Consider the following 113,431-nt stretch of genomic DNA (forward strand, 5'->3'; position numbering starts at 1 on the left):
TCCGGACTTCAGGGGGACTTCAACGGGGACGGGTACCGGGACCTCGCCGTCTCGGCCCCGGGCGCCTCGGTCGGCGGCGCCGGCCGCGCCGGCACCGTCGTCACGCTGTACGGATCCGTCTCCGGCATCACCGCCGACCACCGGAAAGTCATCAGCCAGAACTCCTCCGGTGTCCCCGGATCCGCTGAGAAGAACGACGTGTTCGCCTCGGCCACCGCCACGGGTGACTTCAACGGGGACGGCTACGCGGACCTCGCAGTGGGCACTCCGGGTGAGGACGTGGGAGACGACACGGACGGCGGCACCGTCACCCTCCTCTGGGGCAGCGCCTCGGGCCTGTCCGGCGGCACGACCGTCCCGGACCCCGCACCCACCAAGCACGACAACTTCGGGCAGTCGCTCGCGGCGGGCGACTTCAGCGGCGACGGCAGGACCGACCTGGCCATCGGCAGCACCGGCACCGCCGTGTGGATCTACAAGGCCGGGATGACGAAGGCGGGCGGCAACGGCGGCAAGCTCTCCCTCGCCACCACCGTGGACGGGAACGGTCACGGCGTCTACCAACTCGCGTCCGGCGACCTGAACGGCGACGGCACCTCGGACCTGGCCGTCGGCGGAATGTGGTCCAGCCTCGTCTACGAGAGCGGGCCCGACGGCCTCACGCTCGCCGCGTCCCTGGACGACGGCGACAGCACCAACCGGCAACACCTCGCCATCGGCGACATCACGGGCGACGGCTACGACGACTTCGTCTTCGGAAGCCCCTACGACCTGAACGGCTGGGCCAGTGGCGGCGGAAGCGTGAACATCTTCCGCGGCGGCGTCGACGGCATCTCCGCGGAGCCGAACCAGGTCATCAACCAGAGCACTTCCGGTATCCCCGGATCCGACGAGTACGAGGACGCGTTCGGCAGCGCCGTCTCCGTGGGCGACATCACCGGCGACGGACTCGCCGACGTCGCGATCGGATCCTCGGACGAGTCCATCGGCAGTGCCACCACCACCGGCCAGGTCTTCGTCCTCAGGGGTACCCCGACCGGCCTGTCCACGTCCGGGGTACAGAACTTCCATCAGGACTCCGCCGGAATCCCGGGCGCGAACGAGGACGTCGACCGCTTCGGCTGGGCCGTCCAACTCACCGACGTCAACGCCGACAACCGCGCCGACCTGTTCATCGGCGCCCAGAACGAGAACGCCGGCGCGGGCGCGCTCTGGTACCTGCGCGGCACATCGGCGGGTGCCGGTACGAGCGGCGTGGTGAGCTACGGCCCCGGCTCCGTGGGCCTGTCCGCCACGGGCGGGGACTTCGGAAGTGTCCTCACCGGCTGATCTGCCGCACCCGACGTATCAGCCCCGCCAGCGCCTCCGGCCGGGTCCTGAGCACGTCACCCGGGGCGTCGCTCTCCCTCAAGAGGGCGGCGCCTTCGTGTGTGGCGAGTTCGAGGCAGTCGGGCCCGTCCTGACCGCCGGAGTACGAGGACTTCTGCCACACGATCTCCTGGGCCATGAGGGGACCTCTCACATGTCGTGCGCAAGGCGGTGGATGAGTTCCCTCGACTCTACGACCCCCAGCGCGGCCCCCTCCACTTTGTTGAGGAGCCCTCGGTAGCGGCTGAGCTGCGCCTCCGCGTCCACGAGAGCACCGCCGTGCGGGGTGTCCATCAGGACCGTGTCGAGCTGGGGCACCGGGCCGCGCGCGTACAGCATCGGGTAACACAGACCGGCGAAGCCGTCGGCGTCGAACGGTACGACCCGTACGGTCACTTGGGGCAGCTCCGACCCGTCCAGGAGATGCAGCAGCTGTTCCCTGGCAAGCTTGCTGTCGGCCGCCCGGATGCGCAGTGCCGCTTCATGAATCACCACGTCGTACCGAGTCCCGTGCTCCCCCGTCAGGAACTCCTGGCGCCACAGCCGGAACCGCACCCTCAAGTCGAGTTCCTCCTCCGGCAACTTCGGTACTGCCGCGGCGAACAGCGCCCGCACCTGCGCCTCCGTCTGCAGGAGGCCCGGGATGCTGACACTCTGGAACGTCCTCAAGTGCACTGCGTGGTACTCGAGTTCGGCCAGCTCCAGGTACCCCAAGGGCACAAGGCCGCGATACTCCTCCCACCAACCCCGCCCACTCTCCCCCGCCATGGCCGCGAGCGCATCCACAAACGCGGCGTCGTCGCAAGCGTACTGACCCGCCAAGTAGCGGGCGCGCTCCGCGCTCACCCCGGCCCGCGCCGACTCGACGGCAGAGATCCGGGTCTCGGCGAACCCCATAGACCGAGCCGCCTCCCGACCGGTCAGACCCGCACACTCTTAGAAACTGCGGAAGGCACCGCCCTGGCCACGCGGCAATGCCACCGCACCCCCACCGGGAGCCAACATGCGGAATGCCAGCAACAACTCCACCTGGGAATACACCCTCTACGTCCCCCACGATCCCCGAGCGGTGGCAATCGCCCGGCACACTCTCACCCGCATCCTCCCCACCCACCACCTCCCCGCCCTCCTCGACGACGCGCAGCTCCTCGCCTCGGAGCTGCTGGGCAACCATCCGGCACACTCAAGGCCCCGCCGATCCCGGCCCCGACAGCTACGGGCTGCACCTCGTCGACACGTACGCCGACGACTGGGGCTGGTTCCAGGTCAACGCGGGTGGCGCCAGCGCCGCCGGCAAATACGTCTGGTGCGAACTCGGCACACTCGCCTGACCCCGCAAAATCGCACCCACCCCGTACAACCCTCCACCCCCGCCAACCGTCTCCTGTTAGCCGACCGCAGGGCCACGCCCGGGACAACTCCCGGCAAACGCCCGCAGAACGCGGAACGCGAAACGCACCCTTACCGACTGCGGATGCCCCCACATCCCCCGGTTGACGCAGGAGCCACACGAAATGGCCAAGCACAAGCGCACCGCCGCCCCTTCCCCCGCCCGCATACGCCTCGCCACGGCGACGGCGGTTGCCACCGCGCTGACCGGAGGGCTTCTCGCCGTCTCCGCGGGCAGCGCGTCGGCGGTCACCGGGGTGGAGCGGCCCGACGCCGACGCGGACTTCAACGGCGACGGCATCGCAGACACGGCCGTTTCCGCCTCGCATGCCTCCGTGAGCGGCCACGCGAACGCCGGGCAGATCGCCGTCGTCTACGGCGGGACGGTGTCCAAGACATACGCGACGATCAGCCAGAACACGGCGGGTGTGCCCGGCAGCGCCGAGAGCGGCGACAAATTCGGCGCCGATTCGGCTTACGGGGACTTCGACCTGGACGGATACGACGACCTGTTGGTCGGCGCACCCGGTGAGGACGTGGGCACGGACACCAATGGCGGCACCGCGGCCATTCTGTGGGGGTCCCCCTCGGGTCTCACCGGCGGCACGACGGTCGAGGACCCCCGGCCCGACTCCCACGACGGTTATGGCGGCATCCTCGAAGCCGGTGACTTCGACGGGGACGGCCGCCAGGATCTGGCCATCGGCTCCGTCAATTCCGCCACCATCGACGTATTCAGTGGTGCCGTCAGCCGTGGAGGCGGACTCACGGATATTTCCAAGTTCAACGCCCCCGTCTACAGCGGTGACGGCGCGGGCGTCTGGAACCTCCACTCGGGCGACGCCAACGGCGACGGCATCGACGACCTGATCGTCAACGGCTACTCCACCGAGACCGACCGCAACGCCAACCTCTGGATCCCGGGCACGACCTCAGGCCTGAGCACGACCCGGTCCCAGCTACTGCCCGAGGGCATCATCACGGACCTCGGCGACACGAACAGCGACGGCTACGACGACATCGTCATCGGCAACTTCTGGTCCAACAGTGGCGGGGTGTCGGACAGCGGCGCCGTATACGTCATGAAGGGCTCCCCGAGCGGGCCGGGCATCGACTCCTACCAGGCCTTCACTCAGAACACATCGGGTGTCCCGGGCAACAGCGAGAAGGAGGACTACTTCGGCAATGACGTCGACCTCGGCGACGTCAACGGGGACGGCCACCTCGACCTGGTCATCGGCTCCCCCGGCGAGGACCTGACGGGCGGCGCGGACACCGGAGCGGCAACGGTCCTGTACGGAGCCTCGGACGGCTCCGGGATCACCACCAAGGGCGCCCTGTTCCTGGAACAGAACAACGCGTTCGTCCCCAACTCCAATGAGAAGAACGACCAGTTCGGCTGGGACGTCCACCTCGACGACCTGAACGGCGACGGCCGCGACGAGGTGTACGTCGGCGCCTTGGGCGAGAACGGCGGCAACGGCGCCGTCTACCCGGTGAAGGTCAAGGCGGACGGCACCCTCGCGGCGTCCTCCGGCATCTACACGTCCACGCTCGGCATCTCCGCGTCGGGCACCCCGGGCCTGGGCGCCAACTTCACGGACTGACGCCCCACCCACCCCGGCCCCCGGGAACACCCTGAAAACTCCCCTAGGGGATGTCACAGCTCGGCAGCAAAGCCGGGCCCGATCCACCGGGCCCGGCACCTCACTCCCCGGGACCAGGTACGTTCGATGACGTGGCTGGATTCAGGATCGGACGCGGCCGGGACAACCGCGCCTCGCAATCGCGACCGTACGGACAGGGTGCCCCCCAGGGGCAGGCCCCGTACGGCCGCCCTCCCGCGCCCCCGAACGGGCAACCGCAGCAGCACCAGTACGGCGGCCGGCAACCGCAGCAGCCGTACGGTCAGCAGCAGCAGTGGCCCCAGTCCGGAGGCCACGGCGAGCCGGAGTACTTCGGTGACCCGAACGGCCCGCAGGGGCACGGTCGGCAGGGCCAGGGCTACGACCCGTACGCGGCGAACAACCCGGGGCACACCCAGGCGTTCTCCGTGGGCGAGGACCCGTACAGCCAGGGCGACACGTACCGGGCGGGCTCGGCCCCGGCCGCGCCCGTCGGGCCGCGGCTGCACTGGAAGCAGCTGCTGTCCGGGGTCGTCCTGCGCCCCGGCCAGACGTACCTCCAGATGCGGGACTACGCGATGTGGGGCCCCGCCCTCATCGTGACGTTCCTCTACGGGCTGCTCGCGATCTTCGGCTTCGACTCGGCCCGCGAGGACGTGATCAATGCCACGCTCTCGGCGGCGGTCCCGTACGTCCTCACGACCGGCGTGGCGATCACCCTCAGCTTCTTCGTGCTCGGCGTGGTCACGCACACGCTGGCCCGCCAGCTCGGCGGTGACGGAGCGTGGCAGCCCACGGTCGGCCTCGCCATGCTGATCACCGCGATCACGGACGCCCCGCGCCTGCTCTTCGCGATGTTCCTCGGCGGCGACGCCCCGTTCGTGCAGATCATCGGCTGGGCGACGTGGGCGCTCGCGGGCTTCCTCCTGACGCTCATGGTCGGCAGGTCGCACGACCTCCCGTGGCCGAAGGCGCTGGCCGCCTCCGCGATCCAGCTGATCGCGCTCCTGTCGATCATCAAGCTGGGCACGTTCTAGCGACCTGGCACACCTGAGTGGGGCCCGGCACACACAGTGCCGGGCCCCACTCGCGTTCGCCACCACCTCGTCGCCGCCAACGGGTGACGCCGGTGGCGGGTCGGAGCACCGGCCTCCGGGACAGCTGCCACGATGCGCCCATGGCACCTGCGGCAGGCACGGCTGAGAGTTCGACGACGGCGCGACTCGTCCTGCTGACACTCGCGGCAGGTCAGTTCCTGATGGCTCTCGACAGCTCGGTCATGAACGTCTCGATCGCCACCGTGGCCGAGGACGTGGGCACGACCGTGACGGGGATCCAGGGCGCCATCACGGCGTACACCCTCGTGATGGCGATGTTCATGATCCCGGGCGGCAAGGTCGGTGCGCTGATCGGCCGCAAACGCGCGTTCATGATCGGCTGCGTCATCTACGGCTGCGGCTCCCTGACCACGGCGCTCGCACCCAACCTCCCCGTGCTGCTGCTCGGTTGGGCGCTCCTCGAGGGGGTCGGAGCCGCTCTCATCATGCCCGCGATCGTGGCGCTCGTGGCGGGCAACTTCGTCACGGAACGCCGTCCCGCCGCCTATGGTCTCGTCGCGGCCGCCGGTGCGGTGGCGATCGCGGTGGGGCCGCTCGTCGGAGGCGTCGCGACGACGTACTTCTCCTGGCGCTGGGTGTTCGCCGGTGAGGTCGTGGTGGTGCTCGGGATCCTCGTGCTCGCCCGCCGCATCGCCGACGCGCCGGTCGGCGAACGCACCCGCATCGATCTCCTCGGCTGCGTGCTCTCCGCCCTCGGACTCGGGATCTTCGTCTACGGAGTGCTCCGCTCGGACGAATGGGGCTGGTTCCAGCCCAAACCCGGCGCGCCTTCCTGGCTCGGGATCTCGCTGGTCGTGTGGCTGGCGCTCGCCGGTCTGCTGCTGATCTGGCTCTTCCTCCGCTGGGAGGCCCGCCTGGTGAAGCAGCGCAAGGAGCCGCTCATCGACCCGGCCCTGCTGCAGAACAAGCAGCTCACCGGCGGCCTGACGATGTTCTTCTTCCAGTATCTCGTGCAGATGGGCGTGTTCTTCGTCGTCCCGCTGTATCTGTCGGTCGCCCTCGGCCTGTCCGCACTCAAGACCGGTGCCCGCATCCTGCCGCTCTCGCTGACGCTGCTGGCGGCCGCGATCCTGATCCCGCGCTTCCTCCCGGATGTCTCACCGCGCCGGGTGGTGCGGCTCGGGATCCTCGCGCTGCTCGCGGGCGCGGTGGCCCTGATGGCCGCACTCGACGCGGGAGCCGGTGCGGAGATCGTCACCATCCCCCTCCTGCTGATCGGGCTCGGCATGGGCGCACTGGCGTCCCAGCTCGGGTCGGTCACCGTGTCCGCGGTGCCGGAAACACAGAGCGCGGAGGTCGGCGGGGTCCAGAACGCCGTCACCAACCTGGGCGCCTCGCTCGGTACAGCACTCGCCGGGTCGATCCTCATCGCCGCGCTCACGGCCTCGTTCGTCACCGGCATCGAGCAGAATCCGGCGGTCCCGGCCGACGTCAAGAGCCAGACCTCCGTCGAGCTCCAGAGCGGCGTGCCCTTCCTCTCGGACGCTCAGCTCAAGACCGCGCTCGACGAAGCCGGCACGAGCACGGAGGTCTCACAGGCGGCACTCGACGCGAACAACGAAGCACGGCTCGACGGCCTCCGCGCCGCACTCGCCGTCCTCGCCCTCGCCTCGCTGCTCGCCATGTTCTTCACCTCACGGATCCCGACGACCCAGCCCCGCTCGGCAACGCCCTAGGGGGTGTCCGGCGACGCGAGTGGGGATCTGCACCCGCATTCAGACCCGCTCGCCCGGAAGGTGGCGAGGCACGGAGAGCAGCCCGTAGATGACGAGCACGGAGAGGGCCATCGTCGCCAGGGACCAGAGAGGGAACGTGGACAGGAAAATCAGCTGGCCGACCATGCAGGCACCGGCCAGCACGATGCCGGTGATCCGCGCGAATCTCGACCCCATGAACACGCCCAGACCCGCCAGGATCTGTGCGATGCCCACAAAGATCCACAACCAGCCCCAGACGTCGTAGTTGAAGATGAGAAGCCGGTTACCGTGGTCGACGGTCGTGGAGTAGTAGCCGTCGTCCAGCAAGGCGACGAAGCCATTGATGATGTCGAACAGACCGCTCAGCATCAGCATGATCCCGGCGAAGGCCACCCAGTGCGACCGCTCGAGCGGCGGCCGGTCGGGCGGTTCTGAGGTACCACCGTCCGAAGCAAGAGGCTCTGACTGCATGTACCCGACCACACCCGGCTGCGTGGAACGCCGCAACCAATGATGAGCCGTTGCGGTGACAGGCGGGCTCACGGCCGGTGGCCGCGCTCGCCCGCGCGACGGCTTCGGGCCGCCCGCAAGTCCGACATCTTGCAAGCGATCATCCGGCCCGGGGGAAACGACCAGGAGTGCTCCAGCTCTGACGTACTTCCCAAGGCATAAGTGTCTCGGGACAGCCGAGGGCCCCTCGATGTTCTCTCGAGGGGCCCTCGTTCATCCACGCGCCGAGATGGCTCAAAGCGCAGGTCAGAGCGCTTCCCTGTTCTCCTTCGGCGCCTCGCCGGACTTATGTACTGGAGGCAGGACACTCCACGGGAAGTTGATCCAGTCGTCCGTGCGCTTCCACACGTACTCGCACTTCACGAGCGAGTGCGACTTCTCGTAGATCACGGCGGAGCGCACCTCGGCCACGGCGTCGAGGCAGAAGTCGTGGACCAGCTTCAGGGTCTTCCCGGTGTCGGCGACGTCATCGGTGATGAGCACCTTCTTGTCCGAGAAGTCGATCGCGTTGGGCACGGGCGCCAGCATGACCGGCATCTCGAGCGTCGTCCCCACGCCCGTGTAGAACTCGACGTTCACGAGGTGGATGTTCTTGCAGTCGAGGGCGTACGCGAGCCCGCCGGCCACGAAGACGCCGCCGCGCGCGATGGACAGCACGATGTCCGGCTCGTACCCGTCGTCGGCGATCGTCTGCGCCAGCTCGCGCACGGCGGTGCCGAACTTCTCGTACGTAAGGTTCTCGCGTACGTCACTCATGCTGCTGCTCACACCTGCGTTCGATGGAAATTGAGGAAGGAACGGGAGGCCGTGGGGCCGCGCTGGCCCTGGTAGCGGGACCCGTAGCGCTCGTTGCCGTAGGGGAACTCGGCCGGCGAGCTCAGCCGGAACATGCACAGCTGCCCGATCTTCATGCCCGGCCACAGCTTGATCGGCAGCGTCGCGAGGTTCGACAGCTCCAGCGTGACGTGCCCGGAGAACCCGGGGTCGATGAAGCCGGCGGTGGAGTGCGTGACGAGCCCGAGCCGGCCGAGGGAGCTCTTGCCCTCGAGGCGCGAGGCGAGATCGTCCGGCAGCGAGATGACCTCGTACGTGGAGGCGAGCACGAACTCGCCGGGGTGGAGGATGAAGGGCTCGTCGCCCTCCGGCTCCACGAGCCGCGTCAGGTCGGCCTGCTCCACCGCGGGGTCGATGTGCGGGTAGCGGTGGTTCTCGAACACCCGGAAGTAGCGGTCGAGCCGCACGTCGATGCTCGAGGGCTGCACCATGGATTCGTCGTACGGATCGATGCGGACCCGCCCGGCGTCGATCTCGGCCCGGATGTCCTTGTCTGAGAGAAGCACGTAGCGAGGATACGCAGAGCGCGCGGGCCCGCCACAATCCGGCCATTGCACCGCGACTGTGGCGCACCCGCGCGCCTGGCTTCCGGCTATGCGCCGGCTACCGCTTCTCGAACTCCACAGGAACTGCGTTCCTCAGCCGCGCACACCGCGGACATCGGATCAGCCGGCCGGGTCCGAGCCGGTCGGCCTGCTGCATCGGGAACGAAGCGGTGCTGAACACGTGCCCCTCGGCACAACGGACGAATGTGCGCTCCATCGAGTCCCAGAGTCCCTTCCCCACGAGCCACTACGCCATTTCTGGCTGACAACGATGGGCCACATTACGGGATGAAAGGGACGCCACTCCAGGCGGCACTCCGCACACGGAAGGACCCTCGAAGCCGGCCCCACCGTACGCCCCAACTCCCTTCACCCGCAGTCACTTCCAGCACGCGCAACGCATCCGGGCCCCACGGCGAAAGCGCCGGGGGCCCGAGGTGGGGTACAGTGTGCGACGTTACGACTCCGGCTCAACCGGCGTCTTACGCGGGTGTAGTTTAGTGGTAGAACATCAGCTTCCCAAGCTGAGAGTGCGAGTTCGATTCTCGTCACCCGCTCCATATTTGAGGCCCAGGTCAGCGACCTGGGCCTTGTTCGTTGTCCGGACCTGTTCAGCTGTCGCGCACCACATCCGCACCATGACGCCTGTCGGGCGGATCCTTGTGGTGCTTCGCACGTTGAGCCCGCACCATCGGTACTTGTCGTGGTCGTAGTCGCGGTCGGCGAAGAGCATGTCCGGTCTGCGTCGTGGTCGGCCGACGATGTCGACGACGGGTGGGATCTTGTCGGGCAAGGGCGGCGTTCCGGGCTCCGTGCCTTGTCGATCTCGCGGGTCAGCCTTGGGAGGGACGCGGGGCGCGCAGGTGCGCCCGTTCCTTCAGCTCCTCCGCATCGACCAACCTGAGCATCGGCTGACCCGGCGCGCACACCATGGTCACCACGAACTTGGTCGGTGCGTCCGACAGGGCGTTGCCGTCCTGGTAGTGGATCACGTCACCGCCCGGCTCCCAGAACGTCCCACCGGCCTCGACCACACGCTCCGGCTCACCCTCGAGCTCGAACCGGAGCGCACCCTCCATCACGTAGCCGAACGACGGGCCCGAGTGGCGATGCGGCGGGAGCCCGGGGTGACCGGGAGGCCAGTCGACGAGGATGGTCATTCCCGAACCTCCTTCCGGGAAGAAGGGTGGAGTGACTTCCTGCAGCACCTTGACTTCGGGCGGCAAGGAGCCCTCGTGGGCGGTCCGGTGCTCTGGATTCTTCTCTGGCATGTACCACACCTCCGTAAGCCTGCCCGAAAAAGATGATCTTGCGTCAGCCCCCGCATCCGTGACAGGCCGTGTGCCCTCTGCCTCGCCCAGACGGTCTCCTGACCACCCTGCCTCCGGTCGGCGGCCGCCACAATCCGGGAGAGCCAGCGGCACCGAGACCGCATCGCACCATGTCATCGGCGCCGAGCAGCCCTATGCAGAGGACGAGGCACCAGCAGACTTGGTAGGCGAGTGGTACGTCCTGGTCGTGGACAAGGCCTACGACCGCGACTGCCTGCCCGATGATTTTGCCGAAGCGGCTCGCTGCTCCTCGTACCGCACGACGACGGCGCACGTGCGGAACGCGGTGGTGGTGGGTCAGGCCGGCGCATCGGCAACCTGCGTGGAGGCCGCGAACGCCTCGGGGCCCTGCTCCGCCGCCGCCGGGTCCATCCACATGACCTGCCAGCCGTGGCCATCGAGGTCGAAGAAGCTGCGTGAGTACATGAAGCCGTAGTCCTCGGCGCCATCCGCCTCGGAGCCGCCCGCCGCGAGCGCGGCGGCGCTGACCGTATCGACCTCATCGCGGGATGACACGCTGAAGGAGTACAGCGCCAGCGTGTGCGTGGTGGGATCGGCCATCGGCAGTTTCGCGAACTCCGCGAACTTCTCGCGGCTGAGCAGCATGACGAAGGCGTGCTCGCCGACGAGCATGCAGGCGGCGCTCTCGTCGGTGAACATCGGATTGAAGCTGAACCCGAGCTTGGCGAAGAACGCCTTGCTGCGCTCGAGGTCCGCTACGGGAATGTTCACGAACAGCATGCGGCCGGGGTGTGCGGGATTGGTCATGGTGGGTCTCCAGTCGGTGGCTCGATGGCGTACGTCCTGGTAGACCGGCCCAGCCGGCCGAACTCATCGGCCTGCCGCCATCGCTCCAGGCACCGCCGGCAGGCCTGCCCGGAATCGAACTCCAGCTCCAGTGGCAGGAGTTGCCACGGGATGTGCCTGGTGCAGGACGTACAGGATGCCCTGCAGACACAGGCGGTCGTCCACTGGCCTCGGCCCTGGCGACCTCTCTGGCCAGGGGGGAAGCAGCGGTTCGATCAGCGCCCACAAGCCGTCGTCCTGGATCCACGGCCGAGTCGTCACACGTCACGAACGTCCGGATCACCACACCGGTCACGCCCGACCGGCCCCAACGTCCATGTTCCTGTTGCGAGTTCGAAGACGCTCCCCGAAGTCCACGCTCCGTGACCAGGTTGGTGCGGTGCGACTCGCGTCCGGGCTCGCACAACTGGCCCGGTGCCCGGTCGGAAAGGGACGGTCGTCATGGAGGAACGAGCTCGGGCCAGGCGGTTGACAGGACCTGGAACATCCAGCTCCGGCAAACCGGGTGGCAGCGGCCCGGATTCATCACGGCTGCGCAGACTCATGGCTGCCGGCATGGACTGGGTGCTCGCCTGGGTGCTGGTCACGGTGGCGATCTGGCTGGTGAGCAGAGCACTGGGCTCGCCGAAGAGCTGGTTCACCAGCTCTGTCCTCGGCGTGCTGATGATCGGCACAGGGCTGCTGACGGACCTCATCCGTGAGCGGCGTCGCAGGTCCGGTCGAGCGTCGAGTTCGCCGTCGTAGCTTCGTCGGTCGCGACGAACCGCTCCGGGATCTCAAGCGCTGGGCCCGCTCATGATCCTGTTACGAGCTCTGAGCGGGCCTAGGGTGACGGTAGATGTGAGCCTGACCTACCAGCCGGAGCCTCGGGTCTGAGGCACTACGGGAGATTCAGCGGTGGCAAGATCTCTGCCCCTGGTGGACCCCGGATTTGAAGCCGTCCTTGAAGCCGCGCCGGTAGTCCTGCTGGGCGTTGTTGTGATGGACGGCGGCTTGTTTGCCGCCCCCATGCCCGTTTCCGTTCCCGTTGTCCTGCCTGTTGTCCTGCTTGTTGCTGTTGTGCCCGTTCCCGTGCCTGCAGTTGTGCTGCCCCTGGCGGAGACCGGACCTGAAGCCGTCCTTGAAGCCGCGCCGGTAGTCCTGGTCCGACTTGGGAACCTTGACGCTTGCACTTGTACCGACGTGGGTCTCGCTCGGTGTGGCCGCGGAAGCCTGCGTCCAGCCGACGGGCGCAAGACCGATGGATGCGGCGATGAAGGCCGAGCTCAGAATGGCCCGTTTTCTGTTCATTGCGAGCATAACTATCCCCTTGGACTAGTTACTCACATAAAGTCCATTTCACTCTAGCCGCCCCTATGGGCGTCGCAACTGCACCTGCCCTGCACCCTCCGTGCCCGACCCAGCTGCGCGTCATCGCCCGACCCGGTCGAGTTCTTCGTCCAGGGCCAGGGCAGCCGTGATCAGGGCGAGGTGGGTGAACGCCTGGGGGAAGTTGCCCAGTTGCTCTCCGGTGGGGCCGATCTCCTCGGCGAAGAGGCCGACGTGGTTGGCGTAGGTGAGCATCTTGTCGAAGGCGTACCTGGCCTGGCCGAGGCGGCCGGCGCGGGCGAGGGCGTCGACGTAGAGGAAGCTGCACAGCGAGAAGGTGCCTTCGCTGCCGCGCAGGCCGTCGGGGGAAGCGGCGGGGTCGTAGCGGTAGACCAGGCTGTCGGAGACCAGCTCCGTGTCCATGGCGTCGAGCGTGGAGAGCCAGCGCGGATCCCGTGGTGTGACGAAGCCGACCCCCGGCATCAGCAGGAGCGAGGCGTCGAGGACGCCGCTGCCGTAGTGCTGGACGAACGCCCCCCGCTTCTCGCTCCAGCCGCGGTCCATGATCTGCCGGAGGATGGTGTCGCGGGTGGCGGTCCACGCGGTCAGGTCGGCGGGCCGGGGCAGCGCCTGGGCGACCCGAATGCCCCGGTCGAAGGCCGTCCAGCACATCAGGCGGCTGTAGGTGAAGTCCTTTCGGCCGCCGCGCGTCTCCCAGATGCCCTCGTCCGGGCGGTCCCAGTTCCGCGCCAGCCAGTCGAGTACGTCGGAGACTCCGAGCCAGCCGTCGTACCCCATGACGTGGGCGAGGTCATCGGTGTGGGTGAGGGCATAGACCGCTTCGCCGTAGATATCCAGCTGGAGTTGGCAGGCGGCGCCGTTGCCGATGCGGACGGGCGCCGAGCCGCGATAGCCCTCCAGGTGGTCCAGGGTCTCCTCGGCCAGGTGCGGGTCGCCGTCGACGCGGTACATGATCTGGAGCGGCTCACCGGTGACCGTGCGGTCCGAACCCTCGAGCAGCCGGCCGGCGAGCCAGCGCCGGAAGGCGTGCGCCTCCTCGGTGAAGCCCAGCCCGAAGAGGGCGTGCAGGGAGAGGGAGGCGTCGCGGATCCAGGTGTAGCGGTAGTCCCAGTTCCGTTCACCGCCGAGCTGCTCGGGCAGGCCCGCCGTCGCGGCGGCGACCGGAGCGCCGGTCGGGGCGTAGGTGAGCAGCTTGAGCGTGATCGCCGACCTGTGGACCGTCTCCTGCCAGCGGCCCCGGTATCGGCTGCGGCTGATCCACCGGTACCAGAACGCGCAGGTCGCGTCGAACTCCTCTTTCACGCTCTCGCGGGCCGGGGGCGGGGGTGCCTCGCCGCCCGTCGCGCACACCGTCAGCACGGCGGCCGCCATTTGCTCCGGCTCCAGCTCGACGACGGCCCGGACGGCCTCACCGTCCCGCTCCAGCTCCACCGGTCCCAGGGTCTGGAGGTGGGCGTCGGTGCCGGGGCCTGCGAAGTGCGCGGTGCCCTGGTCCAGGGTCAGCCGGTGGACCGCACGGGCGTAGTCGAAGCGAGGGCTGCAGGTCAGCGCGAAGCGGATCCGGCCGCGGGTCACCCGCATCACCCTGACCAGCCGGTGTCGGTCGGTGGCGGTCTCGGGGTGATCCAGCGGCATGAAGTCGACGACTTCGCCGACTCCGTGCGGGGTGAGGAAACGGGTGATGAGGACGGCGGTGTCGGCCAGGTACAGCTGGCGCGTGGTCACGTCCGGACCCTCCACGGTGATCGCGAAGTGACCGCCGCGGTCGTGGTCGAGGAGACATGCGAAGAGGCTGGGCGAGTCGAATCGGGGCGCGCAGAACCAGTCGACCACGCCGTCGGAGGAGATGAGGGCCGTGGTCTGGAGGTCTCCGACCATTCCGTGGTCCGCGATGGGCGGGTAGCGCCGCATGGTGATCCCTTCCGGTCCGGTCACTGACCGGCGGATGCTCAGCCGACCTGCTTCGACCTTCCGCGCCGGGCGCGGGACCGGCCACGCCGGTTGAGCTGTTCGGGTGCCATGGGCTCATGCGACGGGGGCCCGCACGCGCCTCCCTTTCCCGCTGCTGAATACAGCTGAATACAGCTGGATACAAACTGGATCGGGCACAGGGTCAGGAAGGAAGAAGGGGGGCGCTGTGGTGGAACGGTCTCCGGCCGCGCAGTTGCTGAGTCGCTCGTACGTCACCGCTGACGGGTGCCGGTTCGACGTCGTCGAGATGTCGGTCGAACACCATGCGGACCGCAGCGCGACGTTGACGTACTGGCTGACTGTGGGCTGCCCAGGGCACCCGGATGAGCGCTGGGTGGTCGCCCTGCCCTGGGAGGACAAGTCCTGGGCGGATGTGCTCACTTCGCCCGCGCCCCCGCCCGACCGGCTGCGGCAGCTCGTGCACCTCGTCCGTGCCCATCTGGAGGAATGGTGGGACACGAAGGAACACAACCGGCGGTCGGCGAGGATGGGGCGGCGGATTGCCTGATCCCGCGCCCGACGCCGCTCCGCTGCCTGGCAGCCTCCGCTGCCGCGACCGTGGCCATGTCCGGCTACGCGCTGGGCTCCGGCGGACAGCATCCAGGTGAGGCGCTGACGACAGCAGGCATCGCCTTCTACGCGGCCGGACTGATCCTGCTCGCCCGGCTCGCCCGGCGCCGGCGGTGGCAGGTGCTGATCGCCGGAGTACTGCCCCCGGGATGCCGGTGCGGTCCGGGTCTCTTCCGTCACAGGAATCACAGGCGTCACACATCTTCGCAAGAGCATCACATCGTGCCCGCATCGCCTTCGGAAAGCGTCGATAGCGTTGCTGGCCGCTCGATCTCGCGTGCGAACGTGACCAAATGCCCGGCGTCCCGGCGGCGCAGTCAGCCACAGAAAGATCGAAGATGGACTACTGCTCCTCGTGCCGTCGGACCCTCAACGGAGCGCTGGTGTGCCCGGGTTGCGGCGCGTACGCCCCCGACATAGCCCCGCCCGCGACGACGTCGTTCTCGTCGCATTCGTCGGTCTCGTCGCATTCGGCTTCCTCGGCCTCCTCGTCGTTCTTCGGGGGATCGCCCGCCGATGACCTCGGCCACAGGGGCGGCCCTGCCGGTGCCGCCGACTCGTTCGACGACTTCGACGCCTTCTCCGCCGCCAAGGCCTTCGACCTGGACGACACGGGGGGTGAGGCCGCCGCCGCTGCCGTCGATGTCTCCGCGCCCGTGGCCGCTTCGCAGGGTGGCCGCGCCGCACGGCGGCGGAAGCTGGCTCAGTGGAAGAAGAACAAGCGCCGCGCCGTCGCCGCGACCGCCGTCGCCATCGTCGGTGGCGGGCTCACCATCGCCGCGCTGCCGAACGACGCCTCCCCCGACCGCACCCACGCCTCCGCGGCCCCGGACCCGGTGACCACCTCGCCGGCCCTGGCCAACACGGACTCCTCGACGGACACGCCGGACGACCGCGCCTCGCGGAGCGGCAGCGACCGCGCGCACAAGGCCACCGGCCCGCGCCACGCCCGCCCCGCCAACGCGCCTACGCCGGCCGCGACCGCCGCGCCGACCGGAGCCCCGCGCCACGCCGCCCCGGCCCGGAGCGCCGCGCCGCACACCACCTCCGCGCCGGCCGCCGCCGCACACACCGCCGCCCCCGCCGCCCCTGCCCCGCAGACCTCCTCGCCCGCACCGGCCGACCAGTCCGGCAGCGGTACGAGTACGGGTTCCGGCTCGGGTACGGGTTCGGGGTCGTCCGGCGGGGACCAGGCGACGACGCCCGCGCCCGCCCCCTCCACGGCGTCACCCGAGCCCATCTGCGTGCTCGGCCTTCTCTGCATCAGCTGAGCAGCGCCGCAACGACCGAGGCCCGGCCCGGGGTTCTGACCCCCGGGCCGGGCCTTCGCGCGTACCGACGTAAACGACTCCTCAGGCGCCGCCCTCGGACTCCCAGAGGGTCTCCAGCGCCCTGGTGGGCCCGCCCAGCGAGCGCACATGCTCCAGCGCGACACCCACGAACGCCCGCAGCCGGCCCGTCTCGTGGTCGGTGGGCCAGATGAACGCGTACTCGATGCGGGGGGCATCACTGAACGGCCGGAACACCAGGCCGGGGCGTGCGTAGTACCGCACGCCCGCCGCAGCGACCGGCGTCACCCCCTTGCCCGCGAGGACCAGCGACAGCGCGTCCTCCCAGTGCGTGATCGCCTGGCCGTGCGGAATGGGCCGCCCCGACGGTGTCTGCCGCGGGAAGTGATGGTCCAGCCAGTGGGCCGGCACCGGCCTCGTCACCGTCAGCAGCGTCGACTCCGCCAGATCCTCCACGCTCAGCGACTCGCGCCGCGCGAACGGATGCGTGGACGGCATGAGCAGCACCCGCGGCTGTGACAGCAGCACCGGCCCTGCCGTCAAGTCGGCCTCCGAGAGCGGGAGTTCGGTGACCTGGAGGTCGATGTCCCCGGCGCGCAGCGGCCCGTACGGGTCGGATATCTGCACCTGGCGTATCTGCACGTCCACGCCCGGATGACGGCGCGCGAAGACCGCGGCGACGCTGTGCAGCAGATGGCCGGTGAACGCCCCCGAGAAGCCGATCCGCAGCGTGCCGGTGATCCCCCGGCCGGCCGCTGTGGCCTTGGCGATCTCCTCCTCGATACGGCGCTGGGCCGGGCCGATGCCGTCCCTCAGCTGCTCCCCGATGGCCGTCATCGTCACGCGCCGGCTGCTGCGCTCGAACAGCTTCGCGCCGATGCGGCGCTCGATCCGGGCGATGGTCTGGCTGACACGGCTCTGTGAGACACCCACACGTTCGGCGGTCCGGCCGAAGTGCAGTTCCTCCGCCAGCGTCAGAAAGATCTCGATCTCCTGGCGTTCCATGTCCTCCCCGTCCCCGTCCCCGTGCCCCTCACCAACCTGCTCACCAACCCGCTCACCTCGAACTATGAGCCCGGCGAATCGATCGTTGCACAGATCGTTCTTGTTGCGCAGGGGCTCCGATTCGATGCTGGTCAGGCCCGATCGCTTACGAAAGGACCCCCTGATGGCTGTCACCGAGTCCTCTCCGCCGGCCGAGACCGACGTCCTCGCCCCGCCACCGCCGGTCGCCGATGTCGGCCCCGCCGACGGCTCGTTCAGCACGCGGGGGCTGCTGGTCCTGATCACGCTGTGCTGCGCGACGTTCATGTGCGGCCTGGACTTCTCCATCGTCACCGTGGCGCTGCCCGACATCGGCGGCAGCCTCGGCTTCTCCTCGCCCGGCACGCTCCAGTGGGTCGCCACCGCGAGCCTGCTGCCCTCCGCGAGCCTGCTGCCGCTGTTCGCCCGCGTCGCCGACCTGGTGGGCCGCAAGAAGCTGTTCACCTTCGGCGTCGCCCTGTTCACCCTGTTCTCGCTGGGCGCGGCCCTCGCCGACAGCCCCGGTGTCCTGATCGCCACCCGCGCCGGCCAGGGCACGGCCGCCGCGATGATCGCCCCCGCCGCCATCGCCCTGATGACGGGCTACTTCCCCGAGGGCCCGCAGCGCGCCCGCGCCCTGGGCCTCAACGGCGCCGTCATGTCGCTCGGCTTCGTGCTCGGCGCGCTCGGCGGCGGCGTCATCACCAGCGGCTTCAGCTGGCGTTGGACGATGGTCGTGCTGTGCGTCATGGGCGCCGTCGCCCTGGCCGGCGCGCTCGCGCTGCCCGTGATGCGGGAGTCCGCCGCCGCCAAGCGCATGGACATCCCCGGCGCGGTCCTCGCCACGCTCGGCCTGTTCGGTCTCGTCTTCGGCATCTCCAACGGCGGCGACAAGGGCTGGGTCCGGGCCGACTCGCTCGGCTCCGTCGTCGGCGGCCTCGTCCTGCTCGGCGCGTTCCTCGTGGTCGAGCGGCGCCACCCCGAGCCGCTGATCCCGCTCGGCGTCCTGGGCCGCCCCACCATCAAGTGGTCCGGCCTGTTCGGTGTCGTCACGTTCGGCATGTGCGCCGGCACGACCGTGCTGCTCAGCCTCTACATGCAGGACGTCCTCGGCTTCACCCCGCTCCAGGCCGGTCTGAGCTACCTGGGTGAGGGCGCGGCCGCGATGCTCGGCGGCATGTACGTCTCGAAGCTGCTCGGCAGGTTCGGCGGCGAGCGGGTCCTGGCGGCCGGTCTGCTGATCCAGGGCGCCGGCACTGTCGCCATGTTCACCCTGCCGCAGAGCGGCGGCATCGCGCCGCTCGTCATCACGTCCTCGGTCATGGGCCTCGGCCACGTCTTCAGCGTCGTCTCCTTCATCACCGTCATGACCACGGGCGTCAGCGAGGAGGACCAGGGCGTTGTCGGCGGCCTGTCGCAACTCCCGCAGTACGTCGCCGCGATCGGCGTGGCCGGGCTCAGCGCGATTGCCGCTGCCCGCACGAATGCCCTCTCGGGCGGGGCCGGTTCTGATGCGGGCGCCACGCTCGGGGGGTTGCACGCCGGAATGGTCACCGCGGGTGTCATCGCCCTGGTGGGCGGGAGCCTCGCGGCGGCTGTGCTGCGCAGGCGCGCCTAGCCGTTTCGCAGGGGCGGGAATGTGGTCGCGGGGAGCGTGTGCGCCGTTTGCGCAGTTCCCCGCGCCCCTGATCCGGGGAGCTCCCGTGCCTGATTCCCTGCGGGCGCGCAGTGGCTTGTCGCGCCCACGCGGCAGAGCCGCAAATCGATACAGCCCCGCACCCCTGATCCGGGGCTCCCGTGCCTGATTCCCTGCGGGCACGCAGTGGCTTGTCGCGCCCACGCGGCGGAGCCGCAAATCGATACAGCCCCGCACCCCTGATCCGGGGCTCCCGTGCCTGACTCCCTGCGGGCACGCAGTGGCTTGTCGCGCCCACGCGGCAGAGCCGCAAATCGATACAGCCCCGCACCCCTTTCAGGGGCACTGCCGCCGTCGTATGTCCGCGGGCCGAGCCCGTGCCCCTGACGGGCGCCCCTTCTGAACATCACCTAGGAGACCTACCGTGAACGACCGGCGATTGCGGCGGCCTTCGGCCGTGTGTTCTCTGCAGGTGGGTGAGCTGAAGGTCAGTTACGTGCCTGATGGCGCCATGCTGTTCAAGCCGCCTGAGCCGCCTCGGGCGGGGGACGGTGGCGCCTATCTCAACGACACCGCCCGTCTCGTCGCCAACACCGGCGGGCTGCTTGTCCAGTTCCAGGAGCGGGCACTGCTCATCGACGCGGGGTTCGGTCCGCACTCCGTGCCGGAGGACCCCGAGCACCCTTACATCGGCGCGGTGCACGGCGGTTCGCTGCTCGACAATCTGGCGCGGCTCGGGGCGCGGCCCGACGAGATAGAGGTCGTGGCCTTCACCCATCTGCACCCGGACCACATCGGCTGGGCGTGCACGGATCCGCCGGTCTTCACCGCTGCCGCGTTCGCGGTGCCGAAGAGCGAGTGGGAGAACCGGCAACAGGTGGCGGGGCTGACCGCCGGGGCGCCGGCCGCGCTGGAGCGGCGGCTGCGGCTTGTCGTCCCTGGTGAGGAGATCTTCCCGGGCGTGCGGGCAATGGCGCTGCCCGGCCACACCGTGGGCCACACCGGCTTCACCATCACCTCGCGAGGCCGCCGCCTGCTCGCGTTCGGGGACGCGCTGCACTCGCCGCTCCAGGTGCGCCACCCCGAGTGGTTCACGGTGTCGGAGGGCGACCCGGCCCAGTCGGAGCGCCACCGGCGCCGGCTGATCAGCGAACTGCAGCAGCCGGGCACCCTCGGCTTCGGCATCCACTTCGCGGACGTCGTCTTCGGCCAGGTCGTCCCGGACGGGGCGGGCGAGGGCGCCGACTGGCTTCCCGTGTGACGCCGCGCCCGGGCTCGTACGGGACAGGTCCCGTACAGGACAGGACCCGTACGGGACAGGGACAGTACGAGACAGGGACAGTACGCGCTTTCCCTCCGGGCCCGTGAACCTCTTGTCGCCCTCGGGCCCATCTGCTTGACTCCGCGCGCCAGCACGCCAACTCACCGGCGGAGGAAGCCATGGAGATCACCCGCAGACGCCTGCTGTCCGCCCTGTCAGCCGCCGGTCTCATGACGGTGGTCCCCACCGGTTGGGCCGGCGCAGCCGACGCGGCCGCGGACAGCGCGCGGCTCCTGGCCAACACCGTCGAGGTCTTCGCCGGGAGCGCCGAGTCCAACGCCCGGCCGGAGACGGCCGCGAAGCGTGCCGCGATCGACAAGGCCGCCCGCGCGAACCTGAAGTCGATGGACGCGGCGGGCCCCGGTGAACTCTTCGCCGGGCTCGTGCTCGGCACCGACGAGGGCAGACTCAACACGGCGTACAAGCAGTTGTACGAGATCGCCCTCGCGACGCGCGCCCCCGGCGCGGCCCCGGACCTGTACGGCAACGAGGTGGTGCAGCGCCGCGTCATCGACGGTCTCGCGTGGCTGCACGAGCGTTACTACGGCGACCAGTCCAAGGGCTACTACGGCAACTGGTTCTACTGGGAGATCGGCCTCTCCCAGTTCATCAGCAAGACCCTCGTCCTCCTCGCCGACGCGGTGAAGGCCTACCGTCCGGACCTCCTGCGCACCTACGTCGCCTCGATGGACGCGTACCTGCGCAACGGCACCGACGGCGACGTGAACCTCGACTCGCGCTTCCACACGGGCGCCAACCTCGCCGACATCACCACGAACCGCCTCCTCCAGGGCGCCCTCCTCATCGCGGACGGCGGCGGCGCCCCCGACGGCGAGGCCCGTATCCGCAAGGCCCTCACCGACCAGCTCACGGTCTTCGCGACGATCGACCCGTACGCCCTCAACCACGGTGTCACGGACGGGTATTACGCCGACGGCTCGTTCATCCAGCACGCCTCCGTCGCCTACACCGGGTCGTACGGGAAGGGTCTGCTCACGCGGGTCGTGCAGACCCTCAAGATCCTCGACGGCACGGGCTTCGCGCACGGCGGGGAGCTGGTGCCGACCGTCGTGGGCTGGGTGCGCAACGGCTTCGCGCCGCTCATCTTCGAGGGCTGGATGATGGAGATCGTCAAGGGCCGGGCGGTGTCCCGCCCGGACACCGGCTACACCGACGTCGCGATCGTCGTCGAGGCGGTCGTGGATCTCGCGTCACTCGCCGACGACACCGCAGGCGCCGACGCCGGCGCGCTGAAGAGCTACGTCAAACACATCCGGGCCACCTCGCGCGCCGCCCTCGACCCGTCCTCGTTCGTCTCCCCGGTGAGCATCACGCGCTACGCCGACATCACCGGCGACGCGTCCGTCCCGGCCGAGGACCTCAACCCGGCGTCGCGCACGGTCGCGTTCAACTCCATGGACCGGACCGTGCACCGCAGGCCGGGCTACGCCTTCGCCCTCGCGCGCAGCTCGTCCCGCATCAGCAAGTACGAGTACATGAGCGGCGAGAACCTCATGCCGTGGTTCCAGGGCGACGGCGCGTACTACCTGTATCTGTCCGGCCAGGACCAGACGCAGGCGTACGGCGTCGACTACTTCACGGCGGTCTCGCCGTACGCCCTGTCCGGCGTCACCGCGCCGGTCGAGGAGCGCCGCACGGTCCCCGACCTCTACGGGAAGCCGTACTACGGCAACCCTGGCCACCCGCTGAACTTCACGTCGTCGTCCGAGTCGCAGAACCGTTACGTCTACTTCCCGTGCGGCACCGGCCCGCACTCGGGCGGCGCCGTGCTCGGCGCGTACGGCGCGGCCGCCATGGTGCAGTCGGACGACGTCCCCTACCGGGACAAGCAGAAGGGCATCCTGCCGGACGACTTCGTGGTCTACCGCAACGCGACGTCCACGAAGTCGTGGTTCCTGTTCGACGACGAGATCGTGGTCCTCGCGGCCGATGTCGGCGACGCAGCCGGGCGGGCCGTGACGACGACCGTCGACTCCCGCACGGCCGCCCCGGACGACCTGACCACGGTCACCGGAGCGCTGCGTGACGGCCGCCCGTGGTCCGGCCCGGGCACCGGCGACCTGCACTGGCTGCGCTACGCCAACACGACCCGCGGCACGTCGCTCGGCTATGTCTTCCTCGACACCCCGCGCGTGCGGGTCTCCCTCGACGAGGTCACCCGCAGCCGCCGCGTGGTCCGCACCTCGAACCCGGACACGGCGGTGACCCGCGAGGTCCTCGGCGTGACGGTCGACCATGCGGCGGGGGCCGAACCCGCCTGCCTGGCCTACGCGCTGGTGCCCAACGCGGCGGCGGCCGCCCTGCGCTCGTACGCCCGCCACGACGGGCCCCTGACCGTCCACGCGAACACACCGCGCCTCCAGGCCGTCACCCACAAGGGCCTCGGTCTGACCGCCGCCAACACCTTCACACCCGGCCGGCACGAGACCGCGGGCCTGCGCGTCGAGGGCCCGGCGTCGGTGCTCGTCCGTCGCGGGCGGCGCCACGGCGACCCGACCACCGTCGCGGTCGCGGACCCGACGACACAGCGCGACACCGTGAGCGTCCTGCTCCACGGACGCCCCCTGAGCAGGGTCACCGCGGACCCGCAGGTGCGGGTGACCCGCGTCCCCGGCGGCACCCGCCTGGACGTGGACACCCGCCACGCGTACGGGCGGAGCTTCACGGTGACGCTGCGCTAGGGCTTTCGTCCGGATCAGGCCCCGCGAGCCCGGCGTGATCCGGACGAGAGGCCCTGGAGTCAGTCGTCACGCTGCCGGGATCCGGTCCAGGAACCCCTGCACCGTACGGATCCGGCCGTCCTTGGCCAGCGAGATCACGTCGGAACCGGCGACGGGCGCGGAGCCGTCCGCGACGGACACCAGCTCCCAGGTGAACCGGGCGATGTCGTGGTGCCCGTCGACCGTCCCGGTCTGCCTGAACGCGAACCCGGGAAACTGTTCGCGGGCCGCCGCGATCACGGCGGCGATGCCCTCGTGCCCCGCCACGTCGGCCAGGGGGTCGGTGTAGCTGCCGTCCTCGCTCCACGCGGCGGCGACGGCCTCGGCGCGGGCGTCGGCGCCCTCGGCGTTCCATGCCTCGAAGTAGCGGGCGACTGCGGCTTCGTGAACGGAGATGACGGACATACGAATCGGCCTCCAGCCAGGTCGGATGAGGGTCCGGAGCCCGGGAGGAGTGCGCCGCCCGGGTTCCGGATGCCTTCAGCCTGCCGGGCGGGCGGACCGTGGTCGATTACGCCGGAGGTAATGCCGGGAGCGGCCCGGTTCACCCATGCTGTGGTCGGACAGAACCAGCTGTGTAGTTCATCGTCAGTGCTCGGGAGGCCAGGATGTTCGTCCCGTTCGGGGCCCTTGATTTTCTGGAACGTGCCGCCACCGTCTACGGGGACCGGATCGGTGTGGTCGACGAGCCGGTCCAGCCGGCCGAACCCTGGGAGGACCTGACCTACCGTCGGATGGCCGAGCTGGCACGGGCCCAGGCCGCAGGGCTCGACGCGCTCGGGGTGCCGCTCGGCGCGCGCGTCGCGGTCGTGTCGCCGAACAGCGCGCGGCTGCTGACGTCGTTCTTCGGCGTGAGCGGCTACGGCCGCGTCCTCGTGCCGGTCAACTTCCGCCTCACCGCGGAGGAGGTGAAATACGTGGTCTCGCACTCGGGCGCGGACGTCCTCCTCGTGGACCCCGAACTGACCGACCGCCTCGCCGACGTCCCCGCCAAGCACCGCTTCACCATCGGAGCGGCCGCCGACTCCGAGCTCTACCGCTTCGACGCGGACCCCAGCGACTGGACGCCCGACGAGAACGCCACCGCCACGATCAACTACACGAGCGGCACGACCGCCCGGCCCAAGGGCGTCCAGATCACCCACCGCAACATCTGGGTCAACGCCGTCACCTTCGCCCTGCACGCGGGCGTCACCGACCGGGATGTCTATCTGCACACGCTGCCGATGTTCCACGCCAACGGCTGGGGCATGCCGTTCGCCATGTCCGCGCTCGGCGTGCGCCAGATCGCGCTGCGCAAGGTCGACGGCGCCGAGATCCTGCGCCGCGTCGACGAGCACGGCGTGACCGTGATGTGCGCCGCGCCCGCTGTCGTCAACGCCGTCCTGGACGCGGCGCGCTCCTGGAAGGGCGCGATCCCGGGGCGCGACCGGGTCCGCATCATCGTCGCCGGGGCGCCGCCGCCCACGCGCACGGTGGCCCGCGTCGAGTCCGAACTCGGCTGGGAGTTCATCCAGATCTACGGCCTCACGGAGACGTCGCCGCTGCTCACGGTGAATCGCGGGCGCGCCGAGTGGGACGAGCTGGACGCCTCCGAGCGCGCCGAGAAGCTCGTACGGGCCGGGGCGCCCGCGCTCGGCGTGACGCTGCGCACCGACGAGGAGGGCGAGGTGCTCGCCCGCTCGAACGTGATCCTGGAGGGCTACTGGGAGCAGCCCGAGGAGAGCGCGAAGGCCCTCGCGGGCGGCTGGTTCCACACGGGCGACGGCGGTGCGGTCGGCGAGGACGGCTATCTGACGATCAGCGACCGCAAGAAGGACGTGATCATCACGGGCGGCGAGAACGTCTCGTCGATCGAGGTGGAGGATGCTCTCTTCAGCCACTCCGGCGTCGCGGAGGTCGCCGTCATCGGCGTCCCGGACGAGAAGTGGGGCGAGACGATCAAGGCCCTGGTCGTCCGGTCCCCCGACGCGACGGTCACGGAGGACGAACTGATCCGCCACTGCAAGGCTCGCCTGGCCGGCTTCAAGGCCCCCACGTCGGTGGAATTCCGCGAAGAACTGGCCCGCACAGCAACCGGCAAACTCCAGAAGTACAAGCTGCGGGCGCCGTATTGGGAGGGCCGGGACCGGAGGGTGAACTGAGCCGCCCGCCCGGGGCGCACCCGGCGGGCCGGGCGGTGCCGTGCCCCACGGGGCCCCTCGTCAACGCCTGCCTTCCGCAACAAGGACGGCCCGGCGGTGGGGTGCGGGCGATCGCACGGCGCCGGAGAGCCCTCGATCGGGGTCTCCCCGGCTCGAGCGAAGCCGAGAGCTTGGGGGAGTGCGTGCCGGCCACCGCCGTCCACCCGGGCGGACGACCCGGGGTGCCCGTACCCCTTTCCCTCGGCAGAGTTACCGGCATGGAACCCCACTACGGCACGGTCCCGCTGATTCCGGGGGCCGAGGCCCTGCCCGAGTTGGACATCCCGCATCCGGGGCGGCAGAACCGGCTCTTCGTGCTGGTGCGGCTCCTGCTGCTCCTGCCGCATCTCGTCGTGCTCGCCCTGCTGTCGGTGGCGGCGTTCTTCACGGTGGTCGCCGGCTGGTTCGCGGCGCTGCTCATCGGGCGGCTGCCCGATCCGGTCGAGCGGTATCTCGCGGGGTTCCTCGGCTACGACACCCGCGTGACCGCCTCCGCGATGCTCCTCACCGGCCGCTATCCGCCCTTCGAGCTCGGCGAGCCGATGGGCTACCCGGTGCGGGTGCGCGTACTCCGGTCCGTGCACCTCAACCGGCTGGCCGTGCTCCTCCGGCTGCTCCTGGTGATCCCCGCGGCGCTCGTCGGGGCGATCGCCACCGCAGGCTGGTGGGCCGTCTCCGTGCTGTCGTGGCTCGTCGTGCTGCTCCTCGGCCGGATGCCGCTGCCCCTGTTCGAGGCGACGGCCGCGGTCCTGCGCTACCGGATGCGGCTCGGCGCGTACCTGCTGCTGCTGACCTCCGCCTACCCGAAGCGGCTCTTCGGCGACCAGTCGGCACCGGACGCCGTCGTCGGCACCATCGCGGGCCCGTCCGCGACGCGGCCCCTGTTCCTGCGGGCGGGAGCGAAGATGCTGGTCGGGGCGTTCCTCGTGCTCGGTCTCGTCGGCGGCGCGGCCAACAGCGCCCGTTACGGCGCGGACGGCTCCGCCGCCGTACAGGCTTCGCTGCCCGGCTTCTGATCACCCCCGGGCGCGCCCGGCGCCTGTGACCAATGGCATGACAAAAGACCTGTTCCGGGGCGCTATGCCCCGTTTACGGTGGAGCGCATGTCTCCCCTGGCCCGCATCAGCACCTCGTACACCCCGCGCTTCGCGGAGTTCGCGTTCGAGCCCGGCTTCACGGCCGCCGTCGACCAGCATGTCGCGGAACTGCGGGACAAGCTGGAGGCGGGCGGGGGCGCGCTGCTGCCGCAGGCCCCCGACCGGGAGGTCCTCTCGGACTACGCGCTCGGCTTCCTCGACGCCCTCGCGGAGAACGGCTGGCGCGAGCCCGTGGGCCACGACTACGCGGTGTGCCGCCTCACCGCCATCAGCTGGCTGGTGAGACGGCACGATCTCGCGTAGGACCGATTACATGTCGTCGGTGCGCTCGCGCTCCTGGACGGGCTGGTTCGTGAGCGCGTCCTCGCGGCCCGCCTGGTAGGCGGAGATGCCGCCGCGGGCCTTGGCCGTCTCCTGCTCGGCGGTGTTCAGCATGCGCTCCCAGCGCTGCCGCATCGGGCCGATGAGACCGCCGCCCACACCCACGACGATGATGCCGACGACGGCGGCGAGCGCGGCGATCAGGATCGGCTGGGTGATCGCCGTGGCGATGCCCGCCTGGCCGAGCGCCGCGATCACACCGAGGGCGACGATGCACGCCCAGACGATCGTGCCGATCGTCTTTCCGTACGAGACCGACGACAGCGCGTTGGTGACGATGTCGCGCACGACGTTGGCGATGGCCATGGCGATGACGACCAGGACGATGGCGACGATGGCGCGCGGCAGCCAGGCCACGATGCCGTTGATCATGTTGCTGACGGGGTTCGGGCCGAAGACGCCGAGTGCGATCTGCAGGGTGATCAGCAGCAGCGCGTAGTACACGACCTTGCAGACGATCGCCGTCATGTCGTACGTGGAGCCCTCGAGCATGCGGGCGGCGCCGGAGCGCTCGGCGAGTTTCTCCGAGCCGACCTTGCGCAGGACCCGGTCGAGCACGCGGGCGATCATCTTCGAGATGAACCAGCCGATGGCCAGGACCACCAGGAAGCCCACGAGCTTCGGCACGAACTGGGCGACTTTTGACCAGGCGTCGCTGAGGCCCGAAGTGAAGTCCACGGCGAGCGTGGGTCTGTCGGCGAGCTGGGGCATGAGTGGTCCTCCACTCGATGGGGCCCGTACGCGCTGCCGCGCCGGGCGATCAGGCCCCCCACAGATGCGGTGATGTGCTCCTTCGTGGATATCAGCGCACGAATGGACGCGGCCTGCGGGCCGCGTCCATTCGTGTGACAGGTGAGGGTCAGGCTGCGAGGCCGTCCGGATCCTTGTAAGGGACGCCGTCCTTCGCCACTAGCAGGACGTTCTCGGGCTTGCCGAGGGAGGCGATGTCGGTGAGCGGGTTGCCGCGCGCGATGACGAGGTCGGCGCGCTTGCCGGGCTCCAGCGTGCCGATCTCGTGGGCGAGGCCGAGCAGGTCCGCCGCCTCGGACGTCCCCGCGAGGATCGCACCCATCGGGGTCATGCCGGACTCGACGAGATGGGCGAGCTCACGCAGGTTCGTGCCGTGCGCCGCGATGCCGCAGTCCGTGCCCATGGCGACGCGCACACCGCGCTCGACGGCGTGCGGGATGTGCCGGCGCGCGACCGCCTGCCAGTGCTTCTTCTTCGCGTACGCCCAGTTCGCGGCCTTCGGCGGGTCGGGGTCGGTGTTCGCCGTGGTCAGCGTCGGCACGAGGAACGTGCCGCGCTCCAGCATCAGGTCGATGGCCTCGTCGTCGATCTCGTAGCCGTGCTCGACGCTGGCCACGCCGCCGCGCACGGCGTTGAGGATGCCGCCGCGGCCCTGCGCGTGCGCGGCGACCCGCTTGCCGCGGTGGTCCGCCGCGATCTCGGTGATCGTGCGGATCTCGTCCTCGAGGAACCCGTCGTCGTCGGGCTGGTCGGTGGGGCTCCACACGCCGCCGGTCGCGGCGACCTTGACGCAGTCGGCGCCCTTGCGCAGCAGGTCGCGCACCGCGCGCCGGCAGTCGTCGACGCCGTCCGCGAGGCGGCTCATCGTGGGATGACCACCGCCCCGGCCGCGCGCAGGCGTGTCACGGCCGGGGCGTCGAGCCCGCGCCGCAGGCCGGGGTCGTGGGCCGGGCTCTGCGCGGTGACCGGGCCCTCGGCGGCGGCGAAGTTGTCCTTCACGGCCACGGGCACGCCGTGCAGGGGTCCGCGCTCGCCGGCGGGCAGCGCGTCCGCCGCCCGTGCGGCGGCGAGCGCCTGCTCGGGGAAGCGGGTGACGAAGACGCCGAACAGCGGGTCGAGCGCGTCGGCGTCGGCGAGCGCGGCGGTCACGAGCTCACGGCTGCCGACGGCGCCGGTGCGCAGGGCATGCACCGCACCACTCAATATTTCGAACGATTGTTCCACGCAAGACATGCGACGCTCCATGCGATGACACCTCCAACGTGTCGGCGTGGCCGGTTCCGCGGCCACCGTCGCCCGGCGCTGGGAACGGCTGCGCTCGGCGGGGCTGGCCTGGGTCACCGCGTACGCGTACGACGTCGGCGGCGGGGCGCTGGTCGAGGTCGACTGCGCGCCCGGCCAGGACGCGGCCGTCGCGGCCGTCCTGTCCGAGGACCCGAAGGTCGTCACCTTCGAGCACACGGCGGGCGGCCGCGACCTGCTGGTCACCGTCATGACGCCCGACTTCAGCGCCCTGTCCGCGTACATCGTCGACACGCTCGGCGCCGTCCCCGGCGTCACGTCCTCGCGCGCGCACCTCATCACCCGCAGCTACACCGAGGGCAGCATCTGGCGCCTGCGCAGCCTCACCCGCACCCAGCAGGAGGCCCTCGCCGCGTCCCGCCGCTCCGCCGGCGGCGCCGCCCCCTACCTGGCGGACCACCGCGCCCTGGTGACCGCGCTCGGCGAGGACGGCCGCCTGCCCGTCGGGGAACTCGCCACGCGCCTCGGCGTCAGCGTGAACACCGTGAGCCGGCGCCTCGGCCGGCTCCTCGACTCGGGCCGCCTGGTCCTGCGCTGCGACCTGGCCCGTTCCCTGTCCGGCTCCCCCGTCTCCGTCACGTTCTTCGGGTCCGTACCGCCCGAGCATCTCGACGCCACGGCGCGGGAGTTGGCGAAGCTCCCGGAGATCCGGCTCTGCGTGGGGACCGCGGGCCGCAGAACCTGATCGCCACGGTCTGGGTCGCGTCCCTGCTCGACGCACAGCTCCTGGAGGTCGGACTCGCCGGAAAACTCCCCCACCTGCGCATCGCCGACCGGGCCGTCGCCCTGCGCGCCGTGAAGCCGATGGGGCGGCTCCTGGACGCCGAGGGGCGGGCCGTGGGGTACGCGCAGGTGGATGTCTGGGCGTAACCACCCGCCGTCCACGGCGTGTTCGCTCCGCACGCCCCTGCCCGCACTGCCACAGTGACCAGGTACAGAATCACCCGTTTCGCGCGTTTCATCAGATTCGCTCGTTACGCCGGTCTCTCAGGGAGTGTGGTGAGCATGGCCCACGTGCACGTGATCCTCAATCAGAAGGGCGGCGTGGGTAAGTCCACGCTCGCCGTCAACCTCGCCGCCGTGACCGCGGACGTGCTCGGCGCGGGGACCGAGGGCGGCCAGCCGCCCGTCGTCGCCGTCTCCATCGACCCGCAGGGCTCCGCCGTGTGGTGGTCGGAGCGCGTCGGCGGCGGCCTCCCCTTCGACTTCGTGCAGGCCCACGACGACCTGGCCGGGCTCGCCGCGCTCTCCCGCATCCCCTCCGCCCAGCACGTGTTCGTCGACACCCCGGGCTGGCTCGACCTCGCCGAGTCCGCCGGCGAGGACCCGCTCGGCAAGGGTGCCGCCGCGGACGCTCTGCGCGCCGTCCTGTCCAACGCCCACGACGTGATCGTGCCGATCGAGCCCGAGCCGCTCGGCTTCCAGCCCACGCAGCGCACCATCGAGCGCGTCGTGAAGCCACGCGGCCTGCCCTACCGCGTGGTCATCAACAACTGGGACCCGCGCGACGGCAAGGCCGACCTGGAGCAGACGCGCGCCTTCGTCGAGGCCCAGGACTGGCCGCTGGCCCGTACGGTCGTACGGCACTACAAGCTGCACACGCGCGCCTCCGCGGACGGCCTCGTCGTCACCCAGTACGGCGCGAACCGCGTCGCGCTCCAGGCCCGCGAGGACTTCTTCCGCCTCGCCCTGGAGGTGGGCCTCGCCGCGATCCCGGCCCCCGCCAAGCGCTCCGCGAGCAGCACCCGTACGAGTACGAAGAAGAGCGCGCAGCCTGCGGCGGCCAAGGGCACGAAGGCCAAGAGCGCCGGAAACACCAAGAGCGACAAGAACGCCAAGAAGGTGAACGTCTGATGGGGCGCCGTACCGATCTGTCCTCCCTGCTGTCCTCCGGCGCGGCCGCCCCGGCAGCGCAGCCGTCGGAGGGACGCGCCGAGCCCGTTGCCCGCGACGCCGCGCACCCCGTCACCGTCGCGCTCGCCGACCTCGCCGAGAACCCCGACAATCCGCGCCACGAGCTGCGCGACCTGGACGGGCTCGCCGAGACGGTGCGCGAGCGCGGGGTACTCCAGGCGCTCGGGGTGGTCCCCCGTGCCGTGTTCGTCGCGGCGCACCCGCACCACGAGGAGGCCGTGGGCCGGGCCCCGTACATCGTCCTGCACGGCCACCGGCGGCTCGCCGCGGCCCGGATGGCGGGCCTGGACGAGGTGCCCGTACTGGTGCGCGAGGACGCGTCCCGCACCGACGAGGACGCCCTGATCGAGAACGTCCAGCGCGACGACCTCACCGAGCTGGAGCAGGCCCAGGCCATCCAGGGCCTCATCAAGAGCTACGGCTACTCGCAGCGCCAGGTCGCCGCCCGCATCGGCAAGACGCAGGGCTTCGTCTCGCAGCGGCTGTCCCTGATGAAGCTGCGCGGGGACATCCAGGAGGCGCTGGCCGACGGACGCGTCTCGGTCGAGGACGCCCGCCGCATCGCCCGCCTCCCCCAGGAGGAGCAGGCGCTCCCCGGCGACACCGGCGCGCCCCCGCCGACCGTGCCGAAGGCCCGGCGTGATTACGGCGTAATCAAGATCGACAGCCGGGGCACCCCGGAAGAGGTCGTCGAGTCCCTCCGCCGCCATCTCGCCCCCGCGGCGCTCGACCGGATCCTGGAACTCCTCGCCCGCTGAGCGCACCCGCGACGGGCGCTCGCGCTCGGGCGGGGAGCCGGTCGGCGGAGGGATTCCTCTACCGTTGCCGGAGAATGCGTCACGGAGAGCAGTCATCGCACATGTCCACTGGACCGGTTCCCACCCTCGACCCCGGCGTCGCGGTGCCCGCGGAGGCCGTCGCGCCGCTGATGCGCGGCATCGACGTGCTGCGGCGGCTCACCGACGCCGGCGGCACGCTGAGCCTCAGCGAGCTCGCGCGGGCGACCGGCCTCGCCCGGTCCACGGTCGACCGGATCTGCGCGACCCTCGCGCACATGGGTTGCCTGCGCCTCGACGGGCGTGACGCCACGCTGGCGCCGCCGCTGATGGCCGTGGGCAACGCCTACCTGGGCGCTCTGCGGGTGCCCGCGCTGCTCGGGCCGCGCGCCGAGCGGCTCGCGGACGAGCTGGACGAGTCGGTGTCCCTCGCGGTCCCGGACGGGGACGGGATCCGCTTCGTCCACCAGGCGACGCGGCGTCGCGCCATGTCGCTGAGCTTCCGCATCGGCGACCTGCTGCCCGCCGAACGCACCGCGCCGGGACCGCTGTTCGCGGGCGCGTGGGACGAGGACATGTGGGCGCGGTGGCGGGCCCGGCGGGCCGCGGATCCCGAGGACCGCGGGTTCCCCGCGGTGCCGCCCCGCCAGGAGCCGGAGAAGGAGCGGTTCGAGGAGCGCGTGGCGCGCGCCGGGGCCGCCGGCTGGGCCCTCGACGACCAGCTCATCGAGCCCGGCCTCGTCGCGCTCGCCGTGCCCGTATGGGGTCCCGGGGGCGCCGTCGCGTGCGTGGTCAGCGTCGTCAGCCACACCAGCCGCCACACCGCCGCGTCACTGCGCGAGGCGATGCTGGGGCCGCTGCGGGCCGCTGTCACGGAGATGGAGGAGGCACTGCGCGAACCGGCGCCGGACGGCCCTGCGCCGGGTCCGGGACCGGACGCTCCCGCGCCGACGGGAGCGCAGGCGACGGGAGCGCAGGCAAAGGGACCGGACGCCGCCTGGGCCGCCGAGGCCAAGCAGCGGCTCGGGCGGGACTTCGTCGAGTCGTTGGCGCGCGGGCTCGCCGTGCTGACCGTCTTCGGGCCCGGGCGGGCCGAGCTGAACCTCACCGACATCGCCGCGGCGACGGGCCTGGCGCGGGCCACCGCGCGCCGCGCCCTGATCACGCTGGAGCACCTCGGATACGTGGCCTCGCGCGGCCGGGGCTTCCACCTCACGCCCCGCGTCCTCGCCCTCGGCTTCCCGCCCCTGTCCCACCTGACGCTGGCCGAGATCGCCACGCCCCACATGCGGGCGCTCTCGGCCGAGCTGCACGACTCGGTGTCCCTGACCGTGCTCGACGGCGACGACATCCGGTACACGGCGCGCGTCGCGACGAGCCGAGTGATGAGCGTGAACATCTCGGTCGGAACCCGCTTCCCCGCCTTCGCCACGTCCATGGGCCGGGTCCTGCTCGCGGGTCTGGCCCCGGACGCGCGGGCCGCGTTCCTCGCCCGCGCCGACCTGACTCCCCTCACCCCGCGCACCGTCACCGGCGCCGACCGGCTCGGCGCGCTCCTGGACGACGTACAGCGACAGGGTCACGCGCTCGTGGACGGGGAGCTGGAGGAGGGGCTGCGCTCCGTCGCCGTACCGGTGCGCGACCTCGCCGAGCAGGTCGTCGCCGCGGTGAACGTGGCCACGCACAGCAGCCGCCGCGACCTGGCCCGGGTCACGGACGAGGTCCTGCCCGCGCTGCTCGCCACGGCCTCGCGCATCGAGGCCGATCTGCACGTCGCCGGGCGGTTCGCCCGTATCCCCGCGGCATAGAGCGGCACAGAGTGGCACAGAGCGGCATGGGACGCGGCCGCAATGTTGCGGATCGGAAGGCGACGGAGGTCAATGGAAGGCGGGGGGAAAGGCAGAAAGGAGCCGTCATGGCTCACGCGGCACCCGCCTCAGGAACCTCCGGCCTGCGCTCCATGGCGGTCGGCTCCAGGCTCTCGATGTGGCTCTCTCTCCTGCTCGGCATCGTCTACGGCTTCTGGGCCTCGGGCATCCGCCGCGACGCCGTCCCGAGCCTGAGCCCGAGCCCGATCACCACGGGCAACGTCCTCTTCGGCATCCTCACGGGCGTCATCGTCGCCGTGGTCACCTTCGGGCTCCACCGGGCCTCGTTCCGGCTGCCGCGCGAACTGCGCGCCGTCGCCTGGGCCTCGTGGGCCGGTATCGCGTTCGGCTATCTCTACAGCCTGACCGACGCCACGATCCTGCGGTCCACGATCATGGCCCTGACGGTCGCCGCCGGTGTGTTCGCGGTCATGTTCTACCGCTACTACACCCACGAGAACTGACCGACCAGGCAGCACCCGTTCGGTCGAGCCCTCCACCGCAGAAGCCGCCATCTGCCCCGCCCCCGCTGGCGCCCCCTGCCGCCCGCCCGTTGCCTGGGAGGGTGATGCGAAGAGCCCTGTCCGTCGTCCTGCCGGCCCTGGCCTGCCTGCTCGTGCCGCTCGGCACGCTCTCCGTCTGGGCGAAGTACGAGGTCGGGGACAGTGACCGGTACGTCGCGACGATGGCTCCGCTCGCCGCGGAACCGGCCGTGCGGGACGCGGTCGCCGACGCCGTCACGAACGCCATCGTGACGCAGCTCGACGCGGGGCCGATCCAGTCGGCCGTGGACGCGTTCGTGCATGACGCCGTGGAGTCCTTCACCGGCACCGACGCCTTCCAGAAGCCGTGGAACACGGCGAACCGGGCCGCGCACGACGCCGTGCAGCAGGCCATCGACGACGGCGCCGACGGCCCGGTCACCCTCGACCTCGCGCCCGTCACCGGGCAGGTCAAGCAGCAGCTCAGCGACGACGGCGTGCCCTTCGCCGACCGCATCCCCGTCACGCACACCACCATCACCGTGATCAGCTCGCGCGACCTCGACCGGCTGCGCCAGTCGCTGCACCTGCTCCAACGGGCGGGCCTGTGGCTCCCGTTCGCCGCGGTCGCCTGCGCCGCCGCGGGCCTCGCGCTCGCCCGGCGCCGGCGCCCCGCCCTGACCGCGACCGCGCTCGGTGTCGCAGTGGCCGCGGGGGCTCTCCTCGTCGCGCTCGCGACGAGCCGCTCCCTCACCCTCGACAACCTGCCCTCGGACGTGGACCGCTCCGCGGCGGGCGCGGCCTACGACGCCCTCGGCTCGTCGGTGCGCACCACCTCCTGGTGGACCGCGGGCGCGTCCCTCGCGGTGGCCGTCTGCGCCTGGCTGCCGGAGCGCCTGCGCCGCAGGACACCGCCGCGCCCTCCGGCCCCTCCGGTTCCTCCGGTTCCTCCCGAAATGCGGCCCGCCGCTTCCGGGGTGAGCATTCCAGTGACACCGAGGAGGACTGAATGAGCGAGACCCCCACCACCCCGACACCGCCCCCCGGACCCGACGCCGCCCATGGCGTCTGGTCGGACAAGCACCGCTCCGCCGGGCCCGACCCCACCCGGGGCGACGGCGCGGGCAGCGGCTGGGCGTCCGGCGGCACGGTCTTCGCCGGCGTCCTGATGATGGTCGGCGGCATCCTGGGCATCCTGAACGGCATCGCGGGCATCGCCAAGGACGACGTGTACGCCCGCATCGGCACCTACACGTACGCCTTCAACCTCACCACGTGGGGCTGGATCCACCTGGTCATCGGCGTCATCGTCGCGGTCACCGGCTTCGGCGTCCTCAAGGGCGCCGGCTGGGCGCGCGGCGTCGGCGTCGCCATCGCCTCGCTGTACATCATCGCGTACTTCATGTTCCTGCCCTACGAGCCCATCTGGTCGGTCATCGCGATCGCCATCGGCGTCTTCGTCATCTGGGCGCTGGTCAGCGACGGTTCGCACGACGCCGCCCGGGCCTGAAACCGGGCAACCGTTCCCCGCGCCTCCCCGTCTTTGAGGGAGGATTCCGGCATCCGGCGCCGGAGGGTGCCCGGAGCGAGCGGAAGGCGGGCCCGGGCCTTGGAGCATGTGACGCAAGCGCCCGGCCCACCGCCGGTCCTCCCCTACGACGACCGGGACCGCAGGCCGGGCCGCACCCTGGCCGCCTGGACCGCGGGCCTGCTCCTCGCCGGCGTCAGCGCGGTCGTGGGCTGCCGGATCGCGGACGTGGACGGGGTCACCCCCGTCCCGCAGCTCCTGGCGTTCCTGCCCTGGCTCCTCGCGCCGACGGGCGCCGCGCTGCTGCTCACTGCACTCGCGCGCTGGCGTACCGGCATGGTGTGGGGCATCGCGGCGCTCGGCGCCCTCGCCTGGTACATCGAGCCGTACGGCAAGGACGTCGACGCGAGCGGGCCGCCGGTCGCCGATGTGCGGGTCCTCTCATCGAACGTCCAGTTCGGGCGCGGCACCGAGTCGCTTGTGGACGCGGTGCGCCGCGAGCGGCCCGGCCTGGTGTTCGTCGAGGAGTGCGATTACGGGTGCCAGGACACCCTGCGCCGTGAGCTGCCGCGCGCCGACTTCCCGTACCGGCAGGCCGTGGAGGCGGGAGGCTCGGAGGGGTCGGTCATTCTGAGCCGGTATCCGCTCAAGGCCGCCGCGGGCGTCCCGGGGAGCATGGGCATGCCAGGCGCAGTCGCCGATGTGAAGGGCCACGCCGTGCGGCTCCAGCTCGCGCACCCGATGCCGCCGTTGCCCCGGCAGGTCGGCCTGTGGCGCTCCGAGCTGGGCGAGCTGCGCGACTTCGCCGCCGCGGGCCGCTCGCAGCCGACCATCCTGGCCGGGGACTTCAACGCCACGCAGGACCACGCCGCGTTCCGCCGCATCCTCGACGCGGGCCTGCACGACAGCGCCCGCCTCGCCGGGAAGTCCCGCGCCCCGAGCTGGCCCTCGCGTGTCCGCCCACCGCTCGGCACCCAGATCGACCACGTCCTCGTGAGCGAGGACTTCTCCGCGCACTCCGCCCGATTCGTCGAGCTGGCCGACACCGACCACCGCGCCCTCCTGGTCGACCTGACGATGCATCGACCGGCAACGTCCTGAGCGCCGGGGCCCGTAGCGTTCAATGGACGGCATGCGCCCAGAGTCCCCGGCCCGCCATCTCGCACCGCCCGACTGGCTGGTCAGGACCCTGCGTCCGCACCCCGCGCCGATCCCCTGGGCCGCCGTCGCGCGCGCCGGCCTCGCGCTGTCGCTGCCGCTCGCGATCGGGCTCGCCGCCGGGCAGCCCGCGTACGGGGCGCTCGCCTCCATGGGCGCCCTGTCCGGCGTCATCGGCGACACCGCCGACGCCTACCGGATGCGGATCCTCAACATCGCGGTGCCGCAGCTCTTCGGCGCGGTCGGCGTGACGGTCGGTGCGCTCGTGTTCGGGCACGGCTGGGTCGCCGTCGCCACCGTCACGGGCGTGGCGCTGGTCTCCGGGATGATCTCGACGATCGGCGCGGTCGCCTCGGTGTCCGGGCTGCTGCTCCTGCTCAACTGCGTGATCGGCGCCGGGCTGCCCCTGCCGGGCGAGTGGTGGCTCGCGCCGATCCTGATGACGGGCGGCGGACTCCTCGTCCTCGCGCTCGCGCTGCTCGCCTGGCCGATACGGTCCGGGGTGCCGGAACGCGCGGCCGTCGCCGCCACGTACCGCTCCGTCGCGAACATGCTCGCATCGGCGGCCGACCCCGAGAACTACGTCGAGACCCGCTACTCCGTCACCCAGTCCCTCAACCAGGCCTACGACCTCGTCCTCGCCCGGCGCGCCCTCGCCCACGGCCGCAACCCCGAACTGGTGCGCCTGCTCGCCCTGTTGAACGCGCTCACCCCGATCGTCGAGTCCGCGCCCGCCGCCCACCAGCACGGGGTGCCGCTCCCCGCCGCCGTCCCCGACGCCGTACGCCGCCTCGCCGACGCGGTCGACACCGGCAGCACCGACGTGGGGCCCCTCGACCTGCCCGCACCCGAAGGACCCGCCGCCCGCGCCGTCGACCACGCGGTGCGGCACGCCGCCGACCTCGTCACCAGCAAGAACACGGACCCCCACCGCGCCCTCGACGCCGACCGCCTCGGCCGGCCCGCCGTCCTGCGCGTGCGCGCCGTCCGCGCCGCGCGCAACGTCGTGCTGTCCGGCGCCTCCTGGCGCTACGGGCTGCGCCTGGCCGTGTGCATCGGCATCGCCCAGGTCCTCGTCTCGACGGTGCCGGTCCCGCGCTCCTACTGGGTGGCGCTGACCATCACGTTCGTCCTCAAGCCCGACTTCGGCTCGGTGTTCTCGCGGGCCGTCCTGCGCGCGCTCGGCACGGCGGTCGGGCTCGTACTCGCCACGGTGGTCCTCGCCGAGGTGCCCCGCGGGTGGTGGGACGTGCCCGTGCTGATGGCCCTCGCCGCGCTCATCCCGGCGCTCACCCCGCGCGGCTACGGCTATCAGACCGCCGCCATCACGCCGGCCATCCTGCTGCTGTCCGACACCCTCAACCACCAGGGCATCGGGCTCGTCCTGCCGCGGCTCCTGGACAGCCTCATGGGCTGCGCCATCGCGCTGGTCGCCGGATATCTGCTGTGGCCCGAGAGCTGGCACACCCGCATCGGCGACCGGCTCGCCGACGCCGTCGCGGACACCGCGACGTACGTGGAGCGCGCGTTCGGGCCGTCCGCGGACCCGGACGTCCCGGCCGCCCGCGCGCGGATGCGCCGCCGGCTCTACCGCGACCTGTCCGTCATCCGCTCCGAGTTCCAGCGCGCGCTGACCGAACCGCCGCCCACCGGCCGCCGCGCCGCCGCCTGGTGGCCGCTCGTCGTCGCCGTGGAACGCATCGTGGACGCCACGACCGCGGCGCGGGTCCGGGTCAAGCAGGGGGCACCGGTACCGGAGCCCGCCGAGGTGGCGCAGGCCGCGGGGCAACTGCGGGAGCTGGCACAGGGGTTGCGCGCCTCCGACGTCCTGGAGGGGGTGCGTGCCGACTTCAGCGAGGCGGACCGCGACGGAGTGCTGGAACCCGTACGCCAGGAGGTCGCCGCCGCCCGCTCCATCGCCTCACCGCACTGAGAACGGCAGGACGCGGATGCGGGCCGCCCCGGGGAGGGGACGGCCCGCATCGGTGTGGGGGGTGGCTCCAGTTCGTTCAGCCGGTGACGGTCAGCCGGTCTTGGCGGACTGCTTCAGCGACTTCATGGCCTTGGCGAAGCCGTTGGCCCACAGCTGGTCGACGCGGGCCCTCTCGTTCGCGTCCGGGTTCGGGTTCGTGCAGGACGGGCCCGGGCCGCCGCCCGACATCAGCTCGCTGCACGGCCCCTCGTAGTGGTCGGGGAGCCCGAGGACGTGACCGGTCTCGTGCGCGGTGACACGGGTGGAGTCGTACTCCTGGTTCTGCGCGTAGTCCAGGAAGACGTAGCCGCTGCCGTGCCCGTCCGTCGACGCGTACGAGCCGCGCGGGTCGTTGCCCTCGCGGTAGGAGAAGTCGCCGCCGCCCGAGGACGCCTGGAGCTTCACGTTCGACACGGAGGAGTTCCATATCGACGTGCTGTTGGCTATCTGCTGCGCGAAGGACGGGGCGCCCGACGCGTCGTACGTGACGGTGACCGACGCGGCGCTCGGGTTCGCGGCGCGCTTTTCCGCGACCGACTTCAGGACGGCCTGGAAGAACGCCTTGTTGGCGGCGGCCTCCTCGGCCGAACCCGCGTAGTGGGTGTAGCCGGCGCCGACCGGGGCCGGGGCGGCGGACGCGGGGGCCGCGGTGGCGAGCGCGCCGGCGGCCAGGGCCATGCCGGCCGCGACCGAGGCGTAGCGCAGGGAGAGCTTCATGTGGGGGGCTCCTCCTCGTTCCGTGAGTGGGGGTTACGTGAACGGTTCGGTACGAGGGAGAGTGTGGAGGCGCCCGGGACCCCTGGGGATGATGGCAATTGGCGATAGGACGGGGCTATCACCCGCCCAACTCGCCCGTTTCGGTTCGCATTTGGACGTCTGGTGCGACGTCCGTGACCGCCCTACGCTCGATGTTCATGGAGCTCGAGGTGAGGCACCTGCGCGCGCTGTGCGCCATCGACGACACCGGGAGCCTGCACAAGGCGGCCCGTCTGCTCGGCATGACCCAGCCGTCGCTGTCCACCCAGCTCAGGCGCATCGAGGACACGCTCGGCGGCGCGCTCTTCGCCCGGGAGCGCACCGGGTGTCGCGCAACCCCCCTGGGCCGCGTCGTCCTGAACCGCGCCCGCCCCCTCGTCGACGGCATGCGCGCTCTCGTCACGGAGACCAGGGCGGCCGGCGCGCTCGCCGCCGGCGGCCCCCATCTGCGGATCGGCTCCACGGCGAGCCGGGCCATACCGGGCTGGCTGCGGCGGCTGCGGCAGCGCGAGCACCCGTCCGGCGGCGAGCCCGCGCTCCGTATGGACGTCTCGGCGAACACCCTGCTCCGGCTCGTCAGTGACGGCCGGCTCGACGTGGCGTTCGTGCACGAGGTCGAGGGCAGCCCGCTGCGCGTCCCGCCGGGTCTACGCTGCCGCGTACTCGTCGAACGCGAGCCGCAGTACGTGTCCCTGGCCGCCGACCACCCGGCCGCGCGCCGCCCCGTCGTCCGCCTCGCCGACCTCGCGAACGACCGGTGGATGGTCGACCCCACCGTGGACGGCGAATGGCACGGGCTCCTGCGGGTGCTTCGTGCCGCCGGGCTCAACCCCCCGATCCTGCACGGCGACTACCTCACGGCGGCGTCCCTGGTCGCCTCGGGCGAGGTCGTCACCCTGTGCCAGCCGACCTCACGGGCCCGCACCGACATGGCCATAAGACCCCTCGACGGCGACCCCATCGGCGTACGCCTCGTGCTCGCCGCCCGCACGGAGGACGAACTCGACGCGGTCTACGAGGACCTGGAGGACGCCTACCGGGAAGTGGCCCGGCAGGCACCCGCGTATCGCGAGCGCCTGCCGGACGCGGCAACGGCCTGAGCCGGCCCCTGGCGGATCAGACGCCGATGTCGCAGCCGTCCTCGCGCCACACGGAGACCACCGACGGACGGACGATCTTCCCCGGCCCGTCGGGCCACGCGCTCGCCGGCTTCTCGACGGACGCGCCGTCGACCTCGCCGGGGTGCTGCACCGAGACGAGGACCCGGCGGTCCTGGACCAGCGGACCGCAGGTCTCGGCGCCGTTCGGCATCGTCAGGAACTGCTTGAGCTCACCGCGCCGCTCGCCGCGCGTCGCGACACCGAACAGGCCGTCGTGCGTGCCGAGCGCGTTGCCGTCCGTGGAGATCCACAGGTTGCCGTGCGGGTCGAACGCCACGTTGTCCGGGCAGGAGATCGGGCTGACCCGGTCCTTCGGGAAGCCGGCGAAGTACGTCGCCGGGTCGTTCGGGTCGCCCGCGACGAGGAACAGCGACCAGCCGAAGGTCTTCGCGTCGGCGCGGCCCCGGTGCTCGGTCAGCTCCAGGATCTGCCCGTGCTTGTTGAGGTTGCGCGGGTTCGCCTCGTCGGCGGGCGCCTTGCCGGCCTTGCCGCGGTCCGAGTTGTTCGTCAGCGCGACGTACACCTTGCCGGAGTGCGGGGACGGCTCGATGTCCTCGGGGCGGTCCATCTTCGTGGCGCCCACCTTGTCACCGGCGAACCGCGTGAAGAGGTAGACCTCCTCCGCCGTCATGCCGTCGACGTGCGAGACCGCGCCGTGCGGGCCCGCCGTGGCGAGCGGAAGCCACTCGCCGCCGCCGTCGAACTCGCCGTCCGCGGGCAGCTTGCCCGTGCCGTCGATCTCGGCGGCCGGGGAGTCGCCGGTCAGCCGGGCGACGTAGAGGGTGCCCTCGTCGAGGAGCGTCAGGTTGTGCTCGTGCGCGGCGCGCGAGCCGCCCTTGGCGACGCGCTTGCTGCTCACGAACTTGTAGAAGTAGTCGAACTTCTCGTCGTCGCCCATGTAGACGACCGGGCGGCCGTCGTCGGTCAGGCGCGGCTGCGCGGCCTCGTGCTTGAAGCGGCCGAGCGCGGTGCGCTTGCGGGGGGTCGACTCCGGGTCGTACGGGTCGAGTTCGACGACCCAGCCGAAGCGGTTCGCCTCGTTCGGCTCCTTGGCCAGGTCGAAGCGGTCGTCGAACCGCTCCCACTTGCGCTCGGAGGCCTCGCCGGTCACGCCGTAGCGCTTGAGGCGGGCGGCCGTCGCCGGGTCCGTCACCTTCGCGGCGTTTCCGAAGTACTGATTGAAGTTCTCCTCGCCGTGCAGCGTCGTGCCCCACGGGGTGGTGCCGCCCGAGCAGTTGTTGAGCGTGCCGAGAACGGTACGGCCGCGGGGGTCCGCCTTCGTCCGCACGAGCGCGCTGCCCGCGACCGGGCCCGAGAGGCGGAACTCGCTGGTGGCGGTGAGGCGGCGGTTGAGCTGGTGGCGCGTGACGGCGGACAGCTTGCCGCTGCGCCGGGACTCCTCCACGACGACGACTGACAGGCCGTGCGCCGCCCAGGCGGTCTCCACCTGCTCGCGCGTCGGGTTCTCGGGGTCGTACCCCTTGAACATCAGGATCTCGTCCGTGTACTCGTGGTTCGCGACCAGGACCTGACGACCGTGCTCACCGCGCAGGGGGAGAAGGCTCAGAAAGTCGTTGTTGTAACCGAACTGTCCTGCCTGGGCCTTTGCGGACTGCTTGTCCGGGTCGAAGGCGGGCGCTCCGCGCAGGATGGGCTGGCCCCAGCTGATGACGACGTTCTGGGCGTGGCCCTCGGGGACGGTGACGCGGTCCGCCGTGTTCGGCGCGACGGGCGTGAACCGCAGTCCACGCGCCCCCTTCTCGCCCTTGTGCGCTACGCCTGTTGCCGCCCCCGACGGCGTGGCGGCGGCGGCCTGCGGGGCGCCCGATCCCACGACCGTGCCGGCCGTCGCGGCGGCCACGGTCACGACCGCGGCCGTGCGCAACATCGAACGGCGGCTCAGCGCACCGGCGATGACGTCACCGACGTACTCGTTGGAACTGGTGTTGGGCACCTCCTGAAAACAGGCGTCCCCACAACGGAACCGGCAGGTCAGCGCGGCACGGCCCCCGTTGTGCGAGCCGAGAAGCGGCAGCGTTTTACGCACTCTTTTCCTCCCCTTTACGGTCACTCCGGCGTGACGCTAGGGGTGTGGCCGAGCGAGGAGGGGGACGGCGGATGAACGAGGGGTGAACCTGTGCCGGGCGTGCGGCAGTTGGACGCCCTTCGCCCGGGTGGGCGACCCTGCCCAAGATCACGGAGCGTGGCGGCTAACCTTACGTGTCCGCCCTGGCCAGGGGTTACGGAAACCAACTCATGCGAAGGGTTGCGCACATGGGCATTCGGAATCTCCTGCGGAACGCGTTCGGAAGGCCGCGGAAGTCCTCGCGGGGTGACGAGGCGGCGACCGCCGCACCCGAGGCGACGGTCCCGGCACCGGCCGGCGAGACCGCGCCGTCCGCTGAGGCAAAGGCGAAGGTGCCCGCACAGTCGACCGAGCAGACGCCCGCGCCCTCGACGCGCGAGGCCGACGACCTGGTGGCCGCGGCCTTCGACAACGTAAAGGTCCCCAAGCCGTCTTCGCCGGTGGACGAGGAGGCGACTTCGACTGCCGCCGAGCCGGTCACCGAGGCGGAAGCGGAGGCTGTCGCCGAGGCGGAGCCGGAGGGTGTCCCGGAAGCGGAACCGGTCGCGGAGCCCGCGGAGGGTGTCGCGGAGCGCGCGGAGCCGGCGGCGGAGACGGAGCCTTCCGCTGCGCCCGTCGCCGAGGCGGAGCCGGAAGCGGAGGCTGCCGCGGAGCCCGTCGCCGACGCAGAGGTGAAGGCTGAGGCGGACGCGAGCCCCGAGGCCGCCGCCGAGAACAAGCCGGAAGCCGAGGCCGAGCCGGCGGCTGTCGCCGAGCCCGTCACCGAGACGGAGCCGGAGACCGAGGCCGTCGTCGAGCCGGAGCCCGAGGCCGTCGTCGAGACCGAAGCGGAACCTGCCGCCGACAGCGCGGAGCCCGTGGTCGAGGCGGAGGCCGAGGCTGTCTCGGAGCCCGTCGCAGAGGCAGAGGCGGAGGCTGTCTCACAGCCGGCCGCCGAGCCGAAGGCCGAGGCTGAGGCCGAGGCCGAGGCCGACGCAGCCCCCGAGGCCGACGCAGCCCCCGAGGCCGACGTCGAGACCGAGCCGCAGGCCGAGGCCGAGCCGGAGACCGTCGCCGAGCCCGTCACCGAGATCGAGGCGGACGCGGAGGCTGTCTCAGAGCCGGCCGCCGAGCCGAAGGCCGAGGCGGACGCGGCCCCCGGCGCCGACGTCGAGACCGAGCCGCAGGCCGAGGTCGAGCCGGAAGCCGAGGCCGTCGTCGAGCCGGAGCCGCAGGCCGAGGCCGAGGCTGTCGTCGAGCCGGTCGCCGCAGCCGCGCAGCAGCCCGTCGCCGACCCCAAGCCGGAGACTGTCGCCGAGCCCGTCGCCGACCCCGAGCCGGAGGCTGCCGCCGCCGAGCCGGTCGTCGAGCCCGAGTCGGAGGCTGCCGTCGCCGACCCCGAGCCGGAGGCTGCCGCCCTCCCCCTCACCCGGGTCAAGTCGCGGGCCCCCGGGCTCGCCGCTGCCTACAAGGCCGCCGGGAGCGCGCTCGAGAAGCAGGACCTCGCGGGGGTCCGGGCCACCGTCTATCTCGTGCTCGACCGGTCCGGGTCGATGCGGCAGTACTACAAGGACGGCTCCGCGCAGGCGCTCGGTGAACAGGTGCTCGCCCTGGCCGCGCACACCGACCCCGAGGCGACCGTGCACGTCGTCTTCTTCTCCACCGACATCGACGGCACCGGCGAGCTCACCCTCGACGGGCACGAGGGCCGCGTGGACGAGCTGCACGCGTCGCTCGGCCACATGGGCCGCACCAGTTACCACCGCGCGATCGAAGAGGTCGTGGCCCACCACGAGAAGTCGCAGTCGCAGACGCCCGCCCTGGTCGTCTTCCAGACGGACGGCGCCCCGGACGCGAAGGGCCCGGCCAACCAGGCCCTCGCGGACGCGGCCCGGCACCCGCTGTTCTTCTCGTTCGTCGCGTTCGGCGAGCACGACGCCAAGGGCTTCGACTACCTGCGCAAGCTGAAGGCCCCCAACGCCGCGTTCTTCCACGCGGGCCCCACCCCCCGCGAGCTCACGGACACCGAGCTGTACGAGGGGCTGCTCGCGGACCTGCCGCAGTGGCTGGAGTCGCAGCAGGCCTGACCCGCACCGCACCGCGCCCCCTGAACCGCCCCGGCGGGACAGGGGGCGCGGCCGTTCCCACGCGCCGTCCGCCCAGAATCGGGAGAAGCTGGATGAATTCCGGCACCTAGGGAAGGACCGCGCACCATGAAGGCCGCCGTAGTCACCGACTTCACCCGGCCCCTGGAGATCCAGCACCGCGTGATTCCGCGGCCGGCGGCGCACCAGGTCCTCGTCCGTATGGAGGCGAGCGGGCTGTGCCACACGGACATCCACGCCGCCGCCGGTGACTGGCCGGTCAAGCCGAGCCCGCCGTTCGTCCCGGGCCACGAGGGCATCGGGATCGTGGAGGACCTGGGCGAGCGGGTCGGCCACATCAACGTCGGCGACCGGGTCGCCATCGCCTGGTTGGGCGAGGCGTGCGGCCACTGCGACCACTGTGTGTCCGGCTGGGAGACGCTCTGCCTGAAGCAGCGCAACAGCGGCTACTCGGTCGACGGCTCCTTCTCGGAGTACGCGGTCGCGCACGGCGACTACGTCGTGAAGGTCCCCGACGGCCTCGACCCCTTGGACGCCGCCCCGCTGACCTGCGCGGGAGTGACGACGTACAAGGCAGTGAAGGTGTCGGGCGCGGGCCCCGGCAAGCGCGTGCTGATCTCCGGGATCGGCGGCCTCGGCCACCTCGCGCTCCAGTACGCGCGGATCGCGGGCGCGGAGACCGTCGCCGTGGACGTCACCGACGACAAGCTGCGCCTCGCGCACGAGCTGGGCGCCGACCATGTCATCGACGCCCGCAGCCAGGACGTCGCCGAGGCGGTGCGCGGGCTGGGCGGCGCCGATGTCGCGATCGGGCTCGCCGTATCGAACTCGTCGCTCCGGGCGGCGTACGGCTCGCTGCGCAGGCACGGCACGCTCGTCCTGGTCGCACTGCCGGCCGGCGGCACGCTGGAGCTGCCCGTCTTCGAGCACGTGCTCGACGGCAAGAGCGTGATCGGTTCGATCGTCGGCACCCGGCAGGACCTCGCCGAGGTCTTCCAGCTGCACCGCCTCGGCCGCACGCGTGTCATCCGCGAGCAGCGCAGACTCAAGGAGGTCAACGAGGCGATCGAGGACATCCTGGCGGGCCGGGTCACGGCCCGGCTGGTCTTCGACTTCCGCTAGACACCGCACACGCGCCGCGCCCGCACGCGCGCCGCACCCCCAGGGCCGTCCACCCCTTAAATGGCGGGAGGGGCGGCCCCGCCGTGTCGGATACGATTCTTTGATTCGACTGACGTACACCGTCACCGCACGCAGCGACTTGGGAGCAGCCCCCGATGGCTCGACACCTCATCACCAGCGCCCTTCCGTACATCAACGGAATCAAGCACCTGGGCAACATGGTGGGGTCCATGCTCCCGGCGGACGTGTACTCCCGGTACCTCCGCCAGCGCGGCCACGACGTCCTGTACATCTGCGCCACCGACGAGCACGGCACGCCCGCCGAGCTGGCCGCGAAGGAGCAGGGCCTGCCGGTCGCCGAGTTCTGCGGACAGGCGCACGACGTGCAGAAGGCCGTGTACGACGGCTTCGGCCTGGCCTTCGACCACTTCGGCCGCAGCTCGTCGGCGCAGAACGCGGAGCTCACGCAGCACTTCGCGCGCAAGCTGAACGAGAACGGGTTCATCGAGGAGCGCGCGATCCGCCAGGTGTACTCGCCTGCCGACGGCCGCTTCCTGCCGGACCGCTACGTCGAGGGCACCTGCCCGCACTGCGGCTACGACAAGGCGCGCGGCGACCAGTGCGAGAACTGCACGCGCGTCCTCGACCCGACGGACCTGATCAACCCGCGCTCGGCGATCTCCGGCTCCACGGACCTGGAGGTCCGCGAGACCAAGCACCTCTTCCTGCTCCAGTCGAAGCTGCAGGTCGAGGTCGAGGAGTGGATCGCGCGGACCGCGGGCGAGTGGCCGCAGCTGGCCTCCTCCATCGCCCGCAAGTGGCTGACCGAGGGCCTGCACGACCGCGCGATCACCCGTGACCTGGACTGGGGCGTCCCCGTCCCGGCCGACACGTGGCCGGAGCTGGCCGCCGAGGGCAAGGTCTTCTACGTCTGGTTCGACGCCCCGATCGAGTACATCGGCTCGACGAAGGAATGGTCCGACCAGAACCCGGCGGACCGCGACTGGAAGTCGTGGTGGTACGAGGCCGACGACGTCCGGTACACGCAGTTCATGGCCAAGGACAACGTCCCGTTCCACAGCGTCATGTTCCCCGCCACGGAGATGGGCGTGCGCGAGCCGTGGAAGAAGGTCGACTACCTCAAGTCCTTCAACTGGCTGACGTACTACGGCGGCAAGTTCTCCACGTCGCAGAAGCGCGGCATCTTCACGGACGCCGCCCTGGAGATCCTGCCGGCCGACTACTGGCGCTACTTCCTCATCGCCAACGCGCCGGAGTCCGACGACTCCTCCTTCACGTGGGAGCACTTCGCGGCCACGGTGAACAAGGACCTCGCCGACACCCTCGGCAACTTCGTGAACCGCGTCCTGTCCTTCTCCCGCAAGCGCTTCGGTGACGACGTGCCCGCGGGCAAGGAGGCCGGCGAGGCGGAGGCGAAGCTCGGCACGGAGATCGCCGCGCTGCTCGCCGAGTACGAGGCTCAGATGGAGGCCCTCCAGTTCCGCAAGGCCGCGTCCGCGCTGCGCGCCCTGTGGTCCGCGGGCAACTCCTACCTGGAGGAGAAGGCCCCCTGGCTGGAGATCAAGACCGACCCGGAGGCCGCGGCCCTCACGCTGCGTACGGCGATGAACCTCATCCACCTGTACGCGGTCGTGTCCGAGCCCTTCATCCCGGCCTCGTCGAAGGCGATGCGCGGCGCGTTCGCGCTGGCCGACGACACGGCCACGTGGGTCACCGCCGAGCAGGCCGCGGCCCTGGACACCGTCCCCGCGGGCACGGCCTTCACGGTCCCGCCGGTGCTCTTCGCGAAGATCACCGAGGAGGACCTGGAGTCCTACCGCGAGCGCTTCGGCGGCGCTCCGGAGTAAGACATTCCGCGGGAAAGGGGTGCGAGGGCTGGTCCTCGCACCCCTTTGCCGTACCCCGTTACTGGCATGTTCACGACCGCGATTAGGGTTTCGCCATGCCAGTTCCCGCAACCATCCCGATCGCCCACGAGCCGGACCACCGCACCGCCACCATCGGCCGGTACGCGGACGGCCAGTTCCTGGCCACGGTCACCTACGCCTTCCCCGAGGGCTACCGCCCCGACGACGGCTGGGAGGAGCACAAGCGGCTCTACGCGGTGCTCCACACGTTCGACGCCTCGGGCCGGTACCGCGACTCGGAGATCTGGTGTGCGGGAACCTGGGCGGAGGGGGCCGAACTCGCCCAGGCCCACGCCCACTTGGACAAACTCCTGGCAGCCCTGCCCGGGCGCACCTACGCCGACATCGCCGTCCGCCCCTTCCGGCTCGCGGTCGACCGCGTGCTGTTCGGCCTGATCGCCGAGGACGACGACGAGGGCGGCTGGGCCGAGCTCTACCCGGACCGCCTCGGCTTCGGCGAACCGTGGGACGGCCGGTACGACACCTGAGCGCAGCCCGCGGCGACGCCCGTCAGGAAGCCGTCGACGCGGAAGCGCCCGGCTGCGTGTCCGTGCTGTCGTGCGTCTCGTCGGGTGCCACGGCCATCGTGATCGACCCGATGACGCCCTTCGCGATGCGCCCCTTGCCGTACGTCAGCTTCAGCAGGCCGCCCGACGTCCCGCTCTGGTCGTAGATCGTGTCCTCGGTCAGCGTCGTGCGCTCGGTCGTGCTCGTCGAGTACGGCGCGACCTTCCCGGAGGCGATGACCGCGGCCTCCTCGAAGAAGAACTGGCCGGTGTGGCAGGTGTGGCCGCCCTCGTAGCCGGCGTCGGTCCACTTGCCGTCCACATGGACCTTGGTGTGGATGTGCACGGCACGGCCCCGGTACCAGCCGGGGAAGATCGTCCTGAACTCGACACTGCCGTGCTTGTCCGTCTTCCAGGTGCCCCGCAGATAACGCTCGTCGTCGGTGGGCTCCTCGTGCCCGCCGCCACCGCCGCCACCGGGCGGGGCGCCCGTCGGGGTGCCGGACGGCTGGTCGGTCGGGGCTCCGCTCGGGGCGCCGCTCGGGGGCGTGCCACCGCCACCGGTGGAGAGGGACTCGTACCCGGAGTAGATCCCGAGCGCGTCGCAGTGCCAGATGTCGACCGCCGCGTTCCGCAGGGGCTTACAGGTCTCGGCGTCGATCACCTTGAGGCGGAGGACCATCGGGATGCCCTCCTTGTCCTCCGTGATGTCACGGCGGAGCTTGTCCGCGTCGATGTAGTACGGGCCCTCGGTGGTCTCCGAGGTGAGCCGGTAGCAGGACTCCGCCTCGGACTTCCTGTCGGCGGTGTCCGTCTCCCCGGCGAACGCGTTGGCTGCGATGGAGCCCCCGACGCCGACGGCCGCCACGGCGGCTCCGCCCGCGAGGATGACCTTCCTGCGAGTCATGTCACGTTTGTGCGCTGGTCCCTGAGTCTCTGTCATGGGAAGCGAAGCTAGGACCGCCACCTGTCAGGGACATGGGGACGGGCTGTGAGTCCGCACAGCGAAGGGGCCGGAACCGATCAACGGTTCCGGCCCCTTTTCGAGACTGGCGGGCGTTACTTCTTCTCGGCCACCGGCTTGCGGAGCTGGATGTTCAGCTCGCGCAGGCGCGTCTCGTCGAGCTCCGTGGGCGCGCCCATCATCAGGTCCTGCGCGTTGCCGTTGAGCGGGAACGCGATGGTCTCGCGGATGTTCGGCTCGTCGGCGAGGAGCATGACGATGCGGTCGACGCCGGGGGCGATCCCGCCGTGCGGCGGGGCGCCGAAGCGGAACGCGCGGAGCATGCCCGCGAACTGCTCCTCGACGGTGTCACGGTCGTAGCCCGCGATCTCGAAGGCCTTGAGCATGATCTCGGGCTCGTGGTTCCGGATCGCGCCGGAGGACAGCTCCACGCCGTTGCAGACGATGTCGTACTGCCAGCCCAGGATGTCCAGCGGGTCCTTGGTCTCCAGGGCCTCGAGCCCGCCCTGCGGCATGGAGAACGGGTTGTGCGAGAAGTCGATCTTCCCGGTGTCCTCGTCCTTCTCGTACATCGGGAAGTCGACGATCCAGCAGAAGCGGAAGACGCCCTCCTCGAAGTGCCCGGCGCGCTTGGCGGCCTCGACACGGACGGCGCCCATGATCTTGGAGACCTCGTCGAACTCGCCCGCGCCGAAGAAGACGGCGTGGCCGGCCTTCAGGCCGAGGCGCTCGGTGAGGACCTTGACGTTCTCGTCCGTGAGGAACTTCGCGATCGGGCCCGTGAGGGACCCGTCCTCGGCGACGCGGACCCAGGCGAGGCCCTTCGCGCCCTGCTCGACCGCGTAGTCACCGAGGCCGTCGAAGAACTTGCGGGACTGCGACGCGGTGTCCGGGACGGGCAGCGCGCGCACGTGCTTCCCGGCGAACGCCTTGAACTCCGAGCCCTCGAACACGTCCGAGATGTCGACCAGTTCGAGCTGGGCGCGCAGGTCCGGCTTGTCCGAGCCGTACTTGAGCATCGACTCGCGGAACGGGATCCGCGGGAACGGGGACGTGACGTGGCGGCCGCCGCCGAACTCCTCGAAGAGCTCGGTCATGAGCTTCTCGATCGGCTGGAAGACGTCCTCCTGCTCGACGAAGGACATCTCCACGTCGAGCTGGTAGAACTCGCCCGGCGAACGGTCCGCGCGGGCGTCCTCGTCGCGGAAGCAGGGCGCGATCTGGAAGTAGCGGTCGAAGCCCGAGATCATCAGCAGCTGCTTGAACTGCTGCGGGGCCTGCGGCAGCGCGTAGAACTTGCCCGGGTTCAGGCGCGAGGGGACGACGAAGTCGCGGGCGCCCTCCGGGGAGGTGGCGCTGAGGATCGGCGTCGCCATCTCGTTGAAGCCGAGGGCCACCATCTTGGAGCGGATGGAGGCGATGACGGACGAGCGCAGCATGATGTTGCGGTGCATGCGCTCGCGGCGCAGGTCGAGGAAGCGGTACTCCAGGCGCCGCTCCTCGTTCACGCCGTCGTCCGCGTTGATCGTGAACGGGATCTGCTGGGCCGCGCCGAGCACCTCGACCTCGGTGGCCTCGATCTCGATCTCGCCCGTGGGCAGCTCGGAGTTGACGTTGTCGGCGCCGCGCGAGACGACCTTGCCGTCGACGCGGACGACCGTCTCCTTGGTCAGCTTGTCGAGGACCTCGGCGGCGGCGGTGCCGGGGCGGGCGACGAGCTGCGTGATCCCGTAGTGGTCGCGCAGATCGATGAAGAGGATGCCGCCCAGGTCGCGCCGATTGTGCAGCCAGCCGCTCAGCCGGACGTCGGATCCGACGTCAGAGGCGCGGAGCTCGCCGCAGGTGTGGGACCTGTACCGATGCATCGTCGTTCATCCAGTCTTTGCGATTGGGGATTGGCCGGGCATGCCCGAAGCCCCAGGGTACCGGCCGCCCCATGATCGCTCTGCGAATAGCCTCGGTGGCCGTCCACGATCACCTCTTCTTAGAGTGGGGCCATGCGCACTGGTGACCCCCTGCCGCCCGTGGGGGACGTTCTCGCCGCCCTCGACACCGGTGTGTGGCGGTGGGACAACCGGGCCGGGCTGGTCACCTTCGACGCGGAGGCGGCCCGGCTGCTCGGCCTGCCCGAATGCCCGGTGACGCTGACGGAGGCCGCCGTACGGTCCCGCTTCCACCCCGTCGACTGGAACGAGATCGACGGCGTCGTCCAGCTCGCCGTCGCCGAGGGCACCCTCGCCGAGGCCCGGCTGAGGATCATGGACGGTCAGGGCGTGGTCATCAGGACCGTACGCAGCCGTTCCAAGCCGATCGTGCACGGCGACTCGCACGCGTTCGAGCTGATCGGCACGCTCCAGGAGGTCAGCGAGCCCACGCCCGGGTCCGCGGCGCTCACCCCCGTGACCGGCGACTGGCGGCGCTCCCGTGAGGCGTTCCTGCTGGACGCCGGGCGGGCGCTCGCCGAGGCGGGGTCCACCGAGGAGGTCCTGCGGGTCGCGGCCGGGCTCTCCATGCCGGGGTTCTCGCCGGACGGTCTCGCCGTCTTCGGCGTCGGCGGCGACCGGCTCACGGTCATCGGGCACCACGGGCACGAGCCGGGTGAGGAGGCGCCCTTCACGGACATGCCCCTGGACACCGACTACGCGGCCGCCGAGGTGGCGCGCACCGGCCGCGCCGTCTACCTGTCGTCGCCCGAGCAGTACCGCCTGCGCTACCAGGCCGCCTGGCCGCTGGCCCAGCGCTTCCAGCGGCAGTCCTGGGCGTTCCTGCCACTCATCGTCGCCGGCCGCACCATCGGCACCTGGATGGCGGCGTTCACCTACCCGGTGTCCTTCACACCCGACGAGCGCTCCGTCCTGACGACGGTGGCGCGGATGCTGGCACAGGCCCTGTCGCGCGCCGGGATCACCGAGTCGGAGCGGGAGCTGACGGACGGGCTCCAGCGCTCGATGCTGCCGGCGCTCGGCCCCGACATCCCGGGGATGAGCGTCGCCGCCCGCTATGTCCCGACCGGCGGCGGCCTCCAGGTCGGCGGCGACTGGTACGACATGATCCCGCTGCCGACCGGGCGCATCGCGCTCGTCATCGGCGATGTGCAGGGGCACGACGTGCGGGCCGCGGGCCTGATGGGACAGCTGCGGATCGCGCTGCGGGCGTACGCGTCCGAGGGGCACCGCCCGGACGCCGTCCTCTCCCGCGCCTCGCGCTTCCTGTACGGGGTCACCGACTCCATCACGTACGGCTCCACGGGCGGCCCCGGCAAGGGCGTCGAGAAGGGCTCGGAGGCGGGCGACCCGCGCTTCGCGACCTGTCTGTACGTGGAGGCCGACCCGAGAACGGGCATCCTGGAGATCGCCCGCGCGGGCCATCCCGACCCCGCGATACGCATGACCGACGGGACGGTCCTGGTGCGGCCCACCGCGGGCGGGCTGCCCCTCGGCGTCGACCCCGACGCCGACTACCCCACGACCCGGCTCGCCCTCGAACCCGGCGACACCCTGCTGATCTGCACCGACGGCCTCATCGAAACGGGCGGCCACGACCTCGACACCGGCTGGGCGCGCATCCGCGGCATCCTCGAGGAGCACGGGGAGCAGCCCATCGACCCCGACCGCCTGGAGGACCTCGCCGACGCGCTCGTACGGGCCGTGCACGGCCCCTCCTCGCACTACACGACGGGCCCGCTCGCCGACCGGCGCGAGGACGACATAGCCGTGCTCCTCCTCGCCAGGACGGGCCTGCCCGAGGCGTCCGTGCCCGTGCGCCGCACCGCGATGACCGTCGCCCAGGCCGAGCCGGAGCGGGTCGCCGCCGCCCGCCAGCAACTGCGCGAGCTGCTGCACGACTGGAGCGACGCGGACCAGGTCGACTCGGCGGTCCTGATGATCTCGGAGATGCTCACCAACGTCCTCGTCCACACGGACGGCGACGCCCTGCTGGTCATGGAGGTCACCGGCGGGCCCGTGCGGCGGCTGCGCGCCGAGGTCGCCGACGCCAGCGACGACCTGCCGCACAGGCGCCACCCCGGCGAGCTCGCCTCGTCCGGGCGTGGCCTCGTCCTGATGGAGCTGCTCGCCGACCGCTGGGGCGTGGACCCGAGGGGCGAGGGCAAGAGCATCTGGTTCGAGCTCTACGAGCCCTCGGCCGACGTTTCACGTGAACCCCCCGACGGCGCCGACGGCCCCTCACCTGCGGAGTAGCGCTCGCGCAGCTCCCCGATCACCCCGAACGCGGCCGCCGTCACCGGCACGGCGAGCAGCATCCCGAGAATGCCCGCGACGGAGGCGCCCGCCGTGATCGCCAGCATCACCATCGCGGGATGCATCTGCACGGTGCGGGACTGGATCATCGGCTGAAGGATGTGGCCCTCCAGCTGCTGCACGGCCAGGATGACGCCGAGCGCCCACAGGGCGGTCACCCAGCCCCGGTCGGCGAGTGCCACCAGGACGGCCACCGCCCCGGAGATCGTCGCCCCGAGGTAAGGGATGTACGCGGTGACGAAGACCAGGGAGCCGAGCCCGACCGCGCCGGGCACCCGCAGGACGAGCAGGCCGACGGTGATGCAGATCGAGTCGATGAGCGCGATCAGCGTGGTCCCGCGCATGAAGCCCTCGACCGCCCGGAAGGCACGCCGCCCCATTGCCTCCAGGGTTTCCCCGACGCGGCCGGGCGCGAGGCTGTGTGCGAGGCCCGCGGCCCGGTCGGAGTCCTTGAGGAAGAAGAACGTGAGCAGGAGGGCGAGCACGCTGGTCGCGAGGAGCGAGCCGAGGACGGAGAGCCCGGCGATCACCCCGCTCGCGGCGCTGGCGCCCCACTTGGACAGCAGTTTCCTGAGACTGCCGGCTGCGGATCCGAGGTCGTCGGCCACGGTGATCCCGAAGTGGCTCTTGATCCAGCTGCCGGCCTCCCGCACCGAGTCGACGATCTGGTCGCCGGTGTCGATGAGGGTCTTGACGACGACGTAGCCGGCGCCGCCGACGACGGCGACGAGGGCGACGCAGGTGAGGGCGGCGGCGAGCGCCCGGTTGACCCTCCTGCGCATCAGCCAGCCGTGCACCGGCCCGAGCAGGGCCGTGCCGAGCAGGGCGAGCAGCAGGGGCGTGACGGCCGTCTTGAAGACGATGCACAGCCAGACACCGACGGCCGCGACCCCGGTGACGAGCAGGGCGACCACGCACCAGGCGGCGGTGCGGCGGGCTGGTTCGGGAAGAAGCGGCTTACCTGTACCTGTGTGCACCCTCACAGGGCATCACGCGCGCGTGGCCCCGGCCTTCCGGGCGGGGCCACGCGAGTGACGGACCATCAGATACCGCTTACGTGTGCGGGATCCGCTCTCCCGGGATGACCCCGAGCCGGCCCGCCTGGAAGTCCTCGAACGCCTGCTGGAGTTCGTCGCGGGTGTTCATGACGAACGGACCGTAGTGCGCCATCGGCTCCCGGATCGGGCGGCCGCCCAGGAGGACGACCTCGAGGTCCGGGGTGTTGGAGTCCTGCGTCTCGTCCGCGCGGACGGTCAGCGAGGAACCCGCGCCGAAGACGGCGGTCTGGCCCATGTGGATCGGCCTGCGGTCGGCGCCGACGGTGCCGCGGCCGGCGAGGACGTACGCGAGGCCGTTGAACTCCTCGCGCCACGGCAGCGTCAGCTCGGCGCCGGGGCGGACGGTCGCGTGGACCATCGTGATCGGCGTGTGTGTGATGCCGGGGCCGTCGTGGCCGTCGAGCTCACCCGCGATGACGCGCAGCAGGGCGCCGCCGTCGGCGGTGGTGAGGAGCTTGACCTGGCCACCGCGGATGTCCTGGTAGCGGGGGTCCTTCATCTTGTCGGCGGCCGGGAGGTTCACCCACAGCTGGAGGCCGTGGAAGAGCCCGCCGGACATGACGAGCGCCTCCGGCGGCGCCTCGATGTGCAGGAGGCCCGAGCCGGCCGTCATCCACTGGGTGTCGCCGTTGGTGATGGTGCCGCCACCACCGTTGGAGTCCTGGTGAACGAAGGTGCCGTCGATGATGTAGGTGACGGTCTCGAAGCCGCGGTGCGGGTGCCAGGGCGTGCCCTTGGGCTCTCCTGGCGCGTACTCCACCTCACCCATCTGGTCCATCATGATGAACGGGTCGAGGTACTTGTAGTTGATCCCGGCGAACGCTCGGCGCACCGGGAACCCCTCGCCCTCGAATCCGCTGGGCGCGGTCGTCACGGCCAGCACGGGGCGGGCCACGGCGTCGGCGGACGCGGCCACACGGGGCAGGGTCAGCGGGTTTTCGACGGTCACTGCAGGCATGTCGGGACCTCCTTGTGCTCCGAGTTTAGTTGAACGTAGAACTTTCTGCCACCTGGAACACGGAACGCCCGGAGGGAATTCCCTCCGGGCGTCCTGGGTGCCTGCTTGTGCGGCGGCGTCTAGCCGTACATGCGGCGCATCGCGAAGTCGACCATCTGCTCGACCGCCTTGGCGTCGAAGACCATCCTGTGTTCGCCCTCCATGTCGAGGACGAAGCCGTACCCGGTCGGGAGCAGGTCGATCACCTCGGCGCCGGTGATCACGAAGTACTTGGACTCCTTGCCCGCGTACCTGCGCAGCTCCTTGAGGGAGGTGAACATCGGGATGACCGGCTGCTGGGTGTTGTGCAGCGCGAGGAAGCCGGGGTTGTCGCCGCGCGGGCAGTAGACCTTCGACGTCGCGAAGATCTGCTGGAAGTCCTCGGCGGACATCGAGCCCGTGGTGAAGGCGCGGACCGCGTCCGCCAGCGACGGAGGTGACGGCTCCGGATACAGCGGCGGCGCCTGCTGGCCGTACCCGCCCTGCATGCCCTGCTGCGGCGGCGCGTACTGCTGCCCGGGTCCCGCGGTCTGGTCGTAGCCGTACATGAGGGCCAGACTACCGAGGCGGGGCCGGGGCGCGGGCGCCGTTAGACCCTGCTCACATTGGCGGATCAGGGGTTGCGTCTTATTACCGACGGGTAGCATCATCGTAGGCACTTGCTACTTGCGAGTAGTGCGTGTTTACGAAGATCCCGCTTACCAGCCAAACGGAGCCGTCGCCATGGGGCACTACAAGTCGAATCTCCGCGACATCGAGTTCAACCTCTTCGAGGTACTCGGGCGCGACAAGCTGTACGGCAGCGGCCCGTTCGCGGAGATGGACGTCGACACCGCCAAGAGCATCCTCGACGAGGTCTCCCGCCTCGCCGAGAACGAGCTGGCCGAGTCCTTCACGGACGCCGACCGCAACCCGCCGGTCTTCGACCCGGAGACCAACACCGCTCCGGTACCGGCGAGCTTCAAGAAGTCGTACCAGGCCTTCATGGACTCCGAGTACTGGCGCCTCGGCCTGCCCGAGGAGATCGGCGGCACCACCTCGCCGCGCTCCCTGATCTGGGCCTACGCGGAGCTGCTGCTCGGCTCCAACCCCGCGATCTGGATGTACTCCTCCGGCCCGGCGTTCGCCGGCATCCTCTTCGAGGAGGGCAACGAGGCGCAGAAGAAGGTCGCCGAGATCGCCGTCGAGAAGCAGTGGGGCTCGACGATGGTCCTGACCGAGCCGGACGCCGGTTCGGACGTGGGCGCCGGCCGCACCAAGGCCGTCCAGCAGGAGGACGGCTCCTGGCACATCGAGGGCGTGAAGCGCTTCATCACGTCCGGTGAGCACGACATGTCGGAGAACATCCTCCACTACGTGCTCGCGCGCCCCGAGGGCCACGGCCCCGGCACCAAGGGCCTCTCCCTCTTCCTGGTCCCGAAGTTCCACTTCGACTGGGAGACCGGCGAGCTGGGCGAGCGCAACGGCGTCTACGCGACGAACGTCGAGCACAAGATGGGCCTCAAGGCGTCCAACACGTGCGAGATGACGTTCGGCGACCAGCACCCCGCCAAGGGCTGGCTCATCGGCGACAAGCACGACGGCATCCGCCAGATGTTCCGCATCATCGAGTTCGCCCGCATGATGGTCGGCACGAAGGCGATCTCCACGCTGTCGACGGGCTACCTGAACGCGCTCGAGTACGCCAAGGAGCGCGTCCAGGGCCCCGACCTGGCCCAGTTCATGGACAAGACGGCCCCCAAGGTCACCATCACGCACCACCCGGACGTGCGCCGCTCGCTCATGACGCAGAAGGCGTACGCGGAGGGCATGCGCGCGCTCGTGCTGCACACCGCCGCCGTCCAGGACGACATCGCGGTCAAGGAGGCCGCGGGCGAGGACGCGTCGCAGCTCCACGCCCTCAACGACCTCCTCCTGCCGATCGTGAAGGGCTACGGCTCGGAGAAGGCCTACGAGCAGCTGGCGCAGTCGCTCCAGACGTTCGGCGGCTCGGGTTACCTCCAGGAGTACCCGATCGAGCAGTACATCCGCGACGCCAAGATCGACACCCTCTACGAGGGCACCACCGCGATCCAGGGCCAGGACTTCTTCTTCCGGAAGATCGTCCGCAACCAGGGCGCCGCGCTCAACGGCCTCGCCGAGGAGATCAAGAAGTTCCTCGCGGTCGGCACGGGCGGCGAGGCACTCGCCCCGGCCCGCGAGGCGCTCGCCAAGGCGGCCGTCGAGCTGGAGGCCATCGTCGGCGTCATGCTGACCGACCTCGCGGCCACCGAGCAGGACACCAAGAACATCTACAAGGTGGGCCTCAACACCACCCGCCTGCTGCTCGCCTCCGGCGACGTGGTCGTCGGCTTCCTGCTGCTGCGCGGCGCGGCCGTCGCCGCCGAGAAGCTGGAGACCGCCTCCGCCAAGGATGTGGCCTTCTACCAGGGCAAGATCGCCGCCGCGAAGTTCTTCGCCGCGAACGTCCTGCCCGGCGTCGGCCTCGAGCGCCGCCTCTCCGAGAAGGTCGACCTCGACCTGATGGAGCTGGACGAGGCCGCGTTCTAGCCTCCGGCCTGCCCGTAGTCATCGGCGCCGCCACCCGGACACTTCCGGGTGGCGGCGCCGTCGTATCGGGATCGGCCCAACCCCCCGGCCGCACCCACGCGGACCCCCCGCGCGCCGGGCCGAAGGCTCGTTAGGCTGGCCCGCATGAGCAACCCCTCCCGCTTCGACCGCGGTCACACCGACGACCTCATGTCCTTCCTCGCGGCCAGCCCCTCGCCGTACCACGCCGTCGCGAACGCCGCCGCGCGCCTGGAGAAGGCCGGATTCCGCCAGGTCTCGGAGACCGACGCGTGGGACGGGACCACGGGCGGCAAGTACGTGACGCGCGGCGGCGCGATCGTGGCCTGGTACGTGCCCGAGGGCGCCGCGCCGCACACCCCCTTCCGCATCGTCGGCGCGCACACCGACTCGCCGAACCTGCGCGTCAAGCCGCTGCCCGACATGGGCTCGCAGGGCTGGCGGCAGGTCGCCGTCGAGATCTACGGCGGACCGCTCCTCAACTCCTGGCTCGACCGGGACCTCGGACTCGCGGGCCGGCTCACTCTGCGTGGGGGCACCTCCCAGGCTTTCGGCTCTGGGGGAGGCTCGACGCGGCTCGTGAACATCGACCGCGCGCTGCTGCGCGTGCCGCAGCTCGCCATCCACATGGACCGCTCCGTCCACACCGACGGCCTCAAGCTCGACAAGCAGAAGCACATGCAGCCCATCTGGGGCCTCGGCGACGACGTCCACGAGGGCGGCCTGATCCGGTTCCTGGAGGAGGAGTACGGGCTCGCCGAGGGCGATGTCACCGGCTGGGACCTGATGACGCACCCCATCGAGGCGCCCGCCTACCTCGGCCGCGACAAGGAGCTCGTCGCCGGACCCCGCATGGACAACCTCCTGTCCGTGCACGCCGGAACGGCCGCACTCGCCGCCGCATCGGCCTCGGACGACCTCCCCTGCATCCCGGTCCTCGCCGCGTTCGACCACGAGGAGAACGGGTCGCAGTCCGACACCGGCGCCGACGGCCCGCTGCTCGGCGGCGTCCTGGAGCGTTCGGTGTTCGCGCGCGGAGGATCGTACGAGGACAAGGCCCGCGCCTTCGCCGGGACGGTGTGCCTGTCGTCCGACACGGGCCACGCCGTGCACCCCAACTACGCCGAGCGCCACGACCCCACCCACCACCCGCGCGCCGGCGGCGGCCCCATCCTCAAGGTCAACGTCAACAACCGCTACGCCACCGACGGTTCGGGCCGCGCCGTGTTCGCCGCCGCGTGCGAGAAGGCCGGCGTGCCCTTCCAGTCGTTCGTCTCCAACAACGCGATGCCCTGCGGCACCACGATCGGCCCGATCACGGCGGCCCGGCACGGCATCAAGACCGTCGACATCGGCGTGGCCATCCTCTCCATGCACAGTGTCCGCGAACTGTGCGCCGCCGACGACCCGTTCCTCCTCGCCAACGCGCTCGTCGCGTTCCTGGAGGGCTGACCTCCCCGACAGCGGTGCCGCGGAGCCCGCAGACCCCCGGCGGTAAAACTCGACCTTTGCCGTGCGGGGGGGCAAGGCAGGACACCGGGCGTGGAGTTCAGGATTCTCGGCACCGTCGCGGTCCACCTCGAACAGGCACCCGGACTCGCGGCCCGCGCGGGCGACGTGACCAGCGAGACCATCGCCTGCGTCAACCTCGCCGTCACCCTCTCCGTACAGGCCCAGCACCCGCCGACGGAGGCGCCGGCGCTGCACCACCTGGCCCGGCACTGTCTCGACATGGGCGCCCACGAAGCGACCCTCTCGCACGCCGTACGGGCCCTGGACATGACGTCGCCCGACGAGGACGCCCGGCGCGTGCTGCTGCAGACCGCGGGCGGCTAGGCACTGGTCGCGCTCGGACGCGCCGACGAGGCCGCCGACCTGCTCGGACAGGACCTGCGGACGGCGGAGGCGGAGGGTTACGAGGACGGCGCGGCGGCCGCGCGGAAGGCCCTGGAAGGGCTGTCGGCGGATCGTCAGCGACACGCAAGCCGATCGAGAGAGCCACCCCCGAATCTGAAGTCAGCACCAACACAATGGTGCCGACCACGCAGAGCAGACCGCACGTTGTCGCACGGGGAGCCCACCATGAACGCCCACCGCAACCGTTCCCGCACCGCCCTCGCCGTCGCCGCCCTCGCGGCCCTGAGCCTGTCCCTCACCGCCTGCAACAGCGGCGCCAAGGGCTCGGGCGCCGCGTCTTCCGACAGGACGGCCGGCGACTCGGCCGGCTCCGGCAGCTCCGCCGGCAAGAACAGCGGCTCGGACAACTCCTCCGGCACCGGCTCGTCGAAGACCTCCGGCGGCACGGACGCCTCCGCGGCGGGCGCGAAGCAGACCGGCACCGGCACCGGCACCGGCAAGAACACCAGCGGCGGCACCGGCTCGACCGGCGGCACGGCGGCGAAGAAGGCCCCCGAGTGCAAGGTCGGCTACCTCGACTACTCCCTCAAGCGCGAGAACCCCGAGCAGCAGGGCGACCACCTGCTGATCACGGCCGTCAACCGCTCCGCCACGGCCTGCACCGTGCAGAAGTACCCGGTCGTGACCCCGGGCGAGGCCAACGGCGACGCCCCGCTCGCCAAGGACGACCTGCAGCCCGCCCAGCCGATCCTCGTGCGCCCCGGCGGCACGGTCTACTCCGCGATCAACGTCTACCAGGAGACCAAGGCCGAGGACGACTACTTCAAGTCGATCCGCCTGTCCCTGGTCAGGAACAACTCCGACGACTCGGCCGAGTCCGTCAAGCTGGCCACGCCGGGCGAGGTGGAGTACGCCGGCAAGCGCGCCGACGGCATCGAGGTGCTCTCCTGGAACACCAGGCGCCCGTACGCCGGCTGACCGGACGCCCCTGTCCCGCCAGGTCAGCCCCTGACAGCCCCGGATCAGCCCCGGTCGTCCATGCCCGCGAGCACCAGCGGCAACCGGTCCGCGCCACCCTCGGTGAGCCGGACCGGCACGCCCCAGTCCTGCTGGTGGACGTGGCAGGCCGGGTACTCGTTGGCCGGGTCGTCGTCGCACGAGGCGGCCATCGCCGACACATGCAGGACGCCCTCCACGACCTCCGGGTTCAGGACCAGCTCGCGCGCCAGGTCCGTGCCCGCCCCGTCCCCCGCGACCAGCAGCTCGGGCGGGGTGGAGGAGACCAGGAGCCGGGTCGAGGGGCCGTACCGCGTGTCGAGCTTCTGACCCGCCGGCGCCTGGAAGATCACGTCCAACTGGAGCTTCCCCGCCGCGACTTCGGTCGCCGCGCGCTGCGTCCGGTGCGCGACCGACTCGACCCGCACGGCCTCCTCGGGAAGCCGCAGCCGCGTCAGCCGGTGCCGCGCCGACTCGACGACGACGATATCCGGGGAGTCGCCACCCACGAGCACCGCGTCGCTGGGCTCCCGCAGATCCGTCGCCAGCGTGGTGACCTCACCGCTCGCCGGGTCGTAGCGGCGCAGGGCGTGGTTGTACGTGTCCGAGACGGCGACCGAACCGTCCGGCAGGGCGGTCACGCCCAACGGGTGCTGGAACAGCGCCTGTTCGGCGGCGCCGTCCCGGTGCCCGAAGTCGAAGAGACCCGTACCGACCGCCGTGTGCACGGTGCCGTCCCGGTCGACGTACCGCAGCGCGGACGTCTCCGAGTCGGCCACCCACAGCCGCTCCTCGGTCGCCGCGAGCCCGGACGGCTGCGCGAACCACGCCTCGGCCCCCGGCCCGTCGACGAGCCCCTCATTGGTCGTACCCGCCGCGACGGCGACACTCTTCGTCTCCGGGTCGTACGTCCACAGCTGGTGCACGCCCGCCATGGCGATCCACACCTTGCCGCCGAAGACGGCGACGTCCCACGGCGAGGAGAGCGACACCTCCAGGGCGGGGCCGCTGGTCGGCGCGCCCTGCCACCACTGCCGGCCCGTGCCCGCGAGCGTCGTGACGTCCCCGCTCGCGAGGTCCACGGCCTTCAGCGAGTGGTGCACCGTGTCGGCCACGACGACGGTCGCGTCGTCGAGCAGCGCGAGGCCCTGCGGCTCGTTGAACTCGCCGGGCGAGCCGATCCGCCGTACGACGCTCTCGCCGTCCGCGGCCAGCTCGACGAGCTGGTGCCGGGTCGTGTCGGAGACCAGGATGTTCCCGGACGGCAGCACGAGCGCCTTGCCGGGGAACCGCAGATCCGTCGCGACGGGCTCGGGCGCGACGTACGGACCGTCGCCGCGGCGCAGCGTCCCCTTCGCGCCGTGCTCCGCCTCCAGCTGCTCGACCAGCTTCTCGATGGCGTGGGCGTGCCCCTCACCGGCGTGCTGCGCGACGACATACCCCTCGGGGTCGATCACCGCGAGCGTCGGCCAGGCCCGCACGGCGTACTGCTTCCAGGTCGCCAGCTCGGGGTCGTCGAGGACGGGGTGCTCGACGTTGTACCGCTCGACGGCGTCGACCACGGCGGAGTGCTCGGCCTCGTGCACGAACTTCGGGGAGTGCACCCCGACGATCACGACGGTGTCCCGGTGCTTCTCCTCGAGCTCACGCAGCTCGTCGAGGACATGCAGACAATTCACACAACAAAATGTCCAGAAATCAACAATTACGATGCGGCCTCGAAGATCCGAGAGGCTGAGTTCTCCACCGACTGTGTTGATCCAACCGCCCTTGCCGATCAGCTCGGGAGCTCGGACACGTGCACGCTTTGCCATGGTTCAAGCCAACCACATCCCCCTGTGTGCCTATTCCGCCCGGCCCTCCCCGACCCAGACGATCCGTAGTCGCTTGACGGGGTCGAACCGACGCCCCCTCCCCTCGGCCCGGGCGACCGAGACACGCTCGATACCCGCCGACAAGAGGGCCCGCAGTGCTCCCAGGCCGCTGCGCCCCCACAACTGCATGAGGGCCACGCGATCGGGCCGAACCTCCTGGTCGGCCAGCGACTTGCGCGCCGGGTGCCCTGCCGGAAGGACCTTGACTCGTTCGACGAAGGCCTCGATCACGGCTCGCTCGACGGAAGCGGCCATTGCGCGAGCACCGGGACACGTGTGTCCCAGCCGCACCCCTTGGCAGACATACGAGTTGCCTTGCACACTCATGCGCATTCCGCATGTCTCGATCCCGCAGTACAAGAATCCGGTCAGCAGGTGTTCCGAGACCCGAGCGGGGCGCTTCACACCATCGGTGCGCACCCGGGTCCTCGACGCGAGAACGGCTACGATCCGCGCCTGCTCGTCGAGAGTGACGATCCCCTCACCCGCGACGACCGATTCCCCGGACACCGGATCCCGATAGGGGCTTCACCACCCCGGTGTACTTGCGTCGTCCACGTTCCTCGTCCCACACGGCCTCGGTCTCGGGGAGCAGGCCCGCGAATGCCGGCGCCTTGAGCAGCTGGGACAGCGAGCCCACTTGCCACAGGCCACCCCGGGGCGAGGGAACGCCGTGCTCATTGAGCATTTTCGCGATCTGCACGAGCGGGCGGCCGGCCAGAGCCTCGTCCGCGATCAGGCGCGCAATCACAGAAGTGTCCGCATCCGGGGCCAGCCGCCCCGAATCAGGGTCGATACGCAGCCCGTAGGGAGGCTGTCCGCCGATCCACCTGCCCTGGTCGCGCAGGTATTGCTTGGCATGCCGAATGCGCTCGCCCTGGGTCGCCGACTCGGCACGTGCCCACTCCGACAGCGATGCGATGGCGAGTCTGTCCGCAGGGAGGCTCGAGTCCAGCTTGTCCATGACACAGACCAGGCGACCGCCGACCTGATCGAACTCGTCCAGCAGGGGCCCCACCTCAGCGGCGCCCTTGCGGCTGAGCCTGTCCAGCTTCCATACGATGAGCGTTCTCACGGCACCTGAAGTCACGGCTGCCTTAGCGGCGTCAAAGCCCTCCCGGCTCACATCTTTGTAACCGGACCGCCCTCGGTCGACATGCGTTGCGCGGACAACCAGTCCTTGCGAATCGGCCCAGGCCCGGCAATCAGCTGTCTGGCGCTCGATAGCCGTCTTGCCGTCCCGAACCACCGAGAGCCGAACATAGAGATCGGCGTACTCGACACGGGCATCGTGCTGGTGCAAGTCCCCTCCCAGAGTTTCTCACTCTGTGAACGATCATCTGATTCGAAGGTAATGACCTCATCCGCATGCATGTTCCGTTGCGGCGTCCGCCCGGGGGACTCGCCGTACGACCCACTCGCGTCCGGACCGCCGCGCGACCTGGCGGCGCGTCTGCGGGCGGAGAGGGCGGCCCGTGGCCGACGCTTGACAGCTATGAGGGACGACAGCGCGCGCGGCGGTCTCACCGGCACTCTGGCCAAGGTCGCGCGGTGGGGCGCCGCGCGGGCCGGTGCGCTGCGGGAGCGGCTGCCGTTCATCTCGCGCCTGACCCGGCAGATGGTGGACGTGAGTCTCCTCGACTCCTCGACGCGACTGGCCGCGCAGGCCTTCCTGACGGCGATCCCCGTGCTCTTCGTCATCGCCGCGTTCGCCCCGACCGCCGTGCGCGACCGCCTCATCGAGTCGGCCACGTACGCGCTCGGCCTGTCCGGACCCGCCCTCGACCAGGTCCGGCAGGTGTTCGGGGCGCCCGACGACGCCGCGCGCGAGTCCACGGGAGCCGTCGGCGTACTCGTCACTCTGCTGTCAGCGACCTCGTGCAGCCGCGCCCTACAACGCGTGTGCGAACGCTCCTGGCACGTTCCGCCCGCAGGCCTGCGCCTCATCGCGTGGCGGTGGCTGGTGTGGCTGCTGGTGTGGCTGTCCGCGCTGATGGTCCAGGGGCTGCTGAGCGAGGGGTTCGGGTTGGGCCCCTGGCTCGGCCTGCCGTTGTCGTTCGCGTCGAGCACCCTGCTGTGGTGGTGGACGCAGCACATGCTGCTCGGCGGCCGCGTGCCGTGGCTGCCGCTGCTGCCGGGCGCCGCCCTGACCGGCACGGGCGTGGTCGTCCTCGCCTGGGCGTCACGCTTCTACATGCCGCTCACCCTGAACCGCTCGGTGTCCGAGTTCGGCCCCCTCGGCCTCGTGTTCACGCTCCTTTCGTGGCTCATCGCACTGTTCACGGTCGTGTGCGTGGGGATCGCCACGGGGTACGTCCTCGCCCATGAACCGCCCCTCGCCCGCCGTCTCGGAACGCCGCCGCCCGGGTGAGGGGGGAGAGTCCTCTCACGCGGGCTGGGCACCCTTCGACGTATGAGATACGAAGTTCGAGAGCGGCTGTTCGCGGTGGGCGAGGACTACTGGATCGAGGACGAGCAGGGCCACAAGGCCTTCCTCGTCGACGGCAAGGCGATGCGCCTGCGGGACACCTTCGAGCTGAAGGGGCCCGACGGGCGGGTGCTCATCGACATCCACGAGAAGATGTTCGCCCTGCGCGACACGATGGTCATCGAGCGCGGCGACGAGGCCCTCGCCAAGATCAAGCGCAAGCGCCTGTCGCTGCTACGGAACCACTACCGGGTCGAACTGATCGACGGCACCGAACTCGACGTCAGCGGAAAGATCCTGGACCGCGAGTTCGTCGTCGAGTACGACGGCGAGATGCTCGCCCACATCTCCCGCCGCTGGCTACGGGTCCGCGACACGTACGGCGTCGACGTCATCCGCGAGGACGCGGACCCGGCGCTGCTCATCGCCGTCGCGGTGTGCGTGATCCACCTGGCGGAGAAGGAGCGGGGGGAGGACTGACGGATGATGGCTGACCGCTGACAGGTGACGGTTGACGAGTGACGGATATCAGCTGACAGATGGCAGATAACAGATGGCGACAATTGTCAGCCCTCTGCGGACGGCTGCAGCGGGCTGAGGCGGGCTCAGCCGGGCCAAGCCGCACGACAAGCCGCACCCCCCGTCACCACCGCGGCGCGGCAAGCCCCAGCCTCCGGTCCTTGAGCGCCGGGAACCGCTCGCGGGTCCCGGCGACGGCCGCCCCGTCGAACTCGACCGTGAGGACCTCCTCGCCGGCGCCCGCCTCCGCGATGATCTGGCCCCAGGGGTCCACGACGACGCTGTGCCCGGCCTGCGGCACCCCCGCGTGCGTACCGGCGGTGCCGCAGGCCAGTACGTACGCCTGGTTCTCGACGGCGCGCGCCTGGGCGAGCAGCGTCCAGTGCGCGCGGCGCCGCTCGGGCCAGCCGGCGGAGATGAGAAGCGTTTCTGCGCCCCGGTCGACGAGGCCCCGGTACAGCTCGGGGAAGCGCAGGTCGTAGCAGGTGGTGACGCCGAGGACGGTCTCCGGCAGGCGCACGGTGACGAGTTCTTCGCCCGCGCCCATCAGCACGGCCTCGCCCTTGTCGAAGCCGAAGCGGTGGATCTTGCGGTAGGCGGCGGCGAGTTCGCCGTCCGGGGAGAAGACGAGCGCGGTGTTGTAGAGCGGTCCGTCGGGGTCGCGCTCGGGGATCGTGCCCGCGTGCAGCCAGACACCGGCGTCACTCGCGGCCTTCGCCATCGCCTCGTACGTCGGGCCCTCCAGGGGCTCCGCCTCGGTCGCGAAGGCCTCGTAGGCGAAGGCGCCGGTGGTCCACAGCTCGGGGAGGACGACGAGGTCGGCGGACCCGGCTTGATCCCGCACCATCGAAGCGGCGCGCAGCCGACGGGAATTGGGCGATTCGTCATCATCTACGCGGATCTGGATGAGCGAGGCGCGCACACTACCACCGTCCTGGCATTCGAGCCGTCTACACGGGCCTACGATCGTCACACGAAAGCACTGCCGGGGTGCCTGCCAGCAGCGTAACTTAGCGTTCCAAGACACCCACTGCCCGCGCCACAACCGCCCGAGGGGTCCCGTTCCGTGAGTCTCCACCCCAGTCTTCAGTCCTACGCCGATGCCTGGACGCATTCCATCGAAGCGATATCCGAGCTGGTGACGCCCCTGGTGGAGGGCGAATGGAGCCGGGCCACGCCATGCCCCGGCTGGTCGGTGCGGGACATCGTGTCCCATGTCATCGGCCTCGACTGCGAGATGCTCGGTGACCCGCGGCCCATCCACACGCTGCCGCGCGACCTGTACCACGTGCAGAACGAGCACCAGCGGTACATGGAGATGCAGGTCGACGTGCGGCGCCACCACACGGCGCCCGAGATGACGTCCGAGCTGGAGTACACGATCATCCGGCGCTCCCGGCAGCTGCGCAATGAGTCGCGTGAGCCGGGCGCGCTGGTGCGCGGGCCGCTCGGCACGGAAGAGACCCTCGAATTCGCCATGCGCAAGCGGGCGTTCGACGTGTGGGTGCACGAGCAGGACCTGCGCGTGGCCATCGGCCGGCCGGGCAACCTCGACTCGCCGGGCGCGTACGTCACGCGCGACATGCTGCTCGCCGTTCTGCCGAAGGTCGTCGCGAAGGACGCGTCGGCGCCCGCGAACTCGGCGGTGGTCTTCGATGTGCACGGGCCGGTCGAGTTCCTGCGCACGGTCCGCGTCGACGCGGAGGGGCGCGGCACGATCGACGGCGCCCCGTCGTTGGGCCCGGCCGCCACGCTCTCCCTCGACTGGGAGACCTACGTCAAGCTGGCCTGCGGCCGTGTGACGCCCGGCGCGGTGTCCGACCGGGTCAAGACGGAGGGCGACCTGGATCTCGCCCAGGCGATCCTGAACTCGCTGTCCACGACGCCGTAGCCCTTACGGGGGCCAGGGCGGCGGAGCGGACGGGAAGGCCCCGGTGCCGGAAACGGCAACCGGGGCCCGTCGCTTACGCGGGGAGGTCTTGGCCGGGGACGTCTTACGCGAGTACGCCCCGCCCACGTATGCCTTACGCCGGAACCGCCTACGCCGGTACGTGCACCGTCTCCACCCGGCTGGCCACAAGCCGCTCCCGCTCGCGCCGGTCCGCGCGTCGGCGTAGTCGCAGGATCTGGCTCACCCCGAGCGCCTCGAGCACGAACACCGCGGAGAACGCGATCCGGTAGTTGTCGCCGGTCGCGTCCAGCAGGACCCCGATCGCGAACAGCGTCGTCATCGACGCGACGAACCCGCCCATGTTGACGATCCCGGACGCGGTCCCCTGCCGCTCCGGCGGGTTCGCCGGACGCGCGAAGTCGAACCCGATCATGGACGCGGGCCCGCACGCCCCGAGCACGACACACAGCACCACCAGCAGCCACATCGGCGCGTGGTCCCCCGGGTAGGCGATCGTCACGGCCCACATCACGGCCGTGCCGGCGACCGTGCCGAGCGCGAGCGGCAGCCGGGCCGTGTGGTGCCGGGCCACAATCTGCCCGTAGACGAGCCCGATCAGCATGTTGGACAGCACGACGAGGGTGAGCAGTTCACCGGCGGTCCCACGCGAGAGGCCCTGCGCCTCCACCAGGAACGGCAGGCCCCACAGCAGCAGGAACACCATCGCCGGGAACTGCGTCGTGAAGTGCACCCACAGCCCGAGCCGCGTCCCCGGCTCGCGCCAGGACGCGAGGATCTGTCCGCGCACGAAGGCCCCGCCGGTGTGCCGCACGGGCTCCGGTTCGAAGCCTTCCGGGTGGTCCTTGAGGAAGAGCAGCATCAGGACGAGCACGACGACACCGGCGACCGCGCTGCCGGCGAACGCGGCCTCCCAGCCGACGCCGTGCAGCAGCCGGGCGATCACGAGCGTCGACACGAGGTTGCCGGCCATGCCGACAAGGCCCGCGAGCTGGGCGACCAGCGGCCCACGCCGGGCGGGGAACCAGCGCGTGCCGAGCCGTAGCACGCTGATGAACGTCATCGCGTCGCCGCAGCCGAGCAGCGCGCGCGACACGAGGGCCGTCCCGTACGAGGGCGAGAACGCGAAGCCGAGCTGGCCGATGGTGAAGAGGACGACGCCGATCGTCAGGACCCGCTTGGTGCCGAGCCGGTCGACCATCAGGCCGACGGGTATCTGCATGCCCGCGTACACGAGCAGCTGGAGGATCGAGAACGTGGACAGCGCCGAGGCGTTGATGTGGAAGCGCTCGACGGCGTCGAGGCCCGCGACGCCCAGCGAGGTGCGGAAGATGACGGCGACGAAGTAGACGCCGACGCCGATGGACCAGACGCCCATGGCCCTGCGGCCGCCGGGCGGATCCCCGGGCAGCGTCGCGGTGCCTGCGGAGCTCATCGGACCTCGCCCCGCGCCAGGTTCGAGAACCAGCCGACGTGGCGGCGGACGACGGTGACGGCGGCCTCGGCGTCGCCCGCGCGCAGCGCGTCGAGGATTTCCTCGTGCTCCGTGAGTGTCTTGGCGATCCGGTCCGGGTGCGAGTGCATCACGGCGACGCCCATTCTCAGCTGGCGGTCCCGCAGCTGGTCGTAGAGACGGGAGAGGATCGCGTTGCCTCCGCTGCGGACGATCTCGGCGTGGAAGCAGCGGTCGGTGCTGGCCGCGTCGGTGAACTCGCCCGCGGCGGCCTGGGTCTGCTGGAGCGAGAGCAGTTCCTCCAGGCGGGCGATCAGGCTCGCGGGGGCGGGGACCGCCTTGCGTACGGAGTGCTCCTCGACGAGGAGGCGGGTCTCGACGACGTCCGCGATCTCCTGTGCGGAGACGGCGAGGACCAGGGCGCCCTTCTTCGGGTAGAGCTTGATCAGCCCCTCGACCTCCAGCTTGAGCAGCGCCTCGCGCACCGGGGTGCGGGAGACCCCGACGGCCTCGGCGAGCTCGCCCTCGGTGAGCAACGTCCCGCCCTCGTAGCGGCGTTCGAGGACGCTGCGCTTGACGTGGTCGTAGACGCGGTCGGCCGCTGGCGGTCGCTTGACGGCGGTGGGGGACGGGGGCGCGGGAGGCATGCGCACATCATAGATACAACACGTACGCATCGTCGGCGGCCGTCCAGGATGCGGACGCGGCGCCCCTGAACGGCCGGGACAGCCCCCTCACCATAAATACTCCGTAATCCGGCACATCCATCCGCCGTGCTCGTGAGTCTCTTCAGCGAGCGGCACCCTCATGTGGCCGCATTCCAGGGGCATTTGGAGCGTTCAACTTGAAAACCCGCATTAAGGGCATTCGCTGCGTAACCGCCGCTGCCACCGTGACCGCCGGTGCGGTCCTGGCCAGCGGGGTCTTCGCCACCTCCGCGCAGGCGGCCACGCTGCCCACCCCCACGATCGTCGCCAAGGGCGGCTACGTGATGAACAACGGGACCGGTACGAGCCTGTTCACCAAGGCCGCCGACACCCGCCGTTCCACCGGCTCCACCACCAAGATCATGACCGCGAAGGTCGTCCTGGCGCAGTCGAACCTGAACCTGGACTCCAAGGTCACGATCCAGAAGGCGTACAGCGACTACATCGTCGCGAAGAACGCGTCGTCGGCCCGCCTGATCGTCGGCGACAAGGTCACCGTCCGCCAGCTCCTGTACGGGCTCATGCTCCCGTCCGGCTGCGACGCCGCGTACGCCCTGGCCGACAAGTTCGGCTCCGGCAGCACGCGCGCCGCCCGCGTGAAGTCCTTCATCGGCAAGATGAACAAGGCCGCCACGGACATGGACCTGAAGAACACGCACTTCGACTCGTTCGACGGCATCGGCAGCGGCGCGAACTACTCGACGCCGCGCGACCTGACGAAGATCGCCTCGTCCGCGATGAAGAACTCCACGTTCCGCGCGGTCGTGAAGACGACGTCGACGAAGCAGAAGGTCACCACGAAGAGCGGCGGCTACCGCTACATGTCGTGGTCCAACACGAACAACCTGCTCGGCAGCTACTCCGGCACCATCGGCGTGAAGACCGGCTCGGGCCCCGAGGCCAAGTACTGCCTGGTCTTCGCCGCCACCCGCAACGGCAAGACGGTCATCGGCACGGTCCTCGCCTCCTCCTCCGTCACGAACCGCACGGCGGACGCGAAGAAGCTGATGGACTACGGCTTCAAGAAGTAACCCTCGAAAACTGAATGGACGAAGGGCCTGCCGCATGCCGCGGCGGGCCCTTCGTCGCGTCGGCCCCCGTCGCGGAGCGCGCCCCCGCCGGCGACAAGCCCGACGAATGGGAACGCTCGGCGACGGACCTGCCGGAGCTTGCTTCCTGTTCTCCTGGCGGGGTGGTATTCGTGCTCGCCGGGTCTAGACCCTGTTGATCCGCCAGGCGATCACTCCGGACGAGCGCTTCTTTCCGGAGATGTCGAGGCGCATGGTCTGGGCGGGAGCGGTGAAACGCTTGAGGACGACGGACGTGTCACAGGGGATGACTTCGGTGATGACGCCCGCTTCGGTGATGAAGACGGCTTCGGACTCCCCGTGGCCCGCGCACGTGACGGCCAGTCGGTAGTGCAGGCCGTGGTCCACGGTCGGTCGTGAGTGCACCCCGTCCGCGACGCTCTCGACGCCGCCTTCCAGGAGTGTGCCGTCGTCTGCCGCCGCGGCATCGATGGCGGTCCGGGCCCGGCTGGTGAGCTTTTTCTGTCCGCCGGCGTCCGAGGTGCGCGCGCTGTGGGAGGCCGGCCGCTCATGCTCCGGTGTGCTGCCGTCGCTGGTGCAGGAGACCAGCAGGAGAACGGGAGCGACAGCACATCCCAACAGCCACCCGCGACGGCGCAGCCTGAGGTGTCGCGTCACGACGAGGTCTCCGTGTATTTCCATCGCGGCCCGAGTACGCCACACGGGGCCGTACCCCTCAGGGACGGCCCCGTGCTGTTCGCTCACGCCCAGGTGATCAGCCGCTTGGGCTGCTCCAGAATCGCCGCCACATCCGCAAGCACCTTCGAGCCCAGTTCGCCGTCCACCAGGCGGTGGTCGAAGGACAGGGCCAGGGTGGTGACCTGGCGGGGCTTCACCTTGCCCTTGTGGACCCACGGCTGGAGCTTGATCGTGCCGACGGCGAGAATCGCCGACTCGCCGGGGTTCAGGATGGGCGTACCCGTGTCGACGCCGAAGACGCCGACGTTCGTGATCGTGACCGTGCCGCCCTGCATGGCGCCCGGCGACGTCTTGCCCTCGCGGGCCGTGGCCACCAACTCGCCCAGCGCCGTCGCCAGTTCGGGCAGGGTCTTTGCGTGCGCGTCCTTGATGTTCGGCACGATCAGACCGCGCGGCGTGGCCGCGGCGATGCCCAGATTCACGTAGTGCTTGCGGACGATCTCCTGGGCGGCCTCGTCCCAGGAGGCGCTGATCTCGGGGTTCCGCTTGATCGCGACGAGCAGCGCCTTGGCGATGAGCAGCAGCGGATTGACCCGCAGCCCCTGCATCTCCTTGTCGGCCTTCAGCTCCTCGACGAGCTTCATCGTCCGCGTCACGTCGACCGTCACGAACTCCGTGACGTGCGGCGCGGTGAACGCGGAGCCGACCATCGCGGCCGCGGTCGCCTTGCGTACACCCTTGACGGGGATACGGGTCTCGCGGACGCCGTCCTGGACGACGGCCGGCGCGGCGGCGATCGGCTCCTGCGGCTGCGTCACGACCGGCTCGGGAGCCGGGGCGACCGCCGCGTGCACGTCCTCGCGGGTGATGACGCCGTCAGGACCGGAGGGCGTGAGTGAGGCGAGGTCGACGCCGAGATCCTTGGCCAGCTTGCGCACAGGGGGCTTGGCGAGCGGGCGCCCGTTCCCCTTCGCGGGAGCCTGCGGCTCGGGCGCCGGCTCCGCGACCGCCGCGGGGGCCACCACCACGTCGCCCTTGCGGGGCCTGCGCTTGGTCGACGCCTCGGAAACGCCGTACCCCACAAGCACCGGCTGCCGCCCCTTCGGCTCAGCCTCGGGCTCGGGCGCCGTGGGCTCCGGCACGGAAACGGAAACGGGAGCGGGAGCGGCGGCCGCGGAGCCGGATCCACCCGCGACGTCCACCGCGATGATCACCTGCCCCACATCCACCGTCGTCCCCTCGGGGAAGCGCAGCTCGCGCACCACCCCGTTGAACGGGATGGGCAGCTCGACGGCCGCCTTCGCCGTCTCCACCTCGCACACGACCTGCCCGTCGGTGACCGCGTCACCCGGCTGGACGTACCACTTGAGGATCTCGGCCTCGGTGAGCCCCTCGCCCACGTCGGGCATCTTGAACTCGGCCAGCGCAGCGTCTGTCATCGTCGTCACGGCCCTCTCCTCAGTACGCAAGCGAGCGGTCGACGGCATCGAGCACCCGGTCGAGGCCCGGCAGGTACTCATCCTCGAGGCGCGCCGGCGGGTACGGCACGTGATAGCCGCCGACCCGCAGCACGGGCGCCTCCAGATGGTAGAAGCAGCGCTCGCTGATCCGAGCGGCGATCTCCGCGCCCGTACCGAGGAAGACCGGGGCCTCGTGCACCACGACGAGCCGGCGGGTCTTCTCGACGGACTTCTGCACCGCGTCGAAGTCGATCGGTGACATGGAGCGCAGGTCGAGGACCTCCAGGGACTTGCCCTCCTCCTGGGCGGCCGCGGCCACCTCCAGGCAGACCTTCACCATCGGCCCGTAGGCGACGAGCGTCAGATCCGTGCCCTCGCGCACCGTGCGCGCGCCGTGCAGCGGTCCGGGGATCGCCTCGGTGTCGACCTCGCTCTTGTCCCAGTAGCGCCGCTTCGGCTCGAAGAAGATCACCGGGTCGTCGCTCTGGATGGCCTGCTGCATCATCCAGTACGCGTCCGACGAGTTCGACGGGGAGACCACCTTCAGGCCCGCCACGTGCGCGAACAGCGCCTCCGGCGACTCCGAGTGGTGCTCGACCGCGCCGATGCCGCCCCCGTAGGGGATCCGCACGACGACCGGCAGCTTGATCTTGCCGAGCGCGCGGGCGTGCATCTTCGCGAGCTGCGTGACGATCTGGTCGTACGCGGGGAAGACGAAACCGTCGAACTGGATCTCGACGACCGGCCGGTACCCGCGCAGCGCGAGGCCGATGGCCGTGCCGACGATGCCGGACTCGGCGAGCGGGGTGTCGATGACCCGGTCCTCGCCGAAGTCCTTCTGCAGCCCGTCCGTGACGCGGAAGACGCCGCCGAGCTTGCCGACGTCCTCGCCCATGATCAGGACCTTGGGGTCGGTGTCGAGCGCCAAACGCAGCGACTCGTTGATCGCTTTCGCGAGCGGAAGCTTCTGTACCGCCATGATCAGTTGCCTCCCTCGGCATCGGAGAACGACGCCTGGTAGGCGGCGAACTGGGCACGCTCCTCGTCGACGAGCGAGTGCCCGTCCGCGTACGCGTTCTCGAAGATGGCCATCGGGTCCGGGTCCGGCATGGCCCGCACGACCTCGCGTACTCGAAGACCCAACGCTTCGCTCTCGGCCTCGAGTTCCGCGAAGAATCCCTCGTCCGTGTCAGTTTCGGACTCGAGATAGGTGCGCAGGCGCTGGATCGGGTCCTTCGCCTCCCACGCCTCGCGCTCCTCGTCGGCCCGGTACTTCGACGGGTCGTCGGAGGTGGTGTGCGCGCCCATGCGGTACGTGAACGCCTCGACCAGCGTCGGCCCCTCGCCCCTGCGCGCCCGCTCAAGGGCCCACCTGGTGACGGCCAGGCAGGCGAGCACGTCGTTGCCGTCGACGCGGACGCCGGGGAAGCCGTAGCCCTGTGCGCGCTGGTAGAGCGGCACGCGGGTCTGCTTCTCGGTCGGCTCCGAGATCGCCCACTGGTTGTTCTGGCAGAAGAACACGACGGGCGCGTTGTAGACCGCGGAGAACGTGAACGCCTCGGCGACGTCGCCCTGGCTGGAGGCACCGTCACCGAAGTACGCGATCACGGCGCTGTCCGCGCCGTCCTTGGCGATGCCCATGGCATAGCCGGTGGCGTGCAGCGTCTGCGAGCCGATGACGATCGTGTACAGGTGGAAGTTGTTGCTGTTCGGGTCCCAGCCGCCGTTGTTCACACCGCGGAACATGCCGAGCAGGTTCGTCGGGTCGACGCCCCTGCACCAGGCGACGCCGTGCTCGCGATAGGTGGGGAAGACGTAGTCGTCGTCGCGCGTGGCGCGGCCGGAGCCGATCTGCGCGGCCTCCTGGCCGAGCAGCGAGGCCCACAGGCCCAGCTCGCCCTGGCGCTGCAGCGACGTCGCCTCCGCGTCGAAACGGCGGGTGAGGACCATGTCGCGGTACAGGCCGCGCAGCTCGTCGGCCGTGATGTCCTCGACGAACGCGGCGTACTCGGCGTGTGCGGGGTCCTCCACGCGCCGGCCCTCGGGGCTCAGCAGCTGGACGAGGTCGGGCGCTCCCACCCCCGGGGACTTCTTCGCAGACTTTTTCGCAGCGGTGCGCTTGCGCGGCGTACGCGCGGCGGCAGTGCTGTCCACGGTCACGTGTGCTCCTCCGTCGGTCCGGCCCCCGGGTTCGCCGGGAAGCCTGGGGGTCCCCCCAGCCCTTCGATTAAGGGCCTCGGGGAGGCTCGCCTGGTCCGTCCCGCGCACGGGGTGGGTGCGACTCGGCCGGGTACAGGCGTGACAGGTGCCCCGGCGAGCGCCCTGCACGATGCACGTTACCCAGTGCCCCACATATCTGCGAAACCCCATCTGACCTGCGATTTTGCTTGGATATCCAAGTAAATCGAGCAACTGCGGAACAGTCGCTGGTCAGACGCGGTCAAAGCACCATTCGGAGCACCGGTCACAAGCCTGGCAGGCAGCCGGAACACCGGCACGTTATCCCGGTCACCTCGGGCACGGGAAGAGCCAGTATGTGAGACTCACCGCGTGCCCGAAGACGGAAAAATTCGCGTATTTCTACTCGATGACCATGAAGTCGTACGCCGCGGAGTGCACGAGATGCTCTCCGTGGAAGGGGACATCGAAGTCGTCGGCGAGGCGGGTACGGCCGCCGACGCCCTCGTCCGCATTCCCGCCACGCGCCCCGATGTCGCGGTCCTGGACGTGCGGCTCCCGGACGGCAGCGGCGTCGAGGTGTGCCGCGAGCTCCGCTCCCAGGACGACTCCATCAAGTGCCTGATGCTGACCTCGTTCGCCGACGACGAGGCACTCTTCGACGCGATCATGGCGGGCGCCTCCGGCTACGTACTGAAGGCCATCAGGGGCAACGAGCTCCTGAACGCGGTCCGTGACGTCGCCGCCGGGAAGTCCCTGCTCGACCCCGTCGCCACCGCCCGCGTCCTCGAAAGGCTCCGCGGCGGCGGCCGCGGCCAGGAGGACGACCGGCTCACGAACCTGACCGAGCAGGAGCGCAAGATCCTCGACCTGATCGGCGAGGGCCTGACCAACCGCGTCATCGGGGAACGCCTGCATCTCGCCGAGAAAACGATCAAGAATTACGTGTCCAGCCTGCTGTCGAAACTGGGCATGAAACGCCGCTCGCAGGCCGCCGCCTATGTCGCGCGGCTACAGGCGGAGAAGCGCCACTGAATTCGGGACCTACGTCCCTTTCACAGGGGGCCGGGGCCTCTTTTACGACGCGCTTCCGGTGGCGCACCGTGGAAACATGCCCTCCGAATTCCAGGAAGACCGCGCCCGGGAACAGCGCGCCATCGAGCTGATCGGCAGCGTGGACTACGGCCGGGTGGCGACCAGCATGCGCGCGCTCCCCTTCCTCGCCTCGGCCCGCCACATCGTGGTGGACGGCCGGGTCGTCCTGCGTATGCACAAGGGCTACGGCTACCACCGGGCCTGCGCCGGCAGCGTCGTCGCGTACGGCGCCGACAACCTGAACAACGGCGACCCCGCCGACGGCCGGTGGTCCGTCCAGTTCGTCGGCACCTGCGAGGCCGTCGAACCGTCCCTCGCCGAACTCGACCCCTTCGGCCCCGCGCCCCACCTCGTGGACGGCGAGGCGTTCGACCCCGTCTATCTGCGGATCGATCCCCAGTTCGTCACCGTGCACGAACTGGGGGGCGGCGCCCGTCATCCGAAGCGGGTCTTTCGCCACGTTCTGTAGCCACCGGCTACCCAGGGTGCCCTAACATCTGGCGCGTGCCGCGCTCATCTGCTCACTCCGCCCCACCGCTCCGCGCCCTGCTGCGGCAGTACGACGCCGGCTCACCGCTGGCCTGCGAACCCGTCGACCAGGGCCTGCTCAACCGCGGCTACCGGCTCGCCACCACGCGCGGCCGCTACTTCCTCAAGCACCACTTCGACCCCGAGACCGCCGACCCGGCCGCCATCGCCCGCCAGCACCGCGCCACCGAACGCCTGGCCGCACTCGGCGTCCCCGTCGCCCCGCCACTGACCGCCGCCGACGGCCGCACCGTCACCGTCATCGGCGGCGCCAGCTACGCCCTGCACCCCTGGGTCGAGGGCCGCCACCGCAGCGGCGCCCAGCTCACGGCGGCCCAGTGCCGCACGCTCGGAGCGCTCCTGGGACTCGTACACGCCTGTCTGGAGAAGGTCATGGGGGCCGCGCCCGCGCGCGGGCGGGCCAGTGCGGATCCCGCGGACACCCTCGCGCTCATCGACACCCTGCTGGAGCAGGTGCGCCGCCGTCGCCCGCACGACGCCTTCGACGAGCTGGCGCGGCACCGGCTCGTGGAGCGCCGCGCCCTCCTGGAGTCCTGCGCGGGGCGGCGGCCTCCGCAGGCCTCGGCGACCGGCTGGGTGCACGGGGACTTCCACCCGTTCAACCTGCTCTACCAAGGCGGCGTACCGGCCGCGATCGTCGACTGGGACCGGCTCGGGGTGCAGCCGCGCGCCGAAGAGGCCGTGCGCGCCGCCGTGATCTTCTTCGTGCGCCCCGTCGGCACCCTCGACCTGCAGAAGGTGCGGGCCTACGCGCGCGCGTACCGCCGCGCCTCGGGCGCCGGCGCGGACGAACTCGCGGCCGCCGTCCACCGTGTGTGGTGGGAGCGGCTCAACGACTTCTGGATACTGCGCTGGCGCTACGAACGCGGCGACACCCGCGCCGATCCCCAGTTCCCCGCGGCGTCGGCGCTCGCCGTGTGGTGGACGAAGGAGTACGGGGCGGTGCGCGACGCGTTCGCCGAGTGAGCGGCCGTCAGCGGGCCGGACCGGCCGGGTCAGCCCGTCGCCGGGTCGCCCGTGGAGACCTGGAGCTGGATCGACTCGGGGTTCTTCGGGTCGATCTCCGTACGCGCCTTGGGGTACTGCACGATGACCGTGCCCTCACCGAAGGTGTTCTCGTCGACGTCCCGGACATCGAACTTCCAACCGGCGGCCTGCATACAGGCCTTCACCGACTTGATGTTCTTGTAGGTGAAGTCCGGGAGCATGACCTTGTCCGGGTCGTTGTAACCCGTGTCGGGCTCCTTGCACTCGTCCTCTTCGATCGTCTTCGTCAGATCGGGACCCTTGTGACCGGCGACGACCGACGGGCTCTTCTTGGCGTCGTCGCCGCCCTTCGTGTCATTGCCGTTCATCGTCAGGGCCGTGATCAGACCACCGACCGCGATCAGCGCGACGACGATCGAACCGACGATCACGCCGGTGTTCCGCTTGCCCCCACCGCCGCCGGAGCCCGCCGAACTCGGCGTCGTCTGGGGCGAGATGGTGTACGGCGGAGGCGTCTGCTGGTGCTGTTGGTGCTGATACTGCTGCTGCTGAGGCGCGTACGGAGAGGTGGGCGGCGGGGTCTGGTAGCCCTGCTGCGGATATCCGTAGCCCGGAGTGGCCGGCGCCGGAGTGGGCGTCCCGTAGGGGCCCGGCTGATACGGCGTCTGCACCGGGCCGGTCGGCGCCGCCGTCGACTGGTCGACCGGCGGGAACACCGCGGAACCGACACCCGCGCCGCTGGACGTCTGCGCACCCGGCACGATGCTGGGCGCCGCGGCGTGCAGCGACTGGGCGACCCGCAGGCACTCGTCCCGCATCGCCTCGGCGCTCGGGAAGCGCTCGTTCGGGTTCTTCTTCAGCGCGCGGGCGACCAGCGCGTCCACGGCCGGGGGCACCGACCGGTTGATCGACGAAGGAGCCACCGGCTCCTCCTGGACGTGTGCGTACGCTATGGCCAGCGGCGAGTCCGCCTCGAACGGCAGCCGCCCGGTGACCAGTTGGAACAGCATGATGCCGACCGAGTACAGGTCGGAGCGGGCGTCCACACCGCGGCCGAGGGCCTGCTCGGGCGAGAGGTACTGCGGGGTGCCGACGACCATGCCGGTCTGCGTCATCGACGTGACACCGGACTGCATGGCGCGGGCGATGCCGAAGTCCATGACCTTGACGACGTTCCGCTTCGTCATCATGACGTTGCCCGGCTTGATGTCGCGGTGGACCAGACCCATCTCGTGGCTGATCTCGAGCGCCGCGAGGACATCGGCCGTGATCTTCAGGGCCTTGTCGGTCGGCATCGCGCCGTAGTGCGCGACGTCCGCGTCGAGCACGGAGCCGAGGGGCTGGCCCTCCACGTACTCCATGACGATGTACGGAGTGGTCATCCCGTCGAGGTCGTCCTCGCCGGTGTCGAAGACCGAGACGATGTTCGTGTGCGTGAGCTTCGCCACGGACTGGGCCTCGCGGCGGAAACGCTCACGGAACGCCTGCTCGCGCCCGAGCTCGGTGTGCAGCGTCTTGATCGCCACCTGGCGGTCGAGCACCGCGTCGTACGCGAGGTGGACCGAGGCCATGCCGCCCTCGCCGAGCAGATCACGCAGCTGGTAGCGACCGCCGGCGACAGCACGCCCTGCGTACCGGCCCTGTGCGCCGTCCTGGCTCATGTTTCTACGTCCCCCATCGGCGCGACCCGTGATCGATTACCACTATTCCCGGCCAAGTCTGCCCCGTGGCACCGACACGTCAAGCTCGGTGCCCGTTCCGTGACCGTACGGGCAAGAAGCGTCGCGGAAGCGTTACAGGAATTGCCCAGACGATTTGCATCGCATTGCCCGCAGAAGGTTTGATGGCCGGTCCATCTCGGGACGGCGCGCCGGGCGAAGCCTGTAGCGTGGCCCGACGGAGACCGTAACGACCACCGCGCGTACATCCGAGAGTGCGGACACGAACGCGGACAGAAACGACGGCGAGGACTGATGGCACAGACGCAGCGCGCTCAGGGCCCGTCCGACCCCGAGGCGGCTGGCGGCGGTATGTCAGATGCGCCGGAGTTGTGGGGGAACGGCGGGCTGGTCGGCGACGGCCGGTACCGGCTGACCCACAGACTCGGCCGGGGCGGCATGGCGGAGGTTTTCGCCGCGGAGGACGTCCGGCTCGGACGCACCGTCGCGGTCAAGCTCCTACGCTCCGACCTTGCCGAGGACCCGGTCTCCAAGGCCCGCTTCACGCGCGAGGCCCAGTCGGTCGCGGGCCTCAACCACCACGCGGTCGTCGCCGTGTACGACTCCGGCGAGGACACCGTCGGCCGCTCGGTCGTCCCCTACATCGTGATGGAGATCGTCGAGGGCCGCACGATCCGCGACCTCCTCCTGAATGCCGAGGCGCCCGGCCCCGAGCAGGCACTGATCATTGTCTCCGGTGTCCTGGAGGCCCTCGCCTACTCGCACCAGCACGGCATCGTGCACCGCGACATCAAGCCGGCGAACGTGATCATCACCAACACCGGTGCGGTGAAGGTGATGGACTTCGGCATCGCGCGCGCCCTGCACGGCGCGCAGTCGACCATGACGCAGACCGGCATGGTCATGGGCACGCCCCAGTACCTGTCGCCCGAGCAGGCTCTCGGCAAGGCCGTCGACCACCGCTCCGACCTGTACGCGACCGGCTGCCTGCTCTACGAACTCCTCGCGCTGCGGCCCCCGTTCACCGGCGAGACCCCGCTGTCCGTCGTCTACCAGCACGTCCAGGACGTGCCGGTGCCGCCCTCCGAGGTCTCGGACGTGGCGCCGCCGGAGCTCGACGGCCTCGTCATGCGCTCCCTGGCCAAGGACCCGGACGACCGGTTCCAGACCGCCGAGGAGATGCGCGGCCTCGTCCAGTACGGGCTGCAGATGCTGTACGACCAGGGCGGCCACACCAACACGTGGAACACCGGCCCGGTCACCGCCGACATGCACCAGGGCGGCAACACCCCGGCCATGGGCGTCGCGGGCACGACGGCACTGCCGCACCCGACCGACGGCGGTACGGCGGCCCAGCCGATGCTGCGGCCCCCGGGCAGCGACGACGGCGGATTCGACGGCGGCCACCGCGGAAGCGGCGGCAGCGGCCGCGGCAAGATGTGGATCCTCGCGGTCCTCGCCGTGATCGCCATCGCGGGCGGCGCGGCCTGGGCGATGACCCGCGGCGGCGATCACGGTGGCGGCACCGGCACCACCCAGTCGCCCACGCAGTCGCACTCCCAGAAGGAGAAGGAGCCCACCGAGAGCTCCGACGACACCTCCACCGAGGACGACACGACGGACCCGGGCGCCGGGACCGGCGGGCAGTCCGACTTCTCGCCGTCGGAGGAGCCCAGCACGGGTGACGTCACGCCGTCCGACAGCGCGCCCGAGCCGAGCGACGAGCCGTCCGACCCGACGCCGTCCAAGACCCAGCCGACGTCCGAGGAGCCGCCCACGGACGGTCCCAGCCTGCCCACGGAGGAGCCGCCCACGGGTGGCACGGACGGGGACCCGGGCGGGAACGGCGCGGCCGGCACCGACGGCGGCGCCTGAGCCGCCGCCCTCCTGGCAGACGACGTACGAAGGCGCCCGGCCGGTCATGGTGACCGGCCGGGCGCCTTCGCGTCATGGGTTCGATTCGGGTTGCGACAGCTACCGGGTAGGGGCCCCGTGTCTTTACAGGTACGGGCCTCCGGAGCGGCCGGCGATCCGCGGGTCGTCGCCCTCCTCGCCGCCGCCCACGCCGGGCGGCAGCGCGCGGCGCATCTGCTCCAGCTGGGCCCGCGCGGCCATCTGCTGGGCGAACAGCGTCGTCTGGATCCCGTGGAAGAGCCCCTCCAGCCAGCCCACCAACTGGGCCTGCGCGATCCGCAGTTCGGCGTCGCTCGGGATCACCTCGTCGGTGAACGGCAGGGAGAGGCGCTCCAGCTCCTCGACGAGCTCCGGCGCGAGACCGTCCTCGAGCTCCTTCACGGAGCTGGCGTGGATCTCCTTGAGCCGCACCCGGCTCGCCTCGTCCAGAGGAGCCGCCCGCACCTCCTCGAGCAGCTGCTTGATCATGCTGCCGATGCGCATCACCTTGGCGGGCTGTTCCACCATCTCCGTCACCGGAACCTCGCGGGAGTCGTCGTCTCCACCGCCGCCGAGCGCCATTCCGTCCTGGCCCACGACCAGGACCTGGGGGCTCTGCGGCGAGCTTTCGTTCCTCGGCATCTCCATGCCGCCATTCTCTCGCACCGCACCATCACACCTGGGTAGTGCCCCCATACGAGGGTGATCCACCGTGTTCGGGCGTGCTCCCACCGTGAGCGACGCTGTTTCCCACGCGTACGGGTCTGCGCGACGCGGGCGGCGGCTTGCGGGGCGGGCGGGGCGTCGAACGGGGGCCACGGGCCGGTCGGGACGGGAGGTCTCGGGACTGGGCGGAGCGGGAGGTGTCGGGCCTGGGGGGTGCGTAGGCCGTGGGTCGCGCGTGTGGTTGCGGCTGGGTCATGGGGAGCGCATGGGCCGTGGGCAGGGCGTATGTCATGGGCGGCGGAGATTTCTCGTTCGGGGCAGTTTTCATGGGCGGCGGGATTTCAGGTGCGGCAGCGATTTCGCGTGCGGGGCAGGTTTCGCGTGCGGCGCATATTTCACGTGCGGCGCAGGCGCAGTGCCAGGAATCCGACGCCGAGGCCTATGAGGACCAGGCCGGAGCCCAGCGGCAGGACGCCCACGCCGGGGATCACGGGTTCGGCGACGGTCGGCCGCGGGGTGTGGCCGGCGCTGTCCACGGGGACGCCGGTGGGCCGGGCCGACGGCTGGCCCTGCTGCTCGTCGGAGCCGTCCTCGGGGGCCTGCTGCTCTTCCGGGGGCACGGATATGGAGGCGTGGGCCGGGCGGGTGCGGGGCGGGTCCGCCGACGGAGGGCGGGACCGTTTCGGCGACGTGGCAGCGGACGCCGAGGCGGAGTGGCTCTTACCGGCGGAGTGGCCCTTACGGGAGGAGTCCGCAGGGGAGGCCTTCGCAGGGGAGGCCTTCGCAGGGGAGGCCTTCGCGGGGGATGCCTTCGGATGGGCGTGGGAGGCGCCGGGCCTTCTGGGGGAGGCACTCGCCGAGGGCTTCCCGGTGTCGGGCGCGGAGGATTCGGCCGCGGAGTGCTCGCCGCTGGGCCGGCCCCTGGGCGGCTTCTGTTCGGGGCGGTCGTGGGCCGACGGCTTCGACTCGGCCCGCCCCGGCGGCGTACGGCCCTTGCCAGGGTGGCTGCCGGCCTGTGTCTCGTCGGCAGAGGCAGAGGTGGAGGTGGAGGTGGAGGCGGAGGTGGAGGCGGAGGCGGGGGCGCGGGCAGAGGCGGGGGCGCGCGGGGGCGCGGGTTCGGCGGCGTACGCGTAAGTGCCTGAGGTGGCCGGTCCGAGGAGGAGGGCCAGGAACAGCAGACGCCACAGCGGCGACGGCAGCGGCAGCGGCAGCGGGCGGCCGGTGGTGCGGAGGCGTGGAGTCATTCCGCGCGCCCTCCCGGAATCGAGTCACCAAGATCGGAGGAATCCCGGAATCAGCGTCACATGACGCAACAATTCCGGCACCTTGGTGTCGCTCCACTCACTCCGGCCACGCCGCCCGGCCGCCTGGAGGGCCACCAACTCGCCCGGGCCACGCCCCCGCCCGCCGATGGATCTACTCGACGGTGAGCAGCACCTTCCCGATGTGCCCGCTCTCCTCCAGGACCCGGTGCGCCTGCGCCGCGTCGCTCATCGGCAGCTTCCGGTCGACGATCGGCCGGACGCGGCCCGAGTCGATCAGCGGCCAGATGTGTTCCCGCACCGCAGCGACGATCGCGGCCTTCTCGGCCAGCGGGCGCGCGCGCAGCGAGGTCGCGGTGATGGCCCCGCGCTTGTTGAGGAGCATGGCGATGTTCAGCTCGCCCTGGATGCCGCCCTGCATGCCGATGATCGCGAGGCGGCCGTTGGTGGCCAGCGCCTGGACGTTGCGGTCCAGGTACTTGGCTCCCATGTTGTCGAGGATGACGTCCGCGCCCGCGCCGTCGGTGGCCCGCTTGATCTCCTCCACGAAGTCCTGCTCGCGGTAGTTGATCAGGATGTCGGCGCCGAGCTCGGCGCAGTAGTCGAGCTTCTCCTTGCTGCCCGCCGTCACCGCCACCTTGGCCCCGATGGCCTTGGCCAGCTGGATGGCCATCGTGCCGATGCCGCTGGAGCCGCCGTGGACCAGGAAGGTCTCGCCGGGGCGCAGGTGGGCGATCATGAAGACGTTCGACCAGACGGTCGAGGTCACCTCGGGCAGCGCGGCCGCCGTGACGAGGTCGGTGTTCTCGGGTACGGGCAGGAGCTGGCCGGCCGGGACGGCGACCTTCTGGGCGTAACCGCCGCCCGAGAGAAGCGCGCACACCTCGTCGCCGACGGACCAGCCGGACACGCCGGCGCCGAGGGCGACGATGCGTCCCGAGCACTCCAGACCGGGGATGTCGCTCGCGCCGGGCGGCGGGTTGTAGAAGCCCTGACGCTGAAGCAGATCGGCGCGGTTGACGGCCCCGGCCGCCACCTCGACCAGCACTTCGCCGTCACCGGGTACGGGATCGGGAACCTCCGCCCAGACGAGCGCCTCAGGTCCACCGGGTTCCGGAATCGTGATCGCATACATGCCGGCGAGGCTACTCCTCGGAGCGATCCAGGAGACGGGTCGGCGCGTGCCCCGACTGCCAATCCTCCCGGGCCCCCAACTGACCGTCCCCGCGAGCCCCAACCGTCAGTCCCGCGGCAGCCGTCGCGTGTCCGGGATGGCCTGGGTGCCGGGGGTGGCCCGGACGATCGTGATCAGGCGGTCCGTCAACTGGAGCGTGCCGATGGCCCGGTCGTCGTAACCCAGCACCCGGTGCCCGCGCACCACGCTCACCACCAGGTCCTCGGTCTCGCGGACCTTCAGTCCCACCTCGGCCTTTATGACCGGCCGTTCCACGATGTCGAGTCCGCTGCCCTGCTGGATGAGGTCCTCCATGACCATGCCTGCGCTCGGGCTGAGCACGGAGAGTCCGAGCAGCCGGCCCGCCGCGCTGGCGCTGGTGATGACGGCGTCGGCTCCCGACTGCCGCAGCAGCGGGGCGTTCTCCTCCTCGCGGACAGCCGCCACGATCTTCGCCGCGCGGTTGAGCTGGCGGGCGGTGAGGGTCACCAGGACCGCGGTGTCGTCCCGCTGGGTGGCAATGATGATCTGCCGCGCCCTCTGCACCTCGGCCCGCAACAGCACATCACTGCGCGTGGCATCACCGACGACCCCGGCGAACCCGTGCGCCGTGGCCGCCTCGATGACCTTGCTACTGGGGTCGACGACCACGACCTGATCCGCCTTCAGGCCCGTCGCGCAGACGGTCTGGATCGCCGACCGGCCCTTCGTGCCGAATCCGACGACCACGGTGTGGTCACGCAAGTTGGACCTCCAGCGGTTCAGTCGCCACTCCTCCCGCGTGCGCTCGGTGAGCACTTCGAGAGTGGTGCCGACCAGGATGATCAGGAACAGCACACGCAGCGGCGTGATGACGAGGATGTTGATGATCCGGGCACCGTCACTGACGGGTGTGATGTCCCCGTACCCGGTCGTGGAGAGGGTGACGGTCGCGTAGTAGAACGCGTCCAGCAGGTCGACGCTGCCGTCGGAGTTGTCGTTGTAGCCGGAGCGGTCGATCCAGACGATGAACGCCGTCGCGACCAGCACGGCGAGCGCCACTATCAGTCGCCGGGCGACCTGCCGCAGGGGCCGCTCGACAACCCGCTTGGGCAGCTTCACCTGACGGGCGACGACCTTCTCGTCGTCCTGGCGGGCCATCGCGTCATGGCCGGGAAGTTTCACGTGAAACACCTCTCGGCAGCGCCGTAGCCTCCGTCGCCACCTGTCGGGCTCCACGACCACGGCAGGTCGAGGATCTCCACTTCCCGCCCGGCCTTCGCGCCGCCGGGCGCGACGACGGCGAGCCCGTCGGCCGCCGCGATCCCGCGCAGCATGGCCGGACCGTTGTAGCGCAGCGGCACGGCCACATCCCCCCGCACGACGACAGGGACGAGCCGCGTGTCATGCGGATGCCCGTGCACAGCCCCCTGGAGCGGCACGGTGTACGGCTCCTGCTCCGGTCGTCCCGCGAGGATCCCCAACAGGGGCTCGGCGAGCGTGAGGAGCCCGGAGACGGCTGCGAGAGGGTTGCCCGGCAGGCCGACGAGGTGCTGCCGTTCCTTGGTGCGGGCGAGCAGCATCGGGTGCCCCGGCCGCACCGCGACACCGTCGACGAGCAGTTCGGCATCGACCCCGCTCAGCGTCGGGTGTACATGGTCGACCGGACCCGACGCGGTGCCACCGGTCGTCACGATGAGGTCGGCGTTCGACGCCCGTACGGCCTTGAGCAGCGACTTCGGATCGTCGCCCAGACGCCGTACGGACGTGACCTCCGCGCCGAGCGCCCTCAGCCAGGGCGGCAGCATGGGGCCGAGCGCGTCCCGGATGAGGCCCTCACGGGGGAGGCCCTCGGTCAGCAACTCGTCGCCCAGGACGAACACTTCGGCCTTCGGCCGCGTCACCGTCAGCAGTTCGTCGTACCCGGCTGCCGCGGCCAGCCCGAGCACCGCGGGCGTCACCAGGGCTCCGTTGGGCAGGAGTTGGTCGCCGGATCGGCACTCCTGGCCGCGGGGACGGATGTCCTGGCCGTGGCCGACGTCGCGCAGGGCGAACAGCCGTCCCTTGTCGTCGGTGCGTCCGTGTTCGCTGCGGATGACGGCGGTCGCGTCTCTCGGGACCCGGGCGCCGGTCGCGATCTGGACGGCCTCACCGTCGGACAGCGGCTCGGGCCGGTCCTCCCCGGCGAGTATCCCCTCGGCCCGTACGTCCCAGGGGCCCGGCCCGGCAACAACCCAGCCGTCCATGGCGGACGTGTCGAAGGACGGGAGGTCGGAGAGCGCGGCGAGGGGCTCGGCCAGCGTCAGGCCCAGCGCCCGGTCGAGCGGCACGCGGCGCTCCGCCGCACCTCCCCGGAGCGCGGCGGCCGCGCGTCCGGCCCGCCCGGCGACGGCCCGCGCAGCGGACCAGGGGGCGGCCTGGTGCCGGGAGTCGGTTCGGTGGCTGGAGGAAGTGCTGTTGTGCGCGGGGTCCGGGTGGCCGGTGTGGCCAGTGGGGGTGACGGGTCCGGTGCGCCGGGCGCCCTCTGCCGAACCGTGTCCTGGGCGTCCCGTACCGGAACCTGCCCCGCCGGAGCGTCCCGCACCGCGGCCGTCTGCCGCCCGGGCCTCGTTGACCAGGGCGAGCGCCTCGTCGACGGCGCCGTCCTCGGCCGCGCGCGCCTGCGCGGCGAGCGACTCCGCGCTCTGACCGCTCATCACGCGTCCGGCCGCGCGCCCGCAGAGCCACCGGGTGAGTCGCCGCCGGATGCGGGACTGTCGGACGAGGCAGCCGGACCGGCACCCGTCGTCCCGGGCGCCGACGCTTCCTCGTCCGCGGCCTCCTTCGCCCAGCGGTCAGCGAGCGCGGCGGCCTTCGCGCAGGCCTCGGCGACGGCCTCGCGGCCTCCTCCGGCGTTCGCGGCCGCGTATCCGACGAGGAATGTCGTCAGGGGAGCGGCCGGCCTGGCCACACCGTGCGCGGCGTCGCGGGCGAGGTCGAGCAGGACGCCGGTGTCGACGTCGAGCTCGATGCCCAGTTCGTCCTTGGCTGCGGAGATCCATTCATCCAACACGTGCCCATGCTCCCTGATACGTGACCGGGCGGCGGCGATGTCGTCCCAGGTGTCGCAGTCGAAGGACGCGACGGGGTCGGTGATGCGGGTGAGTTCGAGTCGGCCGACGAGCAGCCGCAGGGGCAGCCCGGAGAGGCCGTCGTCGTGCGCGGCTGCGAGTTCGGCGAGGTGGTGGCGCAGGGGTGCGCTGCGGTAGGCCGCGACGAGCGGCTGGTCCCGGCCGTCGGCGTCGGTGAGCACGACCCCGTCCGCCGTTCCCGCGTCAAGGGCATCGAGGAGGCCCCGTACCGTCTGCTCGCTCAGGAAGGGCAGGTCGGCGGAGAGGACGAGGACCTGGTCGCCCGTGGTGGCGCGCAGGCCGGCGTCGAGTGCGGCCAGCGGTCCGCCGCCCGGCGGGTCCTCGCGGGTCCAGCGCACGGGGTGCGCGGTGGGTCGGGGTTCGGCGACGACGACCGTGGTGCCGGCCGTGGCGCAGGCGGCCAGTACGCGGTCGAGCAGCGGCCTGGCTCCGACACGGACCGCGGGCTTGTCCGCGCCGCCGAGCCGTCTGGCGGCGCCGCCGGCGAGCACGACGGCGTCGTGGGCGGGGCGGCTCGGCGCGGGAGCAGCGTTCATCCCCCGAGTATGGGCGCACGAAGGATCATTGCCACCCCTGGAAACGGCCCGCACCCGCGAGGATTTACGTCACATCGAGGTGGGCGGGGGCGGGCCGTTCGTGTTCACAGGACGCGCAGGCTCGTCCTCACAGGGTGCGCAGGAGCACCGCCGGCTGTTCGACACAGTCCGCGACGTAGCGCAGGAAGCCGCCTGCCGTGCCGCCGTCGCACACCCGGTGGTCGAAGGTGAGCGACAGCTGGACGACCTGGCGCACCGCCAACTCACCCTGGTGGACCCAGGGTTTGGGGATGATCCGGCCCACGCCGAGCATCGCTGCCTCGGGGTGGTTGATGATCGGCGTCGAACCGTCGACGCCGAAGACGCCGTAGTTGTTCAACGTGAACGTGCCGCCCGTGAGTTCCCCGGGCGTGAGCCGGCCGGCCCGCGCCGCGTCCGTGAGGCGGGCGAACTCGGCACTCAGGGACTCGGCGTCGCGTACGTGCGCGTCCTTCACGACGGGGACGACGAGTCCGCGCTCGGTCTGGGCGGCGAACCCGAGGTGCACGGCGTCGAGCTGCACAACCTCCCGGGCCGCCATGTCGACCCGGGAGTTGAGCTCCGGGTAGCGGGCCAGGGCCGCGGTGCAGATGCGGGCGAGCAGGGCGAGAACGGAGATCTTCTCCCCGCCGGCCGCGTTCATGGCCACGCGCGCGTGCATGAACTCCGTGGCGTCGGCGTCCACCCAGCAGGTCGCGTCGGGGATCTCGCTGCGGCTGCGGGTGAGCTTGTCGGCCACGGCGCCTCGGAGGCCGCGCAGGGGGACGCGGATGCCGTCGGCGGTCCCGCCCACCGGGGCGTGGGCCGGAGCCGGGGCCACGTCCTCCGCTTCCGCCACGTGGGCCCGCACCTGCACCGTCTCGCGCATGGCGCTCTCGACATCGGCCCGCATGATGAGTCCTTCGGGTCCCGACCCGGGCAACTTCCGCAGGTCGACACCGTGTTCGCGGGCGAGCTTGCGCACGAGGGGGGAGATGACCGGCACGGGTCCGCTCCGCTGCAGCGCCTCCGGAACCGGGACGGACGGGGCATTCCGAGCGGGTGCCGCAGGCGCTGCCACGGGGAGGTCGTCCTGTCGGCGAACCCGGCGGCGGCGCGCGGGGGCGGCCGCCGTGCCGTATCCCACCAGGACGTTCCCGGACCCCTCGTCGTCACCCTCCCCCTCGGCCGGTGTGCCCACAGCGACCGTCAGGAGGGGCGAGCCGACGGGCAGTTCGGTGCCCTCCTCGCCGAAGCGGGCGGTGACCACGCCCCCGTAGGGGCACGGGACCTCGACCATCGCCTTGGCGGTCTCCACCTCGACGACCGGCTGGTCCACCGCCACGACGTCGCCGACCTGGACGAGCCAGGTGACGATCGAAGCCTCGGTGAGGCCTTCGCCGAGGTCGGGCAGCTTGAACTCGAAGACCTGTGCCATCAGCTGCCCGCCTCCCACTGGAGCCGCGCGACCGCGTCCAGGATCCGGTCGACCCCCGGCAGATGGTGCCGTTCCAGCATCGGCGGCGGATACGGGATGTCGAACCCGGCCACCCGCAGGACCGGCGCCTCCAGGTGGTGGAAGCACCGTTCGGTGACGCGCGCGGCGATCTCGCCGCCGGGGCCGCCGAAACCGCCCGACTCGTGCACGACGACCGCCCGCCCGGTGCGGCGCACGGACGCGCTGACCGTCTCGTCGTCGAACGGCACCAGGGAGCGCAGATCGACGACCTCCAGATCCCAGCCCTCGGCCCGCGCCGCCTCCGCCGCCTCCATGCAGACGGGCACCGACGGCCCGTACGTGATGAGGGTGGCGTTGGTGCCGGTCCGGCGGACCACGGCCCGTCCGATGGGTTCGACGTCCGTCGGGTGCTCGGGGTTCCAGGAGTCCTTCGACCAGTACAGCCGCTTGGGTTCGAGGACGATGACGGGGTCGTCGGAGGCGATGGCGGCGCGCATCAGGCCGTAGGCGTCGGCGACGGTGGCGGGCGTGACGACATGGAGGCCCGGGGTGGCCATGTAGTAGGCCTCGGAGGAGTCGCTGTGGTGCTCGACGCCGCCGATGCCGCCGCCGTAGGGCACGCGCACGGTGAGGGGCAGCGGCATCGCGCCCCTGGTGCGGTTGCGCATCTTCGCCACGTGCGAGATCAGCTGTTCGAAGCCTGGGTAGGCGAACGCGTCGAACTGCATCTCGACGACGGGCCGCAGGCCGTACATGGCCATGCCGACCGCGGTACCGAGAATGCCCGCCTCGGCGAGCGGCGTGTCCGTGCAGCGGGCGTCACCGAACTCCTTGGCGAGTCCGTCGGTGACTCGGAAGACGCCGCCCAGCGTGCCGACGTCCTCGCCGAGGACGTGCACGGAGGGGTCGGCGGCCATGGCGTCGCGCAGGGCGCGGCCGAAGGCCTGCGCCATGGTGGCCGGCTTGACGGCGACGGTGGTCATCGGCCCGCCCCGTCCGCCTCGGCGTCGAGCTCGGCGCGCAACTGGGCGGCCTGCTCGCGCAGTTGCGTCGTCTGCTCGGCGTAGACGTCGCGGAAGAGGTCCATGGGGTCGAGCACCGGATCCTGGTTCATGCGCTCGCGCAGGTCGGCGGCCATCTTCTCGGCGTCGTCGCGCACGGCCCGTATGCCTTCCTCGTCGAGGAGTCCGCGATCCGTCAGCTCCCGCTCCAGGAGCAGGATCGGGTCGTGGTCGCGCCAGGCGTCGACCTCTGCATCGACGCGGTAGCGCGTGGCGTCGTCCGCGTTCGTGTGCGCCTCCATGCGGTAGGTGACCGCCTCGACGAGGGTCGGGCCGCCCCCTCCGCGCGCGTGGCGCACGGCTTCGGCGAGGACCTCGTGCACGGCCGCCGCGTCGTTCCCGTCGACGAGGCGACCGGGCATCCCGTATCCGACGGCCTTGTGGGCCAGGGACGGGGCGGCGGTCTGCTTGTCGAGCGGTACGGAGATGGCGAAGCCGTTGTTCTGGACGAGGAAGACGACCGGGGCCTGCCACACCGCCGCGAAGTTCAGCGCCTCGTGGAAGTCGCCCTCGCTGGTGCCTCCGTCGCCGACCATGGCGAGCGCGACCACGTCGTCACCCTTGAGGCGGGCGGCGTGCGCGAGGCCCACGGCGTGCGGTAGCTGCGTCGCGAGCGGCGTGCACAGGGGGGCGACGCGGTGCTCGCGCGGGTCGTACCCGGTGTGCCAGTCGCCGCGCAGCAGGGTCAGGGCCTGTACGGGGTCGAGGCCGCGGGCGACGGCGGCGAGGGTGTCCCGGTAGCTGGGGAAGAGCCAGTCGCGCTCCTCCAGGACGAGGGCGGCCGCGACCTCGCAGGCCTCCTGTCCGGTGCTGGAGGGGTAGACCGCGAGCCGGCCCTGCTTCGTCAGGGCGGTCGCCTGCGCGTTGTACCTGCGGCCGCGCACCACCTCCGCGTACAGCTGGTGCAGGAGCCGGGCGTCGGCCTTGGCCGCGGCATCGGTGCCGAGAACCCGGAACGGCTCGGCGTCGGGCAGTAGCGGCGCGGGATCCGTGCGCGGCTGCCAGGCGGGCGGCGGGGTGGGCCGGTAGGCATCCCGCTGCTCCATGACCGTCATGACGGCACCTCCTCGTTGGAAGCGGCTGAGAGACGCGACGGTGTGATGCGCCCCACCTACCGATTGTTCGGTCGTCGGCACATTTTGGCTACAGGCACCTCCAGGCTGTGGACAAACGGTTCTCCACAGCTTGGGATGGACGCAGTACGTCCATGGTAGGGAGGCGGGGGGACATGGCATCTGAACGAATGGCCGACGGCCCGGGCGGCGACCGCCCCGAGACTCCGCCCCGCGCGCCCGACAGCGGCCCCGACAGCCGCCCGGGCTCCCCGCCGCGCCCGCCCGAGGGCCGCCCCGAGTACCAGCCGCGCGCGCTGGACTCCATCGACCGCGACATCCTGCAGATGCTCCAGATGGACGGCCGGGCCTCGATACGCTCCGTCGCCGAGCGCGTCCATGTGTCACGGGCCAACGCCTACGCGCGCATCAACCGGCTCATCGACGACGGCGTCATCCGCGGGTTCGGCGCCCGCGTCAACCACGAGCGGGCCGGGCAGGGCGCCTCCGCGTACATCACGCTCAAGATCGTCCAGAACTCCTGGCGCACCGTCCGCGAGCAGCTGCGCCGGCTCCCGGAGGCCTCACACATCGCACTGGTCAGCGGCGATTTCGATGTGCTCCTGATGGTGCACACGCAGGACAACAGGGCCCTGCGGGAGCTCGTACTCACCAAACTCCAGGCCATGCCGGAGGTGCTGAGCACGCGGACGCTGCTGGTGTTCGAGGAAGAGGACCTGGAGCCGGACGCCTGACGCGCCCGCGCCCCGGGGCCGTCAGCCCTCCTTGCGCAGCCCTCCGAAGATCAACTGCACGACGGCGTCGGCGACTTCGCGGTCGTCCATGCCCCGGCCGCCCGGCCGGTACCACTCCACGATCGAGTTGATCATGCCGAACACGAGGCGGGTCGCGAGCCGTACCTCGATGTCGCCCCGCACGTCACCGTCGGCCGCGGCCGCCTTCAGAAGCTCGGCCACCTGGTGGTCGAACTCCCTGCGCCGCTCCATCGCCCAGCGCTCCGCGTCGGTGTTCCCGCGCACGCGCAGCAGCAGGGTCACGTACGGCAGCTCGGATATCAGGACCTGGACCATGCGCCGGGTGACGTACTCCAGGCGCTCGACGGCACGCCCCACGCACGCGTGCTCCTCGCCGAGGATGCCGAAGAGGCCGTCGAGCGCGCGGCTGACGGCGCGCCGCAGCAGCTCCTCCTTGCCGGCGACGTGGTGGTAGATCGACGACTTGGAGATACCGGCCGCCTTGGAGAGGTGCTCCATCGAAGTGCCGTCGTAGCCTCGCTCGTTGAACACCTGCACGGCGACCGACAGGAGGGTCTCGGGCGTGTAGGTGTCGCGCCTTGCGGTGGTCATGCGGAGCCCTCCCGCTTGTCGGAGGCGTACGAGTGGCGGTAGAGCGCGAGCGAGGGCGCGTAGCGGCCGGACGGGTCGCGCAGGTGCAGATCGTCGAGCAGGGAGTACGCCCAGTTCTTGCCGAGCTTCCTGCTCCACTCGATGGGCCCCAGTGGGTAGTTGACGCCCAGGCGCATCGCCGTGTCGATGTCCTCCGGGGTGGCCACTCCCTTGGCGACGGCATCGTGCGCCAGGTCGATGAGCCGCGCGACCGTGCGCGCGACGATCATGCCGGGCACGTCCCCGATGACGCTGACGTCCTTGCCGATGGCCTGGAAGAGCCCGGTGGCCTCGTGCAAGGTCTGCGGGGACGCTTCCTGAGAGGTCGCGAGCGCGATACGGGTCGCGGCGCGATAGTCGAACGCGAGATCGAAGTAGATGACGTCCCGGTATTCGACGGACGTCTGGCCGTCCGCGAGGGCGAGCTGGCCGCCGCCGGGAAGGACCAGGCGCGTGCCGTTGTCCTCGTCCTCCTCGCGCACCGGGATGCCCGCCTCGCGGATCAGCGCGAGAAGCTCGCCGGCAGGCCCCAGGTCGCCTTCGGCGACGACGTACGCGGGCGCCTGGGCGGGCTGCGCGGTGTGCGGTTCCGGGCGGTCCTCGCCGTCCGTGTACGCGTACCAGCCGCGGCCCGTCTTGCGGCCGTGCATGCCGGCCTCGACCAGGCGCCGCTGGGCGAGGGCCGGCCGGAACTTCACGTCCTGGAAGAAGGCCTCCCACACGGAGCGGGTGACCGCTTCGTTGACGTCCTGTCCGATGAGGTCCGTCAGCTCGAAGGCGCCCATCTTGAAGCCGCCGCACTCGCGCAGGACGGCGTCGATGGTGGCGGGCTGGGCGCCCTGCTCCTCGTAGACCGCGAACGCCTCGGCGTAGAAGGGGCGGGCGATGCGGTTGACAATGAATCCGGGGGTGTCGGCGCAGACGACGGGGGTCTTGCCCCAGGCGCGGGCCGTCTCGTACGCGCGCGTGGCCGCCGTTACGTCGGTCGCCGCGCCGGAGACCACCTCGACCAGCGGCATCAGGGGCGCGGGGTTGAAGAAGTGCAGGCCGACGAGTCGCCCCGGCAGACGCAGCGCGCCGCCGACAGCCGTGACGGACAGGGACGAGGTGTTGGTCGCGAGCAGACAGTCGTCCGCGACGATCTCCTCCAGGTCCGTGAACAGCTGCTGTTTCACGTCGAGCCGCTCCAGTACGGCCTCGACGACGAGCGCCGCCCCCGCGAACTCCTCGAGGGACCCGGCGGCGCTCAGACGCGCACGCGCGGCGTCGCGCTCGGCCGCGTCGAGCCGGCCCTTGTCGACCAGGCGGTCCAGGCGCGCGGCGATGGCGTCCGCAGCCTCCCGGGCGCGGCCCGGTACGGCGTCGTAGAGCCGGACGGGGTGGCCGGCGGTCAGGGCGACCTGGGCGATGCCCTGGCCCATGGTGCCGGTGCCCACCACGCCCACAAGGCGTTCGGGGCTGCCGAGCTCGAGTGCTGTCATGGTCGCGATCCTCCCGCACGGAACGACGGCCGGGGTCCCGGGGGTCGGGGCGCTGAGGCGGGCGCGAGGTTTTCCACAGGTTCGACGGACCCCCTTGTCCCGACCGATCGTTCGGTTACTCTAACCGTGTCTGCCTGTTCCTGCCCAGCTGTTCCTGCCCAGCTCGCCGGCTCGACGAAGAGCCGCCTCGACGAGGAGTTGGTCCGTCATGGCCGCCGAAGTCACCGCGCACGACCTGATCGCCAAGCACCGGCCCACGCTTGACCAAGCGCTGGAAGCGATCCGCACGCGCGCGTACTGGTCACCGCACCCCGAGCACCCCAAGGCCTACGGAGAGCACGGAAGCCTGAGCATGCCCGAGGGCAAGGCCGCCTTCGACGCGCTCTCCGGCACCCGGATCGACCTCGGCCAGCCCGGCACGGACGACTGGGTGGGCGGCGAAATGTCGCCGTACGGCGTCGAGTTGGGCGTCACCTACCCGCACCCCGACCTGGACGTCCTGCTCCCCGCGATGCGCGCGGGCATGCGCGCGTGGCGCGAGGCTGGCGCCGAGGCGCGGGCCGCCGTATGTCTGGAGATCCTGGCCCGGATCAGCGCGCGTACGCACGAGTTCGCGCACGCCGTGATGCACACCAGCGGCCAGGCCTTCATGATGGCGTTCCAGGCGGGCGGCCCCCACGCGCAGGACCGCGGGCTCGAAGCGGTGGCGTACGCGTACGTCGAGCAGGTGCGCACACCGGACGCGGCGGAGTGGACCAAGCCGCAGGGCAAGCGCGACCCCCTCGTCCTCGGCAAGCAGTTCACGCCGGTCGGGCGCGGCATCGCGCTCCTCATCGGCTGCAACACCTTCCCCACGTGGAACGGATATCCGGGGCTCTTCGCCTCCCTCGCCACCGGCAACCCCGTCCTGGTGAAGCCCCACCCGCGCGCGGTGCTGCCCCTCGCCCTGACCGTCCAGGTCGCCCGCGAGGTCCTCGCCGAGTCCGGCTTCGACCCGAATCTGGTCGCGCTGGCCGCCGAGAAGCCCGGCGAAGGCATCGCCAAGACCATCGCCCTGCGCCCCGAGATCAAGATCATCGACTACACGGGCTCGACGGCGTTCGGCGACTGGCTGGAGACGCACGCCCGGCAGGCACAGGTCTACACGGAGAAGGCCGGCGTCAACACGGTCGTCATCGACTCGACCGACCGCTACAAGGGAATGCTGGCGAACCTCGCGTTCTCCCTGTCCCTGTACAGCGGCCAGATGTGCACCACCCCGCAGAACCTGCTCATCCCGCGCGACGGCATCACCACGGACGAGGGCCCCAAGACGTACGACGAGGTGGTCACCGACATCGCGGCCGCGGTCGGCGGCCTCCTCGGCGACGTCGCCCGGGCGAACGCGCTGCTCGGCGCCCTGGTCAACCCGGACGTGAAGTCCCGCCTGGAGGCGGCCTCCGGCCTCGGCGAAGTCGCCCTCGCCTCACGGGAGATCAGCAACCCGGAGTTCCCCGGTGCCGTCGTCCGCACGCCGGTGATCGTCAAGCAGGACGGCGCACGGAAGTTCTGGGACGGCGCCGACTCCGACTCCGCCTACCTCAGCGAGTGCTTCGGCCCAGTCTCCTTCGCCGTCGCCGTCGACTCCACGGCGGACGCGCTGGACCTGCTGCGGCGCACGGTGCGCGACAAGGGCGCGATGACCGTCGGCGCGTACACGACCTCCGACGAGGTCGCCGAAGGCGTCGAAGAGGTCTGCCTCGAAGAGTGCGCCCAGCTGTCCATCAACCTCACGGGCGGGGTGTACGTGAACCAGACGGCGGCGTTCTCGGACTTCCACGGCTCCGGCGGCAACCCCGCGGCCAACGCGGCGCTGTGCGACGGAGCGTTCGTGGCGAACCGCTTCCGGGTCGTGGAGGTGCGCAAGGAGGCCTGAGGCCTCCGGCCGACGTCAGCTCAGGCGGCCGGGCGGCCCGCGGGACCGCCCGGCGTGCCGCAGGTGCTCCAGTGGAAGAGCGTCATGCCGACGCTCGTCGCCAGGTTGTAGCTGGAGACCTGCGCCCGCATCGGCAGCGACACCAAGTGGTCGGCGCGGGCGCGCAGTTCGGGCGACAGGCCGCTGCGCTCCGAGCCGAAGGCGAGCAGCGCGTCGTCCGGCAGCGCGGTCCCCCGGATGTCCTCGCCCTCCGGATCGAGCGCGTACACGGGCCCCGGCGGCAGCTCCGCCACCGCCAGGCGCTCGACGGCCGTCGCGAAGTGCAGGCCGGCGCCCCCGCGGACGACGGTCGGGTGCCAGGGGTCGAGGCTGCCGGTCATGACGACGCCCGTCGCCCCGAAGCCCGCGGCGAGCCGGATGACGGCGCCCGCGTTGCCGAGGTTGCGGGGGTTGTCGAGGACGACGACGGGCGCGGTCCTCGGCAGGTGTGCCACGGCCGCCAGGTTCTCCGCCCGGTCCGGCCGCACCGCCAGCGCGGCCACCCCCGTGGGATGCAGACGCGGCACCAGAGCGCGCAGCGTCTCCTCCGGCACCTCCACCAGGAGCCCGTCCAGGGCCTCCCGCACGTCCGGGGCGAGCTCCTCGGCCAGGGCGAGCGCGGCGGCCCGGCCGGTCGCCAGAGCCACGGGCACGCGCGCGCCGAAACGCAGGGCGTGCTTGAGCGCGTGGAACCCGTCGAGGAGCACGGACGCGTCTGCACGGGCGCGCCATTCATCTACGCCGGCGATATCCACCCTGTTCATGCCGCTCGCCTGTCCACGCTGTTCGCCCTGCTCATGGCGAGAAGCCTACGTGGGCCTGTTCGGGGCTCTCGGCTGCGCGAGGCCCCGGCACCGTAGGAACACCGGCCGTACGGGAAAACAGGCCTCCACGCGCGCGTGCCACCCATCCACCCAGCCGCTTCAGGAACGGCGTCGGCAGGAACACGGCATCGGCGGCGATCATCGCGAGCGAGAAGAACGGCAGCCCGAGCAGGACGGCGATCGCCGCGTGCTCGCACATCATGGCGACCAGCAGGACGTTCTTGACGCGCCGGTTGAACAGCGTGAACGGGAAGGCGACCTGCACGGCGACCGTCCCGTACGACACGAGCATCACCATCAGCCCGTGCGAGGCGAGCAGGTCGCCCAGGGCCGGCCAGGGCGAGAAGTAGTCCAGGTGGAGCGGGTAGTAGACCGCCGTCCCGTCCTGCCAGCGACTGCCCTGGATCTTGTACCAGCCGGCGGTCGCGTAGATCAGACATGCCTCCGCCATGATCACGAGAAGAGCGGCGTTGTGCGCGAGGTTCGCGATCACGTCGAGCAGCAGTCGGGGCTCGCTGTACGGGTCCCTCCGGTTCACCGCCCACCACAGGCCCTGCACGGCCCACAGCCCCCAGAACACGACCAGCCAGCCCCCGCTCACGACCCCCATGAACGTGATCACGGAAAGCCCGAGCCCCGCGAGCCACCATGCCACCGGCCCCACCCGGTCCGGCGGCCCGATGCCGCTCTCGCGCGCAGAGTGCTCACGCGCGCGTGCCGCTCGCCGCGCGTCCAGCGACCAGACCTGCCCGCACCGCGTGAACACCAAGTAGATCGACATCAGGTGGATGACGTTGTCGCCTCCGTCGCCCATGAAGATGCTGCGGTTCTGCAGCGAGAGCACGCCGATCATGAACAGGACGGACATGGCCCGGGTACGCCAGCCCAGCATCAGCAGCGCACTGGTCACGACCACGGTGGCGTAGACGATCTCGAACCAGACGCGGCCGTCCGACCACATCAGAGCGGTGAAGGCGCCGTTGCCGGCGATGAGCTGCTGCGCCATGTCCCAGCTCCACGGCCCGTCGGGCCCGTACAGCTCGTGGCGGTGGGGGAACTCACGCAGCAGGAAGAGCAGCCAGGTCGCGGAGAACCCGATCCGGATGACGGCGGTCTGGTAAGGGCCGAGGGCGGACCCGGTGACCCGGTCTATGCGGTCTATGCGGTTCACCGGGCATCCGTCCCGTCAGTGGCGGCACGTGCGCGCGTGCCGGTGCCGTTACGGCTCCCGCTCTGGCTGTCGCCTTCGAGTGCCCTGTCCGCGACCGTCACCGTCCACCAGGGAACCTCCCGGTAGAGAGGCTTGGAATCCACTTTCTCGTCACTCCACGGGGGCGGCACCACATTGGTGGTCCGCGAGCGGACCTGGACGCGGGCGATGGTGGCCTTCTCGCCGGCGGCCGCCTTGCCGGCGGCCGTCAGCCGGTCATCGTGGGACAGCCGCAGGACGACGATGCGACGGATGTAGCGCTCGGAGAGCTGGCCGCGCAGACCGTTCGGGCGGTTCTCACTGTCGTGCGCGGACACATAGAAGTCCCAGGCCCGGCGCAACTCGTTCTGCTGCGTGTGGCTGGGCAGCAGATTCCCGTCGATGTCGGCGCCGTCCTGTGCCGACAGGTCGTACCAGCCGGTCGTACGCGTGCCGCCGTCGGCCGTACGGATCTCCGCGCGGGCCTGCACGGCGATGTTCTGCTGGAGCGGGTTGGGCGCGAACAGCTTCCAGTTCTGCTCGAACTCCGGATAGATCCAGCTGTCGACGGCCCCGCCGTACTCCTTGGAGACGGTGTTGGGCGGCGAAACGTGCAGAAACACCATCGCGACGTGCACACACGCCCCGAGCGCGATCACGACGAGCGCGCAGGCAGCGGCGATCTGGTACCGGAGGGAGAGGGCCGACAGTCCGATACGGGCTGTGGCGGATGGCGGCGGGGGCGCGAGGGGTGGGGACGCGGGATCCGGCCCAGGCTCGTGGTTCGGGTCGGGCTCGTGGTTCGGGTCGGGTACCTGATGCGGCACCGGACTGCGCGAAGGGCCCGGCTCCGGCCCCGGCTGCGGCTCCAGGTCGGAACGCCGGGCGGTCGAGCCCTTGTCGTACGCGTCCATGCCGCCCCGTCTCCCCGAGTTTCCCGATGCCTCCGGTCCGCGCTTGTGCCGAACCGATTCCTCGCCCCGCGGCCCGCTCCCGCCGCCGCACCGGCACGGTACTCAGCCGCGCTCGCGAGGCACAGGGCCATGGGACCAGCAGTGGAACTTATCCACAGGCCGGACCTCGCAGGGTTGACACCCTACGGCGCCACGTCCCACCATTGAATCCAACGAACCGAACGATCGGTCGGGAGATTCGCTCAAGGTCGAGGGAGACCGGGATGGCGACAGCAGCTGCGCACCAAGCGGCGCGGACACAGGCGGCCCACGCCACGTCCGACGCCACCGGCACCGCCTCGGGCCAAGCCTCGGGCACCGCCGGGTACCAGACAGCGTTCGACACCGCCGTCGCGGCGGAGGAGCGCATCGAGCCCCGCGACTGGATGCCGGACGCCTATCGCGCGACGCTCGTGCGCCAGATCGCGCAGCACGCCCACTCCGAGATCATCGGCATGCAGCCGGAGGCCAACTGGATCACGCGCGCCCCCTCGCTGCGGCGCAAGGCGATCCTGATGGCCAAGGTCCAGGACGAGGCCGGCCACGGCCTGTACCTGTACAGCGCCGCCGAAACGCTCGGCACGGGCCGCGACGAGCTCCTCGACAAGCTGCACAGCGGCCGCCAGAAGTACTCGTCGATCTTCAACTACCCGACGCTGACCTGGGCGGACGTCGGCGCCATCGGCTGGCTCGTGGACGGCGCCGCGATCACGAACCAGGTCCCCCTGTGCCGCTGCTCGTACGGGCCGTACGCGCGCGCCATGGTGCGGATCTGCAAGGAGGAGTCCTTCCATCAGCGCCAGGGCTACGAGCTCCTCCTCGCCCTGAGCCGCGGCACCGCGGCCCAGCACGCGATGGCGCAGGACGCCGTCGACCGCTGGTGGTGGCCGTCCCTGATGATGTTCGGCCCTCCGGACGACGAGTCGTCGCACTCCGCGCAGTCGATGGAATGGAAGATCAAGCGCCATTCGAACGACGAGCTGCGCCAGCGGTTCGTCGACATCTGCGTCCCGCAGGCCGAGTCCCTCGGGCTCACCCTCCCCGACCCGGACCTCGTGTGGAACGAGGAGCGCGGGCACCACGACTTCGGAGCCATTGACTGGACGGAGTTCTGGGAGGTCCTGAAGGGCAACGGACCGTGCAACGAACAGCGGATCACCCAGCGCAGGCAGGCGCACGACGAGGGCGCCTGGGTCAGGGAAGCGGCCGCGGCCCACGCGGCGAAACACTCCGGGGCACAAGACTCCGGGGCGAACGGGAAGGCGACGGCATGAGCGACGCGAAGGACTGGCCGCTGTGGGAGGTCTTCGTACGCTCCCGGCGCGGGCTGTCGCACACCCACGCGGGAAGCCTGCATGCGCCGGACGCCGAGCTCGCCCTGCGTAACGCCCGCGATCTGTACACCCGCCGTGGCGAAGGCGTCTCGATCTGGGTCGTCCCGTCCACCTCGATCACCGCCTCCTCGCCCGACGAGAAGGACCCCTTCTTCGAGCCCTCCGCCGACAAGCCGTACCGGCACCCGACGTTCTACGAGATCCCGGAAGGGGTGAAGCACCTGTGACCACGTCCCTGAACCCCGGCTCGTCCGTCGGCACCGTCACCGCTGCCGCGGCGCTCGCCCTGGGCGACGACGCGCTCGTGCTGTCGCACCGACTGGGGGAGTGGGCCGGACACGCCCCGGTCCTCGAAGAAGAAGTCGCCCTGGCCAACATCGCGCTCGACCTCCTCGGCCAGGCCCGGGTCCTGCTCTCCCTCGTCGGCGACGAGGACGAGCTGGCCTACCTGCGCGAGGAACGCGCGTTCCGTAACGTCCAGTTGGTCGAACAGCCCAACGGCGACTTCGCCCACACCATCGCCCGCCAGCTGTACTTCTCCACGTACCAGCGCCTCCTGTACGGCCGTCTCGCCGCGACCGACGGACCGCTCGCCGGCCTCGCCGCCAAGGCGGTCAAGGAGGTCGCGTACCACCAGGACCACGCCGAGCAGTGGACCGTACGCCTCGGGGACGGCACCGCCGAAAGCCACGACCGGATGCAGCGGGCCTGCGACGCACTCTGGCGTCACACCGGAGAGATGTTCCAGCCCGTCGACGGAATCGACGTCGACTGGCCCGAGATGGAGGCCAGTTGGACCGCATCGGTCACTGCCATCCTGGACCGGGCGACCCTGACCGTCCCCGAGGGACCGCGGACCGGAGCCTGGAGCGCCGGAGCGGGACGCCAGGGCCTGCACACGGAACCGTTCGGACGGATGCTCGCCGAGATGCAGCACCTCCACCGCAGCCACCCGGGGGCGTCATGGTGACCAAAGCCCCCGAGGCCTCCCCCCAGGACACCGCCGACCGACCGGAGACGCCGCTCGAAGCCGAGCTGCGCCGCCTCGCCGGCTCCGTGCCCGACCCCGAACTGCCCGTGCTCACCCTGGAAGAGCTCGGCGTGCTCCGCGCCGTCCACTGCCTCACCCCGGGCAGCGTCGAGGTGGAGCTGACCCCCACCTACACCGGCTGCCCCGCCGTCGAGGCCATGTCCACGGACATCGAGCGCATCCTGCACGAGCGCGGGATCCCGGACGTCACCGTCCGGCGGGTGCTCGCACCGGCCTGGACCACGGACGACATCACGGACGAGGGCCGCCGCAAGCTCCGGGAGTTCGGCATAGCGCCACCCCGCGCCGTCCGGGAGGACCAGGAACCGGTGACCGTCACCCTGGGCCCCACGCGCACCACCACACCCACGCGCTCAGCTGGCGACGCGGCCGCCGCCGCGCTCCTCGGCGCCCCCGAGGCCGCCGACTCCCCCCTGTGCTGCCCGCACTGCGGATCCACGGACACCGAACTGCTGAGCCGCTTCTCCTCCACCGCCTGCAAGGCCCTGCGGCGCTGCCTCGACTGCCGCGAACCCTTCGACCACTTCAAGGAGTTGTGATGGCCCGCTTCCACCAGCTCCGCGTAGCGGCGGTCGACCGGCTCACCGACGACTCCGTGGCCCTCACCTTCGACGTCCCCGAATCCCTTCGTCAGGAATTCCGCCACGCGCCGGGCCAGCACCTCGCCCTGCGCCGCCCGGCCGACGACGGCGAGATCCGACGCACCTACTCGATCTGCTCACCCGCACCCGGCCCCGAAGGCCCCCGCACGCTTCGCGTCGGCGTCCGCCTCGTCGAAGGCGGCTCCTTCTCGACCTACGCCCTCAAGGAGATCGCCGTCGGCGACGCCCTGGAGGTCATGACCCCTGCTGGCCGCTTCATCCTCGAACCCACCCCCGGGCTCTACGCAGCCGTGGTCGGCGGCAGCGGCATCACCCCGGTCCTGTCGATCGCGGCCACCCTGCTCGCCCGCGAACCGCACGCCCGGTTCTGCCTCATCCGCAGCGATCGCACCGCCGCCTCGACGATGTTCCTGGACGAGGTGGCCGACCTGAAGGACCGCTACCCCGACCGGTTCCAGCTGGTCACGGTCCTCTCCCGGGAGGAGCAGCAGGCCGGCCTCGACTCGGGCCGCCTCGGCCAGGAGCGCCTGACGACCCTCCTGCCCGCGCTGCTCCCCGTAGACGACATAGCCGGCTGGTACCTGTGCGGCCCCTTCGGACTCGTACAGGAAGCAGAGCGCACCCTGCGCGCCCTCGGCGTACGAAGAGCCCGCATCCACGAGGAGATCTTCCACGTCGACGACGGAGCGGCACCCGCGCGCCCCGCGCCGACGCTCGCGCACTCCACGGTCACCGCCCAGCTCGACGGCCGCTCCGGCACCTGGCCCGTCGACGACGGCGAATCACTCCTGGAGACCGTGCTGCGCAACCGCCCCGACGCTCCGTATGCCTGCAAGGGCGGCGTCTGCGGGACCTGCCGCGCGTTCCTCGTCTCGGGTGAGGTGCGCATGGACCGGAACTTCGCACTCGAACCCGAGGAGACCGACGCCGGCTACGTACTCGCCTGCCAGTCCCACCCGGCCACGGAGACGGTGGAACTGGACTTCGACCGCTGACGCTGATCTCTGATCTCTGATCTCTGATCTCTGACCGATTGAACTGCGTCACTGCCCTCCCATTCCCTCCGCGCACTCCCTCCGCGTATTCCCTTCTCGTAGAACTTGTTCTACCTTGACGCACCGTCAGATCCTGGCGGGTCGCCACGATGAACCGGTGCACGGAGGGACAGGGCAGTGGACTTCACCTTCACCGAAGAACAGCAGGCGGCCGTCGAGGCGGCCAAGGCCGTGTTCGGCCCGGTAGCGCCCGACAGCGTGCCGAGCCCGGCCCTCACCCCCGGCGCGGTCGCAGACGACTTCGACCGTGCCCTGTGGTCGAAACTCGCCGACGCCGACCTGCTCAGCCTCCTGCTCGCCCCCGAACACGGCGGCGCGGGCCTGGACGCCATCGCGCTCTGCCTGGTCCTACGAGAATCCGCCAAGGCACTCGCCCGAGTCCCGCTCCTGGAGCACACCGCGGCCGCCGTCGCCGTACAGACCTACGGCAGCGACGAGTTGAAGGAGCAGATCCTCCCCCGGGCAGCCCGCGGCGAACTCGTCCTCACCGCCGCGTCCGCGGGCCTCACCGGCCACGACCCGGCCCAACTCGCCGTCAGTGCGCACCGCGACACGGACACCTGGATCCTCGACGGCGCCCAAACCGGCGTGACTTGGGCGCACAACGCCGACCACATCGCCGTACCCGCCCACACCCCACAGGGCCGCACCGTCATCGCCGTACTGCCCCATCCGCACGAAGGACTCACCCTCGCCGAACAGATCTCCACGACCGGCGAACGCCTCGGCGAACTCCACCTCGACTCCGTGCGCCTCGAACCCCACCAGATCATCGAGACCGACGAGGCCTGGGACCGGCTGCACCAGCTCCTCACCACCGGAACCTGCGCCCTGGCACTGGGCCTCGGCGAACGCGTCCTGCAGATGACCGGCGACTACACCAGCAAGCGCGAGCAGTTCGGCTACCCGGTGGCCACATTCCAAGCGGTCGCGGTCCAGGCCGCGGACCGTTACATCGACCTGCGCGCCATGGAGGCCACCCTCTGGCAGGCCGCCTGGCGCATCAGCTCGCAGGCAGGCGGAGCACTCCCCACGGCAGGCGACATCGCGGTCGCCAAGATCTGGGCCTCGGAAGGCGTACGACGCCTCGTCCAGACCGCGCAGCATCTGCACGGAGGATTCGGCGCCGACACCGACTACCCGCTGCACCGCTACCACGCCTGGGCCAAACAGCTCGAACTGTCCCTCGGCCCGGCTGCCGCACACGAGGAGACACTCGGCGACCTGCTGGCGGCCCATCCCCTCGGCTGACCCAGGGGTCAGAGAACGAAGCCCGACTGCCCCTTGTCGTCCACGACGGGACGCCCGGCGGCGGCCCACACCTGCATGCCACCGGCTACGTTCACCGCGTCGATGCCCTGCTGCACGAGGTACATCGTCACCTGCGCGGAACGGCCGCCGGACCGGCAGACCACGTTGACCCGACCGTCCTGGGGAGCCGCCTCGGTCAGCTCGCCGAAACGCGCCACGAAATCACTGATCGGAATGTGCAACGCACCCTCGGCGTGACCCGCCTGCCACTCATCGTCCTCACGGACGTCGAGGAGAAAGTCCCCGTCCACGAGCTCGCCGACCTCAACCGTGGGCACACCAGATCCGAAATGCATACCCCCGACGCTACCCGACCCCGCCCGGGGGCCTGACCGCCAGGCACTGGGGCTGTCAGCAGCTCGGACGACCGTCACAAACGCGGAGCAGGAGCGACGCCACTCGGACTGGGGGCAACCGCCCAGCCACCGTCTGGCCGACCAGCCCGGCTGCCCAGCTGCCCAGCTGTCCGGCTGTCCGGCTGCCCCAGGTGCTCGCTCAGCTGCCGGCAGCCCGCTCGCTCAACCGCTCAACCGCCAGCGGCGTGCTCGCCAGCCCGCTCAGCTATCGGCAGCCTGCTCGCGCATCAGCCGCTCCAGCTCGACCTCGCGCTCGGCGACCTGCGCGAGCAGCTGCTCCGCGATCTCCTCGAGCAGCCGGTCGGGGTCGTCCGGCGCCATCCGCAGCATCGCGCCGATCGCGCTCTCCTCCAGCTCCTGAGCAACGGCCGTCAGCAGCTCCTTGCGCTGCGCCAGCCACTCGAGCCGCTCGTACAGCTCCTCGCTCGGGCTGGGCTTGCGCGCCTCGGGCACAGGCCCCGCGGCCCACTCGTCGGACAGCTCCCGCAGCAAGGCCTCGTCGCCGCGGCCGTATGCCGCGTTGACCCGCACGATGAACTCGTCGCGCCGCGCCCGGTCCTTCTCGTCCTGCGCCAGATCCGGGTGCGCCTTGCGGACGAGTTCCCGGTAGAGCTTGCGCGCCTCGTCGCTCGGCCGCACACGCTGCGGCGGCCGCACGGGCTGATCGGTGAGCATGGCGGAGGCCTCCGGCGAGAGACCGTCCCCGTCCATCCACTGGTCGAACAGTTCCTCGACCGCGGGCATGGGCATCACACGCGCCCTGGCCTCGTCCGCCTTACGCCGGTCCTCCGGATCCCCGCTCCGCGCGGCGACCGCCTCCGCGATCTGCGCCTCGAGCTCGTCCAGGCGCGTATACATGGGGCCGAGTTTCTGGTGGTGCAGCCGAGAGAAGTTCTCCACCTCGACCCGGAACGTCTCCACCGCGATCTCGTACTCGATCAGAGCCTGCTCGGCGGCGAGCACAGCCCGCTCAAGCCGCTCCTCGGGCCGCCCCTCAGCAACAGGCTGCCCCTGCGGCTCAGCGGCAGGGGCCTCGGACGGGGTCGACTCGGCTTCCGGGGTCGTCACCCGTCCAGCCTAGGGCACGGTCCGGGCTGCATTGCTCGACGCCTGATTTCAAAGGTTCTGGGGGGCTCCCCCTCCCCCCGCCCCCTCCCACCCCACCCCAGATCAACTCAATTCAGCCCACCCCAAACCCGGACCCAGCCCAAGCCGACCCCCCCTCGCCCCCTGAATCAGCCCCAAGCCGACTCACCCCACCCCGCCCCAACCGGCCCGCAGCACGTCCAACCCCAACCCCAATCCCAGCCCCAGCCCCAGCCCCAGCCCCCGAAGGCCGGCCCCCTTCACCGCCCCACCTCAAACCCCCATCTCAGCCCCGATCCTCCCCTCCCGCACAGCCCTGACCAGGGCTGCGTGGTCCTGTTCTGTGCGGTCCGCGTAGGTGACCGCGAACTGGGCGATGGCCTCGTCCAGTTCCTCGTTCTTGCCGCAGTAGCCGGCGATCAGTCGAGGGTCGGCGCTGTGTGCGTGTGCGCGGGCGAGGAGCGCGCCCGTCATGCGGCCGTAGTCGTCCATCTGATCGGCGGCGAGAGCCGCGGGGTCGACACTTCCCTTGCGGTTTCTGAACTGCCTTACCTGGAAGGGCCGTCCGGCCACGGTCGTCCAGCCGAGCAGGATGTCGCTGACGACCTGCATGCGCTTCTGTCCGAGGACCACGCGCCGCCCCTCATGGGCGGCCGCCGGCGTATCGAATCCGACTGCGGGCAGGTGCGGCAGCAGCGCGGAGGGGCGGGCTTCCTTCACCTGGAGCACGAGCGCCTCTCCCCGATGGTCGAGGAGCAGCACCACGTACGACCTCGTGCCCACGCTTCCGGTGCCGACGACGCGGAAGGCGACGTCCTGGATCGCGTAGCGGCCGAGCAGGGGCAGGCGGTCTTCGGAGAGTGTCTGCAGGTAGTCACCTAGGGAGGCAGCTACCTCGGACGCCTCCTCGTCGGGTACGCGGCGCAGTACGGGTGGTGCGTCGACGAAGCGGCGGGTGCCGTCCTCGGCGAGTTCGGTGGACTTGGCGGCGAATCTTCCGCTGGTGTTGTTGCGCGCCTTCTCGGAGACGCGTTCCAGCGTGCCGACGAGGTCGTGGGCGTCGGTGTGGGAGACGAGTTCCTCGTCGGCGATGGCGTTCCACGCGTCGAGGGCGGGCAGTCGGGCCAGCAGGCGCATGGTGCGGCGGTACGCGCCCACCGCGTAGTGCGCGGCTTCCCGGCACGTGTCCTCGTCGGCTCCGGCTACGCGGCCCGCGAGGACGAGCGAGGTGGCGAGTCGCTTCACGTCCCATTCCCAGGGGCCGTGCACCGTTTCGTCGAAGTCGTTGAGGTCTATGACGAGGCCGCCGCGGGCGTCGGCGTAGAGGCCGAAGTTCGCCGCGTGGGCGTCTCCGCAGATCTGGGCGCCGATGCCGGTGACGGGCGTCTGTGCGAGGTCGTGGGCCATGAGGCCGGCAGATCCGCGCAGGAATGCGAACGGGGTCGCCGCCATCCTGCCGACGCGTATGGGCGTGAGCTCTTCGATCCGGCCGAGGTTGGACTCCTCGACCGCCCTGACGGCGTCGGGGCGAGCGGGGTGCAGGGTGAGGGCCGCGTGCGCGGAGCGCGGTACGCGGTCGCGCAGGGCCTTGCCCTCCTGCTTGGGTGATCCGGAGGTGGGGCGCGCCGCGAACCCCTCGACGGCCGGCAGCCGTCGAGCCGCCAATTCCTCACGCAGTGCCGGCACCGCAGTGTCGAGCTCGGTCACGCGGACCGCCTCCCCCGTCTCTGAACATCAACTGGCAACGACCGTACCGCCGTCGGCCGCAACCCGTCAGAGCCTGTGGATAACCCCGCGATTGTGGAAAACGAGCGCGGAACCCGAGCGCGGAACCGGAGCGCGGAACCGGCACCCAGCCCTCCGTCGCCCAGCCGCTCTACCCCTCAGGCAGATACGCCTCGGCCCACAGCCCGAGTTCCTTCAGCGCCGGTTCGAGGGCGGCGCCCGCTTCGGTCAGGCGGTACGCGACACGGAGCGGGGGTCCTTCGTCGACCTCGCGTACGACGAGGCCGGCGGCGCCGAGTTCGGTGAGGCGGTCCGAGAGCATGCGCTCGCTGATGCCGGGGATGGCTCGGCGCAGGTCGGCGAAGTGAACGGGGTGCTGCAGGAGGACGGAGACCACGAGTCCCGTCCAGCGCTTGCCGAGCAGGCCGAAGACGCGGGTGATGCCGCCGTCGACCCGCTTGCACGCGTCGGGATTGTGGCTCCCCGCCTCGCGTACGGAGCCGCTCTCGTGTTCCCCGTTGCCCGCCATGCCTTCAGAGTACTGCCCTCCCGTAGGGGACTAAATAAAAGTAAGTTACTGTTCTTACCGTAGCTACGAACGGAACTACACCTACCCAGCCACCCACCTACTTCCCGACCACCCCGCACCTTTGGAGACCCCCAATGCCCACCCTTCTTCACATCGACTCGTCCGTCTGGCCCGGCTCGGCCTCCGCCTCCCGCACCGTCACCGACGCCTTCCGCAAGACCTGGGAGGAGCAGCACCCCGACGGCACCGTGATCTACCGCGATCTGGCCGTGAACCCGGTCCCGCACCTGGACACGGTCGGCGCCTCCGCCGGTTTCGCCGATCCCGCCACCCACAGCCCGGAGCAGGCCGCGGCCTTCGCCGAGCGCAGGGAGCTCATCGAGGAGCTGGAGCAGGCGGACGCGGTGCTGATCGGCACCCCTATGTACAACTTCTCGATCCCGTCGACCCTGAAGGCGTGGCTGGACCAGGTGATCCTCATGGGGCGCACCGCCGGCGAGACGCCGTCCGCGAAGGGGACGCCGGTCACGGTCGTCGCCAGCCGTGGCGGCTCGTACGCGCCGGGCACCCCGCGCGAGCCCTTCGAGTACGTGCAGAACTACCTGCGTGACCTTCTCGGCACGATGCTCGGCCTGGACGTGGCCTTCATCGTTCCCGAACTGACCCTGGCGCACACGACTCCGGCGATGAGCGAGCTCATCCCGCTCGCCGAGGCGTCCCGTGCCAAGGCCCTGGAGGACGCTGACGCCCGGGCCAAGGAGCTCGCCGCGCGCTTCTCGGCCGACGCCGCCTGACGCTCCGCACCGTCACCGAGGCACCCAGGCACCGAGGGTCGCCTGTCCCGTACGACTCCCGTACGACCCGTCCCGTACGACGCCGGGGACCCTTCAACAATCAGTGTGATTGTCCTCACCACGGGACCGCTCACAGCCGGGAAACGCAGAAGCCCCGCAGATCTGAGATCTGCGGGGCTTCTGTCTTGTGCGCGAGGGGGGAGTTGAACCCCCACGCCCTTTCGGGCACTGGAACCTGAATCCAGCGCGTCTGCCTATTCCGCCACCCGCGCATTGGGTGTGCCTTCCGGCCCCTCACCCTTTTGGGGTGAGCGCCTTCCGACATCCAGAAGATTAGCACGCTGCCGAGGGTGGATTCACATCCGTTTTCGCGGGCACCTGCTGGGCAGGCCCACCCCCGCTGACCTCGCATCCGATGCAGTCAGCCAGCAGTCAGCCGACAGTCCGACAGCACTTCACCAGCAGTCCGAAGCCCCCGGAGAGATCCACTCCACCCCAGGGCCCCTCCCCGAGGCCCCGCCCCGAAGACCCGCCGCCGACGCAGTGAAAGGCACACATCCGCACTCCCGCAGCCCCGGACCCGAGCGCCCCCTCCGTCTCACCTTCCCCGTCCCCTCCCGGCTCCGCCGCCGCGTGCGGGACACTGTCCAGGGACCCCCTCTACGATCCAGCTGTGAGGGTCGACACTCATCGACCGGGCTGACAGGGGGAACCAGCCGATTTCCCGGCGCGTGGATACGATCAGTAAGCAGTACCAGGACGAAAACGAAGGAGGAGGTGCCCCATGGGAGTCCTGAAGAAGTTCGAGCAGCGTCTCGAGGGTCTGGTCAACGGCACCTTCGCCAAGGTGTTCAAGTCCGAGGTCCAGCCCGTCGAGATCGCCGGCGCCCTCCAGCGCGAGTGCGACAACAACGCGACGATCTGGAACCGCGAGCGGACCGTCGTCCCCAACGACTTCATCGTGGAGCTGAGCGCGCCCGACTTCGAGCGCCTCAGCCCCTACTCGGGACAGCTCGGCGACGAGCTGTCCGGCATGGTGCGCGACTACGCGAAGCAGCAGCGCTACACCTTCATGGGACCGATCAAGGTCCACCTGGAGAAGGCGGACGACCTGGACACGGGTCTGTACCGGGTACGCAGCCGCACGCTCGCGTCGAGCACCAACCAGCAGCAGTCCCAGCCCTCCCAGCAGCCGCCGCAGCCCGGCCGGGGTCCCGCTTCGGCGCCCCCGGCGGCGGGCGGAGGCTACGGCTATCCGCCGGCGGCGAACGCTGCCGCGGGGTACGGCCAGCCGTCGGCCGGCGCGCCGCCGATGCCCGCGGGGCCGCCTCCGGGCCGCCCTGCGCAGGCCCCGACGGGAGCCCGGCCGCGTAACCAGGCAGGACCGCTGCCCGGCGCACAGGTGCGTCACTGGATCGAGATCAATGGCACACGCCATCAGATCTCGCGCCCCACGCTGGTCCTCGGCCGCAGCACCGAAGCCGATGTGCGGATCGACGACCCCGGCGTCTCTCGCCGGCACTGTGAGATTCGGACCGGAACGCCCTCGACGATCCAGGATCTCGGGTCCACCAACGGCATCGTGGTGGACGGGCAGCACACCACCCGCGCTACGCTCCGCGACGGCTCGCGGATCGTCGTGGGCAGTACCACCATCATTTACCGGCAAGCCGAAGGGTGAAGCGGGGGCAATGTCAGAGCTGACCCTTACGGTCATGCGGTTGGGTTTCCTGGCCGTTCTGTGGCTGTTCGTGATCGTGGCCGTCCAGGTCATCCGCAGCGACCTGTTCGGCACGCGCGTCACCCAGCGCGGGTCGCGTCGTGACAGCGGGCGCCAGCAGCAGGCCGCGGCCCGCCAGGCCGCGCCGCCGCAGCAGCGCGCCCAGCAGCAGAACAGCGGTGGAGGCGGCGGGCGGCAGCGCCGCGGCGCCCCCACGAAACTCGTCGTCTCCGAGGGCACCCTCACGGGCACCACGGTGGCGCTGCAGGGCCAGACCATCACGCTGGGCCGTGCGCACGATTCGACGATCGTTCTCGACGACGACTACGCGTCGAGCAAGCATGCCAGGATCTACCCGGACCGGGACGGACAGTGGATCGTGGAGGACCTCGGGTCCACCAACGGCACCTATCTCGACCGGGCCCGGCTGACCACCCCGCAACCGATTCCGCTCGGCGCGCCGATCCGCATCGGCAAGACCGTCATCGAGCTGCGGAAGTAGTACGACAATGAGCGAGCGGAGCGAGCGAGCCGACGCGGTCCCCCAAGACCTGAGCGCGCTCCCGACCGGAGGGTGGGCACCGTGCGGATGTACCCGGAGCCGACGGGCGAGGTGCGCATGAGTCTGTCACTGCGCTTCGCCGCCGGATCGCACAAAGGCATGATCCGCGAGGGGAACGAGGACTCGGGCTACGCCGGTCCGCGTCTTCTCGCGATCGCCGACGGCATGGGCGGTCAGGCCGCCGGTGAGGTCGCCTCGTCGGAGGTGATCTCGACGATCGTCGCGCTCGACGACGACGTTCCCGGCTCCGACATCCTCACGTCGCTCGGCACGGCCGTGCAGCGGGCCAACGACCAGCTGCGGATGATGGTCGAGGAGGACCCCCAGCTGGAAGGCATGGGGACGACCCTGACCGCTCTGCTGTGGACGGGTCAGCGCCTCGGTCTCGTGCACGTCGGCGACTCACGCGCCTATCTGCTGCGCGACGGTGTGCTGACGCAGATCACGCAGGACCACACCTGGGTGCAGCGCCTCGTCGACGAGGGGCGGATCACCGAGGAGGAAGCCACCACCCACCCGCAGCGTTCGCTCCTGATGCGGGCGCTCGGCAGTGGTGACCATGTCGAGCCCGACCTCTCCATCCGCGAAGTGCGGGCCGGCGACCGGTACTTGATCTGCTCCGACGGCCTGTCCGGCGTCGTCTCCCACCAGACGATGGAGGAGACCCTCGCCAGCTACCAGGGCCCGCAGGAGACCGTGCAGGACCTGATCCAGCTCGCGCTGCGCGGCGGTGGCCCGGACAACATCACGGTGATCGTGGCGGACGTCCTGGACATCGACAGCGGTGACACGCTCGCCGGTCAGCTGTCCGACGCGCCGGTCATCGTGGGCGCGGTCGCCGAGAACCAGCAGCACCAGCTGCACGACGGCGGGGCGATGCAGACCCCCGCGGGCCGTGCGTCGGAGCTCGGGCGCGGGTCCGGCAGGCCGGTGCCCGGGCAGGGCGGCGGCGGTGGCGAGTTCGGCCCGCCCGGCAGCGGCGACGCGGCCGGTTACGCCCCCGAGGGAAGCTTCGGCTCGTACGGGGACGACGACTTCGTCAAGCCGCGGCGCGGCCGTAAGTGGCTCAAGAGATCCTTCTTCATCGTCCTGGCGCTGGCCGTCGTGGGCGGTGGCCTGTACGGCGGCTACCGCTGGACGCAGACGCAGTACTACGTCGGTTCGAACGAGTCGCATGTCGCGCTGTACCGCGGCATCAGCCAGGACCTGGCGTGGGTGAGTCTGTCGAACGTCGAGAAGGACCACCCCGAGATCGAACTCAAGTACCTGCCGCCCTACCAGCGCAAGCAGGTCGAGGCGACGATCACCGAGGGCAGCTTCGGTGACGCCAAGGACAAGATCGGCGAGCTGTCGCTGCAGGCCTCGGCCTGCAGGAAGGACGCCGAGCGCCGTCAGGCGGAGAACGAGCAGAACGCGAAGACCGGCGAGGGCGAGGCGGGTGGCACCACGGGCGCCACCAAGACGTCTTTCACCACGTCGCGCACCTCGGCGAAGACAGCGCCGAGTCCGACACCCACGCCGTCCGGAACGGCCAAGTCCAAGACCGCACCGACGCCCACACCTGGCCCCAGCCTCTCGGAGGATGAGCAGAAGCTGGTCCCGCTGTGCGGTAAGCAGTAAGCAGCCGTTGGGGGCCTTTGCACGCCATGAGCAGTAGCACTACACACACGTCGACCATCGGCGCGATCGGTGCGCCGAGTCGGCGCAACACCGAGCTCGCGCTCCTCGCGTTCGCCGTCGTCATCCCCGTTTTCGCGTACGCGAACGTGGGCCTGGCGATCGACGGCTCGCTGCCCGCCGGGCTCCTGGGCTACGGCCTCGGCCTCGGCCTGCTCGCGGGCGTCGCG

General features: G+C 70.9%; 104 protein-coding genes and 2 tRNA genes (2 of these 106 cut by a window edge). 54 read left to right on the top strand and 52 right to left on the bottom strand.

Annotated features, from left to right (window positions below; genetic code table 11):
- Positions 1–1,329 carry the 3' portion of an FG-GAP-like repeat-containing protein gene (locus tag OG698_RS23475; RefSeq protein ID WP_406105202.1) on the top strand. It extends 93 nt beyond the left edge of the window, so only the last 1,329 of its 1,422 coding nucleotides appear in the window; the start codon falls outside the window, past its left edge; the stop codon is at positions 1,327–1,329.
- Here the strand turns inward: OG698_RS23475 and OG698_RS23480 are convergent.
- Both OG698_RS23480 and OG698_RS23485 read right to left on the bottom strand, forming a co-directional pair.
- Positions 1,319–1,507: a DUF397 domain-containing protein gene (locus OG698_RS23480; RefSeq protein WP_406105204.1), complete on the bottom strand. Its 189-nt coding sequence runs from the start codon at positions 1,505–1,507 to the stop codon at positions 1,319–1,321. The two genes, OG698_RS23475 and OG698_RS23480, sit on opposite strands and share 11 nt — an antisense overlap.
- Positions 1,508–1,518: 11 nt before the next feature.
- Complete coding sequence (locus tag OG698_RS23485; protein ID WP_406105206.1) at positions 1,519–2,265, bottom strand: DUF5753 domain-containing protein; 747 nt, start codon at positions 2,263–2,265, stop codon at positions 1,519–1,521.
- Between the two features lie 617 nt (positions 2,266–2,882).
- On the opposite strand from OG698_RS23485, the gene OG698_RS23490 reads away from it, so the two are divergent.
- The 3 genes from OG698_RS23490 (at position 2,883) to OG698_RS23500 (ending at position 7,176) form a co-directional block, all read left to right on the top strand.
- The gene (locus OG698_RS23490; RefSeq protein ID WP_406105207.1) at positions 2,883–4,364 is read left to right on the top strand and encodes an FG-GAP-like repeat-containing protein; all 1,482 of its coding nucleotides are present in this window, start codon (positions 2,883–2,885) and stop codon (positions 4,362–4,364) included.
- A 50-nt stretch (positions 4,365–4,414) separates the two neighbouring features.
- Positions 4,415–5,419, top strand: a complete 1,005-nt coding sequence (locus OG698_RS23495) for a Yip1 family protein (protein WP_406105209.1) — start codon at positions 4,415–4,417, stop codon at positions 5,417–5,419.
- Positions 5,420–5,559: 140 nt separating this feature from the next.
- Positions 5,560–7,176 carry an MFS transporter gene (locus OG698_RS23500; protein ID WP_406105210.1) on the top strand — a complete coding sequence of 539 codons (1,617 nt, stop codon included), beginning with the start codon at positions 5,560–5,562 and terminating at the stop codon, positions 7,174–7,176.
- Positions 7,177–7,215: 39 nt separating this feature from the next.
- Here the strand turns inward: OG698_RS23500 and OG698_RS23505 are convergent, their stop codons facing one another.
- From OG698_RS23505 to dcd, 3 genes are all read right to left on the bottom strand, one after another.
- Positions 7,216–7,668, bottom strand: coding sequence for a hypothetical protein (locus OG698_RS23505; RefSeq protein ID WP_406105212.1), 453 nt, complete (start codon positions 7,666–7,668; stop codon positions 7,216–7,218).
- A gap of 285 nt (positions 7,669–7,953) precedes the next feature.
- Positions 7,954–8,463 carry a phosphoribosyltransferase gene (locus tag OG698_RS23510; RefSeq protein ID WP_406105214.1) on the bottom strand — a complete coding sequence of 170 codons (510 nt, stop codon included), beginning with the start codon at positions 8,461–8,463 and terminating at the stop codon, positions 7,954–7,956.
- Between the two features lie 8 nt (positions 8,464–8,471).
- Positions 8,472–9,047 (bottom strand): dCTP deaminase, encoded by a 576-nt coding sequence (gene dcd, locus OG698_RS23515; RefSeq protein WP_100596440.1) that lies wholly within the window; start codon positions 9,045–9,047, stop codon positions 8,472–8,474.
- Between the two features lie 525 nt (positions 9,048–9,572).
- Between dcd and OG698_RS23520 the strand changes: the two genes are divergently transcribed.
- A tRNA-Gly gene (locus tag OG698_RS23520) sits at positions 9,573–9,646 on the top strand.
- A 273-nt stretch (positions 9,647–9,919) separates the two neighbouring features.
- Here the strand turns inward: OG698_RS23520 and OG698_RS23525 are convergent.
- From OG698_RS23525 to OG698_RS23535, 3 genes are all read right to left on the bottom strand, one after another.
- The gene (locus OG698_RS23525; protein WP_406105216.1) at positions 9,920–10,357 is read right to left on the bottom strand and encodes a cupin domain-containing protein; all 438 of its coding nucleotides are present in this window, start codon (positions 10,355–10,357) and stop codon (positions 9,920–9,922) included.
- A 357-nt stretch (positions 10,358–10,714) separates the two neighbouring features.
- Positions 10,715–11,158, bottom strand: a complete 444-nt coding sequence (locus OG698_RS23530; protein ID WP_406105218.1) for a VOC family protein — start codon at positions 11,156–11,158, stop codon at positions 10,715–10,717.
- A gap of 90 nt (positions 11,159–11,248) precedes the next feature.
- Entirely contained in the window at positions 11,249–11,485 is a 237-nt protein-coding gene (locus OG698_RS23535) for a transposase (RefSeq protein WP_406105219.1), read from the bottom strand.
- Between the two features lie 282 nt (positions 11,486–11,767).
- On the opposite strand from OG698_RS23535, the gene OG698_RS23540 reads away from it, so the two are divergent.
- Positions 11,768–11,968: a hypothetical protein gene (locus OG698_RS23540; protein WP_406105220.1), complete on the top strand. Its 201-nt coding sequence runs from the start codon at positions 11,768–11,770 to the stop codon at positions 11,966–11,968.
- A gap of 147 nt (positions 11,969–12,115) precedes the next feature.
- Here OG698_RS23540 and OG698_RS23545 read toward each other — a convergent pair whose 3' ends face one another.
- Both OG698_RS23545 and OG698_RS23550 read right to left on the bottom strand, forming a co-directional pair.
- A complete protein-coding gene (locus OG698_RS23545; protein ID WP_406105221.1) occupies positions 12,116–12,523 on the bottom strand; it encodes a hypothetical protein in 408 nt (135 codons plus the stop codon).
- A gap of 111 nt (positions 12,524–12,634) precedes the next feature.
- Positions 12,635–14,464 (bottom strand): glycoside hydrolase family 15 protein, encoded by a 1,830-nt coding sequence (locus tag OG698_RS23550; protein ID WP_406111238.1) that lies wholly within the window; start codon positions 14,462–14,464, stop codon positions 12,635–12,637.
- A 229-nt stretch (positions 14,465–14,693) separates the two neighbouring features.
- Here OG698_RS23550 and OG698_RS23555 point away from each other — a divergent pair, with 229 nt between their 5' ends.
- Complete coding sequence (locus OG698_RS23555) at positions 14,694–15,032, top strand: hypothetical protein (protein WP_406105223.1); 339 nt, start codon at positions 14,694–14,696, stop codon at positions 15,030–15,032.
- Positions 15,033–15,432: 400 nt separating this feature from the next.
- Positions 15,433–16,365: a hypothetical protein gene (locus tag OG698_RS23560; RefSeq protein ID WP_399968964.1), complete on the top strand. Its 933-nt coding sequence runs from the start codon at positions 15,433–15,435 to the stop codon at positions 16,363–16,365.
- Positions 16,366–16,446: 81 nt separating this feature from the next.
- Here OG698_RS23560 and OG698_RS23565 read toward each other — a convergent pair whose 3' ends face one another.
- The gene (locus tag OG698_RS23565; RefSeq protein ID WP_406105225.1) at positions 16,447–17,388 is read right to left on the bottom strand and encodes a LysR family transcriptional regulator; all 942 of its coding nucleotides are present in this window, start codon (positions 17,386–17,388) and stop codon (positions 16,447–16,449) included.
- A 163-nt stretch (positions 17,389–17,551) separates the two neighbouring features.
- On the opposite strand from OG698_RS23565, the gene OG698_RS23570 reads away from it, so the two are divergent.
- From OG698_RS23570 to OG698_RS23580, 3 genes are all read left to right on the top strand, one after another.
- Positions 17,552–19,024, top strand: a complete 1,473-nt coding sequence (locus OG698_RS23570) for an MFS transporter (protein WP_406105227.1) — start codon at positions 17,552–17,554, stop codon at positions 19,022–19,024.
- Between the two features lie 514 nt (positions 19,025–19,538).
- Positions 19,539–20,303 carry an MBL fold metallo-hydrolase gene (locus OG698_RS23575; protein WP_406105229.1) on the top strand — a complete coding sequence of 255 codons (765 nt, stop codon included), beginning with the start codon at positions 19,539–19,541 and terminating at the stop codon, positions 20,301–20,303.
- A gap of 179 nt (positions 20,304–20,482) precedes the next feature.
- The gene (locus OG698_RS23580; RefSeq protein WP_406105231.1) at positions 20,483–23,065 is read left to right on the top strand and encodes a polysaccharide lyase family 8 super-sandwich domain-containing protein; all 2,583 of its coding nucleotides are present in this window, start codon (positions 20,483–20,485) and stop codon (positions 23,063–23,065) included.
- Positions 23,066–23,131: 66 nt separating this feature from the next.
- On the opposite strand, the gene OG698_RS23585 is transcribed toward OG698_RS23580, so the two are convergent.
- Positions 23,132–23,509 (bottom strand): nuclear transport factor 2 family protein, encoded by a 378-nt coding sequence (locus OG698_RS23585; RefSeq protein ID WP_406105233.1) that lies wholly within the window; start codon positions 23,507–23,509, stop codon positions 23,132–23,134.
- Positions 23,510–23,712: 203 nt separating this feature from the next.
- Between OG698_RS23585 and OG698_RS23590 the strand changes: the two genes are divergently transcribed.
- From OG698_RS23590 to OG698_RS23600, 3 genes are all read left to right on the top strand, one after another.
- Entirely contained in the window at positions 23,713–25,248 is a 1,536-nt protein-coding gene (locus tag OG698_RS23590) for an AMP-binding protein (protein WP_406105234.1), read from the top strand.
- A gap of 257 nt (positions 25,249–25,505) precedes the next feature.
- Positions 25,506–26,303, top strand: a complete 798-nt coding sequence (locus OG698_RS23595) for a DUF4389 domain-containing protein (protein ID WP_406105235.1) — start codon at positions 25,506–25,508, stop codon at positions 26,301–26,303.
- Between the two features lie 87 nt (positions 26,304–26,390).
- Positions 26,391–26,687 (top strand): DUF6401 family natural product biosynthesis protein, encoded by a 297-nt coding sequence (locus tag OG698_RS23600; protein ID WP_100596453.1) that lies wholly within the window; start codon positions 26,391–26,393, stop codon positions 26,685–26,687.
- A gap of 6 nt (positions 26,688–26,693) precedes the next feature.
- Here the strand turns inward: OG698_RS23600 and OG698_RS23605 are convergent, their stop codons facing one another.
- The 3 genes from OG698_RS23605 to OG698_RS23615 all read right to left on the bottom strand — a co-directional run bounded on the left by OG698_RS23605 (position 26,694) and on the right by OG698_RS23615 (position 28,739).
- Entirely contained in the window at positions 26,694–27,476 is a 783-nt protein-coding gene (locus tag OG698_RS23605) for a mechanosensitive ion channel family protein (RefSeq protein ID WP_406105237.1), read from the bottom strand.
- A 148-nt stretch (positions 27,477–27,624) separates the two neighbouring features.
- The gene (locus OG698_RS23610) at positions 27,625–28,380 is read right to left on the bottom strand and encodes an amidohydrolase family protein (RefSeq protein ID WP_406105238.1); all 756 of its coding nucleotides are present in this window, start codon (positions 28,378–28,380) and stop codon (positions 27,625–27,627) included.
- Positions 28,377–28,739, bottom strand: coding sequence for an amidase family protein (locus tag OG698_RS23615; RefSeq protein ID WP_406105240.1), 363 nt, complete (start codon positions 28,737–28,739; stop codon positions 28,377–28,379). The genes OG698_RS23610 and OG698_RS23615 overlap by 4 nt, the downstream gene beginning before the upstream one ends.
- A gap of 46 nt (positions 28,740–28,785) precedes the next feature.
- On the opposite strand from OG698_RS23615, the gene OG698_RS23620 reads away from it, so the two are divergent.
- The 9 genes from OG698_RS23620 (at position 28,786) to OG698_RS23660 (ending at position 38,476) form a co-directional block, all read left to right on the top strand.
- Positions 28,786–29,502: an Lrp/AsnC family transcriptional regulator gene (locus OG698_RS23620; protein WP_406105242.1), complete on the top strand. Its 717-nt coding sequence runs from the start codon at positions 28,786–28,788 to the stop codon at positions 29,500–29,502.
- A 320-nt stretch (positions 29,503–29,822) separates the two neighbouring features.
- Positions 29,823–30,671 carry a ParA family protein gene (locus tag OG698_RS23625; protein ID WP_406105243.1) on the top strand — a complete coding sequence of 283 codons (849 nt, stop codon included), beginning with the start codon at positions 29,823–29,825 and terminating at the stop codon, positions 30,669–30,671.
- Positions 30,671–31,489, top strand: coding sequence for a ParB/RepB/Spo0J family partition protein (locus tag OG698_RS23630; RefSeq protein ID WP_406105245.1), 819 nt, complete (start codon positions 30,671–30,673; stop codon positions 31,487–31,489). The genes OG698_RS23625 and OG698_RS23630 overlap by 1 nt, the downstream gene beginning before the upstream one ends.
- 101 nt (positions 31,490–31,590) lie before the next feature.
- Complete coding sequence (locus tag OG698_RS23635) at positions 31,591–33,315, top strand: IclR family transcriptional regulator C-terminal domain-containing protein (protein ID WP_406105247.1); 1,725 nt, start codon at positions 31,591–31,593, stop codon at positions 33,313–33,315.
- A 107-nt stretch (positions 33,316–33,422) separates the two neighbouring features.
- Positions 33,423–33,839 carry a hypothetical protein gene (locus tag OG698_RS23640; protein WP_406105248.1) on the top strand — a complete coding sequence of 139 codons (417 nt, stop codon included), beginning with the start codon at positions 33,423–33,425 and terminating at the stop codon, positions 33,837–33,839.
- 104 nt (positions 33,840–33,943) lie between these two features.
- Positions 33,944–34,870: a hypothetical protein gene (locus OG698_RS23645; protein WP_406105250.1), complete on the top strand. Its 927-nt coding sequence runs from the start codon at positions 33,944–33,946 to the stop codon at positions 34,868–34,870.
- Positions 34,867–35,367, top strand: coding sequence for a hypothetical protein (locus tag OG698_RS23650; RefSeq protein ID WP_406105252.1), 501 nt, complete (start codon positions 34,867–34,869; stop codon positions 35,365–35,367). Before OG698_RS23645 ends, OG698_RS23650 begins: the two co-directional genes overlap by 4 nt.
- Positions 35,368–35,475: 108 nt before the next feature.
- A complete protein-coding gene (locus OG698_RS23655) occupies positions 35,476–36,486 on the top strand; it encodes an endonuclease/exonuclease/phosphatase family protein (protein ID WP_406105254.1) in 1,011 nt (336 codons plus the stop codon).
- Positions 36,487–36,517: 31 nt separating this feature from the next.
- Positions 36,518–38,476, top strand: coding sequence for an FUSC family protein (locus tag OG698_RS23660; RefSeq protein WP_406105255.1), 1,959 nt, complete (start codon positions 36,518–36,520; stop codon positions 38,474–38,476).
- Between the two features lie 90 nt (positions 38,477–38,566).
- Here the strand turns inward: OG698_RS23660 and snpA are convergent, their stop codons facing one another.
- Positions 38,567–39,232, bottom strand: a complete 666-nt coding sequence (snpA, locus tag OG698_RS23665) for a snapalysin (protein WP_406105256.1) — start codon at positions 39,230–39,232, stop codon at positions 38,567–38,569.
- 197 nt (positions 39,233–39,429) lie between these two features.
- Here snpA and OG698_RS23670 point away from each other — a divergent pair, with 197 nt between their 5' ends.
- The gene (locus tag OG698_RS23670; RefSeq protein WP_406105257.1) at positions 39,430–40,371 is read left to right on the top strand and encodes a LysR family transcriptional regulator; all 942 of its coding nucleotides are present in this window, start codon (positions 39,430–39,432) and stop codon (positions 40,369–40,371) included.
- A 16-nt stretch (positions 40,372–40,387) separates the two neighbouring features.
- Here OG698_RS23670 and OG698_RS23675 read toward each other — a convergent pair whose 3' ends face one another.
- Complete coding sequence (locus OG698_RS23675; RefSeq protein ID WP_406105259.1) at positions 40,388–42,478, bottom strand: PhoX family protein; 2,091 nt, start codon at positions 42,476–42,478, stop codon at positions 40,388–40,390.
- Between the two features lie 227 nt (positions 42,479–42,705).
- Here OG698_RS23675 and OG698_RS23680 point away from each other — a divergent pair, with 227 nt between their 5' ends.
- From OG698_RS23680 to OG698_RS23695, 4 genes are all read left to right on the top strand, one after another.
- Complete coding sequence (locus OG698_RS23680; RefSeq protein WP_406105260.1) at positions 42,706–44,583, top strand: VWA domain-containing protein; 1,878 nt, start codon at positions 42,706–42,708, stop codon at positions 44,581–44,583.
- Positions 44,584–44,709: 126 nt separating this feature from the next.
- On the top strand, positions 44,710–45,723 hold the full coding sequence (gene adhP / locus OG698_RS23685; protein ID WP_406105262.1) for an alcohol dehydrogenase AdhP: 1,014 nt from the start codon (positions 44,710–44,712) through the stop codon (positions 45,721–45,723).
- A 155-nt stretch (positions 45,724–45,878) separates the two neighbouring features.
- Positions 45,879–47,591 carry a methionine--tRNA ligase gene (gene metG / locus OG698_RS23690; RefSeq protein WP_399969002.1) on the top strand — a complete coding sequence of 571 codons (1,713 nt, stop codon included), beginning with the start codon at positions 45,879–45,881 and terminating at the stop codon, positions 47,589–47,591.
- Positions 47,592–47,686: 95 nt separating this feature from the next.
- Entirely contained in the window at positions 47,687–48,139 is a 453-nt protein-coding gene (locus OG698_RS23695; RefSeq protein WP_100596468.1) for a hypothetical protein, read from the top strand.
- Positions 48,140–48,161: 22 nt separating this feature from the next.
- On the opposite strand, the gene OG698_RS23700 is transcribed toward OG698_RS23695, so the two are convergent.
- Both OG698_RS23700 and aspS read right to left on the bottom strand, forming a co-directional pair.
- Positions 48,162–49,100 (bottom strand): intradiol ring-cleavage dioxygenase, encoded by a 939-nt coding sequence (locus OG698_RS23700; protein WP_406105265.1) that lies wholly within the window; start codon positions 49,098–49,100, stop codon positions 48,162–48,164.
- A 116-nt stretch (positions 49,101–49,216) separates the two neighbouring features.
- Complete coding sequence (gene aspS / locus OG698_RS23705; RefSeq protein ID WP_100596470.1) at positions 49,217–50,986, bottom strand: aspartate--tRNA ligase; 1,770 nt, start codon at positions 50,984–50,986, stop codon at positions 49,217–49,219.
- Between the two features lie 132 nt (positions 50,987–51,118).
- On the opposite strand from aspS, the gene OG698_RS23710 reads away from it, so the two are divergent.
- Positions 51,119–53,320 carry a SpoIIE family protein phosphatase gene (locus tag OG698_RS23710; protein WP_406105267.1) on the top strand — a complete coding sequence of 734 codons (2,202 nt, stop codon included), beginning with the start codon at positions 51,119–51,121 and terminating at the stop codon, positions 53,318–53,320.
- Here OG698_RS23710 and OG698_RS23715 read toward each other — a convergent pair.
- The 3 genes from OG698_RS23715 to OG698_RS23725 all read right to left on the bottom strand — a co-directional run bounded on the left by OG698_RS23715 (position 53,251) and on the right by OG698_RS23725 (position 55,983).
- The gene (locus OG698_RS23715) at positions 53,251–54,357 is read right to left on the bottom strand and encodes an AI-2E family transporter (RefSeq protein ID WP_406105268.1); all 1,107 of its coding nucleotides are present in this window, start codon (positions 54,355–54,357) and stop codon (positions 53,251–53,253) included. The two genes, OG698_RS23710 and OG698_RS23715, sit on opposite strands and share 70 nt — an antisense overlap.
- A gap of 76 nt (positions 54,358–54,433) precedes the next feature.
- Positions 54,434–55,396 carry a pirin family protein gene (locus OG698_RS23720; RefSeq protein WP_406105269.1) on the bottom strand — a complete coding sequence of 321 codons (963 nt, stop codon included), beginning with the start codon at positions 55,394–55,396 and terminating at the stop codon, positions 54,434–54,436.
- A gap of 119 nt (positions 55,397–55,515) precedes the next feature.
- Positions 55,516–55,983 carry an SseB family protein gene (locus OG698_RS23725; RefSeq protein WP_100596474.1) on the bottom strand — a complete coding sequence of 156 codons (468 nt, stop codon included), beginning with the start codon at positions 55,981–55,983 and terminating at the stop codon, positions 55,516–55,518.
- A gap of 175 nt (positions 55,984–56,158) precedes the next feature.
- On the opposite strand from OG698_RS23725, the gene OG698_RS23730 reads away from it, so the two are divergent.
- From OG698_RS23730 to OG698_RS23745, 4 genes are all read left to right on the top strand, one after another.
- Positions 56,159–57,985, top strand: coding sequence for an acyl-CoA dehydrogenase (locus tag OG698_RS23730; protein WP_329572046.1), 1,827 nt, complete (start codon positions 56,159–56,161; stop codon positions 57,983–57,985).
- Between the two features lie 144 nt (positions 57,986–58,129).
- Positions 58,130–59,455: a M18 family aminopeptidase gene (locus OG698_RS23735; RefSeq protein WP_406105271.1), complete on the top strand. Its 1,326-nt coding sequence runs from the start codon at positions 58,130–58,132 to the stop codon at positions 59,453–59,455.
- Between the two features lie 90 nt (positions 59,456–59,545).
- Positions 59,546–59,839, top strand: coding sequence for a hypothetical protein (locus OG698_RS23740; RefSeq protein WP_406105272.1), 294 nt, complete (start codon positions 59,546–59,548; stop codon positions 59,837–59,839).
- A 246-nt stretch (positions 59,840–60,085) separates the two neighbouring features.
- Positions 60,086–60,838, top strand: a complete 753-nt coding sequence (locus OG698_RS23745) for a DUF4232 domain-containing protein (protein WP_406105273.1) — start codon at positions 60,086–60,088, stop codon at positions 60,836–60,838.
- A gap of 44 nt (positions 60,839–60,882) precedes the next feature.
- On the opposite strand, the gene OG698_RS23750 is transcribed toward OG698_RS23745, so the two are convergent.
- The 3 genes from OG698_RS23750 to OG698_RS23760 all read right to left on the bottom strand — a co-directional run bounded on the left by OG698_RS23750 (position 60,883) and on the right by OG698_RS23760 (position 64,033).
- Positions 60,883–62,670, bottom strand: a complete 1,788-nt coding sequence (locus OG698_RS23750) for a thioredoxin-like domain-containing protein (RefSeq protein WP_406105274.1) — start codon at positions 62,668–62,670, stop codon at positions 60,883–60,885.
- Between the two features lie 30 nt (positions 62,671–62,700).
- Positions 62,701–62,985, bottom strand: coding sequence for a hypothetical protein (locus tag OG698_RS23755; RefSeq protein ID WP_406105275.1), 285 nt, complete (start codon positions 62,983–62,985; stop codon positions 62,701–62,703).
- Between the two features lie 226 nt (positions 62,986–63,211).
- The gene (locus tag OG698_RS23760) at positions 63,212–64,033 is read right to left on the bottom strand and encodes a recombinase family protein (RefSeq protein WP_406105276.1); all 822 of its coding nucleotides are present in this window, start codon (positions 64,031–64,033) and stop codon (positions 63,212–63,214) included.
- Between the two features lie 192 nt (positions 64,034–64,225).
- Between OG698_RS23760 and OG698_RS23765 the strand changes: the two genes are divergently transcribed.
- On the top strand, positions 64,226–65,101 hold the full coding sequence (locus OG698_RS23765) for a YhjD/YihY/BrkB family envelope integrity protein (RefSeq protein WP_406105277.1): 876 nt from the start codon (positions 64,226–64,228) through the stop codon (positions 65,099–65,101).
- Positions 65,102–65,143: 42 nt separating this feature from the next.
- Complete coding sequence (locus OG698_RS23770; protein WP_406105278.1) at positions 65,144–65,638, top strand: LURP-one-related/scramblase family protein; 495 nt, start codon at positions 65,144–65,146, stop codon at positions 65,636–65,638.
- 163 nt (positions 65,639–65,801) lie between these two features.
- Here the strand turns inward: OG698_RS23770 and OG698_RS23775 are convergent, their stop codons facing one another.
- The gene (locus OG698_RS23775) at positions 65,802–66,599 is read right to left on the bottom strand and encodes a carbon-nitrogen family hydrolase (protein ID WP_399969026.1); all 798 of its coding nucleotides are present in this window, start codon (positions 66,597–66,599) and stop codon (positions 65,802–65,804) included.
- A gap of 144 nt (positions 66,600–66,743) precedes the next feature.
- On the opposite strand from OG698_RS23775, the gene OG698_RS23780 reads away from it, so the two are divergent.
- A complete protein-coding gene (locus OG698_RS23780; protein ID WP_406105280.1) occupies positions 66,744–67,568 on the top strand; it encodes a maleylpyruvate isomerase family mycothiol-dependent enzyme in 825 nt (274 codons plus the stop codon).
- Positions 67,569–67,716: 148 nt separating this feature from the next.
- On the opposite strand, the gene OG698_RS23785 is transcribed toward OG698_RS23780, so the two are convergent.
- Both OG698_RS23785 and OG698_RS23790 read right to left on the bottom strand, forming a co-directional pair.
- A complete protein-coding gene (locus tag OG698_RS23785; RefSeq protein ID WP_406105282.1) occupies positions 67,717–69,021 on the bottom strand; it encodes a nitrate/nitrite transporter in 1,305 nt (434 codons plus the stop codon).
- The gene (locus OG698_RS23790; protein WP_406105283.1) at positions 69,018–69,686 is read right to left on the bottom strand and encodes a GntR family transcriptional regulator; all 669 of its coding nucleotides are present in this window, start codon (positions 69,684–69,686) and stop codon (positions 69,018–69,020) included. The genes OG698_RS23785 and OG698_RS23790 overlap by 4 nt, the downstream gene beginning before the upstream one ends.
- A gap of 197 nt (positions 69,687–69,883) precedes the next feature.
- On the opposite strand from OG698_RS23790, the gene OG698_RS23795 reads away from it, so the two are divergent.
- Positions 69,884–70,777, top strand: coding sequence for a D-alanyl-D-alanine carboxypeptidase family protein (locus OG698_RS23795; RefSeq protein ID WP_406105285.1), 894 nt, complete (start codon positions 69,884–69,886; stop codon positions 70,775–70,777).
- A gap of 183 nt (positions 70,778–70,960) precedes the next feature.
- On the opposite strand, the gene OG698_RS23800 is transcribed toward OG698_RS23795, so the two are convergent.
- The 4 genes from OG698_RS23800 to pdhA (OG698_RS23815) all read right to left on the bottom strand — a co-directional run bounded on the left by OG698_RS23800 (position 70,961) and on the right by pdhA (OG698_RS23815) (position 75,093).
- The gene (locus OG698_RS23800) at positions 70,961–71,452 is read right to left on the bottom strand and encodes a hypothetical protein (RefSeq protein ID WP_406105286.1); all 492 of its coding nucleotides are present in this window, start codon (positions 71,450–71,452) and stop codon (positions 70,961–70,963) included.
- 83 nt (positions 71,453–71,535) lie between these two features.
- The gene (locus tag OG698_RS23805; RefSeq protein ID WP_406105288.1) at positions 71,536–72,921 is read right to left on the bottom strand and encodes a dihydrolipoamide acetyltransferase family protein; all 1,386 of its coding nucleotides are present in this window, start codon (positions 72,919–72,921) and stop codon (positions 71,536–71,538) included.
- Positions 72,922–72,931: 10 nt separating this feature from the next.
- Positions 72,932–73,912: an alpha-ketoacid dehydrogenase subunit beta gene (locus OG698_RS23810; protein ID WP_406105289.1), complete on the bottom strand. Its 981-nt coding sequence runs from the start codon at positions 73,910–73,912 to the stop codon at positions 72,932–72,934.
- 2 nt (positions 73,913–73,914) lie between these two features.
- A complete protein-coding gene (pdhA, locus tag OG698_RS23815; RefSeq protein ID WP_406105291.1) occupies positions 73,915–75,093 on the bottom strand; it encodes a pyruvate dehydrogenase (acetyl-transferring) E1 component subunit alpha in 1,179 nt (392 codons plus the stop codon).
- 390 nt (positions 75,094–75,483) lie between these two features.
- Here pdhA (OG698_RS23815) and OG698_RS23820 point away from each other — a divergent pair, with 390 nt between their 5' ends.
- From OG698_RS23820 to OG698_RS23830, 3 genes are all read left to right on the top strand, one after another.
- Entirely contained in the window at positions 75,484–76,146 is a 663-nt protein-coding gene (locus OG698_RS23820) for a response regulator (RefSeq protein WP_406105293.1), read from the top strand.
- Positions 76,147–76,222: 76 nt separating this feature from the next.
- Positions 76,223–76,675, top strand: coding sequence for a pyridoxamine 5'-phosphate oxidase family protein (locus OG698_RS23825; protein WP_406105294.1), 453 nt, complete (start codon positions 76,223–76,225; stop codon positions 76,673–76,675).
- 35 nt (positions 76,676–76,710) lie between these two features.
- Positions 76,711–77,721, top strand: coding sequence for a phosphotransferase (locus OG698_RS23830; RefSeq protein WP_406105295.1), 1,011 nt, complete (start codon positions 76,711–76,713; stop codon positions 77,719–77,721).
- 29 nt (positions 77,722–77,750) lie between these two features.
- Here the strand turns inward: OG698_RS23830 and OG698_RS23835 are convergent, their stop codons facing one another.
- On the bottom strand, positions 77,751–79,403 hold the full coding sequence (locus tag OG698_RS23835; RefSeq protein WP_406105296.1) for a protein kinase domain-containing protein: 1,653 nt from the start codon (positions 79,401–79,403) through the stop codon (positions 77,751–77,753).
- 312 nt (positions 79,404–79,715) lie between these two features.
- Between OG698_RS23835 and OG698_RS23840 the strand changes: the two genes are divergently transcribed.
- Positions 79,716–81,296, top strand: a complete 1,581-nt coding sequence (locus OG698_RS23840; protein WP_406105298.1) for a protein kinase domain-containing protein — start codon at positions 79,716–79,718, stop codon at positions 81,294–81,296.
- A 123-nt stretch (positions 81,297–81,419) separates the two neighbouring features.
- Here the strand turns inward: OG698_RS23840 and OG698_RS23845 are convergent, their stop codons facing one another.
- The 9 genes from OG698_RS23845 to pdhA (OG698_RS23885) form a co-directional block, all read right to left on the bottom strand.
- On the bottom strand, positions 81,420–81,962 hold the full coding sequence (locus OG698_RS23845; protein ID WP_399969051.1) for a bacterial proteasome activator family protein: 543 nt from the start codon (positions 81,960–81,962) through the stop codon (positions 81,420–81,422).
- A gap of 413 nt (positions 81,963–82,375) precedes the next feature.
- Positions 82,376–83,224: a hypothetical protein gene (locus tag OG698_RS23850; RefSeq protein ID WP_406105300.1), complete on the bottom strand. Its 849-nt coding sequence runs from the start codon at positions 83,222–83,224 to the stop codon at positions 82,376–82,378.
- Between the two features lie 172 nt (positions 83,225–83,396).
- Positions 83,397–84,377, bottom strand: coding sequence for an NAD(P)H-quinone oxidoreductase (locus tag OG698_RS23855; RefSeq protein ID WP_399969055.1), 981 nt, complete (start codon positions 84,375–84,377; stop codon positions 83,397–83,399).
- A gap of 105 nt (positions 84,378–84,482) precedes the next feature.
- Complete coding sequence (locus OG698_RS23860) at positions 84,483–85,589, bottom strand: potassium channel family protein (protein ID WP_399969057.1); 1,107 nt, start codon at positions 85,587–85,589, stop codon at positions 84,483–84,485.
- The gene (locus OG698_RS23865; protein ID WP_406105302.1) at positions 85,577–87,091 is read right to left on the bottom strand and encodes a molybdopterin molybdotransferase MoeA; all 1,515 of its coding nucleotides are present in this window, start codon (positions 87,089–87,091) and stop codon (positions 85,577–85,579) included. The genes OG698_RS23860 and OG698_RS23865 overlap by 13 nt, the downstream gene beginning before the upstream one ends.
- On the bottom strand, positions 87,091–88,062 hold the full coding sequence (locus tag OG698_RS23870; protein WP_406105303.1) for an NTP transferase domain-containing protein: 972 nt from the start codon (positions 88,060–88,062) through the stop codon (positions 87,091–87,093). The genes OG698_RS23865 and OG698_RS23870 overlap by 1 nt, the downstream gene beginning before the upstream one ends.
- 127 nt (positions 88,063–88,189) lie before the next feature.
- Complete coding sequence (locus tag OG698_RS23875; RefSeq protein ID WP_406105305.1) at positions 88,190–89,518, bottom strand: dihydrolipoamide acetyltransferase family protein; 1,329 nt, start codon at positions 89,516–89,518, stop codon at positions 88,190–88,192.
- Positions 89,518–90,522 carry an alpha-ketoacid dehydrogenase subunit beta gene (locus OG698_RS23880; RefSeq protein WP_406105306.1) on the bottom strand — a complete coding sequence of 335 codons (1,005 nt, stop codon included), beginning with the start codon at positions 90,520–90,522 and terminating at the stop codon, positions 89,518–89,520. The genes OG698_RS23875 and OG698_RS23880 overlap by 1 nt, the downstream gene beginning before the upstream one ends.
- On the bottom strand, positions 90,519–91,655 hold the full coding sequence (gene pdhA, locus OG698_RS23885) for a pyruvate dehydrogenase (acetyl-transferring) E1 component subunit alpha (protein WP_406105308.1): 1,137 nt from the start codon (positions 91,653–91,655) through the stop codon (positions 90,519–90,521). Before pdhA (OG698_RS23885) ends, OG698_RS23880 begins: the two co-directional genes overlap by 4 nt.
- 173 nt (positions 91,656–91,828) lie before the next feature.
- Here pdhA (OG698_RS23885) and OG698_RS23890 point away from each other — a divergent pair, with 173 nt between their 5' ends.
- The gene (locus tag OG698_RS23890; protein WP_406105310.1) at positions 91,829–92,407 is read left to right on the top strand and encodes an Lrp/AsnC family transcriptional regulator; all 579 of its coding nucleotides are present in this window, start codon (positions 91,829–91,831) and stop codon (positions 92,405–92,407) included.
- Positions 92,408–92,428: 21 nt separating this feature from the next.
- Here OG698_RS23890 and OG698_RS23895 read toward each other — a convergent pair whose 3' ends face one another.
- Positions 92,429–93,019 carry a TetR/AcrR family transcriptional regulator gene (locus OG698_RS23895; RefSeq protein WP_406105311.1) on the bottom strand — a complete coding sequence of 197 codons (591 nt, stop codon included), beginning with the start codon at positions 93,017–93,019 and terminating at the stop codon, positions 92,429–92,431.
- Positions 93,016–94,539: a 3-hydroxyacyl-CoA dehydrogenase gene (locus tag OG698_RS23900; protein WP_406105313.1), complete on the bottom strand. Its 1,524-nt coding sequence runs from the start codon at positions 94,537–94,539 to the stop codon at positions 93,016–93,018. The genes OG698_RS23895 and OG698_RS23900 overlap by 4 nt, the downstream gene beginning before the upstream one ends.
- A 208-nt stretch (positions 94,540–94,747) precedes the next feature.
- Here OG698_RS23900 and paaN point away from each other — a divergent pair, with 208 nt between their 5' ends.
- Entirely contained in the window at positions 94,748–96,454 is a 1,707-nt protein-coding gene (gene paaN / locus OG698_RS23905; protein WP_406105315.1) for a phenylacetic acid degradation protein PaaN, read from the top strand.
- A gap of 20 nt (positions 96,455–96,474) precedes the next feature.
- Here the strand turns inward: paaN and OG698_RS23910 are convergent, their stop codons facing one another.
- From OG698_RS23910 to OG698_RS23920, 3 genes are read right to left on the bottom strand one after another with little or no spacing between them, the layout of a single operon-like run.
- Positions 96,475–97,257: a TrmH family RNA methyltransferase gene (locus tag OG698_RS23910; protein WP_406105317.1), complete on the bottom strand. Its 783-nt coding sequence runs from the start codon at positions 97,255–97,257 to the stop codon at positions 96,475–96,477.
- A gap of 31 nt (positions 97,258–97,288) precedes the next feature.
- Positions 97,289–98,488 carry an HTTM domain-containing protein gene (locus OG698_RS23915; RefSeq protein ID WP_406105319.1) on the bottom strand — a complete coding sequence of 400 codons (1,200 nt, stop codon included), beginning with the start codon at positions 98,486–98,488 and terminating at the stop codon, positions 97,289–97,291.
- Entirely contained in the window at positions 98,485–99,420 is a 936-nt protein-coding gene (locus OG698_RS23920; protein WP_406105322.1) for a DUF5819 family protein, read from the bottom strand. The genes OG698_RS23915 and OG698_RS23920 overlap by 4 nt, the downstream gene beginning before the upstream one ends.
- 263 nt (positions 99,421–99,683) lie before the next feature.
- On the opposite strand from OG698_RS23920, the gene paaA reads away from it, so the two are divergent.
- The 6 genes from paaA to OG698_RS23950 all read left to right on the top strand — a co-directional run bounded on the left by paaA (position 99,684) and on the right by OG698_RS23950 (position 104,752).
- Positions 99,684–100,733 carry a 1,2-phenylacetyl-CoA epoxidase subunit PaaA gene (paaA, locus tag OG698_RS23925; RefSeq protein ID WP_406105323.1) on the top strand — a complete coding sequence of 350 codons (1,050 nt, stop codon included), beginning with the start codon at positions 99,684–99,686 and terminating at the stop codon, positions 100,731–100,733.
- A complete protein-coding gene (gene paaB / locus OG698_RS23930) occupies positions 100,730–101,020 on the top strand; it encodes a 1,2-phenylacetyl-CoA epoxidase subunit PaaB (RefSeq protein ID WP_227296143.1) in 291 nt (96 codons plus the stop codon). Before paaA ends, paaB begins: the two co-directional genes overlap by 4 nt.
- Positions 101,017–101,763 carry a 1,2-phenylacetyl-CoA epoxidase subunit PaaC gene (gene paaC / locus OG698_RS23935; protein ID WP_406105325.1) on the top strand — a complete coding sequence of 249 codons (747 nt, stop codon included), beginning with the start codon at positions 101,017–101,019 and terminating at the stop codon, positions 101,761–101,763. Before paaB ends, paaC begins: the two co-directional genes overlap by 4 nt.
- On the top strand, positions 101,757–102,383 hold the full coding sequence (gene paaD / locus OG698_RS23940; RefSeq protein WP_406105327.1) for a 1,2-phenylacetyl-CoA epoxidase subunit PaaD: 627 nt from the start codon (positions 101,757–101,759) through the stop codon (positions 102,381–102,383). Before paaC ends, paaD begins: the two co-directional genes overlap by 7 nt.
- A complete protein-coding gene (locus OG698_RS23945) occupies positions 102,383–103,441 on the top strand; it encodes a 2Fe-2S iron-sulfur cluster-binding protein (RefSeq protein ID WP_406105328.1) in 1,059 nt (352 codons plus the stop codon). The genes paaD and OG698_RS23945 overlap by 1 nt, the downstream gene beginning before the upstream one ends.
- A 177-nt stretch (positions 103,442–103,618) precedes the next feature.
- Entirely contained in the window at positions 103,619–104,752 is a 1,134-nt protein-coding gene (locus tag OG698_RS23950; RefSeq protein ID WP_406105330.1) for an acyl-CoA dehydrogenase family protein, read from the top strand.
- Positions 104,753–104,760: 8 nt separating this feature from the next.
- Here the strand turns inward: OG698_RS23950 and OG698_RS23955 are convergent, their stop codons facing one another.
- The 4 genes from OG698_RS23955 to OG698_RS23970 all read right to left on the bottom strand — a co-directional run bounded on the left by OG698_RS23955 (position 104,761) and on the right by OG698_RS23970 (position 108,508).
- A complete protein-coding gene (locus OG698_RS23955) occupies positions 104,761–105,090 on the bottom strand; it encodes a rhodanese-like domain-containing protein (RefSeq protein ID WP_406111240.1) in 330 nt (109 codons plus the stop codon).
- A gap of 279 nt (positions 105,091–105,369) precedes the next feature.
- On the bottom strand, positions 105,370–106,236 hold the full coding sequence (locus OG698_RS23960; protein WP_406105331.1) for a hypothetical protein: 867 nt from the start codon (positions 106,234–106,236) through the stop codon (positions 105,370–105,372).
- A 291-nt stretch (positions 106,237–106,527) separates the two neighbouring features.
- Positions 106,528–107,961 (bottom strand): DUF2252 domain-containing protein, encoded by a 1,434-nt coding sequence (locus tag OG698_RS23965; RefSeq protein ID WP_406105333.1) that lies wholly within the window; start codon positions 107,959–107,961, stop codon positions 106,528–106,530.
- A 169-nt stretch (positions 107,962–108,130) separates the two neighbouring features.
- Entirely contained in the window at positions 108,131–108,508 is a 378-nt protein-coding gene (locus OG698_RS23970) for a winged helix-turn-helix transcriptional regulator (RefSeq protein ID WP_406105335.1), read from the bottom strand.
- 134 nt (positions 108,509–108,642) lie between these two features.
- Between OG698_RS23970 and OG698_RS23975 the strand changes: the two genes are divergently transcribed.
- On the top strand, positions 108,643–109,302 hold the full coding sequence (locus OG698_RS23975; protein WP_406105336.1) for an FMN-dependent NADH-azoreductase: 660 nt from the start codon (positions 108,643–108,645) through the stop codon (positions 109,300–109,302).
- A gap of 188 nt (positions 109,303–109,490) precedes the next feature.
- On the opposite strand, the gene OG698_RS23980 is transcribed toward OG698_RS23975, so the two are convergent.
- Positions 109,491–109,574, bottom strand: a tRNA-Leu gene (locus tag OG698_RS23980).
- A gap of 512 nt (positions 109,575–110,086) precedes the next feature.
- Here OG698_RS23980 and OG698_RS23985 point away from each other — a divergent pair.
- From OG698_RS23985 to OG698_RS24000, 4 genes are all read left to right on the top strand, one after another.
- Entirely contained in the window at positions 110,087–110,983 is an 897-nt protein-coding gene (locus OG698_RS23985) for an FhaA domain-containing protein (RefSeq protein ID WP_406105338.1), read from the top strand.
- A gap of 10 nt (positions 110,984–110,993) precedes the next feature.
- On the top strand, positions 110,994–111,524 hold the full coding sequence (locus OG698_RS23990) for an FHA domain-containing protein (protein WP_100597256.1): 531 nt from the start codon (positions 110,994–110,996) through the stop codon (positions 111,522–111,524).
- 87 nt (positions 111,525–111,611) lie between these two features.
- On the top strand, positions 111,612–113,204 hold the full coding sequence (locus OG698_RS23995; RefSeq protein WP_406111242.1) for a Stp1/IreP family PP2C-type Ser/Thr phosphatase: 1,593 nt from the start codon (positions 111,612–111,614) through the stop codon (positions 113,202–113,204).
- 26 nt (positions 113,205–113,230) lie between these two features.
- Positions 113,231–113,431, top strand: partial view of an FtsW/RodA/SpoVE family cell cycle protein gene (locus tag OG698_RS24000; RefSeq protein ID WP_266562246.1) — the beginning only. Its footprint extends 1,239 nt past the window's final position; the window shows 201 of its 1,440 coding nt (coding positions 1–201); its start codon is at positions 113,231–113,233; the stop codon falls past the right edge of the window.

The sequence above is a fragment of the Streptomyces sp. NBC_01003 genome (assembly GCF_045162695.1).
Taxonomy (GTDB): domain Bacteria; phylum Actinomycetota; class Actinomycetes; order Streptomycetales; family Streptomycetaceae; genus Streptomyces.

Bases quoted from the DNA above. Each gene is read 5' to 3' on its own strand.
- OG698_RS23480 (WP_406105204.1), bottom strand. From the start codon at position 1,507: ATGGCCCAGGAGATCGTGTGGCAGAAGTCCTCGTACTCCGGCGGTCAG.
- OG698_RS23485 (WP_406105206.1), bottom strand. From the start codon at position 2,265: ATGGGGTTCGCCGAGACCCGGATCTCTGCCGTCGAGTCGGCGCGGGCC.
- OG698_RS23490 (WP_406105207.1), top strand. From the start codon at position 2,883: ATGGCCAAGCACAAGCGCACCGCCGCCCCTTCCCCCGCCCGCATACGC.
- OG698_RS23495 (WP_406105209.1), top strand. From the start codon at position 4,415: ATGTCACAGCTCGGCAGCAAAGCCGGGCCCGATCCACCGGGCCCGGCA.
- OG698_RS23500 (WP_406105210.1), top strand. From the start codon at position 5,560: ATGGCACCTGCGGCAGGCACGGCTGAGAGTTCGACGACGGCGCGACTC.
- OG698_RS23505 (WP_406105212.1), bottom strand. From the start codon at position 7,668: ATGCAGTCAGAGCCTCTTGCTTCGGACGGTGGTACCTCAGAACCGCCC.
- OG698_RS23510 (WP_406105214.1), bottom strand. From the start codon at position 8,463: ATGAGTGACGTACGCGAGAACCTTACGTACGAGAAGTTCGGCACCGCC.
- OG698_RS23525 (WP_406105216.1), bottom strand. From the start codon at position 10,357: ATGCCAGAGAAGAATCCAGAGCACCGGACCGCCCACGAGGGCTCCTTG.
- OG698_RS23530 (WP_406105218.1), bottom strand. From the start codon at position 11,158: ATGCTGTTCGTGAACATTCCCGTAGCGGACCTCGAGCGCAGCAAGGCG.
- OG698_RS23540 (WP_406105220.1), top strand. From the start codon at position 11,768: ATGGCTGCCGGCATGGACTGGGTGCTCGCCTGGGTGCTGGTCACGGTG.
- OG698_RS23545 (WP_406105221.1), bottom strand. From the start codon at position 12,523: ATGCTCGCAATGAACAGAAAACGGGCCATTCTGAGCTCGGCCTTCATC.
- OG698_RS23550 (WP_406111238.1), bottom strand. From the start codon at position 14,464: ATGCGGCGCTACCCGCCCATCGCGGACCACGGAATGGTCGGAGACCTC.
- OG698_RS23560 (WP_399968964.1), top strand. From the start codon at position 15,433: ATGGACTACTGCTCCTCGTGCCGTCGGACCCTCAACGGAGCGCTGGTG.
- OG698_RS23565 (WP_406105225.1), bottom strand. From the start codon at position 17,388: ATGGAACGCCAGGAGATCGAGATCTTTCTGACGCTGGCGGAGGAACTG.
- OG698_RS23570 (WP_406105227.1), top strand. From the start codon at position 17,552: ATGGCTGTCACCGAGTCCTCTCCGCCGGCCGAGACCGACGTCCTCGCC.
- OG698_RS23580 (WP_406105231.1), top strand. From the start codon at position 20,483: ATGGAGATCACCCGCAGACGCCTGCTGTCCGCCCTGTCAGCCGCCGGT.
- OG698_RS23585 (WP_406105233.1), bottom strand. From the start codon at position 23,509: ATGTCCGTCATCTCCGTTCACGAAGCCGCAGTCGCCCGCTACTTCGAG.
- OG698_RS23590 (WP_406105234.1), top strand. From the start codon at position 23,713: ATGTTCGTCCCGTTCGGGGCCCTTGATTTTCTGGAACGTGCCGCCACC.
- OG698_RS23595 (WP_406105235.1), top strand. From the start codon at position 25,506: ATGGAACCCCACTACGGCACGGTCCCGCTGATTCCGGGGGCCGAGGCC.
- OG698_RS23600 (WP_100596453.1), top strand. From the start codon at position 26,391: ATGTCTCCCCTGGCCCGCATCAGCACCTCGTACACCCCGCGCTTCGCG.
- OG698_RS23605 (WP_406105237.1), bottom strand. From the start codon at position 27,476: ATGCCCCAGCTCGCCGACAGACCCACGCTCGCCGTGGACTTCACTTCG.
- OG698_RS23610 (WP_406105238.1), bottom strand. From the start codon at position 28,380: ATGAGCCGCCTCGCGGACGGCGTCGACGACTGCCGGCGCGCGGTGCGC.
- OG698_RS23625 (WP_406105243.1), top strand. From the start codon at position 29,823: ATGGCCCACGTGCACGTGATCCTCAATCAGAAGGGCGGCGTGGGTAAG.
- OG698_RS23630 (WP_406105245.1), top strand. From the start codon at position 30,671: ATGGGGCGCCGTACCGATCTGTCCTCCCTGCTGTCCTCCGGCGCGGCC.
- OG698_RS23635 (WP_406105247.1), top strand. From the start codon at position 31,591: ATGTCCACTGGACCGGTTCCCACCCTCGACCCCGGCGTCGCGGTGCCC.
- OG698_RS23640 (WP_406105248.1), top strand. From the start codon at position 33,423: ATGGCTCACGCGGCACCCGCCTCAGGAACCTCCGGCCTGCGCTCCATG.
- OG698_RS23645 (WP_406105250.1), top strand. From the start codon at position 33,944: ATGCGAAGAGCCCTGTCCGTCGTCCTGCCGGCCCTGGCCTGCCTGCTC.
- OG698_RS23650 (WP_406105252.1), top strand. From the start codon at position 34,867: ATGAGCGAGACCCCCACCACCCCGACACCGCCCCCCGGACCCGACGCC.
- OG698_RS23660 (WP_406105255.1), top strand. From the start codon at position 36,518: ATGCGCCCAGAGTCCCCGGCCCGCCATCTCGCACCGCCCGACTGGCTG.
- snpA (WP_406105256.1), bottom strand. From the start codon at position 39,232: ATGAAGCTCTCCCTGCGCTACGCCTCGGTCGCGGCCGGCATGGCCCTG.
- OG698_RS23670 (WP_406105257.1), top strand. From the start codon at position 39,430: ATGGAGCTCGAGGTGAGGCACCTGCGCGCGCTGTGCGCCATCGACGAC.
- OG698_RS23680 (WP_406105260.1), top strand. From the start codon at position 42,706: ATGGGCATTCGGAATCTCCTGCGGAACGCGTTCGGAAGGCCGCGGAAG.
- adhP (WP_406105262.1), top strand. From the start codon at position 44,710: ATGAAGGCCGCCGTAGTCACCGACTTCACCCGGCCCCTGGAGATCCAG.
- metG (WP_399969002.1), top strand. From the start codon at position 45,879: ATGGCTCGACACCTCATCACCAGCGCCCTTCCGTACATCAACGGAATC.
- OG698_RS23695 (WP_100596468.1), top strand. From the start codon at position 47,687: ATGCCAGTTCCCGCAACCATCCCGATCGCCCACGAGCCGGACCACCGC.
- OG698_RS23700 (WP_406105265.1), bottom strand. From the start codon at position 49,100: ATGACAGAGACTCAGGGACCAGCGCACAAACGTGACATGACTCGCAGG.
- aspS (WP_100596470.1), bottom strand. From the start codon at position 50,986: ATGCATCGGTACAGGTCCCACACCTGCGGCGAGCTCCGCGCCTCTGAC.
- OG698_RS23710 (WP_406105267.1), top strand. From the start codon at position 51,119: ATGCGCACTGGTGACCCCCTGCCGCCCGTGGGGGACGTTCTCGCCGCC.
- OG698_RS23720 (WP_406105269.1), bottom strand. From the start codon at position 55,396: ATGCCTGCAGTGACCGTCGAAAACCCGCTGACCCTGCCCCGTGTGGCC.
- OG698_RS23725 (WP_100596474.1), bottom strand. From the start codon at position 55,983: ATGTACGGCTACGACCAGACCGCGGGACCCGGGCAGCAGTACGCGCCG.
- OG698_RS23730 (WP_329572046.1), top strand. From the start codon at position 56,159: ATGGGGCACTACAAGTCGAATCTCCGCGACATCGAGTTCAACCTCTTC.
- OG698_RS23735 (WP_406105271.1), top strand. From the start codon at position 58,130: ATGAGCAACCCCTCCCGCTTCGACCGCGGTCACACCGACGACCTCATG.
- OG698_RS23745 (WP_406105273.1), top strand. From the start codon at position 60,086: ATGAACGCCCACCGCAACCGTTCCCGCACCGCCCTCGCCGTCGCCGCC.
- OG698_RS23750 (WP_406105274.1), bottom strand. From the start codon at position 62,670: ATGGCAAAGCGTGCACGTGTCCGAGCTCCCGAGCTGATCGGCAAGGGC.
- OG698_RS23755 (WP_406105275.1), bottom strand. From the start codon at position 62,985: ATGGCCGCTTCCGTCGAGCGAGCCGTGATCGAGGCCTTCGTCGAACGA.
- OG698_RS23765 (WP_406105277.1), top strand. From the start codon at position 64,226: ATGAGGGACGACAGCGCGCGCGGCGGTCTCACCGGCACTCTGGCCAAG.
- OG698_RS23770 (WP_406105278.1), top strand. From the start codon at position 65,144: ATGAGATACGAAGTTCGAGAGCGGCTGTTCGCGGTGGGCGAGGACTAC.
- OG698_RS23785 (WP_406105282.1), bottom strand. From the start codon at position 69,021: ATGAGCTCCGCAGGCACCGCGACGCTGCCCGGGGATCCGCCCGGCGGC.
- OG698_RS23790 (WP_406105283.1), bottom strand. From the start codon at position 69,686: ATGCCTCCCGCGCCCCCGTCCCCCACCGCCGTCAAGCGACCGCCAGCG.
- OG698_RS23810 (WP_406105289.1), bottom strand. From the start codon at position 73,912: ATGGCGGTACAGAAGCTTCCGCTCGCGAAAGCGATCAACGAGTCGCTG.
- OG698_RS23825 (WP_406105294.1), top strand. From the start codon at position 76,223: ATGCCCTCCGAATTCCAGGAAGACCGCGCCCGGGAACAGCGCGCCATC.
- OG698_RS23835 (WP_406105296.1), bottom strand. From the start codon at position 79,403: ATGAGCCAGGACGGCGCACAGGGCCGGTACGCAGGGCGTGCTGTCGCC.
- OG698_RS23840 (WP_406105298.1), top strand. From the start codon at position 79,716: ATGGCACAGACGCAGCGCGCTCAGGGCCCGTCCGACCCCGAGGCGGCT.
- OG698_RS23845 (WP_399969051.1), bottom strand. From the start codon at position 81,962: ATGGAGATGCCGAGGAACGAAAGCTCGCCGCAGAGCCCCCAGGTCCTG.
- OG698_RS23850 (WP_406105300.1), bottom strand. From the start codon at position 83,224: ATGACTCCACGCCTCCGCACCACCGGCCGCCCGCTGCCGCTGCCGCTG.
- OG698_RS23855 (WP_399969055.1), bottom strand. From the start codon at position 84,377: ATGTATGCGATCACGATTCCGGAACCCGGTGGACCTGAGGCGCTCGTC.
- OG698_RS23865 (WP_406105302.1), bottom strand. From the start codon at position 87,091: ATGAGCGGTCAGAGCGCGGAGTCGCTCGCCGCGCAGGCGCGCGCGGCC.
- OG698_RS23870 (WP_406105303.1), bottom strand. From the start codon at position 88,062: ATGAACGCTGCTCCCGCGCCGAGCCGCCCCGCCCACGACGCCGTCGTG.
- OG698_RS23875 (WP_406105305.1), bottom strand. From the start codon at position 89,518: ATGGCACAGGTCTTCGAGTTCAAGCTGCCCGACCTCGGCGAAGGCCTC.
- OG698_RS23880 (WP_406105306.1), bottom strand. From the start codon at position 90,522: ATGACCACCGTCGCCGTCAAGCCGGCCACCATGGCGCAGGCCTTCGGC.
- pdhA (WP_406105308.1), bottom strand. From the start codon at position 91,655: ATGACGGTCATGGAGCAGCGGGATGCCTACCGGCCCACCCCGCCGCCC.
- OG698_RS23890 (WP_406105310.1), top strand. From the start codon at position 91,829: ATGGCATCTGAACGAATGGCCGACGGCCCGGGCGGCGACCGCCCCGAG.
- OG698_RS23895 (WP_406105311.1), bottom strand. From the start codon at position 93,019: ATGACCACCGCAAGGCGCGACACCTACACGCCCGAGACCCTCCTGTCG.
- OG698_RS23900 (WP_406105313.1), bottom strand. From the start codon at position 94,539: ATGACAGCACTCGAGCTCGGCAGCCCCGAACGCCTTGTGGGCGTGGTG.
- paaN (WP_406105315.1), top strand. From the start codon at position 94,748: ATGGCCGCCGAAGTCACCGCGCACGACCTGATCGCCAAGCACCGGCCC.
- OG698_RS23910 (WP_406105317.1), bottom strand. From the start codon at position 97,257: ATGAACAGGGTGGATATCGCCGGCGTAGATGAATGGCGCGCCCGTGCA.
- OG698_RS23920 (WP_406105322.1), bottom strand. From the start codon at position 99,420: ATGGACGCGTACGACAAGGGCTCGACCGCCCGGCGTTCCGACCTGGAG.
- paaA (WP_406105323.1), top strand. From the start codon at position 99,684: ATGGCGACAGCAGCTGCGCACCAAGCGGCGCGGACACAGGCGGCCCAC.
- paaB (WP_227296143.1), top strand. From the start codon at position 100,730: ATGAGCGACGCGAAGGACTGGCCGCTGTGGGAGGTCTTCGTACGCTCC.
- paaD (WP_406105327.1), top strand. From the start codon at position 101,757: ATGGTGACCAAAGCCCCCGAGGCCTCCCCCCAGGACACCGCCGACCGA.
- OG698_RS23945 (WP_406105328.1), top strand. From the start codon at position 102,383: ATGGCCCGCTTCCACCAGCTCCGCGTAGCGGCGGTCGACCGGCTCACC.
- OG698_RS23970 (WP_406105335.1), bottom strand. From the start codon at position 108,508: ATGGCGGGCAACGGGGAACACGAGAGCGGCTCCGTACGCGAGGCGGGG.
- OG698_RS23975 (WP_406105336.1), top strand. From the start codon at position 108,643: ATGCCCACCCTTCTTCACATCGACTCGTCCGTCTGGCCCGGCTCGGCC.
- OG698_RS23985 (WP_406105338.1), top strand. From the start codon at position 110,087: ATGGGAGTCCTGAAGAAGTTCGAGCAGCGTCTCGAGGGTCTGGTCAAC.
- OG698_RS23990 (WP_100597256.1), top strand. From the start codon at position 110,994: ATGTCAGAGCTGACCCTTACGGTCATGCGGTTGGGTTTCCTGGCCGTT.
- OG698_RS23995 (WP_406111242.1), top strand. From the start codon at position 111,612: ATGTACCCGGAGCCGACGGGCGAGGTGCGCATGAGTCTGTCACTGCGC.